Annotated in this window: 101 protein-coding genes, 2 tRNA genes, 1 pseudogene and 1 riboswitch; of the genes and pseudogenes, 58 read left to right on the top strand and 46 right to left on the bottom strand. The window is 61.6% G+C overall.

Annotation, left to right across the window (positions count from 1 at the left end):
* Positions 1-20: 20 nt before the first annotated feature.
* From ABI546_RS21025 to yedA, 7 genes are all read right to left on the bottom strand, one after another.
* A complete protein-coding gene (locus ABI546_RS21025; RefSeq protein WP_348049874.1) occupies positions 21-1,670 on the bottom strand; it encodes an ABC transporter substrate-binding protein in 1,650 nt (549 codons plus the stop codon).
* A 133-nt stretch (positions 1,671-1,803) separates the two neighbouring features.
* Positions 1,804-2,820, bottom strand: a complete 1,017-nt coding sequence (locus tag ABI546_RS21020; protein WP_348049872.1) for a peptide ABC transporter ATP-binding protein — start codon at positions 2,818-2,820, stop codon at positions 1,804-1,806.
* Entirely contained in the window at positions 2,817-3,833 is a 1,017-nt protein-coding gene (locus tag ABI546_RS21015) for an ABC transporter ATP-binding protein (protein ID WP_348049869.1), read from the bottom strand. The genes ABI546_RS21020 and ABI546_RS21015 overlap by 4 nt, the downstream gene beginning before the upstream one ends.
* Positions 3,834-3,997: 164 nt before the next feature.
* Positions 3,998-4,912: an ABC transporter permease subunit gene (locus tag ABI546_RS21010; RefSeq protein WP_348049867.1), complete on the bottom strand. Its 915-nt coding sequence runs from the start codon at positions 4,910-4,912 to the stop codon at positions 3,998-4,000.
* Complete coding sequence (locus tag ABI546_RS21005) at positions 4,909-5,919, bottom strand: ABC transporter permease subunit (protein ID WP_348049865.1); 1,011 nt, start codon at positions 5,917-5,919, stop codon at positions 4,909-4,911. The genes ABI546_RS21010 and ABI546_RS21005 overlap by 4 nt, the downstream gene beginning before the upstream one ends.
* 413 nt (positions 5,920-6,332) lie before the next feature.
* Positions 6,333-6,791: an SWIB/MDM2 domain-containing protein gene (locus ABI546_RS21000; RefSeq protein ID WP_122956824.1), complete on the bottom strand. Its 459-nt coding sequence runs from the start codon at positions 6,789-6,791 to the stop codon at positions 6,333-6,335.
* A gap of 122 nt (positions 6,792-6,913) precedes the next feature.
* A complete protein-coding gene (gene yedA / locus ABI546_RS20995; protein WP_348049863.1) occupies positions 6,914-7,846 on the bottom strand; it encodes a drug/metabolite exporter YedA in 933 nt (310 codons plus the stop codon).
* 71 nt (positions 7,847-7,917) lie between these two features.
* Between yedA and ABI546_RS20990 the strand changes: the two genes are divergently transcribed.
* Both ABI546_RS20990 and rraA read left to right on the top strand, forming a co-directional pair.
* A complete protein-coding gene (locus ABI546_RS20990; RefSeq protein ID WP_007873193.1) occupies positions 7,918-8,409 on the top strand; it encodes an Lrp/AsnC family transcriptional regulator in 492 nt (163 codons plus the stop codon).
* The gene (rraA, locus tag ABI546_RS20985) at positions 8,406-8,927 is read left to right on the top strand and encodes a ribonuclease E activity regulator RraA (RefSeq protein ID WP_348049861.1); all 522 of its coding nucleotides are present in this window, start codon (positions 8,406-8,408) and stop codon (positions 8,925-8,927) included. Before ABI546_RS20990 ends, rraA begins: the two co-directional genes overlap by 4 nt.
* 215 nt (positions 8,928-9,142) lie before the next feature.
* Here the strand turns inward: rraA and fdhF are convergent, their stop codons facing one another.
* From fdhF to oxc, 6 genes are all read right to left on the bottom strand, one after another.
* Entirely contained in the window at positions 9,143-11,980 is a 2,838-nt protein-coding gene (gene fdhF / locus ABI546_RS20980) for a formate dehydrogenase subunit alpha (RefSeq protein ID WP_348049859.1), read from the bottom strand.
* Between the two features lie 127 nt (positions 11,981-12,107).
* Entirely contained in the window at positions 12,108-13,802 is a 1,695-nt protein-coding gene (locus tag ABI546_RS20975; RefSeq protein WP_348049857.1) for an NAD(P)H-dependent oxidoreductase subunit E, read from the bottom strand.
* A gap of 51 nt (positions 13,803-13,853) precedes the next feature.
* Positions 13,854-15,101 (bottom strand): formyl-CoA transferase, encoded by a 1,248-nt coding sequence (gene frc, locus ABI546_RS20970; RefSeq protein WP_348049855.1) that lies wholly within the window; start codon positions 15,099-15,101, stop codon positions 13,854-13,856.
* 125 nt (positions 15,102-15,226) lie between these two features.
* Complete coding sequence (locus tag ABI546_RS20965; RefSeq protein ID WP_348049853.1) at positions 15,227-15,673, bottom strand: PAS domain S-box protein; 447 nt, start codon at positions 15,671-15,673, stop codon at positions 15,227-15,229.
* Positions 15,674-15,789: 116 nt separating this feature from the next.
* A complete protein-coding gene (frc, locus tag ABI546_RS20960; RefSeq protein ID WP_348049851.1) occupies positions 15,790-17,061 on the bottom strand; it encodes a formyl-CoA transferase in 1,272 nt (423 codons plus the stop codon).
* 27 nt (positions 17,062-17,088) lie between these two features.
* Entirely contained in the window at positions 17,089-18,807 is a 1,719-nt protein-coding gene (oxc, locus tag ABI546_RS20955; protein ID WP_348049849.1) for an oxalyl-CoA decarboxylase, read from the bottom strand.
* Positions 18,808-18,990: 183 nt separating this feature from the next.
* On the opposite strand from oxc, the gene ABI546_RS20950 reads away from it, so the two are divergent.
* Positions 18,991-19,599 carry a Crp/Fnr family transcriptional regulator gene (locus ABI546_RS20950; RefSeq protein ID WP_348049847.1) on the top strand — a complete coding sequence of 203 codons (609 nt, stop codon included), beginning with the start codon at positions 18,991-18,993 and terminating at the stop codon, positions 19,597-19,599.
* 66 nt (positions 19,600-19,665) lie between these two features.
* Here ABI546_RS20950 and ABI546_RS20945 read toward each other — a convergent pair whose 3' ends face one another.
* From ABI546_RS20945 to ABI546_RS20935, 3 genes are all read right to left on the bottom strand, one after another.
* A complete protein-coding gene (locus ABI546_RS20945; RefSeq protein WP_348049845.1) occupies positions 19,666-21,195 on the bottom strand; it encodes a tripartite tricarboxylate transporter permease in 1,530 nt (509 codons plus the stop codon).
* A 48-nt stretch (positions 21,196-21,243) separates the two neighbouring features.
* Positions 21,244-21,765 (bottom strand): tripartite tricarboxylate transporter TctB family protein, encoded by a 522-nt coding sequence (locus tag ABI546_RS20940; protein WP_348049843.1) that lies wholly within the window; start codon positions 21,763-21,765, stop codon positions 21,244-21,246.
* A 113-nt stretch (positions 21,766-21,878) separates the two neighbouring features.
* Entirely contained in the window at positions 21,879-22,901 is a 1,023-nt protein-coding gene (locus ABI546_RS20935) for a tripartite tricarboxylate transporter substrate-binding protein (protein ID WP_348049841.1), read from the bottom strand.
* A 313-nt stretch (positions 22,902-23,214) separates the two neighbouring features.
* Here ABI546_RS20935 and ABI546_RS20930 point away from each other — a divergent pair, with 313 nt between their 5' ends.
* Positions 23,215-24,111: a hypothetical protein gene (locus tag ABI546_RS20930; RefSeq protein WP_348049839.1), complete on the top strand. Its 897-nt coding sequence runs from the start codon at positions 23,215-23,217 to the stop codon at positions 24,109-24,111.
* Between the two features lie 236 nt (positions 24,112-24,347).
* On the opposite strand, the gene ABI546_RS20925 is transcribed toward ABI546_RS20930, so the two are convergent.
* From ABI546_RS20925 to gcl, 6 genes are all read right to left on the bottom strand, one after another.
* Positions 24,348-25,358, bottom strand: coding sequence for a 2-dehydropantoate 2-reductase (locus ABI546_RS20925; protein ID WP_348049837.1), 1,011 nt, complete (start codon positions 25,356-25,358; stop codon positions 24,348-24,350).
* Positions 25,359-25,376: 18 nt separating this feature from the next.
* Positions 25,377-26,144 carry a fumarylacetoacetate hydrolase family protein gene (locus ABI546_RS20920; protein ID WP_348049835.1) on the bottom strand — a complete coding sequence of 256 codons (768 nt, stop codon included), beginning with the start codon at positions 26,142-26,144 and terminating at the stop codon, positions 25,377-25,379.
* Positions 26,145-26,154: 10 nt separating this feature from the next.
* Positions 26,155-26,529 carry a hypothetical protein gene (locus tag ABI546_RS20915; protein ID WP_348049833.1) on the bottom strand — a complete coding sequence of 125 codons (375 nt, stop codon included), beginning with the start codon at positions 26,527-26,529 and terminating at the stop codon, positions 26,155-26,157.
* Between the two features lie 324 nt (positions 26,530-26,853).
* A complete protein-coding gene (gene glxR / locus ABI546_RS20910; protein ID WP_348049831.1) occupies positions 26,854-27,771 on the bottom strand; it encodes a 2-hydroxy-3-oxopropionate reductase in 918 nt (305 codons plus the stop codon).
* Positions 27,772-27,785: 14 nt separating this feature from the next.
* Positions 27,786-28,583, bottom strand: a complete 798-nt coding sequence (gene hyi, locus ABI546_RS20905) for a hydroxypyruvate isomerase (RefSeq protein ID WP_348049829.1) — start codon at positions 28,581-28,583, stop codon at positions 27,786-27,788.
* A 44-nt stretch (positions 28,584-28,627) separates the two neighbouring features.
* Positions 28,628-30,424: a glyoxylate carboligase gene (gene gcl / locus ABI546_RS20900; protein WP_348049900.1), complete on the bottom strand. Its 1,797-nt coding sequence runs from the start codon at positions 30,422-30,424 to the stop codon at positions 28,628-28,630.
* Between the two features lie 146 nt (positions 30,425-30,570).
* On the opposite strand from gcl, the gene ABI546_RS20895 reads away from it, so the two are divergent.
* Positions 30,571-31,479 (top strand): LysR family transcriptional regulator, encoded by a 909-nt coding sequence (locus ABI546_RS20895; protein WP_348049827.1) that lies wholly within the window; start codon positions 30,571-30,573, stop codon positions 31,477-31,479.
* 100 nt (positions 31,480-31,579) lie between these two features.
* Complete coding sequence (locus tag ABI546_RS20890) at positions 31,580-32,566, top strand: LysR family transcriptional regulator (protein ID WP_348049898.1); 987 nt, start codon at positions 31,580-31,582, stop codon at positions 32,564-32,566.
* Here the strand turns inward: ABI546_RS20890 and ABI546_RS20885 are convergent.
* The 3 genes from ABI546_RS20885 to ABI546_RS20875 form a co-directional block, all read right to left on the bottom strand.
* Positions 32,548-33,348: a sulfite exporter TauE/SafE family protein gene (locus ABI546_RS20885; protein WP_348049825.1), complete on the bottom strand. Its 801-nt coding sequence runs from the start codon at positions 33,346-33,348 to the stop codon at positions 32,548-32,550. The genes ABI546_RS20890 and ABI546_RS20885 overlap by 19 nt on opposite strands.
* Before the next feature lie 347 nt (positions 33,349-33,695).
* Positions 33,696-34,031: a cell division protein ZapA gene (locus ABI546_RS20880; protein ID WP_348049822.1), complete on the bottom strand. Its 336-nt coding sequence runs from the start codon at positions 34,029-34,031 to the stop codon at positions 33,696-33,698.
* Positions 34,028-34,267, bottom strand: coding sequence for a DUF904 domain-containing protein (locus ABI546_RS20875; protein WP_348049820.1), 240 nt, complete (start codon positions 34,265-34,267; stop codon positions 34,028-34,030). The genes ABI546_RS20880 and ABI546_RS20875 overlap by 4 nt, the downstream gene beginning before the upstream one ends.
* Before the next feature lie 46 nt (positions 34,268-34,313).
* Positions 34,314-34,599: riboswitch (cobalamin riboswitch) on the top strand.
* An 83-nt stretch (positions 34,600-34,682) separates the two neighbouring features.
* On the opposite strand from ABI546_RS20875, the gene ABI546_RS20870 reads away from it, so the two are divergent.
* From ABI546_RS20870 to ABI546_RS20775, 20 genes and pseudogenes are all read left to right on the top strand, one after another.
* Positions 34,683-36,647 carry a TonB-dependent receptor gene (locus tag ABI546_RS20870; protein ID WP_348049818.1) on the top strand — a complete coding sequence of 655 codons (1,965 nt, stop codon included), beginning with the start codon at positions 34,683-34,685 and terminating at the stop codon, positions 36,645-36,647.
* Between the two features lie 20 nt (positions 36,648-36,667).
* A complete protein-coding gene (locus ABI546_RS20865) occupies positions 36,668-38,008 on the top strand; it encodes a cobyrinate a,c-diamide synthase (RefSeq protein ID WP_348049816.1) in 1,341 nt (446 codons plus the stop codon).
* Positions 38,005-38,913, top strand: coding sequence for an ABC transporter substrate-binding protein (locus ABI546_RS20860; protein WP_348049814.1), 909 nt, complete (start codon positions 38,005-38,007; stop codon positions 38,911-38,913). Before ABI546_RS20865 ends, ABI546_RS20860 begins: the two co-directional genes overlap by 4 nt.
* Positions 38,910-39,497, top strand: coding sequence for a bifunctional adenosylcobinamide kinase/adenosylcobinamide-phosphate guanylyltransferase (gene cobU, locus ABI546_RS20855; RefSeq protein WP_348049812.1), 588 nt, complete (start codon positions 38,910-38,912; stop codon positions 39,495-39,497). Before ABI546_RS20860 ends, cobU begins: the two co-directional genes overlap by 4 nt.
* Positions 39,494-40,471: a helical backbone metal receptor gene (locus tag ABI546_RS20850; RefSeq protein ID WP_348049810.1), complete on the top strand. Its 978-nt coding sequence runs from the start codon at positions 39,494-39,496 to the stop codon at positions 40,469-40,471. The genes cobU and ABI546_RS20850 overlap by 4 nt, the downstream gene beginning before the upstream one ends.
* A complete protein-coding gene (locus ABI546_RS20845; RefSeq protein ID WP_348049808.1) occupies positions 40,468-41,556 on the top strand; it encodes an iron ABC transporter permease in 1,089 nt (362 codons plus the stop codon). The genes ABI546_RS20850 and ABI546_RS20845 overlap by 4 nt, the downstream gene beginning before the upstream one ends.
* Positions 41,557-41,564: 8 nt before the next feature.
* Positions 41,565-42,341, top strand: a pseudogene (locus ABI546_RS20840) (ABC transporter ATP-binding protein); the annotation flags it as partial.
* Positions 42,342-42,365: 24 nt separating this feature from the next.
* On the top strand, positions 42,366-42,935 hold the full coding sequence (gene cobO / locus ABI546_RS20835) for a cob(I)yrinic acid a,c-diamide adenosyltransferase (protein WP_348049896.1): 570 nt from the start codon (positions 42,366-42,368) through the stop codon (positions 42,933-42,935).
* Between the two features lie 196 nt (positions 42,936-43,131).
* Entirely contained in the window at positions 43,132-43,962 is an 831-nt protein-coding gene (locus ABI546_RS20830) for a helical backbone metal receptor (RefSeq protein WP_348049806.1), read from the top strand.
* 21 nt (positions 43,963-43,983) lie between these two features.
* The gene (gene cobW, locus ABI546_RS20825) at positions 43,984-45,045 is read left to right on the top strand and encodes a cobalamin biosynthesis protein CobW (RefSeq protein WP_348049804.1); all 1,062 of its coding nucleotides are present in this window, start codon (positions 43,984-43,986) and stop codon (positions 45,043-45,045) included.
* A gap of 169 nt (positions 45,046-45,214) precedes the next feature.
* A complete protein-coding gene (gene cobN / locus ABI546_RS20820; RefSeq protein ID WP_348049802.1) occupies positions 45,215-49,042 on the top strand; it encodes a cobaltochelatase subunit CobN in 3,828 nt (1,275 codons plus the stop codon).
* A gap of 8 nt (positions 49,043-49,050) precedes the next feature.
* Positions 49,051-50,118: an ATP-binding protein gene (locus tag ABI546_RS20815; protein ID WP_348049894.1), complete on the top strand. Its 1,068-nt coding sequence runs from the start codon at positions 49,051-49,053 to the stop codon at positions 50,116-50,118.
* Between the two features lie 152 nt (positions 50,119-50,270).
* The gene (locus ABI546_RS20810; RefSeq protein ID WP_348049800.1) at positions 50,271-50,786 is read left to right on the top strand and encodes a VWA domain-containing protein; all 516 of its coding nucleotides are present in this window, start codon (positions 50,271-50,273) and stop codon (positions 50,784-50,786) included.
* 31 nt (positions 50,787-50,817) lie between these two features.
* Positions 50,818-51,222 carry a DUF1636 domain-containing protein gene (locus ABI546_RS20805; protein ID WP_348049798.1) on the top strand — a complete coding sequence of 135 codons (405 nt, stop codon included), beginning with the start codon at positions 50,818-50,820 and terminating at the stop codon, positions 51,220-51,222.
* 52 nt (positions 51,223-51,274) lie between these two features.
* On the top strand, positions 51,275-51,466 hold the full coding sequence (locus tag ABI546_RS20800; RefSeq protein ID WP_348049797.1) for a CbtB domain-containing protein: 192 nt from the start codon (positions 51,275-51,277) through the stop codon (positions 51,464-51,466).
* 24 nt (positions 51,467-51,490) lie between these two features.
* Positions 51,491-52,318 (top strand): CbtA family protein, encoded by an 828-nt coding sequence (locus tag ABI546_RS20795; protein WP_348049796.1) that lies wholly within the window; start codon positions 51,491-51,493, stop codon positions 52,316-52,318.
* 80 nt (positions 52,319-52,398) lie between these two features.
* Positions 52,399-53,097, top strand: a complete 699-nt coding sequence (gene bluB / locus ABI546_RS20790; protein WP_348049795.1) for a 5,6-dimethylbenzimidazole synthase — start codon at positions 52,399-52,401, stop codon at positions 53,095-53,097.
* A gap of 49 nt (positions 53,098-53,146) precedes the next feature.
* Positions 53,147-54,136: an adenosylcobinamide-phosphate synthase CbiB gene (cbiB, locus tag ABI546_RS20785; protein WP_348049892.1), complete on the top strand. Its 990-nt coding sequence runs from the start codon at positions 53,147-53,149 to the stop codon at positions 54,134-54,136.
* Positions 54,133-55,155, top strand: coding sequence for an aminotransferase class I/II-fold pyridoxal phosphate-dependent enzyme (locus ABI546_RS20780; RefSeq protein ID WP_348049794.1), 1,023 nt, complete (start codon positions 54,133-54,135; stop codon positions 55,153-55,155). The genes cbiB and ABI546_RS20780 overlap by 4 nt, the downstream gene beginning before the upstream one ends.
* Positions 55,152-56,603 carry a cobyric acid synthase gene (locus tag ABI546_RS20775; protein WP_348049792.1) on the top strand — a complete coding sequence of 484 codons (1,452 nt, stop codon included), beginning with the start codon at positions 55,152-55,154 and terminating at the stop codon, positions 56,601-56,603. Before ABI546_RS20780 ends, ABI546_RS20775 begins: the two co-directional genes overlap by 4 nt.
* Here ABI546_RS20775 and ABI546_RS20770 read toward each other — a convergent pair.
* Positions 56,600-57,094: a hypothetical protein gene (locus ABI546_RS20770; protein WP_348049791.1), complete on the bottom strand. Its 495-nt coding sequence runs from the start codon at positions 57,092-57,094 to the stop codon at positions 56,600-56,602. The genes ABI546_RS20775 and ABI546_RS20770 overlap by 4 nt on opposite strands.
* 463 nt (positions 57,095-57,557) lie before the next feature.
* On the opposite strand from ABI546_RS20770, the gene ABI546_RS20765 reads away from it, so the two are divergent.
* The 3 genes from ABI546_RS20765 to ABI546_RS20755 all read left to right on the top strand — a co-directional run bounded on the left by ABI546_RS20765 (position 57,558) and on the right by ABI546_RS20755 (position 60,245).
* Positions 57,558-57,779, top strand: coding sequence for a hypothetical protein (locus tag ABI546_RS20765; protein WP_348049789.1), 222 nt, complete (start codon positions 57,558-57,560; stop codon positions 57,777-57,779).
* Positions 57,780-57,948: 169 nt separating this feature from the next.
* The gene (locus ABI546_RS20760; RefSeq protein WP_348049787.1) at positions 57,949-59,127 is read left to right on the top strand and encodes a YjgN family protein; all 1,179 of its coding nucleotides are present in this window, start codon (positions 57,949-57,951) and stop codon (positions 59,125-59,127) included.
* A 5-nt stretch (positions 59,128-59,132) separates the two neighbouring features.
* Positions 59,133-60,245 carry a M48 family metallopeptidase gene (locus ABI546_RS20755; protein ID WP_348049785.1) on the top strand — a complete coding sequence of 371 codons (1,113 nt, stop codon included), beginning with the start codon at positions 59,133-59,135 and terminating at the stop codon, positions 60,243-60,245.
* A 266-nt stretch (positions 60,246-60,511) separates the two neighbouring features.
* On the opposite strand, the gene ABI546_RS20750 is transcribed toward ABI546_RS20755, so the two are convergent.
* The 3 genes from ABI546_RS20750 to ABI546_RS20740 form a co-directional block, all read right to left on the bottom strand.
* Complete coding sequence (locus ABI546_RS20750; RefSeq protein ID WP_348049783.1) at positions 60,512-60,835, bottom strand: pentapeptide MXKDX repeat protein; 324 nt, start codon at positions 60,833-60,835, stop codon at positions 60,512-60,514.
* Between the two features lie 90 nt (positions 60,836-60,925).
* On the bottom strand, positions 60,926-61,717 hold the full coding sequence (locus tag ABI546_RS20745) for a molybdopterin-dependent oxidoreductase (protein ID WP_348049781.1): 792 nt from the start codon (positions 61,715-61,717) through the stop codon (positions 60,926-60,928).
* A 35-nt stretch (positions 61,718-61,752) separates the two neighbouring features.
* Positions 61,753-62,349: a cytochrome b/b6 domain-containing protein gene (locus ABI546_RS20740; protein WP_348049779.1), complete on the bottom strand. Its 597-nt coding sequence runs from the start codon at positions 62,347-62,349 to the stop codon at positions 61,753-61,755.
* 236 nt (positions 62,350-62,585) lie between these two features.
* On the opposite strand from ABI546_RS20740, the gene ABI546_RS20735 reads away from it, so the two are divergent.
* The gene (locus ABI546_RS20735; RefSeq protein ID WP_348049777.1) at positions 62,586-63,152 is read left to right on the top strand and encodes a VTT domain-containing protein; all 567 of its coding nucleotides are present in this window, start codon (positions 62,586-62,588) and stop codon (positions 63,150-63,152) included.
* A gap of 2 nt (positions 63,153-63,154) precedes the next feature.
* Here ABI546_RS20735 and ABI546_RS20730 read toward each other — a convergent pair whose 3' ends face one another.
* The 6 genes from ABI546_RS20730 to ABI546_RS20705 form a co-directional block, all read right to left on the bottom strand.
* Complete coding sequence (locus ABI546_RS20730) at positions 63,155-63,571, bottom strand: hypothetical protein (RefSeq protein ID WP_348049775.1); 417 nt, start codon at positions 63,569-63,571, stop codon at positions 63,155-63,157.
* A 14-nt stretch (positions 63,572-63,585) separates the two neighbouring features.
* Positions 63,586-64,101 carry an O-acetyl-ADP-ribose deacetylase gene (locus tag ABI546_RS20725; RefSeq protein ID WP_348049773.1) on the bottom strand — a complete coding sequence of 172 codons (516 nt, stop codon included), beginning with the start codon at positions 64,099-64,101 and terminating at the stop codon, positions 63,586-63,588.
* Positions 64,102-64,166: 65 nt separating this feature from the next.
* A complete protein-coding gene (locus ABI546_RS20720) occupies positions 64,167-64,898 on the bottom strand; it encodes an amino acid ABC transporter ATP-binding protein (RefSeq protein ID WP_348049771.1) in 732 nt (243 codons plus the stop codon).
* Complete coding sequence (locus ABI546_RS20715; protein ID WP_348049769.1) at positions 64,876-65,643, bottom strand: amino acid ABC transporter permease; 768 nt, start codon at positions 65,641-65,643, stop codon at positions 64,876-64,878. Before ABI546_RS20715 ends, ABI546_RS20720 begins: the two co-directional genes overlap by 23 nt.
* Before the next feature lie 18 nt (positions 65,644-65,661).
* Complete coding sequence (locus tag ABI546_RS20710; protein WP_348049767.1) at positions 65,662-66,429, bottom strand: basic amino acid ABC transporter substrate-binding protein; 768 nt, start codon at positions 66,427-66,429, stop codon at positions 65,662-65,664.
* A gap of 155 nt (positions 66,430-66,584) precedes the next feature.
* Positions 66,585-67,478, bottom strand: coding sequence for a dienelactone hydrolase family protein (locus tag ABI546_RS20705; protein ID WP_348049765.1), 894 nt, complete (start codon positions 67,476-67,478; stop codon positions 66,585-66,587).
* 310 nt (positions 67,479-67,788) lie between these two features.
* On the opposite strand from ABI546_RS20705, the gene ABI546_RS20700 reads away from it, so the two are divergent.
* The 4 genes from ABI546_RS20700 (at position 67,789) to ABI546_RS20685 (ending at position 73,342) form a co-directional block, all read left to right on the top strand.
* A complete protein-coding gene (locus ABI546_RS20700) occupies positions 67,789-68,595 on the top strand; it encodes a DUF2726 domain-containing protein (RefSeq protein ID WP_348049763.1) in 807 nt (268 codons plus the stop codon).
* A gap of 66 nt (positions 68,596-68,661) precedes the next feature.
* A complete protein-coding gene (locus ABI546_RS20695; protein ID WP_348049761.1) occupies positions 68,662-68,952 on the top strand; it encodes an HNH endonuclease signature motif containing protein in 291 nt (96 codons plus the stop codon).
* A complete protein-coding gene (locus ABI546_RS20690) occupies positions 68,949-71,726 on the top strand; it encodes a 7TM diverse intracellular signaling domain-containing protein (RefSeq protein WP_348049759.1) in 2,778 nt (925 codons plus the stop codon). The genes ABI546_RS20695 and ABI546_RS20690 overlap by 4 nt, the downstream gene beginning before the upstream one ends.
* An 11-nt stretch (positions 71,727-71,737) precedes the next feature.
* On the top strand, positions 71,738-73,342 hold the full coding sequence (locus ABI546_RS20685) for an alkaline phosphatase D family protein (protein ID WP_348049757.1): 1,605 nt from the start codon (positions 71,738-71,740) through the stop codon (positions 73,340-73,342).
* Between the two features lie 26 nt (positions 73,343-73,368).
* Here the strand turns inward: ABI546_RS20685 and ABI546_RS20680 are convergent, their stop codons facing one another.
* From ABI546_RS20680 to mfd, 3 genes are all read right to left on the bottom strand, one after another.
* The gene (locus ABI546_RS20680; protein WP_348049755.1) at positions 73,369-75,225 is read right to left on the bottom strand and encodes an ABC transporter ATP-binding protein; all 1,857 of its coding nucleotides are present in this window, start codon (positions 75,223-75,225) and stop codon (positions 73,369-73,371) included.
* A gap of 93 nt (positions 75,226-75,318) precedes the next feature.
* Positions 75,319-76,029, bottom strand: a complete 711-nt coding sequence (serB, locus tag ABI546_RS20675; RefSeq protein ID WP_348049753.1) for a phosphoserine phosphatase SerB — start codon at positions 76,027-76,029, stop codon at positions 75,319-75,321.
* Positions 76,026-79,523: a transcription-repair coupling factor gene (gene mfd / locus ABI546_RS20670; RefSeq protein WP_348049751.1), complete on the bottom strand. Its 3,498-nt coding sequence runs from the start codon at positions 79,521-79,523 to the stop codon at positions 76,026-76,028. The genes serB and mfd overlap by 4 nt, the downstream gene beginning before the upstream one ends.
* Positions 79,524-79,661: 138 nt before the next feature.
* Between mfd and ispD the strand changes: the two genes are divergently transcribed.
* Positions 79,662-80,396, top strand: coding sequence for a 2-C-methyl-D-erythritol 4-phosphate cytidylyltransferase (ispD, locus tag ABI546_RS20665; protein WP_348049749.1), 735 nt, complete (start codon positions 79,662-79,664; stop codon positions 80,394-80,396).
* Positions 80,397-80,455: 59 nt separating this feature from the next.
* Entirely contained in the window at positions 80,456-80,941 is a 486-nt protein-coding gene (ispF, locus tag ABI546_RS20660; protein ID WP_348049746.1) for a 2-C-methyl-D-erythritol 2,4-cyclodiphosphate synthase, read from the top strand.
* Between the two features lie 115 nt (positions 80,942-81,056).
* On the opposite strand, the gene ABI546_RS20655 is transcribed toward ispF, so the two are convergent.
* Complete coding sequence (locus tag ABI546_RS20655) at positions 81,057-82,433, bottom strand: ATP-binding protein (RefSeq protein ID WP_348049744.1); 1,377 nt, start codon at positions 82,431-82,433, stop codon at positions 81,057-81,059.
* 129 nt (positions 82,434-82,562) lie between these two features.
* Entirely contained in the window at positions 82,563-83,300 is a 738-nt protein-coding gene (ompR, locus tag ABI546_RS20650; RefSeq protein ID WP_007866319.1) for a two-component system response regulator OmpR, read from the bottom strand.
* Between the two features lie 373 nt (positions 83,301-83,673).
* Here ompR and ABI546_RS20645 point away from each other — a divergent pair, with 373 nt between their 5' ends.
* Positions 83,674-84,390, top strand: coding sequence for an SIMPL domain-containing protein (locus ABI546_RS20645; RefSeq protein ID WP_348049742.1), 717 nt, complete (start codon positions 83,674-83,676; stop codon positions 84,388-84,390).
* Between the two features lie 148 nt (positions 84,391-84,538).
* Here ABI546_RS20645 and ABI546_RS20640 read toward each other — a convergent pair whose 3' ends face one another.
* Positions 84,539-85,165, bottom strand: coding sequence for an outer membrane beta-barrel protein (locus ABI546_RS20640; RefSeq protein WP_348049740.1), 627 nt, complete (start codon positions 85,163-85,165; stop codon positions 84,539-84,541).
* Positions 85,166-85,382: 217 nt separating this feature from the next.
* Here ABI546_RS20640 and ABI546_RS20635 point away from each other — a divergent pair, with 217 nt between their 5' ends.
* Genes ABI546_RS20635 through ABI546_RS20625 form a run of 3 tightly spaced genes read left to right on the top strand, consistent with a single transcriptional unit; the run spans position 85,383 to position 88,405 of the window.
* Positions 85,383-86,228: an N-formylglutamate amidohydrolase gene (locus ABI546_RS20635; RefSeq protein ID WP_348049738.1), complete on the top strand. Its 846-nt coding sequence runs from the start codon at positions 85,383-85,385 to the stop codon at positions 86,226-86,228.
* 45 nt (positions 86,229-86,273) lie between these two features.
* Entirely contained in the window at positions 86,274-87,311 is a 1,038-nt protein-coding gene (locus ABI546_RS20630; RefSeq protein ID WP_348049736.1) for a histone deacetylase family protein, read from the top strand.
* Positions 87,311-88,405 (top strand): NAD(P)/FAD-dependent oxidoreductase, encoded by a 1,095-nt coding sequence (locus tag ABI546_RS20625; RefSeq protein WP_348049734.1) that lies wholly within the window; start codon positions 87,311-87,313, stop codon positions 88,403-88,405. Before ABI546_RS20630 ends, ABI546_RS20625 begins: the two co-directional genes overlap by 1 nt.
* Before the next feature lie 12 nt (positions 88,406-88,417).
* Here the strand turns inward: ABI546_RS20625 and ABI546_RS20620 are convergent, their stop codons facing one another.
* Positions 88,418-89,200 carry a 3-hydroxybutyrate dehydrogenase gene (locus ABI546_RS20620; protein ID WP_348049732.1) on the bottom strand — a complete coding sequence of 261 codons (783 nt, stop codon included), beginning with the start codon at positions 89,198-89,200 and terminating at the stop codon, positions 88,418-88,420.
* Between the two features lie 115 nt (positions 89,201-89,315).
* On the opposite strand from ABI546_RS20620, the gene ABI546_RS20615 reads away from it, so the two are divergent.
* The 8 genes from ABI546_RS20615 (at position 89,316) to rimO (ending at position 98,381) form a co-directional block, all read left to right on the top strand.
* Complete coding sequence (locus ABI546_RS20615) at positions 89,316-90,236, top strand: alpha/beta hydrolase (protein WP_348049730.1); 921 nt, start codon at positions 89,316-89,318, stop codon at positions 90,234-90,236.
* A 25-nt stretch (positions 90,237-90,261) separates the two neighbouring features.
* A complete protein-coding gene (locus ABI546_RS20610; RefSeq protein ID WP_348049728.1) occupies positions 90,262-92,520 on the top strand; it encodes a bifunctional (p)ppGpp synthetase/guanosine-3',5'-bis(diphosphate) 3'-pyrophosphohydrolase in 2,259 nt (752 codons plus the stop codon).
* 91 nt (positions 92,521-92,611) lie between these two features.
* Positions 92,612-92,688 (top strand) — tRNA-Val (locus tag ABI546_RS20605).
* 161 nt (positions 92,689-92,849) lie between these two features.
* On the top strand, positions 92,850-94,706 hold the full coding sequence (locus ABI546_RS20600; protein ID WP_348049726.1) for a hypothetical protein: 1,857 nt from the start codon (positions 92,850-92,852) through the stop codon (positions 94,704-94,706).
* 23 nt (positions 94,707-94,729) lie between these two features.
* Entirely contained in the window at positions 94,730-95,686 is a 957-nt protein-coding gene (locus ABI546_RS20595) for a glycosyltransferase (protein ID WP_348049724.1), read from the top strand.
* Complete coding sequence (locus ABI546_RS20590; protein WP_348049722.1) at positions 95,686-96,114, top strand: GtrA family protein; 429 nt, start codon at positions 95,686-95,688, stop codon at positions 96,112-96,114. Before ABI546_RS20595 ends, ABI546_RS20590 begins: the two co-directional genes overlap by 1 nt.
* A 258-nt stretch (positions 96,115-96,372) precedes the next feature.
* Positions 96,373-96,864 carry a polyhydroxyalkanoate synthesis repressor PhaR gene (phaR, locus tag ABI546_RS20585; protein ID WP_348049889.1) on the top strand — a complete coding sequence of 164 codons (492 nt, stop codon included), beginning with the start codon at positions 96,373-96,375 and terminating at the stop codon, positions 96,862-96,864.
* 98 nt (positions 96,865-96,962) lie between these two features.
* Positions 96,963-98,381 (top strand): 30S ribosomal protein S12 methylthiotransferase RimO, encoded by a 1,419-nt coding sequence (gene rimO, locus ABI546_RS20580; RefSeq protein ID WP_348049720.1) that lies wholly within the window; start codon positions 96,963-96,965, stop codon positions 98,379-98,381.
* 141 nt (positions 98,382-98,522) lie between these two features.
* Here rimO and ABI546_RS20575 read toward each other — a convergent pair.
* A tRNA-Leu gene (locus ABI546_RS20575) sits at positions 98,523-98,607 on the bottom strand.
* A 167-nt stretch (positions 98,608-98,774) separates the two neighbouring features.
* Here ABI546_RS20575 and rnr point away from each other — a divergent pair.
* Entirely contained in the window at positions 98,775-101,093 is a 2,319-nt protein-coding gene (gene rnr / locus ABI546_RS20570; RefSeq protein WP_348049718.1) for a ribonuclease R, read from the top strand.
* Between the two features lie 41 nt (positions 101,094-101,134).
* Positions 101,135-101,701, top strand: a complete 567-nt coding sequence (locus ABI546_RS20565; RefSeq protein WP_348049716.1) for a YggT family protein — start codon at positions 101,135-101,137, stop codon at positions 101,699-101,701.
* Positions 101,702-101,717: 16 nt separating this feature from the next.
* On the opposite strand, the gene ABI546_RS20560 is transcribed toward ABI546_RS20565, so the two are convergent.
* From ABI546_RS20560 to ABI546_RS20550, 3 genes are all read right to left on the bottom strand, one after another.
* Entirely contained in the window at positions 101,718-103,256 is a 1,539-nt protein-coding gene (locus tag ABI546_RS20560) for an NAD(P)H-hydrate dehydratase (RefSeq protein WP_348049714.1), read from the bottom strand.
* Between the two features lie 71 nt (positions 103,257-103,327).
* Positions 103,328-104,587 carry a D-amino acid dehydrogenase gene (locus ABI546_RS20555; RefSeq protein ID WP_348049712.1) on the bottom strand — a complete coding sequence of 420 codons (1,260 nt, stop codon included), beginning with the start codon at positions 104,585-104,587 and terminating at the stop codon, positions 103,328-103,330.
* 116 nt (positions 104,588-104,703) lie between these two features.
* Positions 104,704-106,053: an amidase gene (locus ABI546_RS20550; protein WP_348049710.1), complete on the bottom strand. Its 1,350-nt coding sequence runs from the start codon at positions 106,051-106,053 to the stop codon at positions 104,704-104,706.
* Between the two features lie 162 nt (positions 106,054-106,215).
* On the opposite strand from ABI546_RS20550, the gene rpsB reads away from it, so the two are divergent.
* From rpsB to rseP, 8 genes are all read left to right on the top strand, one after another.
* The gene (rpsB, locus tag ABI546_RS20545) at positions 106,216-106,968 is read left to right on the top strand and encodes a 30S ribosomal protein S2 (protein ID WP_348049708.1); all 753 of its coding nucleotides are present in this window, start codon (positions 106,216-106,218) and stop codon (positions 106,966-106,968) included.
* 126 nt (positions 106,969-107,094) lie between these two features.
* Positions 107,095-108,009 carry a translation elongation factor Ts gene (gene tsf / locus ABI546_RS20540; RefSeq protein ID WP_348049706.1) on the top strand — a complete coding sequence of 305 codons (915 nt, stop codon included), beginning with the start codon at positions 107,095-107,097 and terminating at the stop codon, positions 108,007-108,009.
* A 62-nt stretch (positions 108,010-108,071) separates the two neighbouring features.
* Entirely contained in the window at positions 108,072-108,782 is a 711-nt protein-coding gene (pyrH, locus tag ABI546_RS20535) for a UMP kinase (protein WP_036838012.1), read from the top strand.
* A gap of 50 nt (positions 108,783-108,832) precedes the next feature.
* Positions 108,833-109,393, top strand: a complete 561-nt coding sequence (gene frr, locus ABI546_RS20530; RefSeq protein ID WP_348049704.1) for a ribosome recycling factor — start codon at positions 108,833-108,835, stop codon at positions 109,391-109,393.
* A 194-nt stretch (positions 109,394-109,587) separates the two neighbouring features.
* A complete protein-coding gene (gene uppS / locus ABI546_RS20525; RefSeq protein WP_348049702.1) occupies positions 109,588-110,331 on the top strand; it encodes a polyprenyl diphosphate synthase in 744 nt (247 codons plus the stop codon).
* Positions 110,331-111,191 carry a phosphatidate cytidylyltransferase gene (locus ABI546_RS20520; RefSeq protein ID WP_348049700.1) on the top strand — a complete coding sequence of 287 codons (861 nt, stop codon included), beginning with the start codon at positions 110,331-110,333 and terminating at the stop codon, positions 111,189-111,191. The genes uppS and ABI546_RS20520 overlap by 1 nt, the downstream gene beginning before the upstream one ends.
* A gap of 12 nt (positions 111,192-111,203) precedes the next feature.
* Positions 111,204-112,391 (top strand): 1-deoxy-D-xylulose-5-phosphate reductoisomerase, encoded by a 1,188-nt coding sequence (gene ispC / locus ABI546_RS20515; protein ID WP_348049698.1) that lies wholly within the window; start codon positions 111,204-111,206, stop codon positions 112,389-112,391.
* 1 nt (position 112,392) lies between these two features.
* Positions 112,393-113,764 (top strand): RIP metalloprotease RseP (gene rseP / locus ABI546_RS20510; protein ID WP_348049696.1); only part of this gene is annotated, 1,372 nt, incomplete at its 3' end.

Here is a 113,764-nt window from a genome sequence, read left to right as displayed (position 1 = left end):
CGACAGCCCTGCGTCAAGAATTACTCCTTGATGTCCACGGCGTAGAAATTGTGGCGGCCGAACGGGCTGTTCTTGTAGCCGATCACGCTCTTGCGAATGGGCTTGAGCTGCACCGCATGGGCGATGGTGAACCAGGGCGCCTGTTCCTTGAAGATGACCTGGGCCTGCTGGTAGAGCTTGATGCGCTCGGCGGGGTTGGTCACCGTCTTGGCCTTCAGGACCAGGTCTTCGTACGGCTGGTAGCAGAACTTGGCGATGTTGGAACCGCTGGCCGACTGGGCCGAAGCGCAGCCGAGCAGGGTGTACATGAAGTTGTCAGGATCGCCGTTGTCGCCGGTCCAGCCCAGCATGCCCATCTGGTGCTCGCCGGCCTGCAGGCGCTTGCGGTACTCGCCCCATTCGAAGCTCTTGATCTCGGCGGTGACGCCGACCTTGACCAGGTCAGCCTGCATCAACTCGGCAATGCGCTTGGCATTCGGGTTGTACGGGCGCTGCACGGGCATGGCCCACAGGTCGGTGGTGAAACCGTTGGGGAAACCGGCCTGGGCCAGCAATTTCTTGGCGGCTTCGGGGTTGTACTCGTCGTCCTTGATAGCGTTGTTGTACGCGGCCATGGTCGGCGGGATCGGGTTCTTGGCGGCAACACCGGTGCTCAGGTACACGCCGTCAACAATGGCTTTCTTGTTGATGGCCATGTTGATGGCCTTGCGCACGCGCACGTCGTCAAACGGCTTCTTGGTCGTGTTGTAGGCAAGGTAGCCCACGTTCAGGCCGGCCTGCTCGACGATCGTCACGTTGGCGTCCTTGCGGATCGCATCCAGGTCGGCGGGGTTGGGGTAAGGCATGACCTGGCATTCGTTCTTCTGCAGCTTGGCCCAGCGGACCGATGCGTCAGGCGTGATCGAGTACACGAGGTCGTCGATCTTGGCCTTGCCGCCCCAGTACTGTGGGAAGGCCTTGTAGCGGATGACCGCGTCTTTCTGGTATTGCACCAGGTAGAAGGGCCCCGTGCCGACCGGGTCCTGGTCGATTTTTTCCGGCGTGCCGGCCTTGAGCATGGCGTCGGCGTATTCCTTGGACTGGACGGCTGCGTAAGGCATGGCCAGGTTGGCGAGGAAAGGCGCTTCAGGCTGGTTCAGCGTGATCTTGACGGTGTAGTCGTTGACCTTGTCCACCGATTTGATCAGCTTGGGCATGCCCATGTCGCTGAAGTAGGAGTGGTTGGGGCTGGTGACCTTGAAGAAGGCGTTGTCTTCTTTCCACTGACGCTCGAACATGAACAGCACGTCGTCCGCGTTGAAGTCGCGCGATGGCTTGAAGGCCTTGTTGCTGCCGTGCCATTTCACGCCCTTGCGCAGATGGAAGGTGTATTCCTTGCCGTCGGCGGAAATGTCCCATTTCTCGGCCAGGCCGGGGACGACCTTGGTGCCGCCGTATTCGAATTCGACGAGGCGGTTGTAGACGGGTTCGTTGGCATCAAACGACGTACCGGTGGTGTTGACACCTGGGTAGAAGTTTTCGGGGCTGCCTTCAGAGCAGAACACCAGCGTCTTTGCGGAGACAGGTGAAAGTGCCAGCAGCGCTGGCAGGGCAACGGCGCACAGCAATGCGCGCTGGACCGGACGCAATTTACTTGCGCGAGGGCTTGCACTTGGTTGGGTCTGAATCATGGACGATCCCTTTGGAGGTTAATGCTGCTTTGCAGCGGGGCTTGCGGCCAGATTGCACAACATTTGTGACGTTGAGCGCCCTGGTCATTAAAAAACGTGGCCTGAAACCGGTGCGGAGAGGCATGGTTTCAGGTCACGCAGTGAGAAAGTTTTCAGCATAGTGGCACGCAACCTGCCGCTCCGCAACTTCCCGCAGCTGAGGCCTTTCGGCGCGGCAGCGATCGGTGACATGCGGGCAGCGGGTGGAGAACACGCAGCCGGTGGGCGGGTTGAGCGGCGAGGGAAGCTCACCCTTGAGCACGATGCGCTGCTTGACGCCGGTGCTGCCGGCCAGGCCCGGCGTGGACGCCAGCAAGGCCTGGGTGTAGGGGTGCAGAGGCTGGTTGAACAAGGCGTTTTTCTCGCCTTGCTCGACCGCATGGCCCAGGTACATCACAAGCACGTCGTGGGCAATGTGGCGCACCACGCCCAGGTCGTGCGAGATGAACAGGTAGGCCAGGCCCATGGACTGCTGCAGGTCGGCCAGCAGATTGAGCACCTGGGCTTGGATGGAGACGTCAAGGGCGGACACCGGCTCGTCGGCCACGACCACGGTGGGGTTGAGCATCAGGGCGCGTGCAATGGCGATGCGCTGGCGCTGCCCGCCCGAAAACATGTGGGGGTAGCGGTCGTAGTGCTCGGGGCGCAGGCCCACCATGGCCAGCATGGCGCGGGCCTTGGCGGCGCGCTCCGCGGCGGTCAGTGTGGTGTTGATTTCAAGCGGGGCCTCAAGGATCGCGCCGATTTTTTTTCGCGGGTTGAGCGAACCATAGGGGTTCTGGAACACCAGCTGTACGGCCTTGCGCAGGCCCAGGCGCTCGTCTTGCGGTGCATTCACTGCATCGACGCCTGTGATGCGCAACTCGCCACCCGTAGGGGTTTCAATCAGCGAGACCATGCGGGCCAGGGTGGACTTACCGCAGCCCGACTCGCCGACGATAGCCAGTGTCTTGCCGGCATGGACCGAGAAGGACACGCCGCCGACTGCCTGCAGGTGGTCGGACTTGCGCATGAAGCCACGGCGGATTTCGTAGACCTGTTTCAGGTTTTTGGCTTCGACGACGGGGCCGGCCGGGATGCCGGCTGGGGTGAATGTGGCAGCGGTGCTCATTGCGCGCCCTCCATGATCGGAGTGTCGCGTTCGATGTTGGCCGCGCGGCCGGGGTCTCCCAGCGGGTAGTGACAACGCACCATGCCGTCCTTCCAGGCGCGCAGCAAGGGGCGCTCATTGCGGGAGTGCTCGGTAGCGTAAGAGCAGCGCGGCGCGAACAGGCAGCCGGTAGGGCGGTCATAGAGGCCGGGCACCATGCCGGGAATGGTCGCCAAGCGTGAGCTGCCGTCGCTGCGCTCTGGCAGGGCCGACAGCAGGGCTTCGGTGTAAGGGTGCTGAGGCGTGTTGAAGAGGGCGTGCGCGCTTTGCTCTTCCATGATCTGGCCGGCGTACATGACGGCGATGCGCTGCGCCATTTCGGACACCACACCCATGTTGTGGGTGATTAGCACCAAGGCCATGCCGCGCTCTTTCTGCAGACTGCGCAGCAGGTCCAGGATTTGGGCCTGGATGGTGACGTCGAGCGCGGTGGTTGGTTCATCTGCGATCAGCAAGCGCGGGTTGCAGGCGATCGCCATGGCAATCATCACGCGCTGGTTCATACCGCCCGACAGCTGGTGCGGGTAAGCCTTCAGGCGGCTCTCAGGTGAGTTGATGCCGACTTGTTCGAGCAGTTCGATGGCCTTGCGCGTGGCGGCCTTTTTGTCCAGCCCCAGGTGCAGGCGCAGGGTCTCCATGATCTGGAAACCGACGGTGAAGCAGGGGTTCAGGCTGGTCGTGGGTTCCTGGAAAATCATCGCCACGTCTTTGCCGATGAGCTTGTTGCGTTCGCCTTGCGACAGCTTGAGGAGGTCGTGGCCGGCAAACCGCAGCTTGTCGGCTTTCACGCGGCCAGGGTAAGCCACCAGACCCATCAAGGCCATCATGGTGACGCTTTTGCCGGAGCCGGATTCGCCGACGATGCCCAGGACTTCGCCTTCTTCGAGCGACAGGCTGATGCCGTCGACGGCATGCATGATGCCGTTTTGCGAGGGGAACTCGACCGAAAGATTCTCTATTTCTAACAGGGCCATTGTTCAGGGCCTTCCGAATATTCTGTTGTTGGGTGTTTCGCACTGAAACACCATGGATGTCTTGTCAAGGAACAGCGTGGAACCGGCTTTGCCGGGCCACAGCTGTTGCCCCCGGAGGGGGGATCCGGCTACACGAAGTGAGTCGAGAAGGGGGTAAGCCATATTCAGCGCTTCAATTTCGGGTCGAACGCATCACGCAGTCCGTCGCCGAGCAAGTTGAAGGCCAGCACAGTGATCAAAATTGCGAGGCCGGGGAAGGTGACAACCCACCAGGCGCGCAGGACAAATTCACGGGCATCGGCCAGCATGGTGCCCCATTCGGGTGAGGGTGGTTGCGCGCCCAGGCCCAGAAAACCCAGAGCAGCGGCATCCAGGATGGCAGTGGACACGCCCAGCGAGGCTTGCACAATCAGCGGCGCCGTGCAGTTAGGCAGGATTTCGCTAAACATCAGGCGGATGCGGCTGGCGCCACTCATGCGGGCGGCAGTCACGTAGTCGCGCGAGGTTTCGGCGATCACCGCCGCGCGCGTGATGCGCACGTAATGCGGCAGCACGACGATGGCCACGGCTAACATGGCGTTCATCAGGCCGGGGCCAAGAATGGCCACGATCACGATGGCCAGCAGCAGGCTGGGCAGCGTCAGGATGATGTCCATCAGGCGCATCACGGCGATCTCGAAGATGCCTCGGAAAAATCCTGCCAGCAGGCCCAGCACCGTACCGACGACGACTGACAAAGCCACCACGGCCAGGCCAATGACCAGCGAGAGGCGGGCGCCATACATCAGGCGCGAGAGAATGTCGCGGCCGATGGCGTCGGTGCCCAGGGGGTACGTCCAGGAACCGCCTGCCTGCCAGGCTGGCGGCTTGAGGAACACGGCGTTGTTGGTGATGTTGGGGGCATGCGGTGCCAGCAGTGGCGCAAAGAGCGCAAGCAGCAACACGCCGATCACGATGACCAGGCCAATGACGGCGCCGTTGTTGGCGCTGAAGTAGTTCCAGAACTCGCGAAGCGGGTGCGGTGGGGCCGGAGGCGTGCCCGGTTTCTGGGTGGCGGTTTTCAAGGTAGCCGTGCTCATCGCTGGTGCCTGATGCGTGGATTAATGATGCCGTAGGTGATGTCCACCAGCAGGTTGACGGCCATGACGATGGCGCCGAGCAGCAGGATGCCGCCTTGCAGAACGGGATAGTCGCGGCGGCTGATGGCTTCGATCAGCCACTTGCCGACGCCCGGCCAGGAAAAGATGGTTTCGGTGAGGATGGCGCCCGTGAACAGGACACCGACCTGCAGGCCGATCACGGTGACCACCGGGATCAACGCATTGCGCAGCGCATGCAAAGCCACCACGCGCAGGTTGGAAAGCCCTTTGGCTCGGGCGGTGCGGATGTAGTCTTCGCCCAGCACTTCCAGCATGGCCGAGCGTGTCATCCGCGCAATCACGGCCAGCGGGTTGGTGCCCAGTACGATCATGGGCAATATCAGGTGAGACGCCGCCGACCAGAACGCGCCCTTGTCTTCCGACAGCAGCGAATCGATCAGGAGAAAGCCCGTGGTGGGCTCGATGAAGTACTGCACCGACATGCGGCCCGACACCGGGGTCCAGCCAAGCTCCACCGAGAACAACAGGATCAGCAGCAGTCCCCACCAGAAGATCGGCATGGAATACCCCGTGAGGGAGATGCCCATGACCCCATGGTCAAGGATGGAGTTTCGCTTGACCGCGGCCAGGATGCCGGCCGGTATGCCGATCAGCAGTGCAAACAGGATGGCACACACCGCCAGTTCGATGGTTGCGGGAAAGAGTGTCAGGAACTCACGCAGCACGGGCTCTTGCGTGATCAGCGACTTGCCGAGGTCACCCTTGAGCACTCGGCCGATGTAGATGCCGTACTGCACCATAACGGGCCGGTCCAGGCCGTATTCCTTGAGCAACTGGGCGTGGCGCACCGGATCGATGCCGCGCTCACCGGCCATGGTCTCAATGGGGTCGCCGGGCACCATGCGGATCAGAAAGAAGGCTAGCAGTGTCATTCCCAGAAAGGTGGGAATGATCAGGCTCAGTCGGGTAAAAATAAAGCGCAGCATTATCGCGGGATGCTAAGGCAGACCTTGGTCCGGGCCACGAAAAAACCGTCGCAATGGCGACAGACGGATGGTGCGAAATTTTTCGTCACCTCGGCCTTGGGGTGCAGTAACTGCAGTGGCATCAACATGGAGTCTTGTTCGGTTAGATCTGGTGCGGGCGGTGCCGCGGGGAATTTTTTATCTTAGCAACATTAGCGTGATTTTTTGCCTGTGCCGCCTCGGGTGGGCTACCGAGTAACCCTATGGCATCAGGAAGGCTTCAGGGGTACTTGCGCAGCTAATGATTAGTGAATGAAGACAGCGAGAGCAATGCAGGAAGCGTGCCAGAGGGCCGCTGCTGTGAGCGCGCAGTATGCACCGACGCATAAAAAAAGGCCGGTGAAACCGGCCTTTTTGAAATCGGCAAAAACCGATTACTTCACGTGCTTGCCGATCAGGCCAGCCATCTCGAACATCGACACTTGCGCCTTGCCGAAAACGGCACGCAATTTTTCGTCGGCGTTGATCATGCGCTTGTTGACCTTGTCCTGCAGGCCCTTGGATTTGATGTAAACCCACAGCTTGCTGACGATCTCGGTACGTGGCAGAGGTTTGTCTCCCACCACGGCTGCCAGTGCGGGGCTCAAGGTCAGCGCTTTCATGAACGCTGCATTGGGCGTGCGCTTTTTGGCAGGCGCTTTTTTCGCTGCTGGCTTTTTGGCCGCAACTTTCTTGGCGGGAGCTGCTTTCTTCGCGGCTACCTTCTTGGCTGGGGCTGCTTTCTTCGCAGGAGCCTTCTTTGCTGGAGCTGCTTTCTTCGCAGCTACTTTCTTTGCCGGAGCAGCCTTTTTTGCAGGCGCTTTTTTAGCCGGTGCTTTTTTTGCAGTTGCCATGATTGATTTTCCTTCTAGAAGTTGATAAATCACCACACGGATAACTACTCTTCCTTGTGGCAATGCGGATGCTACTGGAGAAAAACGCTGTTTCCTAGCGGAAGCGCACTTTATTTGCGCTTTTATGTTGCAGATTTACCTCTGAAAATCAGGAAAACACCCGCGAGAATCACACCGCTCGCCAGCCACTCGCCCCCCGTGACGTGCTCTCCGGCAAAAAAAGCACCCAGAAAAATCGCGATCAATGGGTTCACAAAGGCGTAGCTAGTGGCCACAGCAGGGGACGCATTAGCCAGCAAATAGAGGTAGGCGCTGAAGGCGATGAGCGAGCCAAACACCACGAGGTAGAGCCAGGCGAGCACTGCCTCGGGCTGAGCGGGCCAGTTGGCAGCGGCCTGATGATGCTCACCCAGTGCGAGAGAAATCACCATCAACACCGCGCCACCACACAACATTTCGCTGGCAAAGCCTGCGGGCCCCCTCGCCAGCGGCAGCCGGTTGGTCGACAACACGGAGCCGAGCGACCACAGCAAGGTGGCGCCGGCAATGCAGGCCATGCCGATGGGCGCCGCGCTGAAACTGGCGCCTCGCACCAGCATCAGCACGCCTGCCAGTCCCACCGCCATACCCAGCAATTCCAGCCGGCTGGGTCGCTGGCCGAGCAGCAGGCCCCACGCTGACACCAACATGGGCACCACCGCAATGAAGGTGGCGATCAGGCCCGAGCCAATGTGGACTTCTGCCGAAGCCGTCAGCCCCATGCCGCCGCCCAGCATCAGCGTGCCGATGATTGACGCGTTGATCCATTCACGCCGGCTGGGCAGTTTGTGCCCTCGCGCGAGCACCCAGGCCATCAGCAGAATGCCTGCCACCAGGAAACGCGTGCCCATCTGAAAGAAGGGCGGAAAGCTGATCAGGGCGAAGCGGATCGCCAGATAGGTGGAGCCCCACACGAGATAGCAGGCGAGCAGGGCGGGGATCAAAAGCGCCGGCGATTTGCCGGTGGCGGAGGATGAAGTGAGTGCGGAGGTCATGCAGGCATCGTAGGTTGCCATGCGCCCTCAGGCCATGCAAAATTAACGGCAAAACGACATCTGACCTTTAAATTTAAAGCTTCAAGAGCGCTATGACAGAAACCACTGAATGGGACCATTACGACAGCCGCATCCTTGGCGAGTTGCAGCGCGATGCACGCATCACCATGGCCGAACTGGGCCGCCGTGTCCACCTGAGCCAGCCCGCGGTGACGGAGCGCGTGCGCAAGCTCGAGCTGGGCGGCGTGATCAAGGGCTACCGGGCCGAGGTCGACCTGGCGCGCCTGGGCTACGGCATACGCGCCATCGCGAGAGTGGGGCGGGTCGAGTACGCCCGGGTGGTCAAGTTGATCGAGCAGACGCCCGAGGTCATCAATGCCTACAACGTCACCGGCGAGGACAGCTGGGTGCTGGAAATCGCGGTGATCGACGTGGCGCACCTGGACGCGGTGGTGACCAAATTCTGTATCCTCACCGAGACCTCGACGTCCATTGTTCTCAACGCGCCCCGCGAAAACGCCGTCGTGCTGCCAGCTCGGCGCGAAGACATCAAACCTGTCATCAAGAAAGTTACCGGAAAATGAGCCCGACTACTTCCTCCACCCCGACTTCCTTCGCCACCTGCGATCTCTGCGACCTGCACAAGGGGGACACCTCGGGTGATTTCAGGGTGCTGCCGCCTGTTTTCAGGAGCTATGGCCGCCACCAGAAGTTCGGCGGTCCTGTGGTCACTGTGAAATGCTTTGAGGACAATTCACTGGTCAAGGCCGCGGTGGAATCAGCCGGCGAGGCGCGCGTGTTGGTGGTGGATGGCGGGGCTTCGCTCCGTCGGGCCCTGCTGGGGGGCAACCTGGGCCTGGCCGCCGCCAAAAACGGCTGGGCGGGCGTGGTGATTGACGGCTGCGTGCGCGACGTGGCTGAGCTGGCGCAGTGCCAGACGGGCATCCGCGCGCTGGCGAGCATGCCGCTGCCCACGGAACGGCGCCAGGAAGGTCAGCGGGACGTTGATGTGCGGATCCAGGGCGTCTGGGTCAGGCCGGGAGACTGGCTTTACGCCGATGAAGACGGCATCGTGGTGATGCCAGCGCCGCTGCCGGGTTAGAAGCTTCGGCTGATCCTGGTGTTCCGGGTTGCCAGTTCGCCGGCTAGGGTGTGGCGCATTGTTTGCTATATAAATGATAGCTATATGCCATGGTAACAGCTGGGCTAGGCCGTGATTTCGTTCAAATTTCCGGCATAAAACCGAAAAAACCCACATGAAACCAAACACCGGCCCGCTTGCGGCTGGCGCTTGGGTTCACGTGGCGCGCAGATCGCTCAGATCCCGGCAAGGGCGATGGAGTTCTTCAGCGCTTGCCCGCCGCCGTAGCTGTCCTGCTCGGGCGGCACGCCGCCCAGAGACACACGAATGGCGCAGTACTTGAACTCCGGAATCTTCGCGAAGGGGTCCAGCGCCGCGTTGGTCAGCTTGTTGATGGCGGCCTCGTAGTAACAGAACGGTACAAACACCGCGCCGCGTGGCGAGCTTTCGTCGGCGCGCGCGTACAGCTCCACCTTGCCACGGCGCGACTCGATGGTCACCACGTCGCCGGGCTTGCCGCCCATGCCGGCCAGGTCGAGCGGGTGCACCAGCGCGACCGGATCGGGCTCGATCGCGTCGAGCACCGTTGCACGCCGCGTCATGCTGCCTGTGTGCCAATGCTCCAGCTGGCGGCCGGTGATCAGCACCATCGGGTATTCGGTATCCGGCCGCTCGGCGGCGGGGATGATGTCGGCCGGCACGAACTGGGCGCGGCCGGTTTCGCGCGGGAAGGTGTCTGTGAACACCACAGACTGGCCGGGGTCGCCTTCCTTGAGGCAGGGGTAGGTCACCGAGTGCTCGCGCTCCAGACGGTCCCAGGTGATGCCGCCAATGCTGGGCATGGTGTGGCGCATCTCGTCGAAAACTTCGCTGACATGGTTGTAGTGCCAGCCACAACCCATACGGTTGGCGATCTGGGTGATGATCCACAAGTCCTGGCGGGCGTCGCCGGGCGGGTTGATGGCTTTTCGGCCCATCTGCACCAGCCGGTCGGTGTTGGTAAAGCTGCCGTCCTTTTCGGGGAAGGCGCTGGCCGGCAAAATCACATCGGCAAGGTAGGCGGTTTCAGTGAGGAAGATATCCTGCACAACCAGGTGGTCCAGGGCCGCCAGCGCTTCACGGGCGTGGTTGGCATCCGGGTCGGACATGGCCGGGTTTTCGCCCTGCACATACATGCCTCGTATGCCGCCTTTCTTGATCGCGTGCATCACCTCGACCACGGTCAGCCCGGGCGTGTCGTCGAGCGAACCCTCTGGCACTTTCCAGGCCTTTTCGAAGCTGGCGCGCACAACCGGGCTGGAGACGTGCTGGTAGTCAGGCAGCATCATGGGGATCAAGCCCGCGTCAGACGCGCCCTGCACGTTGTTCTGGCCGCGCAGGGGATGCAGGCCGGTGCCGGGACGGCCGATCTGGCCGGTCATCAAGGAAAGGGCAATCAGGCAGCGCGCGTTGTCGGTGCCGTGCACATGTTGCGACACACCCATGCCCCAGAGGATCATTGAGCCCTTGGACGTCGCATAAAGGCGCGCCACATAACGCAGGGTGTCGGCATCGATGCCGCAGATCGGTGCCATCAGCTCGGGTGTGTAGCCCTCAACGTTTTTGCGCAGTTCTTCGTAGCCGATGGTGCGGCTGTCGATGAAGGCTTGATCCACCAGGCCTTCAGTCACGATGACGTTCATCATCGCGTTGAGCATGGGCACATCGGTGTCGGGCTTGAACTGCAGGTGGCGGTGCGCCATGCGGGTCAGATCAGAGCGGCGCGGATCCAGCACAACCAGCTTGGTGCCGTTTTTCACGGCGTTCTTGATCCAGGTGGCGGCTACAGGGTGGTTTACCGTCGGGTTGGCCCCGATGATGACCACGACATCTGCCTTGGTCACGTCCATCACCGGGTTAGACACCGCGCCGGAGCCGATGCCTTCAAGCAGGGCGACGACGGAGGATGCGTGGCACAGGCGCGTGCAGTGGTCCACATTGTTGCTGCCAAAGCCGGTGCGCACCAGCTTCTGGAACAGGTAGGCTTCTTCGTTGCTGCCCTTGGCCGAACCAAAACCCGCCAGCGATTTTTTGCCGTGCTGGTCGCGGATCGCGGCGAGTTTGCCGCCGGCGAATTCCAGCGCTTCTTCCCAGCTTGCTTCGCGGAAAACGTCCATCACGCGATCCGGGTCCATGCTGAAGTCGCCCGTTTTGGGCATGCCTTCGCGGCGGATCAGCGGCTTGGTCAGGCGCTGCGGATGGTGCGCGTAGTCAAAGCCGTAGCGGCCCTTGACGCACAGGCGTTCGTGGTTCGCGGGGCCATCCCGGCCTTCCACAAAAAGAATCTTGTCGTCCTTGACGTTGTAGGTCAGCTGGCAACCGACGCCGCAGTAAGGGCAAACCGACTCGACCTGTTTGTCGGGCACGGTGAGTGCGGCCTCACGGGCGGGCATCAACGCGCCGGTGGGGCAGGCCTGGACGCATTCGCCGCAGGCCACGCAGGTAGACACGCCCATGGGGTCGTCCATGTCGAAAACAATCTTTGCCTGATCACCGCGGAAAGCCAGGCCGATCACGTCGTTGACCTGTTCGTCGCGGCAGGCCCGCAGGCAGCGCGTGCACTGGATGCAAGCGTCCAGGTTCACCGCAATGGCGGGGTGCGACACATCCTGGCGCACCTGCTGGCGCGCCTCGAAACGGGGCTTTCCGACGCCGATCCTGGCGGCCCACTGGTCCACCTCGTTGTTGCGGGTGTATTCTTTCTCGGGCATGTCCGACAGCAGCAACTCGAGCACGAGCTTTTGCGAGGCTATGGCGCGTTCGCTGTCGGTGACGACCTTCATGCCGGCGGCCGGTGCCCTGCAGCATGAGGGTGCCAGCACGCGCTCACCGTTGATCTCGACCATGCAGGAGCGGCAGTTGCCGACGGCTTCCATGCCTTCCTTGAAGCAGAGGTGGGGTATCTCCACGCCCTCGCGCTTGGCGACCTGTAGCAGCGATTCGGTCGCACGGCCCTGGACTTCACGGCCATTGAGGCTGAAACTTACGAGCGGAGCATCGAGCTCGGCAAGTTCCTGGCGGGTAATTGCATTCATGAGAAATCCTTAAAGTGCGCAGGACGGCCGGCCGTAGCGCCGGGCCGCCCCAAGCAAGGCCAGCCCCGTTTCGTGAGGCAAGGGGCAGCGCAATGCCGAAGGCTCGCGAAGCGACAAGCGTGGGGGCTCATAGTTCGTGCGGGAAGTATTTGACGACGCAGTCCATTGGATTCGGTGCCGCCTGGCCGAGGCCGCAGATGGATGCGTCACGCATCACCAGCGACAGGTCGGCAAGCAGGGCCAGGTCCCATTTCGGCTGTTCCATGAGGTGCGCCGCCTTCGCCGTGCCGACGCGACAAGGTGTGCACTGGCCGCAGGACTCATGGTGAAAGAAACTCATCATGTTGCGTGCTGCGTCGGTGGCCGTGTCTTTGTCGGAAAGGATGATGACGGCCGCCGAGCCGATAAAGCAGCCGTAGGGTTGCAGCGTGTCGAAGTCCAGCGGAATCGTGTTCATCGTGGCCGGCAGGATGCCGCCCGAGGCCCCGCCCGGCAGATAGGCGTAGAGCTTCTGGCCGTCCAGCATGCCGCCGCAGTACTCATCAATCAGCTCCTGGATGGTGATACCGGCCGGCGCCAGCTTGACGCCAGGCTCTTTCACCCGGCCTGAGACCGAGAAGGAGCGCAAGCCTTTGCGGCCATTGCGGCCGTGCGAGGCAAACCACTCGCCGCCTTTTTCCAGAATGTCCCGGATCCAGTGCAGCGTTTCGAAGTTGTGCTCCAGCGTTGGCCGGCCGAACAAGCCGACTTGTGCAACGTATGGCGGGCGCAGGCGGGGCATGCCGCGTTTGCCTTCGATGGATTCGATCATGGCGGATTCTTCACCGCAGATGTACGCGCCTGCGCCGCGGCGCAGCTCGATCTCGGGCATGCCGGCCATGAGCGGGTCCAGCCGCAGTTTGGCCAGCTCTGCTTCCAGCATGTTGCGGCAGCCGTGGTATTCATCGCGCAGGTAAACGTAAATCTTCTCGATGCCGACGGCCCAGGCAGCAATCAGCATGCCTTCGAGGAAACGGTGCGGGTCTCGCTCCAGATAGACGCGGTCCTTGAAAGTGCCGGCCTCGCCTTCGTCGATGTTCACGGCCATCAGGCGTGGGCCTTTTTCAGCCCGGACAATGCGCCACTTGCGGCCGGAAGGAAAGCCTGCTCCACCCAGTCCGCGAAGGCCTGAGTCTTCCATGGTCTTGAGGACCGATTCGACATCGCGTTCACCCGAGATGCATTGCTTGAGCAAGGCATAGCCGCCGGCGGCCTTATAAGCGGGCAAGTCGACAAAGCCGTCGGGAACGTGGTGCACAGCCGCTGCTGCGACGGTCGCCATCACAGTTTCGCAACTGGCGTTGGGTACCGGGTTTTGTCCCACAACGGCTGCCGGGGCCTGCTCACAGCGGCCAATGCAGGGCGCGGCGATGACCCGGACTTCGCGGCCGAGCAGGGCAGGGAGCTTGGCCAGCAGGTCCTTGGCGCCAGCCATCTCGCATGACAGTCCGTCGCAGACCCGCACGGTGAGTGCGGGGGGCGCCGTTTCGCCTTCCTTGACCACGTCGAAGTGGTGATAAAAAGTCGCCACCTCATACACCTCGGTCTGGGCCAGCCGCATCTCCTGGGCCAGCGCGGCCAGGTGCGCTGCCGACAGGTGGCCGAACTCATCCTGGATCTTGTGCAGGTGTTCGATCAGCAAGTCGGGCCGGCGCGACTCGGTGCCCAACAGACGCTGCACCTCGGCGAGCGCCTGCGGGTCAACGCGGCGACCCTTGGGCGCCTGGCGTTTTCGCTGCTTGGAGGCGTCGATGACGGCGATGGGAATGATGGGGTGGTTCATGAAGCGTAAGGGCTCGCTGTATGGCTGGCGTTGGTGGCGTGGTTGCCCGACCTAGATGACGTGCTCGGCTCGTAATTCGGCGATGTATTCAGCGCCGTAGCCCAATTGCGTCAATACCTCGTCGGTGTGTTCGCCCAGCAGGGGTGAGCGAGTGACTTCGGTGGCACTGTCGGACATCTTGATCGGATTGCCCACGGTGAGGTATTTGCCGCGGGTGGGGTGGTCGACTTCAACAATGGTGCCCGTCTCGCGGAGCCCAGGCTCTTCCGAGATTTCCTTCATCGACAGGATGGGACCGCAGGGAATGTCATACTTGTTCAGAATCTCCATGGCCTCGAACTTGGTCTTGGTCATGGTCCATTTCTCGATGCGCGCGAAAATGGGCTTCAGATGCAGCAAGCGGGCGGCTGGCGTCGCAAAGGCTTCGTCGTCAATCCAGCCTTCTTCGCCGATCACCTTGCAGACGGCCGGCCATACGGCGCCCTGGGTGATGAAATAGATGTAGGCGTTGGGGTCCGTCTCCCAGCCCTTGCATTTCAAAATTGAGCCTGGCTGGCCGCCGCCGGAGGCATTTCCCGCCCGGGGCACTGCCTCACCGAACTTGCCATCGGGATATTGCGGGTATTCATGCATGGTGCCCGTGCGTTCCAGGCGCTGTTGATCCCGCAATTTGACCCGGCACAAATTGAGCACGGCGTCCTGCATGGGGGCAAGCACTTTTTGACCACGGCCTGTGGTGTTGCGTTGATAGAGAGCCGCGACGATGCCCAAGGCAAGGTGCAGGCCGGTTCCGCTGTCGCCGATTTGTGCGCCGGTGACCATGGGCGGGCCGTCGTCAAAGCCCGAGGTGGAAGCGGAACCACCGGCACACTGGGCGACGTTTTCGTAAACCTTGCAATCCTCGTAGCGGCCGGGGCCAAAGCCCTTGACCGAGGCTACGATCATGCGGGGATTGAGCTTCTGGATGTGTTCCCAGGTGATGCCCATGCGGTCAAGCGCACCGGGGGCAAAGTTTTCGACCAGCACATCGCATTCCTTGATCAGGGTGTCCAGAACCTCTTTACCCTTCTGCTTCTTGGTGTCCAGTGTGATCGACCGCTTGTTGTGGTTGAGCATGGTGAAGTACAGGCTGTCCACACCGGGGATGTCGCGCAGCTGCCCGCGCGTCGCATCGCCTTCGCCCGCACGCTCGACCTTGATGACGTCGGCGCCAAACCAAGCCAGCAATTGGGTACACGTAGGCCCTGACTGAACGTGGGTGAAATCGAGAATGCGAACGCCGTCTAAAGCTTTGCTCATGAAAGTTCCTGCTCGGAAGTTGAAGTGATTGCTTGTGCAGAGCCCAGCCCTGCTGCAGGGCACCTGGTGCCCAATTCAACCCCTATGTTAATCACTGCTTCTCTGATGTGTCCGTGTCGTTTGGGTTAGGGTGTTTTGCCCTGAGGGGCAAGCTGCATTTCAAGCTCCGTCAGGCGCTTTTTAAGGTTGCGCTCTTCGGTAAATCGGGCGGTTTCGTCGCGAATCACCGCGACGATGGCCGATACCTTGCTGTCGGGGGTATGTAACAGAGCGACGGTAAAGGCAATCGACAGGCCGTGTCCATCCTTGTGGACCGCGGGCACCCGCAACACGTCGTTGCCATACCGGGTCTTCCCGGTTTCCATGGTCTTGTGGTAACCGTCCCAGTGGCGCTGCTGTTGGCGCTGGGGAATGATGATGTCCAATGACTTCCCGAGCGCTTCGCTTTCGGTGAAACCGAACATCCGTTCGGCGGCAGGATTCCACAACACAATCGCGCCGCTGGCGTCTGAGGCGACGATGGCGTCACCAATTGATTCAACGAGTTGCTTGAGGTCGGTTGTTGTTTGCATAAGTTCAATCCTGGGTGCTGGCAAATAAGCTGGCGGAGGTTTCTCAAACAAAGACGGCGCTCAATTTGAACGCCGTCTTCTTCAAGCCTTGACGACCAAGGCCTCGACCTCGGTGGTTAAACAGCCTTCGCTGCGTGGATGGCGGCGATCTGGTCCTTGCTGTAGCCAAGTTCGGACAAAACTTCATCGGTGTGCTCGCCCAGCAGGGGCGATGCCGTCACTTCGGGCTTGGTGTCGGAGAATTTGATCGGGCTGCCCACAGTCCAATAGCTACCGCGCACTTTGTGAGGTACTTCAACGATGGAGCCACTGGCGCGCAAAGATTTGTCATTCAACAAATCCTTCATCGACAACACGGGCGCGCAAGGAATATCAAACTTGCGGAAGACGTCCACAGCTTCAAACTTGGTCTTGTCGGAAATGAATGCTTCGATTGTGGCGAAGATGTCCATGATGTGCGGCTGGCGTGCTTTGGCCGTGGTGTAAGCGGGGTCGGTTTTCCACTCGGGTTTGCCCAGTGCATCGCAGATCGGCTCCCAGGCGTGGCCCTGTACCGTGAAGTAGATGTAAGCGTTGGGGTCGGTCTCCCAGCCCTTGCACTTCAGAATCCAGCCGGGTTGCCCGCCACCGCCGGCATTGGCGCCACGCGGCACAACGCCGTCTTTGAAGGCGTCCATTTCATGCGGGTATTGCGGGTACTCTTCCAGATAACCAAGGTTGTCCAGGCGCAACTGGTCGCGCATTTTGACGCGGCACAAGTTGAGCACGCTGTCTTGCATGGACACGGCGACTTTTTGGCCCTTACCAGTCTGCTGGCGGCCAATGTAGGCCGTCAAAATGCCGATGGCCAGGTGCATGCCGGTATTGCTGTCGCCCAAAGCGGCAGACGAAATGGTGGGGCCTGAGTTCTCGCCCTTCCAATAGCCGGTGGTGGATGCTGCGCCGCCAGCGCACTGGGCCACGTTTTCATAGACCTTCAGGTCTTCGTAGTGGTGGCCGTCAGAGAAGCCCTTGACGGATGCCAGAATCATTTTTGGGTTGAGTGACTGGATGTGTTCCCAGGTGAATCCCATACGGTCCAGCGCGCCGGGACCAAAGTTCTCGACCATCACGTCGGATTCCTTGATGAGCCTCTCCAGCACTTCCTTGCCTTCGGGTTTTTTCGTGTCCAAGGTCAGGCCGCGCTTGTTGCTGTTGAGCATGGTGAAGTACAGCGCGTCAGCGCCTTCGATGTCGCGCAACTGGCTTCGGGTGACGTCGCCAGAGCCAGGACGCTCGACCTTGATCACGTCAGCGCCGAACCAGGCCAGCATCTGCGTGCAGGCGGGACCGGCCTGAACGTGTGTGAAGTCGATGATCTTGATGCCTGCGAGTGGTTTGTTGCTCATTTGATTTCTCCTTGGAATGACTTTGAATTACTTCTTCGATGCTGCGCTTTGCGGATTCAGACTGGTGATCCGACCGCTTTCGGTTCCGGCTGTTTCGTCGATTACGACATTGATCAATGTCGGTTTGCCCGATTTGACAGCCTCGTCCAGTGCTTTAGCCAGCTCTTCTGGCGTGTTGGCCAGAACGCCTACACCGCCAAAGGCCTGCATCATCATCTCGTAGCGGGCATTCTTGACGAAAACAGTAGGCGCTACGTCGCCGCCGAGCGGGTTCACGTCAGTCCCTTTGTAAATACCGTTGTTGTTGAAGACGATGACGCAGACGGGCAGGTTGTAGCGGCAAATCGTCTCGACTTCCATGCCGCTGAAACCGAAGGCGCTGTCTCCCTCAATAGCGATGACGGGTTTACCCGTAACCACGGCGGCCGCGACGGCAAAACCCATGCCGATGCCCATGATGCCCCAGGTACCCACGTCAAGACGCTTGCGCGGTTCGTACATGTCAACAATGCTGCGCGCGAAATCCAGCGTGTTCGCACCCTCGTTCACGACGATGGCGTCGGGGCGTGCCTTGACCGCGTTGCGGATGACGTTCAGCGCGCTGTGGAAATTCATCGTCGGCGGGTTCAGCGCCAGCGTTGCCGCCATCTTGGCCAGATTCTTGTCCTTGCGCTCGGTGATGCCTTGGGTCCATTCGGCAGGTGGCTTCGCCCACTTTGAGCCCAGACCTTCCAGCAGCGCCGAGACGCACGAGCCGATATCTCCGACTAGCGGTGCGGCGATCGGGACATTGCTGTCCATTTCGGTTGGCGAGATGTCGATCTGGATGAATTGACGGGTGTCGGCATTCGGGCCGCCCCAGGTTTTGCCCTTGCCATGCGACAGCAGCCAGTTCAGGCGGGCGCCGACCAGCATCACCACGTCGGCTTCTGCCAGCACGTGGGAGCGGGTGGCCGAAGCCGACTGTGGGTGGGTGTCGGGCAAAAGGCCCTTGGCCATGGACATGGGCAGGTAAGGGATGCCGGTTTTCTCGATCAATGCGCGGATATCGGTATCGCACTGCGCATAGGCGGCGCCCTTGCCAAGTACGATCAACGGGCGTTTGGCACCCTTCAGCAGGTCCAGTGCGCGCTTGACTGCGTCGGGCGCCGGAAGCTGGCGCGGTGCGGCGTCGACAACCTTGATCAGCGATTTTTTACCGGCTGCGGCATCCATCGACTGGCTGAACAGCTTCGCTGGCAGGTCCAGGTAGACCCCACCGGGGCGGCCAGACAGCGCCGAACGAATGGCCCGAGCAATGCCGACACCGATGTCTTCTGCGTGGAGGACGCGAAATGCTGCTTTGCACAATGGCTTGGCGATTGCCAACTGGTCCATTTCCTCGTAGTCACCTTGCTGAAGATCGACAATCTCGCGTTCGCTCGAACCGCTGATGAGGATCATCGGGAAACAGTTGGTCGTTGCGTTGGCCAGGGCCGTGAGTCCGTTGAGGAAGCCAGGCGCAGATACCGTCAGGCAAATCCCTGGTTTTTGCGTCAGAAAGCCAGCCGCAGCTGCGGCGTTGCCGGCGTGCTGTTCGTGGCGAAACGAGATCATGCGAATACCCTCGGCTTGCGCCTTACGGGTCAGATCGGTGATGGGGATGCCTGGCAGACCGAAAATCGTGTCAATGCCGTTGAGCTTGAGTGCGTCGATCAGGAGGTGAAATCCGTCGGTCTGCTCTCCGGATTGGGTGTCTTTTGTCATTTGAATGTCTCTTCGTTTGACTTCGGTAAAAATTGAACAGACCTGGCTGCTCCACTGACGTGCGCGAGGGTCATTTGCATCGTCGGGTTATCATAGGAATTGATTCAGGTTTCCCCCTTGACCGAGGTCAACTTTCTCCGTATTTGGACCGCACAAACGTGTGCGTTCTGCACCCTCTGACCCATGTTGTCCATACAAAACCATCCAGATAGAAATGTCATTCGTGTCCAGCTGGCACAGAACATTGTTCTGAAGGGAATTACGCCGGAACAAAGCGCCGAACTGGAGCCGCATCTGGTGATTGTTGACGGCCAGAAGGGTGACTCCCTGTTGCACCAAGGCGTGCACGACATGGAGCAATATTTCATTCTTGAGGGTGTCCTGAAGCGGGTGGTTACCAATGAGCAGGCCAAGGAGATGATTCTTCGCTTTGCTGACGAACGCGACATGGAAACCAGCTACGCAGCGTGGCGCCTGGGCACTCCCACCCCTTACAGCACCGTTTGTGTGACCAAAGTTCGGGTGGCAAAGCTGCCTTTGCCCGAATGGGTGGCTTTTCTCGAGCGGCACCATGAAATCAAGCAGTCATTTGAGTATTATGTGATGCGTCTGATGAGCGAAATCATGGCCCACACGATCACGCTGCACCTGCTGGATGCGCCGGGTCGCGTCAAGCGCTTCCAGCGCAAACATCCAGAGCTCTTTGATCGCATTCCGAAGAAGGAATTGGCCTCTTACCTCAATCTGTCAGCAGAAACCCTGAGCCGGCTCAAGCAGCGCGGCAAGATCTGATGGACTCGCGGATTGGGAATAAAGAAGCCGGGTGATGTACCCGGCTTTTTTGCTTTTGCCCTGCGATCAGTCCACTGGCTGCTCCGCCGCGAACTCGTTCTTTTTGGGCGGGCGAACTTTGGCGATCACGCGAGAAATCAATGGCCAGAACAACAAAATCAGGGCCAACGTAGTGATGCCGCCGACCAGGGGGTTGGACCACATGATGGACATTTCACCTTGCGACACGAGCATGGCTTGGCGGAATGAATCTTCGGCCTTGTCGCCGAGAACCAGGGCAAGCACCAGCGGTGCGAGCGGATAGTCCAGCTTCTTGAAGAGATAGCCAATGACGCCGAAAAGCATCATGAACCAGATGTCCAGCATGGCGTTGTGCACGGTGTAGGCGCCGATGGCGCATATCACCACAATCACGGGTGCAATGATGGAGAACGGGATACGCAGGATAGATGCGAAGAGCGGCACAGTGGTCAGGACGACGACCAGCCCCACCAGATTGCCCAGGTACATACTGGCAATCAGGCCCCAGACGAAGTCTTTCTGCTCCACAAACAGCAACGGTCCGGGTTGCAAGCCCCAGATCAACAGGCCACCCAGCAGCACGGCGGCAGTGGGTGAGCCTGGGATGCCCAATGCAAGCATGGGGAGCAGGGCGCTGGTACCGGCGGCGTGCGCTGCAGTTTCCGGGGCGATGACGCCTTCGATTTCGCCCGTGCCGAACTTCGGACCATTTTTTGACATTTTCTTGGCAAGGCCGTAACTCATGAAGGAGGCCGGTGTGGCGCCGCCGGGGGTGATGCCCATCCATATGCCGATGAGTGAGCTGCGAATCGAGGTCACCCAGTATTTTGGCAGTAACTTCCATGTTTCCAGCACGACTTTGGGGTCGATCTTGGCGCTCTTGCCTGAGAACGCCAGGCCTTCTTCCATGGACAGCAGAATTTCGCCGATGCCGAACAGACCGATCACCGCGATCAGGAAATCAAACCCCCGCATCAAATCCGGGATGCCGAAGGTCAGGCGCAGCTGCCCAGTCACCGTATCCATGCCGACCGACGCCAGCGCGAAGCCAATCGTCATGGATGCAAGAATCTTGAACGGAGAGCCTTTGCCCATGCCCACGAAACTGCAAAACGTCAGCAGGTAAACCGCAAAGAACTCTGGAGGACCGAACTTGAGCGCGAATTTGGCGACCAGAGGGGCCAGGAAGGTGATCATCACCACCGCGACGAAGGCGCCAATAAAGGATGAGGTGAACGCTGCCGTCAACGCGGCGCCGGCCTTGCCTTGCTGGGCCATCGGGTAGCCGTCAAAGGTGGTTGCTACCGACCAGGGCTCCCCGGGTATGTTGAACAGGATAGAGGTAATTGCACCGCCAAAAAGCGCACCCCAGTAGATGCAAGACAGCATGATGATGGCCGAAGTGGGCGACATCGTGAAGGTCAGAGGCAGCAAGATAGCTACGCCGTTGGCGCCGCCCAGGCCGGGTAGCACGCCGATCAGCACACCCAAGATGATGCCCACGAACATCAGGACGATGTTCATCGGCGTCAGGATGACGCTGAAGCCGTGAAAAAGCGAGTTTAGTTCTTCCATTTCGATATCCGGTAAAAGTTCAGTGGGCTCGTTGTGGGTACAGGGGGCTCAGTAGCCGAGGAAGCTCAGCGGGTCGAACTGGCCTTTGAACAAGGGAACCTTGAACCAGACCTCGAACATGAAGAAAAACAGGGTGATCACAAGAATGGAAGTGATCACGCTTTTGATGGGAGAAAACTTTCCCAGGATGATCATGAACAGCGCGATGTAGACAGCCGATGCCACATAGAGCCCCACGAACTGGACCGCCAGCACGTAAACAATGGCGGGAAGAAGAACAGACAACACCCGCTTGAGTTGCTCGCCGTCGACGAATACCTCCGTATTCTTTTCCTTGCCGAACAGAGCTTGATAAAAAGTTCCGGCGCCTGAAATGCAGAGGATGATGCCGATATAAAAAGGGAAGTAGCCTGAGCCGGGGCCGTCGCTGGTCCAGCCAGACCCCAGAGCCCAACTACCCTGGATAACTACCGCGCCCAGGATGACAATACAGGTGGCGACGATTGCTTCGACGACATAGGTCGCGACGCCCGAGCGGATTTCCGCGCCGGATTCTTGGTTTGGCTCCATGAGCAACTCCGTTGGATTGAGTGCCCTGCACCAGGGCGAACTTGATTGATTGTGGGGCTGGCGCTTGGCCAGCCCGCAGGGGAAAACCCCGGCGAACGGGGTTTTCCTGTCCTTTATTTCGCGATGAAGCCAGCGTCCTTCATCAACTCGCGGTGCATGTTTTCAGCGCTGCCCAGCCATTTGCCGAACTCATCGCCGGACATGCTGGTCTGGTTGAATGCGCCTTTTTCCATGTAGTCCTTCCACTCAGGGGTATCGCGCACTTTCTTGAGCATGCTGGTATAGAACTCAAGCTGGTCCTTGGACACACCGGGCGCCATGAAAATGCCGCGCAGCATGGTGTAGTCGGTGGGCACACCGGCTTCCTTGCAGGTCGGGATGTCGGCCCATGACTGGGTTCCCGTCACCTTGGTCTTGTAGGTCATGCGCTTGTCATCAAACACGCAAAGTGCGCGCAACTGGCCGGCGCGCCACTGGGCAACAGCCTCGATGGGGTTGTTCACCGACGAGTCAATATGCTTGCCGACAAGCTGCACGGCCACTTCACCACCGCCCTTGAACGGGACGTAAATGAACTTGGTGGCCGTGGCTTTTTCCATGCCGACAGTGATGATCTGGTCTTCCTGCTTGGACCCCGTGCCGCCCATCTTGATCTTGCTGGGGCCGGCTGCCTTCACGGCGTCCAGGTATTCTTTGGCGGTTTTGGCGGGATTTTCTGCATTGACCCAGAGTACAAACTGGTCGAGCGCCATCATGGAGACAGGCGTCATGTCGCGCCAATTGAAGGGAACACCTGTTGCCAGCGGCGTCGTGAACAGGTTGGACAGGGTAATGACGATCTTGTGCGGATCGCCCTTGGCTCCCTTGATTTCTAGAAAACCTTCGGCACCTGCACCGCCTGATTTGTTGACCACGATCAGCGGCTCTTTCATCAATTTGTGCTTGATGACGATGCCCTGAATCAACCGGGCCATTTGATCGGCTCCGCCACCCGTACCTGCAGGTACGACGAACTCCACCGGCTTGGTGGGCTCCCAGGCCGCATGGGCCGGTAACGCCGTCAGCGCCGCTGCTGCGATGACGCTGGCCCCTGCCGCGGTCAATTGAGTCCTGATGTTCGCAAATCTGGTTTTCATCACGTTGTCTCCTGTGTTGGGTAACTCTGTTGTTGACTGGAACTTCCTAATACTGATTCCCTGGCCGAGCATATTGCAGACGTATGGTCTTACCAAGTAGGCCAAAAACTCTTGACAGGGGTCAAGTTTGTGGGATTTTCGAGCTCCTCTAGGGTTTCTCCGGAGCGGTTTCCGCTCCGCGCGGGAGCGCTTGATAGCGTATGTCCCTAGGCAGAAAGTGTCACATCGCCGATACCATGAATTTCAACGGGGCTCGCGCTTCGTTCCATGGCGATGACTGGAACACCCACAAATGTTTTCAAAGGTAATAACCATGAAAAACTCATTGTTGCTGGTAGCTTTGTTTTTTTGCGGTTTGACCGCACAGGCGCAGCAGTGCGAGGGCGGGCTTTACCTTAACCCGCAAGTGATCCGGGGCGAGGGATCATCGCAAACCGAAAGCGCCCTGAAAGAACTCGTTGAATTTATCCGTCCTACTGGGCTGTCAGTCACGCCGGTGATCAACATCAGGGAGACGCAGGATGTTTTGACGGCTGTCAAGAAGCCGGCTCCGCCATGCTGGGTCTATGGCAACCCGGTAGTCGGTCTTGCCTCGGGCTATCGGCCGGTAGCGGTCAACATGGACCCGATCCAGTCGGCTGTACTGATTCTTGCTGACATCGGCACGGTCAAGGACGGCAAACCAGTCGAATTGAAGACACTCCCCGCTGACCAGCAAGCCAAAGTACTCGCCAAGCTCAAGACCACCAATTGCTTTGGCATGAAAAGCGGTGTGACCACGTCGCTGGTGAAGGCCGAGAATTTCTGCGGAACGGTGGTCGAAATATTGCCTCAACAAGGGCTGGGGCAAAGCTACCTGCCGACCAAGGCTGCGTTTCATTGGCAAGCGGACCGGTGGGCCGGCCTGATTACCCGGCTACAGAGCGCACAGGCTGCCACCATGAAAAGCCATCACGGGACCGACGAGCGTATCCACATGGCGCAATTGGTGATCGTGCCAGCCAGTAACGCGAGTTGGGGTTACGGGCTTTACGTCCACCCCAGCGCCTCAGCAGATGTGATCAAAAGAGCCGCGAATCAGTTCGATACCCTTAAGACCACAAACCCGCTTCTGTTGAAGGCGCTGGATCTTGGCGCGAAGTACGACTTCGCCACGCCTTCGGACGCGGTTGTTGAGGCTATGAAGAAGTCCCTGGCCTTTGGCCCCTGAGGCGGAGTCTTGCTGGAATTTTTAAGAAAAGTGGCCGTGGCCCAGGCGGTGCCTTTGCCGGTAGCTATAAAAAATAGAGCAAAGTGCCTGCGGAGCTTGCTCGGGCCAGTTATTCAAGCCAGTTGTCAGCAGACGTGCCGCTGGCTTTTTGTTCGCCCACGCCATAGCAGGAAACCCGGCGGTCCCTTCGTGAGCCAACCAGGCGTCAGCCCGAAAGCCCGACTCTTAATGAAAGTTCAGGCCGCGAGCTGAAGACGCACCTGCCCGCGCTCCTCGTCCATGGTTTTGGCGAGCAGCTTGACGAGGGCGTACACGGTGTCGATGTGCGGCGTTGGTGTTTGCGTCAGGCGACCTAGTTCAACCACCGAGCCCACCAGGGCATCTATTTCCGGGGCGCGACCGGCTTCGATGTCCTGCAGCATTGAGGTCTTGTGCTTGCCCACTTTTTCGGCACCGGCGATGCGTTTGTCCAGTGTGACGCGAAACTCAATGCCCAGCTTGTGCGCCACTTCCTGCGCCTCGCGCATCATATTGGCGGCCAGTTCGCGTGTCAGCGGATACTGGCAGATGTCCACCAGCGTGGAATGGGCGAGGCTGCTGATGGGATTGAATGTGAGGTTGCCCCACAACTTGAGCCAAATCTCGCAGCGGATGTTATCCAGAACCGGCGCTTTGAACCCCGCGTTGGAAAAGCATTCTGATATGCGCGTGACGCGCTCGCTGGCCGAGCCGTCGAGTTCGCCCACTGGGAAGCGGTCGCCCTCGATATGTTTAACCACACCGGGTGCCACCAGCTCGGAAGCCGGATAGACCACACAGCCGATCACACGCCGTGGCGGGATTTTTTCCACGAGCTTGCCAGCCGGATCCACGCTGTGTACCCGGGCACCTTCGAAGGGGCCGCCATGCTGATGAAAATACCAATAAGGTATGCCGTTTTGCATAGTCACCACTGCGGTGTCCTGTCCGAACAGCTTGGGAAGCTCGTCGGCAACGGCTTCTACCTGGTGCGCCTTCAAGGCGAGGATGACCAGGTCTTGCGGACCCGCTTGAGCATAGTCATCGGTGGCTTTGACGTTGGTGGCCACATGCTCCGTACCGTCATGCATGATGAGCTTCATGCCATTTTTGCGAATGGCTGTAAGGTTGGCGCCGCGCACGACGAAGGTCACCTCTTCGCCGGCCAAAGCCAGCTTCACGCCCACATAGCCACCGATGGCCCCCGCTCCAATGATTGCAATCTTCACGCGATGCTCCAACAAAAATTATTCGAACCGGTTGCTGAGCTTGCCGATGCCGGCAATCTCGACTTCGACAGTGCTGCCCGGCTTCATGGAGCCCACGCCGATGGATGTTCCGCACAGGATGATATCTCCCGCGTACAGCGTCATGTCCTGGGATATCAAGCTCACCAATTGCCTCACTGAAAAGCGCATGTCGCTGATGGGATAGTCCTGGCGGATTTCGCCATTGAGAATGGTTTTCACCACCAATTTTTCCGGATCAAGACCGGTGGCCACGACCGGCCCGAAGGGGCAGAAGGTATCCAGTCCCTTGGCGCGTACCCACTGCGCAAACGAGGCATCGCGGTTCAGGATGTCAGCGACCGTCACGTCGTTGGCGCATGTGTAGCCGAACACGTGATCCATTGCATGTTGCTCGGTAACCTGTTTGCAGGTTCTTCCGATGACGATACCTAATTCGCCTTCGAAAACCACTTTTCCCTCACAAGGTGGTTTGAGAATTGTTCCGTTCGGGTTCAGGTAAGAATTGGGTGCCTTGATCAGGTATAGCGGCTCTGCCGGTACGGCCAGGTTGAGCTTTTGACCCAAGGCGTGGAAGTTGTTCCACATCGCGATAACCTTGGTGGGCTGAACCGGCGTCAAGAGCTCGACGCCCGCCAGCGTCAGCATGCGGTCTGTCGGTGTCGCGCCGGCAAACATGTCGCCTTGGCAAACCCTGATGCGCTCTCCCTCCAGAATCCCAAAGCCGGTCGAATTGTTTTCCCTGAAACGTAGCCATCGATTAGACATTCGGGGGCCTTCAGGTGTACAACGCACTCGGCGTGAACCGGGGCGCAGGCGTGGTGTTTTGCGTAGCCCGGTTGCTGGCCGGCGTGAGCGAATGGTTGGCCCAGCTCGCATAAGGCACCGGGCTTACCCGATTGGTTGCCATGCTGGCATGGCAGCGGGCTTTTGCGGCTTCAATGGCTTCCACCAGAAAGTCCGCCTCGTAGGCGCGCAACAGGTGCGACTGCTCGGTTTCAAGATAAGTACGAACCGCACCATGGGTGCTGGCCTGAAGGCGGGCATAAGTGGCGGCATCCCAATGCCAGGTCAGGCCCAGCTCTTCAAATGCGGCGTTGTAAGCATGGCGAGCCTGGTCGGCTGGGGCGTTGTCAAGCAAGGCGTTGTGCATGGGATTCTCCTTTGAAGGGTTGGCGCTCTGGAGGCACTTTCCGGTGTTGTTGCACCGGGTATGAGGCAACTGTAAAAAGAAAGAATGATTAATGATAGTTAAAGTATTTCATACTATGTATTACTTATGAGTAATGCATGGTTTTGAAGCTATGCCCCAGGGCGATCAAGGCTTTGACGCCTCGTTTCAAGGGGCGGAGGGCCAGCGTTTACGCTTTGCAGCTACGGCGCGTGCGGTTGGACAGGGCAGGTCAAATGATCCGCTTCGAGCGGATGCGCAGGTGTTAGGCCTTGGCAGGCAGCCACCTCGCTCCCGGATCGTCAATCAATCAGGCTTTTGGCCGATCTCAAAGTTGGCCATGTTCTCGAGTGCGCGCGCCATCGCCGAGTGGTCCCAGGCTTTACCGCCATGCGCAGTGCAGGCATTGAACAGCTCTTGAGCGGTGGCCGTATTGGGCAAAGAGATGCCCAACTGGCGTGCGGTCGACAACGCCAGATTCAGATCCTTCTGGTGCAACTCGATGCGAAAACCCGGCTCGAAGTTGCGCTTGACCATTCGCTCGCCGTGTACTTCGAGAATCTTTGACGATGCGAAGCCGCCCATCAGCGCCTGGCGTACGCGTGCAGGGTCGGCACCGGCGCGTGAGGCGAACAACAAGGCTTCGGCAACCGCTTCTATGGTGAGCGCAACGATAATCTGATTTGCCACCTTGGCGGTCTGGCCGTCGCCGTTGCCGCCGACCAGCGTGATGTTCTTTCCCATCAACGCGAACAAGGGATTGACGCGGTCGAACACGGCTTGCGGGCCGCCGACCATGATGGACAACGTCGCATTTTTTGCTCCAACTTCTCCACCCGAGACGGGCGCGTCGAGATAGGCGCAGCCTAGCGCATTGATCTTTTGTGCGAAGACCTTGGTGGCGATCGGCGAGATTGAGCTCATGTCAACGACCACCTTGCGAGTGCCCGGCGACACCTTGAGCCCAGCGGCAACACCCGTTTCGCCAAACAATGCCGCCTCCACATCAGGGGTGTCCGGCACCATGATGAAGAGGATGTCGGCGCGCTCGGCGACACCGCGAGCACTCATGCACTGGGTGGCGCTGCTGCCGGAAATTGTTTCTGGCATTTTCCCGAGGGTGTAAACAAACAGCTGGTGCCCGGCCAGGATCAGATGCCCGGCCATGGGTGCGCCCATGATGCCCAAACCGATGAATCCAATTTTTAACGCTGACGATTGCATGGTGTTCTTTTCTTTCACACTGCTGTTGCTTCAGTAACCAGATGCTGGCAGCACCAGCCCAGCCCCGCGTCCGTCGTAGTGGCGGGTTTGTATTCACAGCCAACCCAGCCCTCGTACCCCAGGCGGTCGAGGTGGGCGAACAAAAAGCTGTAGTTGATTTCACCCGTGCCTGGCTCATTGCGGCCCGGGTTGTCGGCCAGCTGCACATGAGCAATGCGTGGGAGGTATTTTTGTAGCGTTGCGGCCAACTCTCCTTCCATGCGCTGTGCGTGGTAGATGTCGTACTGAACATACGCGTTGCCTGCACCCACTTCGTCGAGAATCGCCACCGCTTGTGCTGTGCGGTTCAGGTAGAAGCCCGGTATGTCGAAGGTGTTGATCGGTTCAATCAACAATTTGAGGCCCGCTTTTCTAAGTTCGGCTGCGGCGTAGCGCAGGTTGGCAACAAAGGTTCGGCGCAGCAGCGCCTCGTCCATGTCTGGCGGGGCCTTGCCTGCCAGGCAATTGAGCTGGCCAACGCCAAGCGCCTTTGCATAAGCCACGCCTTTAGCCACTCCGGCGCGAAATTCGTCCACGCGGCCCGGAAGGCACGCGATGCCGCGTTCGCCGGCGTCCCAGTCACCGGCAGGCAGGTTATGCAGTACCAGTTTCAGGCCATGCGTTTCCAGGCGTTCCTGGATTTCACTGGCTTCGAGGCCATAGGGGAATAAAAATTCGACCGCTTCAAAGCCGGCCTGTGAGGCACGTTCGAAGCGATCAAGGAATGGAACCTCATTAAAGAGCATGGACAGGTTCGCTGCAAAGCGGGGCATGATTTGCTTTCGGTGTTTGGTTGATATGTGCGGGGAGGGTGGCGCTACTCAAGCAGACCGGCCAGTTCCAGTCCGCGCAGGCCCTCGGGGTGCCGGCAGTCGACGTCTTCAAACTCGTTGACCTTGTCGATTTCCGTGCCCATGGCGATGTTGGTGATCTTTTCGAGGATGACCTCCACCACCACAGGCACCCGGTATTTGCGTGCCATTGCCTGTGCCTCGACCATGGCATCGTTGATTTTTTCGGGGTCGGTCACGCGCAATGACCTGCAACCCAGGCCTTGCACCACGGCTTGATGGTCCACGCCGTAGCTTCGCAAGTCTCCTTCGCCTTCCGGCACGTTCTGGTTTTCGAATGCCAGCTGGACGCAGTAGTCCATCTCAAAACCGCGCTGGGCCTGGCGGATCAGGCCGAGATAGCTGTTATTGACCAGCACCTGTACATAAGGCAGGTTGAATTGCGCGCCCACGGCCAGCTCTTCCATCAAGAACTGAAAGTCGTAGTCGCCGGACAGACCGACCACGGTGCGTGTCGGGTCAGCCGCCACCACGCCCAGGGCTGCGGGAATGGTCCAACCCAGCGGCCCGGCCTGGCCGCAATTGATCCACTGGCGCGGCCCGTACACATTGAGAAACTGGGCGCCGGCAATCTGGCTCAGGCCAATGGTTGTCACGTAAATGGTGTCGCGAGGAAATACCTTGTTCATTTCCTCGTATACGCGCATGGGCTTGATGGGCCTTTCGGTGAAGTGAGACTTGCGATGCATGAGCTTTTTTCGCTCGGCACAGCGGGCCGCCCAGTTGCCATAGTCAGGCAAGCTCTTGGCCGCCTTGCGTTCGCGGGCGACTTGCACCAGCAGTTGCAGTGCAGCCTTGGCGTCGCTGACAATGCCAAAGTCGGGGTTGAAAACCCGGCCAATCTGTGTCGGCTCAATGTCGACGTGCACAAAGGTACGGCCTTTGCAATACACCTCGGGCGACCCCGTGTGGCGGTTGGCCCAGCGGTTGCCGATGCCAATGACGAAATCACTGGCCAACATGGTGGCGTTGCCGTAGCGGTGGCTGGTTTGCAATCCGCACATGCCGGCCATCAAGGGGTGATCGTCGGGAATGGTGCCCCAGCCCATCAACGTGGGGATCACCGGCACACCGGTAAGCTCGGCAAACTCGACCAGCAAGTCGGAAGCGTCGGCATTGATGATGCCGCCACCGGCGACGATCAACGGTTTGCTGGAAGCCGCAAGCATGTCGAGCGCCTTTTCGATCTGCTTACGGCTTGCGGCCGGCTTGTAGACGGGCAACGGCTCGTAGGTGTCAATGTCGAATTCAATTTCGGCCATCTGCACATCAAAGGGCAGGTCGATCAGCACCGGCCCGGGTCGTCCCGAGCGCATCAGGTGAAAAGCCTGCTGGAAGGAACGCGGCACCAGGGCCGGCTCACGCACAGTCACGCTCCATTTGGTGACCGGCTTGGAGATGGACTCGATGTCTACCGCTTGGAAATCTTCCTTGTACAGCCGCGCGCGGGGCGCCTGGCCGGTGATGCACAGAATAGGAATGCTGTCGGCAATCGCCGAGTACAAGCCGGTGATCATGTCGGTGCCGGCCGGACCGCTGGTACCTATGCACACACCGATGTTCCCGGCCTTGGCGCGCGTGTAGCCTTCGGCCATGTGCGACGCGGCCTCGACGTGCCGGGCCAGGATGTGCGTGATCGACTGGCGCTCACGCAATGCTGAATAAAACGGATTGATGGCCGCGCCGGGCACACCAAAAGCTTGCGTGATGCCTTCTTTTTCCATCACCAGAACGGCGGCCATGGCGGCCTTCATTTTTGCCATCGAAGTCTCCTGATAAACGTTGCTGAACTTGAGGCCGATGGTCGTGGGGTTCGCCGTGTTGCGGAAGTCTCGACTCATGCATTACGCTTATTCCAATTCGGAATAAATGGTTGCTCCACTGCGGCGACCGTGGTCTACTTGCGGCCATGGACCGCATTCAGGCCATCCGGCTTTTCATTCGCGTGGTTGACCTCGGCTCTTTCAGCAAAGCCGCGGCTGACATGGGCATGGGCCAGCCGTCAGCCACCAAACTTGTGGTGCAGCTGGAAAAACAACTGGGTTCGCGGCTGCTTCACCGCTCGACTCGCGGTGTCACGCCCACCGAAATCGGTGCGCTGTATTACGCCAAGTGCAAGCTGATAGCGCACCATGTCGAAGAAGCTGAAACGGTGGCCGCACTGCTGCAGTCGCAGGTCCAGGGCGGCCTGCGGATCACGGCTTCCGTGGCTTTTGGCCGCCGCGTGCTGGTGCCGCTGATCATGCGTTTCATGCAGCTTCATCCCAAATTGCAGATTGAATTGAATTTCGAGGACCGCTACGTCAGCCTGGTCGAACAAGGCATTGACGTGGCCATCAGGATGGGCGCGCTGGCCGATTCGACGCTGGGTGCCCGTTACCTTGGCATCAACCCGTGGGTCGTGGTCGCTTCGCCCGAATACCTCAAAAGGCGCGGTGCGCCAGCAGACCCCGCAGGCCTTGCCTCGCACGACGCACTGATTTACAGCACGGTACAGGGAGACGCCCGCTGGCATTTCACCGGTGCCGAAGGTCATGCCCGGCCAGTCTCGGTCAGCGGGCCGCTACGTTCGAACAATCTGTCGGCCTTGCTGGTGGCGGCAAGAGGTGGCATGGGAGTGGCTGCCTTGCCAAAGTATGTTGCGCATGAATCGATGCGCAGCGGTGCGCTGGTCCCTGTGCTGGATGAATGGATGCTGCCTTCGCAAGAGATCCATGCTGTTTATCCTTCTCCGCAACTGGTGCCCGCCAAGGTCAGTGGTTTTGTCAGCTGGCTGCAGGGGCAATTTGGCGAGTCCTGGTGGGCTGACTCGAAATAGTCTCAGGCCACGGGGTTCATCCCGCGAATGCGGCGGGTAGCAAATGATTATTCATTGCTAACGTATTTGCTAATATGAATTACTCATACGTTATGAACCGATTCAAATGAAAAACGCGACATTGCGCCAACTCAAGGTGTTTGAGGCCGTGGCCCGTAACTTGAGCTTTTCGCGCGCCGCCGAAGAGCTGCACCTGACGCAGCCGGCTGTGTCCATCCAGGTGAACAAGCTGGAGGACCATGCAGGCCTTCCACTGTTTGAGCAACTGGGCAAAAAAATCCACCTCACACCGGCTGGTGTTGAGATGCTCCACTCCAGCCGGATCATCATCCAGCAGTTCAAGGAGGTGGAAGAGGCCATGGCGCAGTTCAAAGGAATCTCTGGCGGCAAGCTGAACGTTGCCGTAATCAGCGCCGGTGACTATTTTTTTCCGCGTCTGCTGGTGGAGTTTGCGCGGCGGCACTCGGGCGTGACACTGGATTTTGGTGTTTGCAACCGCGAAGAGCTTTTGAACCAGCTCACTGACAATCTGACGGATCTGGCTGTGATGGTGCGGCCGCCGCTGGACATGGACACGGTAAGCGAACCCTTCGCCCCGCACCCCTACGTTGTTGTTGCGGCACCCGACCACCCACTGGCGACGAAAAAGCGCATTCCGTTGTCGCGCCTGGCGAGTGAGCCTTTCGTTGTGCGCGAAAAGGGTTCCGATACCTGGAACTCGATGGAGGAGGGCTTCGGTGCTCACTTGGCCGAGCTCAACATCGCCATGGAAATCAAGAGCACGGAAACCATCAAGCAAGCCGTGATGGCGGGCATGGGCGTGAGCTTTCTGTCGGCGCACACCATCAGCCGCGAGCTTCAGGTGGGCAGTCTTGCGGTGCTCGACGTGCAGGGCTTCCCGCTGATGCTGAACTGGTACGTCGTGCACCGCCGCAACAAGCGGCTGACACCGGTCGCGCAAGCCTTCAAGACATTTTTGATGATCGATGGCAGCGAATTGATCGAGCAGACCATCGGGCTTCGTCCTAAGCCTTCCCGGCGCGCTTCAGCCGTCGGTAGCCAACAAGGTCAGCGCAGCAGGAAATAGCCCGCCAAAACGTACAGGACCACCGCGAACACTTTCTTCAGCGGTTGAATGTCCATGCGGTGAGCTGTGCGCGCACCCAGCGGCGCTGTGCAAATGCTCGCGACCGAGATGATGAGCAGCCCCGGCAGGTACAAAAATCCGACAGAGCCGGGTGGCATTTGCGGCAGATTCTGGCCCGCCCAGATGTAGCCCAGGGTACCTGCAAATGCAATCGGGAAACCAAGCGCGGCCGAGGTGCCGACTGCATCGTGGATTTTCACGTTGCACCAGGTCATGAAAGGCACGGAGACAAACGCGCCGCCCGCACCCACCAGCGAGGACAGCATGCCGATGACCCCGCCCATCCCGAAAGTGCCCAGGCGGCCGGGCAGGGTGCGGCTGGGTTTTGGTTTCCGGCCAAGAAACATCTGGGTAGCCGAAAACGCCACAAACACCGCGAACAGGATGCTGAGGATTTTTCCCGGCAAGGCCACTGCCAGCTGCGCACCAATCAATGACCCCAGCAGGATGCCGGGCGCCAGCAGGCGGACGATGGGCCACAGCACGGCCCCGCGCCGGTGGTGTGCACGTACCGACGACAGCGAGGTGAAGCAGATGGTGGCCAGCGAAGTGGCCACCGCCATCTTGACGGTGTACTCCTGCGGGTAGCCCTTGGACGTAAGGATGAAGCTTATGAACGGCACCATCAACATGCCGCCACCAATGCCTAGCAAGCCGGCAAGGAAGCCGGTGCACAGGCCCAGAAGAAGGAGTTCAGCAATGAGTTGAGGCTCGAGGGACATCGGGACTGTTGTCGGCGGCGGAGCCGGCGTGCAACCGGTTATTGTTTTTGTGGGTGACTTGAATCCCGGCGGCGTTCGGGATCAGAAGGGACCAGAAAGAAAAGGTGTCTGCGAGTGCCACTGGACCGTCATCCTGAACCGGGGTTCAGGTGGGCGAGGGCAGTCAGGTTTCGGGTTCGTCTGACGCGAGACGATCACACCTGCCAGACAATTTACCAAGCCCGTGCTCGAAGAGCATTGGTTCAAGGAAATATAAAGCCCAATGCGCATCGCAGACGTCTTCATTGTAGGCCTTTGCAGCCTGGTGCGCGAAGTGCGGCGCGATTCGCAACTGGAGTTGTGCGGGCTTACAGCAGGCGGCCGTCGATGCCCAGGGCTGTGTCGAGCCGCTGCAGCAAAGCCGCGAGTTGCGGGTGCGTTGTTTCGCCGCCATTGCTGGTTGTTTCGGCTGGTGTCGCAGCGACTGCAGGCACGGCGTTTGGCGTGCGCTCGGGGAGTTCAAAGGCCAGATTAAGAGCTGCCAGAACGGCTATGCGGTCACGCGCCTTGATTTTTCCTGCATCGCGGATCCTGCACATGGCCATGTCAACGCGGTTCACCGCGTCCAGCATTCGGGCGTCGCCGTTTTCGGGGCAGCCCAGCAAGTAGCTTTGGCCCATGATCTGCACTTCGAGCTGTTTCATGACTCGGTTCCCACGGTGTTTTTGGCGGCGTGCCCATTGCTTTCCGGCAGGCGTTCCAGCAATGCATCCACGCGGGCGCGGGCCGCGCCGAGCCGCGATTTGAGGGAATCGCGCTCGTGCGTCAGAACGCCGACCTGCTCCACTAGAAGCTCATTGGTGCGCTGCAGCTCCTCGTAACGCAACAGGAGCCGCTCAACGCGTTCGACGATCTGGTCGATTTGGGTTTGGTTCGACATGGCAGCCCCGATTGTAGGGTTTGCGGCCGGACATGGGGAAGGCCCGCGTAGAATCTGCCTTGTTGGTGCCCGCAGTGTGGTTCGCACGCTGCAGTTCAACGGGAAGCAGGAGAGGGTCAAAGCCAAGCGTCAGGTCAATCTGATTTGCTGGCGCCGCGACCCTTAACCTGCGCTGCCCCCGCAACGGTAAAACGGACGAATGCGCTTTTGACCCAGGTCCAAAGCCCATTCCGCTCTCATCACTAGCCACTGAGCGTTTTGAACACGCGCTTGGGAAGGCGATGAGGGTAGTTCCGTCAGCCCGGATACCGGCCAACAAGGTGAACGCGCACGTCCATGAATTGGCCTGAGCGTTTGTAACGCTCATGCACTGGCGGGGAAGCCGGTGAGGGTACTCTGTTGATTGTCTGATTCCATGAAAACCTGTGTTTTCCACGCACGCCTTGCCGCGCTTCCGCTGGCTGTGGCCGCTGCATTTCCCCTGACTTTGCTTGTCCCGGTTTCTGCTTTTTCGCAATCCAGCCAATCCGGCCCATCTGCGGCCTCCGCGCAGTTGATCGCTCAGGCCGGCACAACGCCCCAGCTCAAGGAAACGGTGGTCACCGCTACCCGCAGTGCCCAGCCTATTGGCGATGTCATCGCCGACGTCACGGTCATCGACCGCGAAACCCTGGAACGCGCCGGTCCGGTCGGGTTGGCCGACGTCCTGGTCCGGGTGCCGGGCATGCAGATGACCCGCAACGGCGGCATCGGCAGCACCACCAGTGTTTTTGTGCGCGGCGGAGAAAGCCGCCACACCCCGGTCTTTGTGGACGGCGTGCGGGTGGAATCACAGACGACGGCTGGGGCCGCCTCCTGGAACAACATTCCCCTCTCGCTGATTGATCGCATTGAGATCGTGCGCGGTCCCAGCAGCGCGGTCTATGGCTCCGACGCCGTGGCCGGCGTGATCCAGATTTTCACCAAGCGCGGCCAGGGTGCGTTTTCGCCCTCCGTGACCGTAGGCTACGGCTCCTACAACACCAGTCGGGTCGAGCTCGCTGCCAGCGGTTCAGCAGGTGCTTTTGATTATTCGCTGGGCTTGACGCAGGGGCAAAGCGATGGCTTTAACGCCCGGACCATCGCGGCTCAAAACCCCGATGCCGATGGCTACAAGAGCCAGAGTGCCAATGCCCGGCTGGGGTTCCAGATCAATCCCGACCACCGCATTGAAGCCAACGTCTTGCAGAGCCACATGGACGCGCAATACGACGGCGGCCTTACCCGGGACTTCCGCCGTATCAGCGATTTGCAAACCCTGGGCCTGCAGTGGGAGGCCAAATGGTCTGCCCAATACAGCACCAAGCTGTCCATCACGCAGGGTACCGACACCGGTGAAGAGGGCCTCAATGGCTCGACACCGCAAATCTCTTACGACAAGAGCACCATCAGCACCTTGTTGTTCCAGAACGAATACCGCATTGGCGCGCATCTCCTGAGTGCCACGCTGGAAAGTCGCCGCGATGTGTTCCGACTGGTTGGCTCCACCGCCGTGCCGGCCGGGATGAGCAGCATCAATCGGGATCGTTCGCTGGACGGCGTGGGCCTGGGCTATGGCTGGAGCGGTGGAGCGCACACGGTGCAATTCAATGCCCGCCATGACAGGGACAGCGAATTCGGCGGCAAGACCACCGGCTCCGCCGCCTATGCCTTTGCGCTCACACCGCAATGGAAGGTGTCCGCCTCCGCGGGTACTTCGTTTCGGGTGCCCACCCTGTACCAGCGCTTTACCATCTATGGCAGCCCGACCCTGAAGCCCGAATCCGGCCGCAGTGTGGAAATGGCGCTCAAATACAGGCAGGGAACCGCCCAGTACGGTGTCACCGTATATCGCAACCGCTTGACCAACCTGCTCAGCTTTGTTCCGGGCAACGGCCCCTGCCTCAACGGTGGCCCGCCGACGGTGCTGAGCAATCGCGGGTGCTATGCCAACACGGCGCAAGCACAGTACACGGGGTTGACGCTCACGGCTGCCGAGACGCTGGGCAATGTTCACGTCCACGGCTCGCTGGACTTGCAGAACCCCAAGAACCTGGTCACCAACCGCACCCTGCAGCGACGCTCCCGCCAATACGGCACACTGGGCGCCGAGATGCCACTGGGCGCCTGGCAGCTGGCGACGGACCTGGTGATGGCTTCGCACACATTCGACAGCGACACCAGCAACGTGGTGTTGCCGGGCTATTCGCTCGTGAACCTGAGCGCCACGACGGCGTTGTCGCGTGACTGGAAGCTGGTTGCCAAGCTGGACAATGTGACCGACAAGGCCTACCAGACCGCCGCCACCTATGCCAATGGCCGGCGTGCCCTGTATGTCGGCCTGACCTGGGCACCTCTGTAAGCCCTTTAGGCAAACCTACCATGCAAGCCTCCGCCCGTTGCCCTGCCATCCTCATTGCCGCCCCCGCCTCCGGCCAGGGCAAGACCACGGTGGCTTGCGCGTTGGCGCGCCTGCATGCGCGCCAGGGCCGCCGAGTGCGGGTGTTCAAGTGCGGGCCGGATTTTCTGGACCCATGCTGGCATGCTCTGGCCAGTGGCGCGCCGGTGTACCAGGTGGATTTGTGGATGACCGGCGAGGCCGATTGCAGGGAGCGCCTGCATGCGGCGGCGCTGGAGGCGGACCTGATCATTGTGGAAGGCGTGATGGGCCTGTTTGACGGCGAGCCCAGCGCAGCGGACCTGGCGCAGCGCTTTGGTTTGCCGGTGCTGGCGGTGGTGGATGCGTCGGGCATGGTCGGCACTTTTGGTGCGCTGGCATTTGGCCTGCAACATTACCGCCCCCATATGCCCTGGGCCGGGGTGCTGGCCAATCGCGTGGCCAATGCGCGCCATGCGGGCATGCTGCAGGCCAGCGTGGCGCCAGACCAATGGTTGGGCGCAGTGCTGCGCAATGCCGACATGAGCCTGCCCAAGCGCCACCTCGGTCTGACTGTCGCGACCGAAGTGGCAGATGCCATGGAGCGGCTGGACGCCGCCGCCGATACGCTGGCCAGCACGCCGCTGGGGCAGATGACGCTGGAGGATTTACAGCGCTGGGCGGTGGAGTTTGCTGCCCCTGAAGCCTCTGCCCCCGTGATGCCGGCGCTGCAGGGCAAGACGATTGCCATCGCGCGCGACGCTGCGTTTTGCTTCATATATGCGGCCAACATCGATACGCTGCTTGCGCTGGGCGCCGAGCTGGTGTTCTTTTCGCCGCTGGCCGATGCCGCGCTGCCCGCATGCGATGCGTTGTGGATTCCCGGTGGTTACCCCGAACTGCATGCAGAGGCGATTGCCGCCAACACCGCGCTGCGTGACAGCCTGGCCGCGCACGTCGCCGCAGGCAAACCCGTGTGGGCCGAGTGCGGCGGCATGATGGCGCTGTTCGACACGCTGGTCACGCTGGATGGCCAGCGGCATGCGCAGTGGGGTGTGCTGGCCGGCGAGGTGAGCATGCAAAAACTGCTGGCCGGCCTGGGCCCGCAGCAGTTGCAACTGGCCAGTGGCGCCTTGCGCGGCCACACTTTTCATTACTCGACCACGGCTACGCCGCTGCAACCCGTGGCCCGCACCGCGCGCCCCGGCACCGTGCCGGCGCCGGACGCGGGTGAGGCCGTGTGGCAGCAGGGTGCCGTGCGCGCCAGTTACTTCCACGCCTGGTTCCCGTCCTGCCCCGAAGCGCTGATCGAGCTGTTTACCGCAACCGTAGAGGTGGCTGCATGAGCGTTGATCTGCTGAACTTCCAGCCCGGCCCCCAGCGCATCGTCTGCCTGACCGAGGAGACCACCGAGTGGTTGTACCTTCTGGGCCAGGAGCACCGCATCGTGGGCATCTCGGGCTACACCGTGCGGCCCAGGCGCGCGCGTGACGAGAAGCCGCGCGTCAGTGCCTTCCTGAGCGCCAAAATTGAGAAGATCATGGCGTTGCAGCCCGATTGCGTGCTGGGCTTTTCGGACTTGCAGGCCGATATTGCCTCGGACCTGGTCAAGCGCGGTGTGCAAGTCACCATTTTCAACCAGCGCAGCGTGGCCGAGATTTTCTCCATGTTGTTCCAGCTGGCGGCCATGGTGGGCGAAGCCGAGCAGGGCGCGCAACGCATCGCGCGGATGCAAGCTGACTTGCGCACCATGCAGGCGGCTGTGGTGGCCAAGGTGGCCGCCGGTGCGCGCCGGCCCAAGGTGTTTTTTGAAGAATGGGACAACCCACACATCAGTGCGATCCGCTGGGTGTCGGAGCTGATCGGCATTGCCGGGGGGGACGATTGCTTCCCAGAACTCGCCGCCGAGTCGCTGGGCAAGAACCGCATCATTGCGGATGGGGCCGAGATCGTGCGCCGCAACCCGGACATCATCTTGGGTTCGTGGTGCGGCAAGAAATTCCGCCCGGAGAACGTGGTGGCGCGCGAAGGTTGGGCTACGGTGAACGCCGTGCGCCACCAGCAGCTGTTTGAAATCAAGTCCCCCGACATCCTGCAGTCCGGCCCCGCCGCGCTGACCGATGGCGTGGCCAGGATGCACCAGATCATCCTGCAGTGGATGGACGCGAATATGGCCTCTACGCTTGCGGGGGCTGTCCGCCCCTTGGGGCGGCCCGGCGGCGCGGACGTCTCAGGAGCTTCCAAACCATGAGCGTGATGACGATTGCCAAAAGCGAATTGATCCTGGGTGGCCAGAAAAGCGGCAAGTCACGCCGCGCCGAACTGCTGGCGCGTCATTGGCTGGACCAAAGCCGGGACCACCGCGCCGTGCTGGTGGCGACCGCCCAGCCCTGGGATGACGAGATGCGTCAGCGCATTGCGCGCCACCAAGCCGACCGCGCCGGGCGAGTGCCAGGCATGGCGACGGTGGAGGAGCCGCTGGCGCTGGCCCAAGCCATCATCCAACACAGTGCGGGCAACACCCTGGTCGTGGTCGACTGCCTCACCATCTGGCTGACGAATTTATTGATGCCGGCAGAAAACCTTAAGGGGAAAGAGCCTGCAGCCCAGGAGGGACGAGCGCAAGCAGCTATGCTTTTAGGAGCAATTCAAGCTGCCCAGGGACCGGTGATTCTGGTCGGCAACGAGATCGGGCTGGGCGTGATTCCGCTGGGCCGCGAGACGCGTGCTTTTGTCGATGCGCTGGGCCGTTTGAACCAGGACGTGGCCGCCATCTGCCAGCGCGTGACACTGATGGCGGCGGGCCTGCCGCTCACCCTGAAAGATTCCACATGAACGTTTTGCGGCTTGCCCCACGGTGCGCGCTGGTGCTGGCCCTGCTGGCTGGTGCCAGTGCGGCGCTGGCCCTGCAGGTCACCGACGATCGCGGCGTGACCGTCACGCTGCCGGCCGCGCCCCAGCGCATCGTTAGCCTGTTGCCCTCGCTGACCGAAACCGTCTGTGAACTCGGTCAGTGCCAGCGCCTGGTGGGGGTGGACCGTTATTCCAACTTTCCGGCCAGCGTGCAAAAGCTGCCCCAGGTCGGTGGCGGGCTGGATCCCAACATCGAAATGATCGTCGCGCTCAAACCCGATGTGGTGCTGATGGCCACCTCGTCGCGTGCCGGTGATCGCCTGCAGGCACTGGGCATCAAGGTGGTGGCCCTCGAACCCAAAAGACATGCCGATGTGCAGCGCGTGATGCTCAAGCTGGGCCAGTTGCTGGAAGTGCCGGATGCCGCGCGCATCTGGCGTGCCATTGATGCGGGCGTCTCGGCTGCGGCCCAGTCGCTTCCTGCGAGCACACGTGGCGTGAAGGTTTACTTTGAAGTCAACCAGGGTCCGTATGCGGCGGGCGAGTCGTCTTTCATTGGCGAGACGCTGACACGCCTGGGTGCCCAAAACATCGTGCCGGCCAAGCTGGGCCCGTTCCCCAAGCTCAACCCTGAGTACATCGTCCGGGCCAACCCCGACCTGATCATGATTGGCCGGCGCAGCGTCGATGGGCTCGCCGCGCGGCCCGGTTGGCAGAGCATTCGCGCATTGCGTGAGCAGCGGGTTTGTATCTTCCCGCCTGATGAAGCCGACATGCTGGTGCGGCCCGGCCCGCGCATGGCCGAGGGCGCACGCCTGATGGCCAAGTGCCTGATGAATATGGCCCCCACGCTTGCCGCTTCGCGTGCTGCGCTGCCCCCCGAGGGGGCATTGCCCGCCTTGGGGCGGCCCAGCGGCGGGCAGGCCTCGAAACTCGCCCCGGGAGCCAAACCATGATGCCGCCGCGCGTTTTCTGGCTGGTATGGGCCGGTGTGATGGGCGCGCTGGCCTTGGTGGCGCTGGGCATTTGTGTGGGCAGTGCCGGGCTGGAGAACCTGATCCGGCCGCTGCTCTACCCTGCGCAAGACCCGCAACAAACGGCCATGGCGCAGCAAATCGTTTGGCAGATTCGCCTGCCGCGCACGCTGGGGGCCTGGGCCGCGGGCGCCTTGCTGGGCTTGGCCGGCGCGGTGGCGCAGGGCCTGTTTCGCAACCCTTTGGCCGACCCGTATTTGCTGGGCAGCGCCTCGGGCGCCTCGCTGGGCGTGGCGCTCGCGCTGGCCGCTTTGGGCGGTGGTGCGGGTATGCTGGGTGGATCGGTAGGAAGCATGATGAGCGGCGGCGCGGCCGTCAGCGTGTTTTCCAGCAGCCTGTGGGTGCGCCTGGGGCTGACTGGCGCGGCGTTTCTGGGTGCCGTGTTTGCAGTGATGCTCACGCTCGTGCTGTCGCGTGGTGTGGGCCACACCCTGCGCCTGCTGCTCGCCGGTGTGGTGGTGGGTGTGGTGCTGGGCGCCATGACCCATCTGGTGCTGCTGTTTTCCCCCGAATCGCTGCAGGCCATGCAAGCCTTCATGCTGGGTTCCACGGCCTTTGTCGGCTGGACCTCGTGCGTGCTCATGGCCGCCGTGTGGGGTGTGTGCGTGCTGGCCGCCTGGCTGCTGGCGCGCGTGCTCGACGGCTTGAGCCTGGGCGATGCCACGGCCGTCAGCCTGGGCCTGCCGGTGGCGCCCATGCGCGCAGCCCTGGTGGCGGTGCTGGCGCTGGCCACGGGTACGGCTGTAGCGCAAACCGGGCTCATCGCCTTTGTGGGGCTGGCCGCGCCGCACCTGGTGCGCTCGGTCGTCAAAACCACGCATGCGCACCTGATGCTGCTTTCCAGCCTCATGGGCGGTGTGCTGCTGATGGCGGCCGACACATTGGCGCGCTGGCTGATTGCCCCGCAGGAATTGCCTGTGGGCATGCTCACCGCGGTGCTGGGCGGCGGCTACCTGTTGTGGCTGATGCACCGTAGCAGCAGCCTCGGCGGAGGGCGTGAAGCATGACGGACGCTATTAAATCGATAGCTATCAGCGCAGACTCCATAAGCGCCAGCCTCGGAAATGGTTTGCAAAAGCAGCCCATTCTGCATGGCATCAGCCTGGACATTACAGCCGGGCAGTGGACCAGCATTGTGGGCCCCAACGGTGCGGGCAAGTCCACCTTGCTGAGATGCCTGGCCGGTGTGTTGCCGCACAGCGGCAGCGTCGCGCTGCTGGGCCAGCCGCTGCACAGCCTGCCGCACCGCGAGCGCGCGCGGCAACTCGCCTGGCTGGGCCAGAACGAAACCTCGGCCGACGACTTGACGGTGTGGGACGTGGCCATGCTGGGCCGCCTCCCGCACCAGGCCTGGCTGGCCCCCCCGAGCGCGGCCGATCACGCCGCTGTGGAACAGGCGCTGCGCGCCACCCGCGCCCTGGATTGGCGCCAGCGCGCGCTGGGGCAGCTGTCGGGTGGTGAGCGCCAACGCGTTCTGCTGGCCCGCGCCCTGGCGGTGCAGGCCCAGGTGCTCCTGATGGACGAACCCCTGGCCAACCTGGATCCGCCGCACCAGGCCGACTGGCTGGACGTGGTACGCGCCCTGGTGGCCGAAGGCAAGACCGTGGTCAGCGTGCTGCACGAAATCACCATGGCGTTGCAGGCCGACACTTTGGTGGTGATGGCTGCAGGCCGCATCACCCACCAGGGCCCGTGTTCTGATCTGGCCACGCACCGGGCCATGGAAGACGTATTCGACGGGCGCATTGCCGTCCATCCCGTGCAGGGGCAGTGGATTGCGCTGCCCAAAGTTACCCAACCTCCCAAGAGGGCTCCCATGCAAATTGAAACCCCACCCGTTGATTACGAACGTGTCGTCCCCACGGCCGAGCGCCGCGGCCTGATTCTGGTCAACACCGGCCACGGCAAAGGCAAGAGCACGGCCGCCTTCGGCCTGGCGCTGCGGGCGCACGGCCGCGGCAAGGCCGTCAAGGTCTATCAGTTCATGAAGGTGCCCACAGCGCGCTTTGGCGAGCACCGGCTGTTCGAGCAGTTGGGCGTCCCCATCGAAGGCCTGGGCGACGGCTTCAGCTGGAAGAGCCGCGACCTGGACCACTCGGCCCAGCTGGCACTCGATGGTTGGGCCAAGGCCGAGGCCACGATTCGTGCCGGCGAGCACTTCATGGTGGTGCTGGACGAAATCATGTACCCGCTGCGCTACGGCTGGATTCCGCTGGAGACCATTCTCACCTGCCTGCGCGAACGCCCACCGCACGTGCATGTGGTGCTGACGGGCCGCAACGCACCGGGCGAGCTGGTGGACCTGGCCGATACGGTGACCGAGATGACGTTGGTGAAGCACCATTTCAAAGCCGGCGTGCCGGCCCAGCGTGGCATCGAAGACTAGAAATATGGCCCCCACGCTTGTCACTGCGTGTACTGCGCTGCCCCCCGAGGGGGCGCTGCGCCTGCGGCCCGGCGAAGCCGGTTCCGCGGCCCTGGCTTGTGCAGACGGATTCACTACGCTTGTCACTTCGGGCCGGGCTCGGACTTGGTCTTTGCTTGCGAGAGGTCTCCGCGTAGCGCTGCGTTGGCTGCCTTCCGTGTCGCTGCTGGCAACTCTGGGTCTGCTCTCCAGCCTCGCGATAGCGCAGGGCGTGCAGCCTGTCTCACGTATCGTCACGCTTGCGCCGTCCCTGACAGAAGCAGTGTGCGCGCTGGGTCATTGCGCCCAGGTGGTGGGAACGGATCGCCACTCCACCTGGCCCACCCCGGTGCAGGCGCTGCCTAAAGTGGGCGGCCTGGAGGACGCGCAGATCGAACGTATCGTGACATTGCGGCCGAACCTGGTCTTGCTGGGGCCGCGCAGCCGCGCAGGCGAACGCCTGCAGGCGCTGGGTGTGCCGGTGATGACGTTCGATGCCCGCACCCACGCCGACTTGAAGCGCATGTTGGTGAAGCTGGGCGACACATTGGGTGAGCCGGCCCGTGCCACCGAGCTGGTGGCACGTATCGAAACCGAGCTGGACGCCGCCGCGGGCCGCATGCCCGCCGCGCTGCGCGGGCGAACGGTGTATGTGGAAGTGGGAGCCGGGTCGTCCGCCGCCAGCGAAAAAAGCTTTATCGGCGAGACCGTGGCCAAGCTGGGCCTGGTCAATGTGGTGAGTGGCGAGCTGGGTCTGTTCCCCAAGATCAACCCTGAGATGCTGTTACGCCGCCCGCCGGACCTCATCATCGGTCCGCGCGCCACGCTGGCCAATGTGGCAGACCGCCCTGGCTGGAGCGCGCTGCCTGCCGTGCGCCAGCAGCAGCTGTGCCTGCTGGACACCGAACGCATGGACCTGCTGTCACGCCCCGGCCCACGCCTGGGTGAGGCCGCGCACATGCTGGTGGAATGCCTGAAGGCGCTGCCACCCCGTGAATCGATCCGTTAATTTTTTGTTGAAGAGAACCCTATGCAAACCCGAAAAATTCCCGCCACCATCGTCACCGGCTTCCTGGGCAGCGGCAAGACCACGCTCTTGCGTCACCTGCTGGCCAATGCGCAGGGCCGCCGCATCGCAGTCATCGTCAACGAGTTTGGCGAGCTGGGCATCGACGGCGAACTGCTGCGCGGCTGCGGCATTGGCTGTGACGAGAATGGTGAAGAAAACGGGCAACTCTACGAACTGGCCAACGGCTGCCTGTGCTGCACCGTGCAGGAAGAGTTTGCGCCCGTGATGGAAAAGCTGGCCGCGCGCCGCGACCAGATCGACCACCTGATCATCGAGACCTCGGGCCTGGCTTTGCCCAAGCCGCTGGTGCAGGCCTTCCAGTGGCCCGCGCTGCGCAACACCTTCACGGTGGATGCGGTGGTGACGGTGGTGGACGCGCCTGCGGTCGCGGCGGGCGACTTTGCCGACGACCCGGTGGCCGTGGACGCCCAGCGCCGCGCCGACGACAACCTGGATCACGACTCACCCCTGCATGAGCTTTTTGAAGACCAGCTCGCTACCGCCGACCTGGTGATCGTGCACAAGACTGACGGGATGGACGCTGCCGCGCTGGCCGGTGTGGAAGCCGCCATCCGCGCCGAGACCGTGCCCGGCGTGAAGCTGGTGCATGCGCAGCATGGCCGCGTTGACATTGGCGTGCTGCTGGGCCTGGAGCGCGCGGTGGAAGACCAGATCGATCAGCGCAAAACCCACCACGACGAGGAAGAAGACCACGACCACGATGCGTTTGACTCGGTGCAGGTGGCGCTGGACGTACCCAGCCGCGACACGCTGCTGGCTGCATTGCGCGGCGTGGTGGAACGCCACGAGATTTACCGCGCCAAGGGCTTTGTAGCCTTGCCCGGTGTGGCCATGCGCCTGGTGGTGCAGGGGGTGGGAACGCGCTTTGACAGCTACTTTGACCGTCCCTGGCGTGCAGATGAGGTGCGGCAGTCACGCCTGGTGCTGATTGGTTCCGAACTCAATGCCGCAATGTTGCAGGCTGAGCTGAGCGAAGCGCTCGCGGCGGCTGTCGCTGCCTGAATGCAAATGCACGCTGAAGTTTTACGTTCGTGGTGGGCGCAGGCCGACGGTGCACTCCGCTCCGCGGCTGTCCTCCGCCCTGCGGGCTCCTCCTTTACGCCGCTGCGCAGAGCGCCCCATCGACCTGCGCCAGGATGGACTGTTCAACCTTACCTTGTGAAATAAAAAAATGCATTTGCTCTCCACCCGTCCCGGTGGTCACGTTGAAGACGGTGGCCAGGGTGTGGTGCGCGTGGAGCAAACGCCGGGCGACATTGTGGTGCTCAGCGCGGCCGACACTACGCTGTCCCTGCTGGCCGATGCGGCGCAGCAGTTGGGCGCGGACTTTCCCACGGTGCGCCTGGCCAACCTGATGTGGCTGCGCCAGCCCGCGTCGGCCGACATGTACGTAGACGACGTGCTGCAGCATGCGCGCGTGGTGGTGATTGACCACCTGGGCGCGGCCAGCGACTGGGCATATGTTGTGGAACGCGTGCGCGAGCTGGCCCGTGCGCGCGGCCAGTGGCTGGCCTTGTTCTCGGGTGATGCGAGTGAAGACCTGCAGTTGCTGATGCGCAGCACCGCCCCGCACGAGGACTGCCGCCTGCTCTGGCGCTGCCTGCGCGAAGGCGGCCGAGACAACGCCCGCACCTTTTTTGAATTGATTGGCCACTCCGCCTTTGGCCTGGGCCCGCGCCCCGCGCAGCCATCGGTCTTGCCCCCGGCCATGGCGTATCAGCCGCAAGAAGCCCATGCGCTCGCGCCATGGAAAGAGGGCGCGCCGGTGGCCTTGCTGGTGTTCTACCGGGCCCATGTGCAGGCTGGCAACACGGCGGTGTTTGATGCCATGCTGGCCGCGCTCCGCACGGAGGGTCTCAACGCTGTGGCCGTGGCCGTGGATTCGCTCAAGAACCCTGCCAGCCTGGCGCTGCTGCAGTCGCTGGCCGCACAGCACCAGGCGGGCGTGGTGCTTAACGCCACCAGCTTTGCCATGACCGCGCTGGATGGCGACGATGGTGACAGTGTGGAAGGCGCGCAGATGGCCCCACTGGCAGGCGACGCCCCGGTGCTGCAGCTCATTACCGCAAGTTGCTCGCAAGAGCAGTGGCAAGTCGACCCGCATGGCCTGGCGCCGCGCGACCTGGCGATGCAGGTGGTGCTGCCCGAGGTGGATGGCCGCATCGGCACGCGTGCCATCAGCTTCAAGGGCCTGGCCTGGCGCTGCGAGCGCACCGAGGTGGACGTGGTGCGCTACCAGCCCGAGCCCGAGCGCATGGCTTTTGTGGCCGGGCTGGCGCGGCGCTGGTGCGTGCTGCAGGGCAAGCCCGACGCCGATAAGCGCGTTGCGCTGATCCTGGCCAATTACCCGAACGACGACGCCCGTCTGGCCAATGGCGTAGGCCTTGATACCCCGGCCTCCACCGTGGCCCTGCTGCGCGCCATGCAAGATGCGGGCTACGCCACGGGCGCATTGCCCGAGGGCGGCGACGCATTGATTGCTGCGCTGGTGGCGGGCGTGACCAACAACCTGGACGCCAACGATATGCGGCCCGCTGGCCAGAGCCTGGCCATGGCCGACTACCTGGAAGATTTCAACCGCCTGGACCCTGCCAGCCGCGATGCGGTGAATGCGCTGTGGGGCTTGCCCGGGCAGGACCCCATGGTGCGCAGTGGCCGATTCATGGTGTCGGGCCTGCGCCTGGGCAATGTGTTTGTGGGCATCCAGCCCGCACGCGGGCGCGATCTGGACCTGGTGGCCAGCTATCACGATGCCGACCTGGTACCCACACATAACTACCTGGCGTTTTACTTCTGGCTGCGTCGCAGTTTTGCGGTAGATGCGGTGGTGCACGTCGGCAAGCACGGCAACCTCGAATGGCTCCCCGGCAAAAGCGTGGCGCTGGGCGCAGCCTGCTGGCCCGACGCTATCCTGGGCCCGTTGCCGCACCTGTATCCGTTTATCGTCAACGACCCTGGCGAAGGCAGCCAGGCCAAGCGCCGCACGCAGGCCGTCATCATTGACCACCTGATGCCGGCCCTGACCCGCGCCGAAACCTATGGCCCGCTGCAGAAGCTGGAGCGGCAAATGGACGAGTATTACGAGGCCCTGTCGCTGGACCCGCGCCGCGCCCAGCGCCTGCGAGGCGACATTCTGGAACGTGTACTCAGCGAGGGGCTGCACGCCGAGCTGGGCTTTGCCAGGCCTGCGGACGAGGCAGCCCGCAACGCGCTGCTGCAACGGCTCGACGCCTACCTGTGCGAGATCAAGGAATCGCAAATCCGCGATGGCCTGCATATTCTGGGTACCTCCCCTCAGGGTCGCCAGCTGATCGACACGCTGGTGGCGCTGGTGCGCTTTCCCGGCGGCACGGCTGCCGGGCAGCACAGCCTGCTGGTGGCATTGGCGCAGGATTTACAACTGGACGGCGTGGATGGCTTTAGCGCGCTGAGCCCTGAATGGGCGGCGCCTTGGCATGGCCCCTTTCCTGCGGTGTTGCAGGGGCTGAGCGCCGACGCCTGGCGCCACGCGGGCCACACGCGCGAGCGGCTGGAACTGCTGGCGCGCCAATTGGTGACTGACCATGTGGTGGGTGACGCGCCTTGGAATGCCGGCGCCTGGCCCCGCGCCACCCCGGTGTTGCAACGCATGCACGCCGTGCTGCGTCCGCGCCTGGATGCCTGCGGTCCGCAGGAAATTACGCAATGCCTGCGAGGCCTCTCAGGCCGTTTTGTGCCCGCCGGCCCCAGCGGTGCGCCGTCGCGCGGGCGGCCTGATGTGCTGCCCACAGGCCGCAACTTCTATTCGGTGGACACGCGTGCCGTGCCCACACAGACCGCCTACGCCATGGGTGCGGCAGCGGCTGAGCGCGTCATCGAGCGCCACCTGCAGGATCACGGCGAAATGCTGCGCTGCCTGGGCCTGTCGGTGTGGGGTACCAGCACCATGCGCACCGGGGGCGAGGACATTGCCCAGGCCTTTGCGCTGCTGGGTGTGCGGCCCAAGTGGGCGGACGGTAGCAGCCGCGTGGTGGACATAGAAGTGCTGCCCATGGCCATCAGAAATCGGCCCAGGGTGGATGTGACCCTGCGTGTGTCAGGCTTCTTCCGTGATGCCTTTCCCAACGTGATTGATTTGTTCGACACCGCCGTGCGCGCCGTGGTCGCGATCAGTGAAGAGGACGAGCCCGATGACGTGAACCCCATCCGCGCCCGCGTGCAGCGCGAAGCCACTGAGGCGCAGAGCAGGGGCTTGAGTGCGGATGCGGCGCAGCGCGAAGCCACCTGGCGCGTGTTTGGTCCGCGCCCCGGTGGCTACGGCGCCGGGCTGCAAGAGGTCATGGCCAGTGGCCGCTGGAACGACGGCGCCGATCTGGCCCAGGCCTATTTACGCGCAGGTGCTTTTGCCTACGGGCAGGGCGAGCACGGCGTGGCGGCACGCGCCAGCTTTGAGCAGCGCCTGACTGGGCTGGACGCTGTGCTGCACAACCAGGACAACCGCGAGCACGACGTGCTCGACTCGGACGACTACTACCAGTTCCAGGGCGGCATGGCGGTGGCGGTAGAACATCTGGCCGGCGCGCCAGCCACGCTGTACCACGGCGACTTCAGCGTGCCGGGCGCACCACGCATCCGCACCCTGGGTGAAGAAGTAGCGCGCGTGGTGCGTTCGCGCGCGGTCAACCCCAAGTGGCTGGAGGGCGTGCGCCGCCACGGCTACAAGGGCGCGTTCGAGATGGCTGCCACGGTGGACTACCTGTTTGCCTTTGACGCCACTACTGGCGTGGTGGGCGACCACCAGTACGCGCTGGTGGCCGAGGCCTATCTGCACGACGACACCAACCGCGCGTTTTTGCAGCAGCACAACCCAGGGGCGCTGCGCAGCATTGGCGAGCGCCTGCTCGACGCCATGCAGCGCGGCCTGTGGGAGGCGCCCGGTGCGCACCGCGAACGCATTGAAGACCATTTGCTGGCGCTGGAGCGCCGGCTCGAAGAACACGGAGAAGGACCCTTGCCATGAGCACGACCATGAACATTCCTGAACTGAACCTTTTTGTTGAGCCCGCCACCCGCGCGGCCTTTCCGTTCACCGCGCTGGTCGGCCAGCCGCAGCTGCAGCGCGCGCTGCAGCTCGCGGCCATCGACCCCGGCATTGGCGGTGTGTTGATCAGTGGCCCGCGCGGCACGGCCAAGTCCACCGCCGCCCGTGCGCTGGCGGCACTGCTGCCCGGCGCACCCTTTGTCACGCTGCCGCTGGCGGCCAGCCTGGAGCAACTGGTGGGCACACTCAATGTGGAGGACGTGCTGCGCGACGGGCAGGTGCGCCTGGCGCCCGGCCTCGTGGCGCGTGCCCATGGCGGCGTGCTCTTTGTGGACGAAGTCAACCTGCTGCCCGATGCGCTGGTGGACGCGCTGCTGGACGTGGCTGCCAGCGGTGTCAACACGGTGGAGCGCGATGGCATTTCGCAGCAGCACGCTGCACGTTTTGTGCTGATAGGCACCATGAACCCGGAGGAGGGCGAACTGCGCCCGCAACTGCTGGACCGTTTTGGCCTTTCGGTGGTGCTGGCCAACCCGGTGGATGCCGCGCAGCGCACCGCGATCCTGCGCGCGCGCCTGGGCTTTGATGAAAACCCCGCAGCTCTGGGCGGCCAGCATGCAGAAGAACAACGCATGCTGAGCGCAGCACTGGTGGCGGCCCGTGCCGCGCTGCCGCGCCTGACGTGGCCGGACGCGGTGCTGCACCATGCGGCGGCTTGCGCGATCACTGCCGGCGTGGACGGCATGCGGGCCGACCTGGTCATGCTGCGCGCTGCGCGCGCGCTGGCGGCGCTGGAAGGGCGCAGCCAGGTAACGGCGGACGATGTGGATGCCGTGGCCGAGCTGGCGCTGGCGCACCGCCGGCCTGACGGCAGTGGGGCGCAGCCACAGGCCAGCACCGGGACACAGCAACAGCCCCAACAGCATTCGGAACGCCTGCAAGACCAGCCGCCTGCCGCGTCAACGCCGCAGGGCGACTGGGGCGCGCTGCCCGCCCAGCCCGAAGGCACAAGCAAGGTTCAGCGCATCGCAGGGTGGCCGCCAAAAAAAGCCTAGGCCACCCCAGCCGCCGCCCGCGTAACGGGCCTGGCAGCTGGCGGTGGCCCCCGCCCCAGACACTTTCCACCCGTGGCGCCGCGCCCGGTGCAAGGCAGCCCAGTGCGGCCATCGCCTGGTTGCCCACGCTGGTGGCCAAGGGGCCGGAACCCTTGCAGCGCGAACACCTGCGCCGCCAGCCGGTGGCGCTGCGTGCCGGCCGGTTGCACTGCATCGTGCTCGACACTTCAGGCTCCATGCGCCAGCGTGGCCGGCTGGCGCTGGCCAAAGGCCATGCGACGTTGATGATCGAGCAGGCCGCGCGCCAGGGCGACGATGTTGCGCTGCTGCGGTTTGGCGGGCAGGGCGTGGAGCTCTTGCTGCCCCCGGGCCGCGCGCGTGCTTCGGGCAGCCAGCGGCTGCGCCCCGTGGGCGGCGGCGGTGGCACGCCGCTGGCCGAGGCACTGGCCCAGGCCGAGCGTTTGCTGCAGCGCGCATTGCGGGTGGGTGGCCCCACCGAATGCTGGCTGTGGCTGCTGACCGATGGCCGCACGCTGGAGCAGCCGCAGGCGCCGTTGACCCCGCAGCATCTGGTGATCGTTGACTTTGACGATCCGAAAAAAAGCCTGGGCCGCTGTGCCGCCTGGGCCGCGCGCTGGGGCGCAGAACACCATTTGGCGCTGGCCTGACTGATCAATCAAAGAAACGAATTCCCTACTGATGTCTGATACCGAAATCATTGTTTGCACCACCTGCCGCCCGCCGGGTGCCTCGCGCGAGCTGCCTGCCGCAGGGCTGGCCCTGTTTGAAGCCGTGCAGGACGCGCTGCTTGAATGCGAACTGGACACCGGGCTGCACAAGGGCCTGCAGGTGCGCGGCCTGGCCTGCATGAGCGGCTGCGCGCGCGCGTGTACCGTGACCTTGCAGGCCCCAGGCAAGTTCAGCTATTACTTTGGCGACCTCATTCCTGACGCCGAAACTGCCGCCCAGGTGATTGCCTGCGCGCAGCAACATTTGCACAGCGATGACGGCAACCTGGCCCGCAACGCACGGCCCGAGCGCCTGCGCAGCGGTATCCTTGCCCGATTGCCCCCTACAGGCTTGAGCGGCCTGGGCTCGACATGAGCCACCAAATCCACTATGTTTGTTTTTATCCACCAACCCCAAGGAGAACGCTATGACTGACCCAACGACGCTGACCCACAGCCCTGCTGCCACTTACAACCCCGCCTTGGCCGTGCTGCGCCCACTGCTGGGCGCTGCCGCGCTGGGCCTGGTGGTGCTGTACGGCGTGGCTTTTGCTGAAAGCCCGCTGGCGCACAACGCCGCGCATGATGTGCGCCACATTACCGTCGCACCTTGCCACTGAGCTGGTTTTTCACGGGAGATACCCATGGTTTTTCAACGTTTGATCTGGGCGGCACTGGCCACCGCTGTGGTGGTGGGCAGTGTACAAACCGGCGTGCAGCGCTGGCAGGCCGCCCCGCTGATTCTGGCGGCCGAGGTCTATGAAGAACAAAAGACCGAGACGCCTAAGCCCGCCGAAGCGCCTGCTGCACACGCGCGTGCCGAAGGCACAGCTCCCCACGCACATCAGCATGATGCCGCCAAAGAGTGGGAACCCCAAAACGGCGCCGAGCGTATAGGTTGGACCTGGGTGGCCAACATCCTGCACGCCTTCAGCATGGCGCTGCTGGTGTTTGCGGTGATGGGTGTGTGGCTGTACCAGCGCGGCACCGCCGTGGCCTCGCTGCGCGTGGCCGGCCTGGTGGCAGCGGCCGGTTGGCTCAGTTTTCACCTCTGGCCCTCGCTGGGCCTGCACGCCGAAGTTCCCGGCATGGACGCCGCATCTCTGCAAGCCCGCCAGGTCTGGTGGGCGCTGGCGGTGGGCAGTGCGGCGGGCGCCTGCGCTGTAGCCGCTTTTGCACGTGCCTCCTGGCGCTGGCTGGTGGCCGCGGCCTTGCTGGCGCTGCCTTTTGTCGTCGGTGCGCCCAGGCTGCAAGGTGATGCTCTGGCCGGATTTGGCCCCGAGGCCCACGCCGCGCTGGAGCAACTGGGCGCTCAGTTCATCTGGGCGACCCATGGGGTGGCGCTCTCGTTCTGGGTGAGCATGGGCCTGGTCGGCGGCCTGGCCTTCCGGCGCTGGGTGCGGCCTGCCTTGCTGGCGGTACTACAGCGTACTGAAGTGCCTGCGGTTGGCGCGGTGCAAGCGCCGCAGTGAGCGCCCCTGCGGGCCGAGCGGGCCTGACACCCGTTCATGGGCGGCGTGACAGCGCGGCGCGGTATTGAGTGCTGCCAGCCATGCCGGTCTTTCCCAATCTCCCGGGCGTCACTGCCCCAGGCTTTTCCGCGCCGGAATGCGCGGCAGTGTACCGGGCCATTTACGAGCGCCGCGACATGCGCCACTTCAGCGGTGGCACGGTGTCCGACGAGCTCCTGCAGCGCTTGCTGTCGGCGGCGCACCACGCGCCCAGCGTGGGCTTCATGCAGCCCTGGCGTTTTATCCGTGTGCGAAGCCTGCAGCTGCGCACCGGGTTGCATACCTTGATAGAGCAGGAGCGGGTGTTGACGGCCCGGGCATTGGGCGAGCGCGAAGACGAGTTCATGAAGCTGAAGGTGCAGGGTGTGCTCGACGCCGCCGAGGTACTCGTGGTGGCCTTGCCGCCAGGGCGCGAGCAGCATGTGTTTGGCCGCCGTACCCTGCCTGAAATGGATTTGGCCTCGGCTGCTTGCGCCATCCAGAACCTCTGGCTCGCGGCGCGGGCTGAAGGGTTGGGCATGGGCTGGGTCTCTATTTTTGACCCACAGCAGCTTGCCGCGCTTTTGCAGATGCCCGAAGGCAGCAAGCCGATTGCGGTGTTGTGCCTGGGTCCTGTCCACGCTTTTTACGACCAGCCCATGCTGCAGGCTGAAAAGTGGGCGCGCCGTGCACCACTGGCCGAGATGGTGTTCGAAGACTGCTGGGGCCAGATTGCCCGGCATGAGCCGGGAGCCGGCTGAGATGTTCACGCATTGGGCCAGCTTTCATGCCTTTACCGGTCCTGCTTCCATGGCCAGCCATACGGCGTGGGTGCTCGGGGTGGTGCTGTTGCTGGCTTTGTGGGTGGACAAGTATTTCGGTGAACCACCCTCGGGTGTGCATCCGGTGGTCTGGATGGGCAGCTATCTCCGGGTTTGCGGCAGTGTGACCGTGCGCTGTCCGCCTGCACAGGCTTTTTTCCTCGGGGCGCTGGCCTGGTGCATGGGTGTGGTGTTGGTGGGGGCGGTAGCCTGGGGTGTGCAAGCGCTGGTGTTCTGGCAACTGGCTGGCTGCGTCAAGGCGCCAGCCTGGGGGGCAGCCATCGACACCGCGCTGCTGGCAGTGCCGATGGCCTGGCTGCTCAAGTGCATGCTGTCATGGCGCATGTTGCGCGAAGAAGTCGGCGCTGTCGAACTGGCGCTGGGTCAGTCGCTGGAAGCAGGGCGGGAGCGCCTTTCATGGCTGGTAAGCCGCGACACCGCCCAGCTCACCGAAAGCCAGGTGCGGGAAAGCGCGATCGAATCGCTCGCTGAAAACCTCAACGACTCTGTTGTGGCCCCGATTTTCTGGTTTGCGCTGCTGGGTTTGCCGGGAGCGGCCATTTACCGATTTGCCAACACGGCGGACGCCATGTGGGGTTACCGCGGCACCTACCGCGGCAAAAACTGGGAATGGGCCGGCAAGTGGGCTGCGCGCGCGGACGACGTTCTTTCATGGGCCCCGGCACGCCTGACGGCGCTGTTGCTGGCACTGGCGGCAAAGGGCCTGCAGTTCAAGGCATTGCACGAAGAAGCCCGCAAGACCCCGTCGCCCAACAGCGGCTGGCCGATGGCGGCCATGGCGCTGGCGCTGGGTATCTCGCTCGGCAAGCCGGGCGTTTACACCCTGAACCCCCTTGGGCGGCGACCCGAGGCATCAGACACGGGCCTGGCCCAAAGCCTGGCCTCGAAGGCAGTGTTCTCCCAGACATGGGTTGCCGTCGCGGTGATGCTGTTGATGGCGGTGGCGGCATCCGTATGAGCGCCAATCGTGCCATCCCGCGCATTCACGGCGGACCCGACGCGCTGGGCGCGCCGCTGCATGACTTTTCCACCAACAGCAATGCCTGCGGGCCTTGTCCCGCAGCGCTGGCCGCCGTTCGCCAGGCCGATGTCACCCGTTACCCCGACGCGGGTTACACGCAATTGCGCAGGCAGCTGGCGGCCTTCCACCATGTGGATGAGGCACGTGTATTGCTGGCCGCCAGCGCCAGCGAATTCATCTTTCGCATCACCACACTGGCCGCGCGGCAGGGCGCGCAAGCGGTGTGGCTGCCGCCGCATAGCTACAGCGACTACGCACAGGCGGCAGCCGCACACGGATTGACTGTGGCAAGCCGACCGGACGATGCGCAACTGCTCTGGGCCTGTGAGCCCTCCAGCCCGCTGGGGGCCGCGCAGGAAGGTTTGAACGCGCTGGTCGACGGCCGCAAAGCGCAGGCCCTCCTTGTGCTGGACCGCGCTTACGAGCCCTTGCGGCTCAGCACTGTGCCCACGCTCACGCCGCAGCAACTCAACACCGCCTGGCAGCTCTGGACGCCGAACAAGGCGCTGGGCCTGACCGGCGTGCGCGCAGCCTATGCAATCGCACCGACGGGGCAAGCGGACAGCGCCGCAGCGCTGGAGCAGCTCTGCCCGTCATGGCCCGTGGGTGCGCACGGTGAGGCCATGCTGCAGGCCTGGGTGAGCGAAGAAGCACAGGACTGGTTGGCCGCCAGCCTCAAGACCTTGCGTGAATGGAAAGCCCGACAGATCACTGTGTGTGAATCGCTGGGATGGCGGTGCCTCCCCAGCGAAGCGAATTTCTTCTGTGCCCAATCCGCATTGCCCGAAGGCTTCAGCCTGCAGCAGGCACTGGCCGCGCTGCGCGCCCAGGGCATCAAGCTGCGCGATACCACCTCTTTTGGTTTGCCCGGCCATGTGCGCCTGGGCGTGCAAGCGCCCGCTGTGCAGGATGCCCTGCACAATGCATGGCAACAACTCCCGAAGACAAATTCATGACCGCCAAAAGTGTGATGGTGCTGGGCACCACCAGCGGCGCCGGCAAAAGCTGGCTGACCACCGCGCTGTGCCGCTACTACGCACGTCAGGGACTCAAGGTCGCGCCTTTCAAGGCACAGAACATGAGCAACAACGCCAGGGTTGTGGCGCAGGGCGAGATCGGCAGCGCCCAGTACTTCCAGGCGCTCGCTGCCAACGCAGTGCCCGACGTCCGCATGAATCCACTTTTGCTCAAGCCCGAGAAGGACACGCAAAGCCAGGTGGTGTTGATGGGCCAGGTGAACGCCGAGCTTTCGCGCATGGAGTGGCGCGGCCGTAGCGCTTCGGTCTGGCCAGTGGTGTCGCAGGCGCTCGACGAACTGCTGGCGGAAAACGACGTGGTGGTGATGGAGGGCGCGGGCTCGCCCGCCGAGATCAACCTCAAGTCCAGTGACATCGTCAACATGCGGTCGGCGCAGCACGCCAATGCGGCCTGCCTGCTGGTGACAGACATTGATCGGGGTGGCGCCTTTGCCCATCTGTATGGCACCTGGGCCATGCTGGACGAATCAGAGCGCCGACTCATCAAGGGTTTTGTGCTCAACAAGTTCCGCGGCGACGCCAAACTGCTGGCGCCCGGCCCGCAGATGCTGCAAGACTTGACGGGCATTCCCACGGTCGCAACATTGCCCATGTGGTGGCAACACGGCTTGCCCGAAGAAGATGGGGTTTTTGATGACCGCAGCGTGGCCAGTGGTGCCGTCACCAAAACCGTTGCAGTGATTGCCTACCCACGCATCAGCAACCTCGACGAATTCCAGCCACTGAAAAACGTGCCCGGCGTGCGCCTGAAGTGGGTGCGCAGTCCGGCCGAGCTGACAGGCGCCGACTGGGTGATCCTGCCGGGCTCAAAGCACACCAGCGGTGACCTGGCCTGGCTGCGCGCGCAGGGGCTGGACAACGCGATAGCGGCCCATGCGGGGCAGGGCGGTGCCGTGTTGGGTATTTGCGGCGGTTTGCAGATGCTTGGCGAGGCCCTGATTGACCCGCACGGTATTGACGGCAATGCGCCGGGGCTGGGGCTGCTGCCGGTGGTAACGGTGTTTGAAGAAGGCAAAACGGTGCGGCACCGGCAGGCTCGTTTTGGCGCGCTGGAGGGCGCATGGGCTGCCCTGTCAGGTGTGGCCGTGCAGGGCTATGAAATTCACCACGGCCAGACCGCGCAGCATCCGGCGTTGGCCGCCGCAGGGGACAAGGCCAGCGCAGTGATGGCCGAAGGCCTGGCCTGGCAGAACATCCGCGGCAACGTGCTGGGCCTGTACCTGCACGGCATGTTTGAGGACCCCGCCGTGCTGCGGGCGCTTTTTGGCGCCTCGGTGGCAACGCTGGGCTCCGTGTTCGACGGACTGGCGGACTACATCGAGGCGCATTTTGAGCCCGGTGTGCTGCAGTCCTTGATCAAACCCTAGCCCGGCACCCGCCTGAAGGGGCCGAAGCAAGCCTCAAGCGACTCGGCCTTGCACACAATGAACTGGTCCTGCTTGGGGCTGAACTGGATAAACCGCACGGCCGGCGGGTCGGATGCTTCGTGCAGGTCACGCGAACAGTCCCGCTTGCCATTGCTCTCGGTCACGGTGTCGCTCAGGCGGTAAAAGCCCTGCGCACTGGGCGCTGCCGTGATGTTGTAGTCGCCACGCGTGACTTCTTCGCCGCTGGTGGTAAGCCGGGTTCCATTGGCGTGGTATTGCCAGGTTTCGGTACAGGCTTTTTCCTTGCCCGGCAGCGTCCAGCTCCAGGTGCCGACCAGAGGATGAGGTGCAGTCGCCCGGATGGGCGCCGCAGGTTTGGCAGGCTGTGCCGTGGCCGGGCCGCACAGCAGTGCGGCCAAAAGAAAGCCCGCCGCGGGGCGCACGGCAGCGCGGCAGGGCATCGAAGACAAGTGACGGGATAAAGACTTCATGGGGTCATTATGAAGAGAGCCTCAAGGCATGCCCGCGGACTGGTTTTTTTGTGGCGCATTCGGCTAACCTTGGCAGGCTCTGTTTTCAAGGAAGATAGCCGTTGAGCCCTATAAGAATGGGCGCTAGAAGCTATAAAAATCATAGCATTCAGATGCCATGAGCCTGGAGCGCTGTGAGGAGTTGTGGCCTGTGATATGGCGCGCGAAGTGCCTAGCCCTTGCCGGATGCACTGAACAAATATCGAGACGTCGTTTCCAGGACACGTAAGGCGTTTGCCCGGACATCGGATGAAAGCTGCCGTGGCGGCTGCACGTAAAACGGCCAGGCTGCAGTGGCGCGGCTCTGTGGCTGTCTTGCGAACGGCGTGACGGGTACTCGGGGTGGCGGGTGAGGTTGAAGCTGCATGGTGTTCCCTCGGTTGGGATGTTCTGTTTAGTCTCTTGAAGAACAATAATACTGTACATGCATACAGTCATCAACTATGATTTACCCATGGAAACAATCACGCAAAACGAATGGGTTGTCCGATGCGCCGAAAGGCTTCGTCAGCGATGGCGTACCGTTGAAACCCTCCAGCTCGAAGAAGTCGCGATGGTGATGTGGGCCGATGTTCATCTGCGCTGCATGGAGCCCTGTGATGCCGCAGCCCAATGGCTCAAGCCGGTGTGTATTGGCCACAATTGACCACAAACGAGCAATGGCTGAGCCCGCGCATGTCTGACTGCGCGACTCCATTGGCCTGAGGTGGGTGTGCGCCGACCTTGGGCGGCACCTACGCCCCGGCCACTCAGGGGCGTTACATTATTCGAAGGTGCGCAGCACCCTATAACAACCAGTGATCCGGGAGGAACTTTTGAGCGAACCAGTACTGAACCATGGCACGCCGACGCTGCCAGTCGACGGATCTCCTACACAGCTGAGCATTGATTTCACCGGATCCGGAAGCGAATACTTCAGGATCTGGATCGTCAACCTGCTGTTGCTTCTGGTCACCTTTGGCATTTATTACCCTTGGGCCAAGGTGCGGCGCCTGCGCTATTTCTATGGCAACACGGTAGTGGGCGGTGAGCCGCTGGGGTTCCATGCCGACCCCACCAAACTGCTCAAGGGCTATTTGCTGGTTGGCCTGCTGTTCATGCTGTATTCCATCGCGGGGCAGTTTTCGCCGATCGCCGGTTTTGTGGCTTTCCTGATCGTGGCAGCGCTTTGGCCGGCACTGCTCAAGTCCTCCATGCAGTTCCGAATGGCCAACACCAGTTGGCGCGGGCTGCGCTTCGCCTTCAGGGGTTCGCTGGGTGATGCCTATCGAGCCGTGTTGCCCCTGTTTATTCCCAGCTTGGTAATTTTGGGCGCGTTGACGCAGGTCAGCAACCCTGAGAAACCGCCGCTCTGGTATGTGTGGACTGTCGGCGTGGTGGGCTTGGCCTCGTTGGCCGTGTTGCCTTGGTTGCTCTGGAACCTCAAGCAGTATCAGCACAACCATTACGCGCTGGCGTCACTGCAAACCACCTTCAAGGCCACGCTGGGCTCGTTCTACAAATTGTTTTTAAAGGTTCTTGGCATGATGGTGCTGCCGCTGTTGCTGCCCGTCGGTTTGGCTGCAGGCGCTGTCTACGCGATGAAGACCAGCGGCACACTGTCCCGGTCTTCCACCGGCCTGATTGTCATGGTTGCCGTGCTCGGTTTTTTTGCCGCTATGGTCACCGTGATGGTGCTGGTCAAGCCTTACGCGACCTCGCGCTTCCAGAACCTGGTGTGGACACGCACCGGCAATGTTTCCTTGCGCTTTGTCAGCCAGCTGCGCTTCAGCTCACTGCTGTGGCTGACTTTGAAAAACTGGTTGCTGATGATGCTGACCTTGAGGCTTTACTGGCCGTTTGCTGCAGTGGCCATGGCCCGCATGCGGCTGCAAGCTGTGACGGTCAAGACGCGTGTAAACCCCGACACGCTGCTGAGCCATGTCAAACCGGTGGAAGGCGACGCAGCCGGTGAAGCCGGCGGCGATCTGTTTGGCCTCGACATCGGGTTTTGACGCGCATGCAGTCAAGCCAGGCGCCTACGCTTTCTGCCAGTTACTTTGACGGCACCAATGGTCGCGCACGCCCCGTGACACTGCAGGTGGAAGGCGACCAACTGCTTGTTCATGGTGAGAACTTTCACCTCAGCGTGCCGCTGCGCAAGGTGCAGTGGCCAGAACGCACCCGCTACGGCCTGCGTGTGGCCCATTTCACTGAAGGCGGCTCCGTGCAATGTGCCGAAGCCGCTGCCTGGGATGACTGGAGCAGCCGCAGCGGGCGTGGCGATTCGCTGGTCGTGACCATGCAGCAAAGCTGGCGCTGGGTCATGGCGAGTGCGCTGGCACTGGTGTTGCTGCTGGTGGCCATACAGCAATGGGGCTTGCCGGTGGCGGCCCGTGCCGTGGTAGCGGTGACGCCGCTAAGCGTTGACAGCAAGCTGGGTGAAACCTCGCTGGCTGCGATTGACGAACACCTGATGCGGCCCAGCCGCCTGGCGGCCGCTGAGCAGGCCCGCCTGCGGGAAGCGTTCGCCAAAGCAGTCGGTGCCATGCCTGCGGGTAGCGTGCCGTCCTGGCAACTGGTGTTTCGCCGAAGCCGCATCGGCCCGAATGCATTTGCCTTGCCGGGCGGCACGATGGTGATGACCGACGAATTGGTGGAACTGGTGGGGCGGGACGACAAGGTCATTACTGCCGTGCTGGCACACGAGCTGGGCCATGTGCGGCACCGCCATGGCCTGCGCATGCTGGTGCAAGTGACCGCGCTGGGCGGGCTGGCAGCCATGGTGGTGGGCGACTTCAGCACCGTGCTGGCGGGCGTGCCGGTGTTGCTGGGGCAGGCAAGCTACTCGCGCGATGCCGAGCGTGAAGCCGACCAGGAGTCGGTGCGCATCCTGAAAGCTGCAGGGATTTCACCCGCGGTGATGGTGACCCTGTTCGAGCGGATCGCCGCCAAAAAGAACGATGAAAAGAAGGACGCAGGCAAAGCGGGCCAGTCCGGGCGGGCTTCTGAAGACGGCAAACCCGGTGAAACATTGCCTGATCAGGACTCGTGGCTGGGGATTGCCTTTGCGTCGCATCCTGCCGATGTGGAACGGGTGCGATTTTTCATGGATGCGGCTGCAGAGCGCTAGAAGCGGTAATGACGCCAGGGCCCAAATGCCGGCTGGGTGCGGCACCTGCAGGGTCTCACCGTTCGATGTTGGCGCTACTTATTTGATAGCTGCTTGCGCTGGCTGGTATTGGGTTGAAACGAGGTTTCTTTCAAGAAACTTGTGAAATCCCCAAATGGGAAGTCGCCCCGGGGCTGATTTGCGGAGAAGCTCGAGTGGGGGGGTGGACCGAAGCCCAAGCCCCCGGATAAGGAAAAGCGGAAAAAGCGCGGAGGCCTTCGCTGACCTTACTTTTTCATCTCGTCCTTGCCCATGGCGTCCTTGGCCATGTGGTCTTTTTTCATCTTGTCTTTTTTGGCCATGGCCATTTTGTCGTCCTTCTTCATGCCGTCCTTCGCCATGGCATCTTTACCCATGGCATCTTTTGCCATCGGATCCTTGGCCATCGCATCTTTCTTCATTGCGTCCTTCTTCATGCCGTCTTTGGCCATGGCGTCTTTACCCATAGCGTCTTTGCCCATGGCGTCCTTTTTCATCGCGTCTTGCGCCATGGCGCTGCCGCCGGCGAAGAGCATGCAGGCAGACAGGAGGGAGGCAGTCAATTTGTTCATGATGTTGTCCTTGAGTGGTAATAAATGGATGGGTTGTTGAAAAGGCAATCGTGAAATGATTGCCGGCGTTGCAGGGTCTCTGAGCGGCGCTCAGCTACCTCCGAACCAGTTGTAGCCCTGGTCTTCCCAGTAGCCTCCAGGGTAGGTGTTGGTGACAAAAATCGCCTGGATGTGTTTGGGGTTTTTGTAGCCCAGCTTGGTGGGCATGCGCAGCTTCATCGGGAAGCCGTATTTGGGCGGCAGCGGCTGGCCGTCGTAAGTCAGCGCCAGCAGGGTTTGCGGATGCAGCGCGGTGGGCATGTCGATGCTGGTGAAATAGTCGTCGGCGCACTTGAAGCCGACGTACTTCGCGCTCAGATCCGCACCCACATGGCGCAGGAAACTGCCGAAGTGCACGCCCCCCCATTTGCCGATGGCGCTCCAGCCTTCCACACAAATGTGGCGGGTGACCTGGTCCACCTGCGCCATGGCGCGCAGCTCGGGCAGTGCCCATTTCCGCCTGTCGGACACCATGCCCGTGACTTCCAGCCGGTAGCTGCTTTCCTCGATTTCCCGGATTTCGTCTTCGCCGTAATAGGCGTTAAAGGGGAAAGGCCGGGTGATCATGGATTCGGGGTAGGTGGGCGCCAGGCGATCGGGATCAAACAGGAAGCCCTGCACTTCGTCGTTGATGCGCGAGATTTTGCTGAGAGCGGCGTTGACGCTTTCGCTGTCGTCCAGTGTGCAGCCGGTCAGCATGGAAAGGCCGCCCAGCGTGAGCGAGGTGCGTAAAAAATTGCGGCGGCCTGTGCCGAGCTTGCGGGCGTGGGCAATGCGCGAAACGGCTTCGTCCAGCACGGCGGCACTGTCAATGTCCATGCGGGAAGGCGGCTTGATGATCATGGGTAATCCTTGCGACGGTTGGGTAGTGCGGCCGGTCAGCGGCCGCGAACCATGTACACGAAGGTGCGCGGCACCAGCGCCACCATCACCAGGTGAACTGCGACGAATGCGGCCAGCGCCGCCATGGCGAAAAAGTGAACCAGGCGGGCACCTTCGTAGCCGCCCATCAGTTCGCGCAGCAGCGGAAACTGCACCGACTTCCAGAGCACCAGGCCCGAAACGACGAGCAGGATGCTGTCCACCATGACGAAAAGATAGGCCAGGCGCTGCACTGTGTTGTAGTGGCTGGGGTCGGCATGGGCCAGCTTGCCTTTGAGGGCCGCCAGCAAGTCGGTGACCAGCGCCCTGGGGGAAAGCGGGAAGAATTTGTGAAAGAGCCTGCGCGTGACGATGTTGAACGCCAGGTAGAGCAGGCCGTTAAAGAACAGCAGCCACATGGCCGCAAAGTGCCATTGCAGCGCACCGCCCAGCCAGCCGCCTAGCGTCAGGTCCTTGGGGATGCTGAAGCCCAGGAAGGCGGTCGCGTTGTAGATGCGCCAACCGCTCAGCATCAGCACCAGCACGGCCAGCGCATTGAGCCAATGCATGGCGCGCAGCCAGCCGGGGTGGATGGGTTGCTCAATCGGTTTCATCAAATGCTCCTCGTGCCGGCATGCAAGGCCTGGCAGCAGCGCCGTGAAGGGCGGAGTGGCCAGGATTTCCGCCGCAGTTTTGCTGCGTGTTGGGGTTTGGTCGGACGGGATGGGCACTTCTTACAGCGTGACGAAATTTATTTGCAGCAGGTGAAGCTGGGGGTCTGGTACGGCCGGATTTTCTCGGCGCCCTAGAATCAGCTGCATCCCGCCACAAACCTGCAACAAGTTGAGAGATGCACCGCTATAAACGCCTGTTCGCCGTGCTGGCCTTTCTGGGCCTTTTGCTGCTGGTGTTTCAGCTCTCCGGCCTGCGGGGCAATTTCAGTCTGGCGTTTTTGCACCAGAAGTTCCTGGACAACGAGTTCAGCGGGCTGCTGATTTTCATCGCGCTGTTCGCGCTGGGCAATTTGATCCAGATTCCGGGCTGGATCTTTCTGGCCGCCGCCGTACTGGCCCTGGGCGAGGTGTGGGGTGGCGTGGCGACCTACCTTGCGGCCGTCATTTCGTGTGCTTTCACCTTCTGGCTGATACGGTTGCTGGGCGGCGATGCCTTGCGGCAGATCAAGGGCCGCTGGGCGCAACGCGTCCTTGCGCAGCTGGATGCGCGGCCGGTGGCCGGCATCGTGATGTTGCGTCTGCTGCTGCAGACGGTTCCGGCGCTCAACTACGCGCTGGCGATGTCGGGCGTCAAATTTCGTGACTATCTGGTGGGAACCCTGCTGGGCCTGCCGCTGCCGATTGCGCTGTACTGCATCTTCTTTGATTACCTGGCGCGCCTGTTGAATGTGCCGGGGTATTGAGCTTAAGTGTGGTTGCCTGCCAGACGGGCAAAGAGGGGCAGCGCGATGGCCGCCGCAAAAGACAAGGAAAAAACCAGCCCATAAGTCATGAGGGCGAGCAGGGCTCCGCCTTTCAATTCAAGGGGCGCACCTGCCGTTGTTCTGGCTCGCGACCCGAGCAGCCAGGCGCCCAGACCCAGCTGTGCCACCAGGCCGCTGGCAATGTCCGCAAGAGATTGGTTTATCGGGTCTGAGTTGTCGCCCAGCGACCTGACAGCCGCACCGACAGCGAACAGCACAATGAACAGGACAACGGCAAAAACGCAGGCGTGCGTCCAGCCCAGTTGCGTACGGCGATAAAGCCTGGCCGCAAGTTTCACGCAGACAACATAGGAAAAAATGGTGAATGCCGTCGGACCCAGACCGGGAAGCTCTGGCATACGAGACCCCGGGGTCAGGCCGCCTTGTCCAGCACCTGCTGGTAGACCGCCAGGTCATCCATTGAGAAACAGCAGAACACCACCTCTGTCAAGGAGGAGGGGTGCTGCAAGGATTTGCGCACGGTGGAAACCGCGACACCGGCGGCGAGTTCTATCGGGTAGCCATAGATGCCGGTGCTGATGCTCGGGAAGGCCAGCGAAGAAACGCCTTGGGCGGCCGCCACTTCGATGGAGTGCCTGTAGCAGGACGCCAGCAGCTCGGGCTCGCCGTTGGCGCCGCCGCGCCAGACCGGGCCTACCGTGTGTATGATGTATTTGGCGGCGAGGCGATAGCCTCTGGTGGCTTTGGCTTCGCCGGTTTTGCAGCCGCCGAGGAGGCGGCATTCATGAACCAGGTCGGGGCCGGCTGCGCGGTGAATGGCGCCGTCGACACCGCCGCCGCCCAGCAGGGATGAGTTGGCAGCATTGACGATGGCGTCTACCGACAGCCGGGTGATGTCAGCCTGGACGGCCCGAAGTATTGCGGTCATCGATCAAGCATGGATGGCTGGGTTTTCGTGAAGAAGCGCGCTGCCGTACGCCGGGCGCGTCTGGCTTACAGAACCTTGCTCAGGAAGCGCTTCGTCCGTTCTTCTTTCGGATTATCAAAGATGTCCGCAGGCGATCCTTCCTCGATCACAAGGCCTTCATCGATGAACACCACGCGGTCAGCGACCTGGCGGGCAAAGCCCATTTCGTGGGTGACGACCACCATGGTCATGCCTTCTTCGGCCAGGGCCTGCATCACCGCAAGCACTTCACCGACCATTTCGGGGTCTAGCGCTGAGGTGGGCTCGTCGAACAGCATGATGCGCGGCTGCATGGCCAGTGCCCGGGCAATCGCCACGCGCTGCTGCTGCCCGCCCGAGAGCTGATTCGGGTAAGCGTCGATCTTGTCGAGCAGCCCGACCTTGATCAGCAACTCGCTGGCGCGGTTGCGCGCTTCGAGCGCTGTCAGCTTGCGCACCTTGGTGGGTGCCAGCGTGATGTTTTCGAGCACGGTTTTGTGCGGGAACAAGTTAAAGCGCTGGAACACCATGCCGATTTCCGAGCGCAGGGCGTCGACGTCGGTTTTGGGCTCGTGCACCGACACGCCGTGCACCAGCACTTCGCCGCCGGTGGCGTCTTCCAGCCCGTTCAGGCAGCGCAGGAAGGTGCTTTTGCCCGAGCCGGAAGGCCCGATGACACAGACGACCTCGGTGGCCTTGATCGCGCAGTCAATACCGCGCAGCACCGGGAGATGACCAAACTGTTTGGTCAACCGGTTAACGCGAATCACCTCGTCCATAACGAGCCTCCAGTTTTTTGACAAGGTAAGCCAGGCCCAGCGTCAGCACCCAGTACATGACGGAGATCGTGAGGTAGGGCTCCCAGTAGCGTGAATAAGCGCCGGCGACGGTGCGCGCGGCGTAGGCCAGCTCGGCCAGTCCGATGGCCGAGATCAGCGATGAGTCTTTCAGCAAAGAGATGGCGTTGTTGCCCAACGGCGGCAGCATGCGCCGGAAGGCCTGCGGCAGCACAACGTGGTACATGGTGCGTGGAAACGACATGCCCAGGGATCGCGAGGCTTCCACCTGGCCCTTGTCAATCGACTGGATACCGGCGCGGAAGATCTCGGAAATGTAGGCGCCTGCATTGAGCGTGAGCGCCACGATGCCAGAGAGGAAGGCGCCGTAGTTTTGCTTGATGTTGCGTGCCGTCTCACCCGAGATGATCAGGCCATCGGTGGGGTTGATGAAGAGCGGCAACACCGCGAAGTGAATCAGCAGAATCTGCACGAACAGCGGTGTGCCGCGAAAAAAACTGACGTAGACGGTAGACGGCCAGCGCAGGGCGTATTTGCAGAGCTGTCGGGCAGGGGAGTGGCGGGATTCGGCCACGCGTGCCATGCCGACGGCCAGACCCAGCAAGGTTCCTTGCGCAATGCAGATCAAGGTCACCATGATGGTCATCTGCAGGCCGCGCCAAAACAGCACGCTGTACTCGGCAATGATGTCGGCGCGGAACCAGCCGAACCAGAGGACGTGTTCCATAAAGGAGTGTTCCGGTGCTTACTGGGCAGGCAACGCGGGAGCGTCGGCCTGGAACCACTTCTTGTAAATGGTGGCGTAGCTGCCGTCAGCCTTCACGGCGGCAAGGCCCGCGTTCAACTTGGCCAGCAAGTCCTTGTTGCCCTGCTTCACGACGATGCCGAAGTATTCCTTTGGAAAGCCGGCGTCGCTCACGGTCTTGAGCTGCTTGTGGTCCTGCGTGCGGAAGGCGATCACGCCGTTGTCGCCGATGGCGGCGTCCAGGCCGTTGTTGACCAGCTCGGAGATCACCACGGGGGTGCTCTCAAAGCGGCGGATGTCGGGATTGGTCTTGCCGAATTCGCGCGAAGCCATGTCGTCGCCGGTGCTGCCGGTGACCACGCCGATTTTTTTGCCGGCCAGGTCTTTCAGGCCTTTGGCCGTGCTGTTGCTGTGAACGGCGATCAGCTGGCGTGCTTCGAAGTAGGGCGTGGTGAAGTCGTAGGACTGCTTGCGCTTGTCGTTGATGGTGACGCCCGAGATGACCAGGTCCACGTCGCCGTTGTTGAGCGCGGCGAAGATGCCGCTCCAGGGGGTGTTGACGATCTTGATCTGCAGGCCCGCCTTCTGGGCGATGGCCTTGATCATGTCCACGTCATAGCCGAGGATTTCCTTGGTCGGGCTTTCATAGGCGAACGGGCGGTAGGTGGCGCTGGAGCCGACGACCAGCTCCCGGTTCTGGGCTTGTGCCGTACCGAGGGCCAGCGTGAGCAAACCGACTGTGGCCGCGATTTTATGAAGGAGTTTCATGGTGGAATCCGGAAAAAGGAATGAAGGACAGCTTGGGCCCCCGAATCGGAAGGCCTGGGCGAAAAGTGCACCATGTTAACGCCTGCAAATCCCATGCCGGGGCCCCGTTTTCCAGGCCTCCCGTGCGCGCTGCCTGCCACTCGGCCGGTCGGCGCCTAGCCTGTGCGCAACTGCTTGTTGAAAAACGCCAGCGTCCGGTCCCAGGCCAGCTTCGCGGCGGCGGCATCGTAGCGAGGGGTGGTGTCGTTGTTGAAACCGTGCTGCGTACCCGGGTACTGGTAGGCCGTATAACTTGCACCCGCCGCCTTGAGGGCGGCCTCATAGGTGGGCCACGCCGCGTTGATGCGCTCATCCACGGCGGCAAAATGAATCAGCAAGGGCGTCTTGACCTTGGCCGCGTCTTCCGCGGCCGGCAGGTTTCCGTAGAAGGGCACGGCTGCGTTGAGTTCGGGAAGCCGTGTGGTCAGCATGTGCGTCATGCCGCCGCCGTAGCAGAAGCCGACGACTCCCAGCTTGCCGGTGCAGTCATCGCGGCCTTTAAGGTAAGTGGTGGCGGCTACGAAGTCTTCCACGCACTTTCGCTGGTCCAGCTTGGCAAACAACTCGCGTGCCTTGTCTTCGTCCCCGGGGTAGCCGCCCAAGGGGGTGAGTGCGTCGGGGGCAAAGGCGATGAAGTTGTCCAGCGCCAGCCGGCGGGTAATGTCTTCAATGTGCGGATTAAGGCCGCGGTTTTCGTGGATGACCAGCACGCCTGGCAGTTTGCCTGTGGCATTGGCGGGTTTGGCGAGGTAGCCCTTAACCGTGCCGGAACCGGCGGACGAGGGGTAGTTGACCATCTCGGTCTTGATACGCTTGTCGTCCCTGGGAATTTGCTGCCCTGCCGCAAAGTCGGGACTGAGCGCGGCCAGCAAGGCTGTTGCCGTGAGGCCGGCAGTGGCAAATTTCTGGGCCCGCTCCAGAAACCCCCGCCGGTCCAGCGTGCCGTGGACGTAGGCATCAAACAGAATCAGCAGTTCCTGGTCAAAGTCCTGGGCGGTCTTGCGTGGCATGGAGGGCTCCTGCAAAAAATCGAGCATACCGATTCGGGGCCTGCGTGGCAAAGGCCATCGGCAATTCGTACTGCCGATGAGGTTTATATCAACCTTGAATGCTATGAAATACATAGCTGCTTGCGCACGTCGGGGCTGGGCTGGGGGCTCTTTTGTGCCTCAAATATCCGTGCGGACGTTAAAAACCTGTTTTAATAGCGCATCGGGACGCCAGCGTGAGTCAACAGGGCGTCCGTTCTGTGACTCAATGGGCCGCCTGTTTGCACTGTGCGCCTTGGTGCGCTACCCAACCATAGAGGAGAACCACATCTTGAACCTGATTTCATGGCTGATGACGCTGGTGGGTGTCGCCGTGGGCGCGCTTGCGGGTGTTTTGCTGTATGCCGCCTGGTTGCGTAAAGAAGCCGGCGCGAACCTTCGGATACCCCACAAATGGCCATTGCGCGCGCGCGGAGTGGTCACCAATGACGAATACGAGGTTTGGAAGTGGCTCAGAAGCACCTTTCACGACCATGCGGTGATGGTCAAGCTGCCGGTGCTTCGCTTTACCATTCCGCTTGAAAAAGGCAAGGAAAAGGACAAAGACAAGGAAAAAAATGAGCGCTTGCTGGAGCTGCTCAACGGGGTGTACACGACCTTCACCGTTTGCACGCTGGACGGCAAGGTGGTTGGCTGTGTGGACTTGCGCGGCAAGCGGGAAGTGAGCCGCGCCACCCGCGAGCTCAAGGAAACCCTCTTGTCGGACTGCGGCATTGCCTACACGTCCGTGAAGGCCAGCCGGCCTCCTACTGCCAGTGCCATGCGCGCGGCTTTCCTGGGTGAAATGCCCGAGGAACTGGTACAGGAAGCCCAGGAAACACGCGGTGGCGACAGCAGCTTTCACGCCGACCTGGACGCCTTTACCAAGCAGCGTGTGAAGGCTGCCAAGGATGCCGCCCTGAAAGAGCTCAACAAGGACAACCAGCCCGAAGCCTCGCCGGCGGCAGCCACCCGCAATGTTGGCTTCAACCCCGATGGTACTGGCGGCATCCGTGTGGAAAAAAATGACCGTTTTGCCACACAGTGGGAAGACTCCTTCATCCAGCCTGCTGACACGCGGCCAGCGAAGCTCGAATAGGAGCGTTTCGATGCGTGCTGGGCCAAGGCTGCCACCCCGGAGCGGCTGCCAGATGAAAACATTGCCGTGAGCAGGCTGGGGCATACCCGGGACAAAATCTACAAAACCGTGGCGCGTCAGCTCCATGGGGTGGTGCCGTGCTGGGTATGCGGCCAGCATGTCACGCAGCAAGCTGCCACTCTGGAACACATCCAGCCGCTGAGCGAGGGCGGCAACAGCCATGTGGAAAACCTGGCAATCAGCCATGAAGTCTGCAATGGCCAGCGGCACGCTGCAGGCCGGGTGCCGGCTTCCCCCGCTTCCCCGGGACAGGTGCAAAGGCGCAAAGCGGCGCCGCAGCAGGCGGATGCCCCATGACAGGCTGGACCCGATATCCGCGTCAGGTCCTGCTTGCCGCGCTGCTGGCGGGCACAGGGCTTTTCGCCTGGGCTCAGCCGCAGACTGCGGCACCCGTATCGGAGCGCGCAGCAGCAGGGGAAGTCGCTGTCGGCAACGACGACACATATGTCCTGTCGCAATCATTCGACTACCTTGAAGACATAGATGGTGAACTGACACTGGCGGATATTTTGGAACCAGCGGCGCAGGCGCGTTTTCAGCCGGTGCCGCAAACCGGCTCAGCCACCAATTTTGGTTTGACCCGTTCGGCCATTTGGCTGCGCGTGAACCTGCGGACCGATCGCCACGCACCCGCCGACTGGATGCTGGAACTGGCCTATCCACCCCTGGACCGGCTGGAGTTGTATTCGCCCGACGGCAAGGGCGACTTTGTGGGGCAAGTAGGGGGCGATCTCCTGCCGTTTGCCGATCGGGTTGTGGTGCATCGCAACCACGTGATGCCGGTGCGGCTCAAGCCCGACGCCGCCAATGCCATTTATCTGCGCGTGACGTCGGAAGGCACGGTGTCTGCACCGGTTCGCCTTTGGCAGCCCGCGGCGCTGTGGCGGCACGACCAGACGGAGTACGCCACGATCAGCCTTTACTTTGGGCTGTTGATCGGCCTCTTTCTTTACAACTTGCTGCTATTTTTCTCGGTGCGCGACCGGGCCTATCTGATTTATGTGGCGTTTGTCGGCTGCATGGCCATCGCGCAGGCGGCATTGACAGGCTTTGGCGCGCAATTCATCTGGCCGGGCCTTACCTGGTGGAACAGCATTTCGCCCCCGGCAGGCATGGCCGCAACCGCATCTTTTGGCATTCTATTTGCGCGCAGTTTTCTGTCCAGTGCGCTCACGATGCCGCGCCTGGACCGTTTCATGCAGGCGCTGGTGGCTGGCTGGCTTTTGGCGCTGGTGGCTGCTTTCACGATGCCCTACGTGGTGTCGTCTTGGATGGTGACCGTCCTGGCAGTTTTCAGTGTCACCCTGCTGGTGGTGGTGGGTTTACTGAGCCTGCGCAGGGGGCACCCCGGCGCCCGGTATTTCCTGACGGCTTGGGCGCTGCTGCTGGTGGGCGTGGTCACGCTGGCGCTGCACAACACCGGTGTGCTGCCGTCCAATGCCCTCACGGCCAACTCCCTGCTGATCGGCTCGGCATTGGAAATGGTCGTGCTGTCGTTTGCCCTGGCTGATCGTATCAATGTCACCCGGCAGGAGAAAGAGCAGGCCCAGGCGCGCATCACGGCCGAGCAGGCGATGGTAGAAGCCTTGAGCGTTTCACAGGAAAACTTTCGCACCTTGCTGAAAGAGCGCGAAATGATCCTGGAAAATTCCATTGTGGGCATTGCCTTCCTGACACCGGATGGCCGCTTTCGCTGGGCGAACCAGGCGATGCTCAAGGTATTCGGCGCCGGCAGCAACCCGCTGACGTCGATGGAGCCCTTTTACCTGTCGCGCGAGCAGTATCTGCAGGTCGGCGGCGATGTTGCCGCGTGCATCGGTCGCGGCGAAAACTACGAAGCCGAAATTCAGGTGCGGCAATTTGATGGCACGCTTATCTGGGTGTCGTTGTCGGGGAAGTCGGTTGCCGGGCGCGACCTGTCGCAGGGCACGGTCTGGGTGATCATCAATATCACCCAGCGCAAGGAGCTCGAAGCCAAGCTGCTGCGCACATCCTCTGAACGCGAAGCCATTCTTAACAGTGCGCTGGTCGGCATTGTGCTGTCGGTGCGCCGGCGTCATGAGTGGGTGAACGAAAAATTCGCCCAAATGATCGGCAGCCCGCGCGAAGAGCTGATGGGGCAGCCCTCCAGCTATATCCATCCCGACCTTGCCACATGGGAGCAGTTTGGCAAGGAAGCGCGTGAAACGCTGATCGCCAGCGGCAGTTACATCAGCGAGCGCCAGCTCAGAAGACGAGATGGCCAGCTGTTCTGGGTACAAATGGCTGGCAGCTGTATCCAGCCCAATGACCCCGATTCCGGGGTGATCTGGGCTTTTCTGGATATCACTGAACGCAAAAAATCCGAAGAAGACACGCGGGAAGCCCTTGAGCAGCAAAAGGCGCTCAATGAGCTTCGCACCCGTTTCGTCGCCATGACCAGCCATGAGTTCCGCACCCCGCTATCGGGCATTCTTTCTGCCGAAGAATTGCTCAGGCACTACGGAAGCCGGCTACCTGAATCGGAGAAGCTGGAAATTCTGGACAGCATTGCCGCTGGCGTAAAGCGCATGACGGGCATGCTGGACCGCGTATTGCTGCTGGGCAAGGCTGATGCCCAGATGCTGGAATTTGAGCCGCATCCGCTGGACCTGCGCAGGCTTTGCGAGCAGTTGGTGGAGGAGGCGCGCATCCAGCTGCCGGACAGCCTGTGCGAGCTGCAGCTCGATTACGTCGCGAGTACGGAACAAGGCCTGTATGACGAAAAACTCCTGCGGCACATTTTCAGCAATCTTCTGTCCAACGCGGTGAAGTATTCGCCGCTGGGTGGTCTTGTGCGCTTCACGGTGAACACCGACAGGGATACCCTGGTCATGGAAGTCGTCGATGAAGGCATCGGCATTCCGCCTGAGGAACTGCCCCATCTGTTTGAGTCATTCCATCGTGCCAGCAATGTCGGCAACATCCAGGGAACCGGCCTGGGTCTGGCAATTGTCCGCAACGCCGTGGATATTCATGGCGGCACCATTGAGGTACGCAGCAGCGCGGGTTCAGGGACCTGTTTTACCGTGCGCCTGCCGGCGCGGCATTGAAGGCACTCCGCATGGAAGACGCGTTCCGTTCCAGACATCGTATGCAGCGCCGCGAGCTGCTCCAGTCGCTGGCTATTGCGAGTGCCGGCGTTTTCCTGCCACGCAGCGCGATAGCCCAGGTGCGGCTCAGCGAAAACCCCTTCACCCTGGGGGTGGCCAGCGGCTCGCCGACGCATGATTCCGTCGTGATTTGGACGCGCCTGGTGCTGGATGCCGCCGATCCCTTGCGCTTGCAGCAAAAACCAGTCGCCGTGCGATGGGAGTTGGCCCACGACGAGAACTTTTCCCGCATCGTGCAGACGGGTCAGACGCAAGCTGTTGGAGCTCTCGCACATTCGGTACACGCGGAAGTGCAGGGCCTTGAGCCGGACCGCTGGTATTTCTACCGTTTCATAACGGGCGGTGCGGCCAGTCCGGTGGGGCGCACCCGGACTTTCCCAGCGCCCGATGCCGTAGTGGCGCGGTTGCGCCTGGCATATGCCTCCTGCCAGCGCTGGGAGCACGGCTACTACAGCGCGTATCGGCACATGCGCGATGAAAACCTGGATGTCGTGCTGTTCCTGGGCGACTACATCTATGAATACCCCAACGCCGGTCAGGCCGTGCGCGTGCCCACCGGCGGATGGGTGGTCACACTGGACGATTACCGCCAGCGCTATGCCCTGCATAAAAGTGACGCGGACCTGCAGGCCATGCATGCCGCATGCCCTTGGGTGGTGACGTGGGATGACCACGAAGTGCAGAACGACTATGCGGGTGCCGCGCCCGGCAACAGCGGGCCGCCGGTACCTGACTTTTCCGCCCGCCGCGCTGCGGCTTACCAGGCGTTTTACGAGCACATGCCGGTGCGTGCCTCGGTGCTTACGCGAGCTGTGGCCGGCTTGGCAAGCGGTGCGGAAATGCGCATCTACCAGCGTGTTCCTTACGGTCAGCTGGCTTCGCTGTATATGCTCGATGCGCGGCAGTACAAGGATGCGCAGGCCTGCACACGAGACGGTAAGCCCGGCTCCAGCACGCTCAACCCTGCAAGCTGCGCCACATGGAATGACCCGGCCCGCAGCATGCTGGGCCTGCAGCAGGAAAACTGGCTGGACACCGAGTGGGGCAAGGCCGCGACCAAGGAAAGAAGCTGGAACCTGGTCGGCCAGCAATCCCTGTTTGGCCAACGCGACTTTCGTTCCGGGCCAGGACAGGTTCTGTGGAATGACGGCTGGGACGGCTATTCGGCGGCGCGCACGCGGTTCACAAACTCACTGCGCAAGCATGCCCTTGCCAACCCCGTGCTGCTTGGCGGCGACGTACACGAAAATTGGGTGGGCCACATCAAGGCCGACTATGCCGATGCCGCCAGCCCTTCTTTGGGAACAGAATTTTGCGGCACCAGCCTCACCTCCCGATCGGCTGGCAACGCGAAAATTCCGGCCATCTTGGCCGAGAATCCGCATTTCGTGTTTGCCGATTCGGAGCGAAGGGGCTACGGCGTAGTGGAACTCACGCCGCGTAAGCTGACAGGCACATTGCGCGTGGTGGACGACGTGACGCGCGCGGACAGCGGTGTGCAGACATTGGCGCAGTTTTCGGTGCAGGCCGGGCGCCCGGTCGTCGAAAAAACCTGACCCGCAGATTTTTCTCGCGCGCATTCTTAAGCCGCGAGTTCTGCCTCTTCAAGGTTGTCGCTCAGGAAACCACCGCTCTGGTGTGCCCAGAGGCGCGCGTACAGGCCGCCATTGGCCAGCAGGGTGCGGTGGTCGCCTTCTTCGACAATCTTTCCCTGGTCCAGTACGATGAGCCGGTCCATGGCGGCAATGGTCGAGAGGCGGTGGGCAATCGCAATCACCGTTTTTCCCTGCATCAGCGTGTTCAGGCTGCTCTGGATGGCGACTTCGACTTCCGAGTCGAGTGCGCTGGTGGCTTCGTCCAGCAGCAGGATGGGGGCGTCTTTCAGCATGACGCGTGCAATCGCGATGCGCTGGCGCTGCCCGCCCGAGAGCTTCACGCCGCGCTCTCCCACATGCGCGTCATAGCCCTTGCGCCCGCTGGGGTCGCTCAGGTATTCCACAAAGCCGTCGGCCTCGGCGCGCCGTGCCGCCGTGCGCATCTGCTCTTCCGTGGCGGCGGGACGGCTGTAGGTGATGTTGTCGCGCACCGAGCGATGCAGCAGCGAGGTGTCTTGTGTCACCATGCCGATATGGCTGCGCAGGCTATCTTGCGTCACGGTGGCGATGTCCTGGCCGTCGATCAGGACGCGGCCGGCGTCCAGGTCGTGAAAGCGAAGCAGCAGGTTGACCAGCGTAGATTTACCGGCACCGGAGCGCCCGATCAGGCCAATCTTCTCGCCGGGACGCACCGTGAGTGTCAGGCCGTCAATCACGCGCGGGCCCTTGCCGTAACTGAAGCCAATGTTGTCAAAGCGCACTTCGCCGCGTGGCACCTCAAGGGTAGCTGCATCGGGTTTGTCTTCAATCACGCGGGGCCGTGACAGTGTGTTGATGCCGTCCTGCACGGTGCCCACGCTCTCAAAGAGACTGGTCATCTCCCACATGATCCAGTGCGACATGCCCTGCAGCCGCAGCGCCATGGCGGTGGCGGCTGCCACGGCGCCGGCGCCCACCTGACCCAGACTCCACAACCAGAGCGATGTACCGGCCATGCCGAGGATGAGGCCCATGCTCAGCGCATGGTTGACGATCTCGAAGGCGCTCACCAGCCGCATCTGGCTGTAGCCGGTGTGCATGAATTCCTGCATGGCCGAGCGGGCAAAGGCCGCTTCGCGCTGCGTGTGCGAGAACAGCTTGACGGTGGTGATGTTGGTGTACGCGTCGGTGATGCGGCCCGTCATCAGCGAGCGCGCATCGGCCTGCTGCTTGCCGATGCGGCCCAGCTTGGGCACAAAGAAAAACAGCGCGGCGATGTAGAGCGCCAGCCAGATCAAAAAGGGCGCGATCAGCTTCATGTCAAAGGCGGCAGCCAGCACCGTCATGGTGGCCACATACACCGCCATGGCCACCAGCACGTCGGCCAGCACAAACAGCGTGTCGCGCACGGCCAGCGCCGTCTGCATGACCTTGGTGGTCAAGCGCCCGGCAAACTCGTCCTGGTAGAAGGCCATGCTTTGGCCCAGCATGAGCCGGTGAAAGTTCCAGCGCAGGCGCATCGGGAAGTTGATGGCAATCGTCTGGTGCTTGACGATGGTCTGCAGCGCCACCACAAAAATGCTGGCCACCACAATCCACGCCAGCACGGTCAGCGTGCTGCCGTGGTCAGTCCACAGACGCGCAGGCTCGGCTTTGCCCAGCCAGTCAATGATGCGGCCCAGCATGGCGAACATCAGGGCCTCAAAAGCCGACATGGCCGCCGACAGCAGCGCCAGCAGCAGGATATAGCCGCGCGCGCCGCGGCTGCAGGCCCAGATAAAGGCCATGAAGCCTTTGGGCGGCAGGGTGGGCTCGCCTTCAGGGTAGGCGTGCAGAAGGTTTTCGAATCGTTTGAAAAAACCCATGGATGTCGTTGTCTTTGGTTCAGGTGTCTGCTTATAAGGCGCTATGGCTGCGGGATCGTTGATTTATTCTGAGCGGATTGATGCGCCGGCGCTTCAGGTGAGAAGCTCCAGCAGGCGGTCCAGGCCGCCTTCGTTGATGGCGACCATGGCCTGCTCACGCACGCGCGGCTTGGCGTGGTAGGCCACTGACAGGCCGGCCACGCCCATCATGGGCAAGTCATTGGCGCCGTCGCCCATGGCAATCGTCTGCAGCGGATTAATGCCCAGGTTGCCGCAGGTCTCCAGCAGCATCTTGCGTTTTTCCTCGCCGTCGCAGATGTCGCCCCAGGGCTGGTCGACCATCTTGCCTGTGAGGAAACCGTCTTTGACTTCCAGTACGTTCGAGCGTGTGTAGTCGATGCCGAGCTCGTCACGCACGCGATCGGTGAAGAAGGAAAAACCGCCGCTCACCAGCAACACCTTCATGCCGGCTTCCTTGCAGGCATGCACCAGTTCGGCCGCGCCGGGATTGAGCTGCAGGCGCTCGCGATAGACCTGGTCCATGCTGGCGACGCTGACACCCTTGAGCAACGCGACGCGCTGGCGAAGGCTCTCCTTGTAGTCGGTAATCTCGCCGCGCATGGCGGCCTCTGTGATGGCGGCTACCTCGGCCTTGCGTCCTGCGGCATCGGCGATTTCGTCCACGCATTCAATGTTGATCAACGTGGAGTCCATGTCAAATGCAATCAGTTTGAAGTTGCTGAGTTTGAGGTCGGGGGTGGCAACGTTGACGACGAGGCCGGGAGAGATTTCTGTCGGGGTCATGCGGGGGTGGTTTCTGTTGTGGGTGTTTTTGGCTGCCCGAGGGAGCGCAGCACATCGCGGACCATCTGTGCGCGGTCCTTGGGGTTTTCCAGCTCGCGTTCGATGCGCAGCTTGTCGTTACCAGCCAGCTTGATATGCCGGTTTTTCTGAATGAGATGCATGATGGCCATCGACTCGATGGGTGGATCTTTCTTGAAGGTGATGCTGATAGCGCCGGGCGCGGCGTCCACCTTGACCACGCCATAAGGCCGGGCAATCACGCGCAGGCGGTGCACGTCGATCAGTGTCTGCGCCTGCGGCGGCAGCTTGCCGAAGCGGTCGACGATTTCTTCCAGCAGCGCATCGATCTGGTCGGCATTTTTGGCAGTCGCCAGTTTTTTGTAGAACGACAGGCGCAGGTGCACATCGCCGCAGTAGTCGTTGGGTAGCAGGGCGGGAGCGTGCAGGTTGATCTCGGTCGTCCCACTGAGCGGCGACAGCAGGTCGGGTTCGCGCCCGGCCTTGAGCGAGGCCACGGCTTCGCTGAGCATCTCGTTGTAGAGCTGAAAGCCCACTTCCAGCATGTTGCCGCTCTGGTTTTCGCCGAGCACTTCGCCGGTGCCGCGAATTTCCAGGTCGTGCATGGCGAGGTAAAAACCCGAGCCGAGTTCTTCCATCTGCTGGATGGCTTCGAGCCGCTGGCTGGCCTGCTTGGTCAGGCCTTCGATGTCGGGCACCATCAAATAGGCATAGGCCTGGTGGTGGCTGCGGCCCACACGCCCGCGCAGCTGGTGCAGCTGCGCCAGGCCGAACTTGTCGGCGCGGCTCATCACGATGGTGTTGGCGGTCGGCACGTCGATGCCGGTTTCGATGATGGTCGAGCACAGCAGCAGGTTGTAGCGCTGGGCGATGAAGTCTTTCATCACGCGTTCGAGTTCGCGCTCGGGCATCTGGCCGTGCGCCACGGCGATGCGGGCTTCGGGCAATATTTCTTCGAGTTTTTCTCGCCGGTTCTGGATGGTCTCGACCTCGTTGTGCAGGAAGTACACCTGCCCGCCGCGCTTCAATTCGCGCAACACGGCCTCGCGGATCACGCCGTTGTTTTCGCTGCGTACAAAGGTCTTGATGGCCAGGCGCCGCTGCGGCGCGGTGGCGATCACGCTCAGGTCGCGCAGGCCTTCGAGGGCCATGCCCAGCGTGCGCGGAATCGGCGTGGCCGTGAGCGTCAGCACATCAACCTCGGCGCGCATCGCCTTCATGGCCTCTTTGTGGCGCACGCCAAAGCGGTGCTCTTCATCGATGATGAGCAGGCCCAGGCGTTCGAACTTCACGTCCTGGCTCAGCAGCTTGTGCGTGCCGACCACAATGTCGACCGTGCCGTCGGCCAGGCCCTTGATGGCGGCGGTGATTTCCTTGCCGGATCGAAAGCGGCTCATCTCGGCGATCTTGACCGGCCACTTGGCAAAGCGGTCAACCAGCGTCTGGTAGTGCTGCTCGGCCAGCAGTGTGGTGGGCGCCAGCAGGGCGACCTGCCGTCCGCCGGTGACGGCGATGAAGGCCGCGCGCAAGGCAACTTCAGTCTTGCCGAAGCCCACATCGCCGCAGACCAGCCTGTCCATGGGCCGGGGGCTGATCATGTCCTGGATCACGGCGTGGATGGCGGCGCGCTGATCGGCGGTTTCCTCAAAGCCGAAGTCGTTGGCGAAGGTCTCGTAGTCGCCGGGCGAGTAGCGGAAGGCATGGCCTTCGCGCGCCGCGCGGCGGGCGTAGATGTTCAGCAGCTCGGCGGCCGAGTCGCGAATCTGTTCGGCGGCCTTGCGCTTGGCCTTTTCCCACTGGCCACTGCCCAGGCGGTGCAACGGGGCTTCCTCGGCGCTGACGCCGGTGTAGCGGCTGATCAGGTGCAGCTGGCTGACGGGCACGTACAGCGTGGCGCTGTCGGCGTATTCGAGGTGCAAAAACTCCTGCAACAGCGGCGTGCCGTCGGCGTTCGTGCCCTGGCCCAGGTCCATGTTGATGAGACCGCGGTAGCGGCCAATGCCGTGGGCGCTGTGCACTACCGGGTCGCCCACGTTGAGCTCCGAGAGGTCCTTGATCAGCGCTTCAACGTCGCTGACCTGCTCCTGCTTCTTGTTGCGGCGGCGCACGGTGGCGCCTGCGGCAAACAGCTCGGTCTCGGTGATGAGGTCGATGCCTTCTTCCAGCCAGCTGAAACCGGTGTTCAGCGCCGCGGTGGCGATGCCGAGCTTTTCGTCGCTGGCCTGGAAATCTTCAAGCGAGTCAAATGCCGGTGGGCTGACGCTGCTGGCGCGCAGAAAATCGAGCAGGCTTTCGCGGCGGCCATCGCTTTCGGCCAGCACCAGAACGCGGTGGGCGGTGTTGCGCACATGGCCCTTGAATTTGGCCAGCGGGTCTTCGGCGCCACGCACCACAGCCATTTCGCCGAGCTTCTGGAACTGCGCGTTGTCGGCAACATCTTCGACAGTAGCGCGTATCGCCAGCTGGGCGTAGTCATTGGCGCGTGCGTAAAACTGCTCAACGCCCAGGAACAATGATTCGGGCGGCAGCGCCGGGCGGTCGGGCGCGTCGCGCACCAGCCGGTAGCGGTCTTTCGTGTCTTGCCAGAAACGCTGGAAGGCCGGCTCCAGGTCGCCGTGCAGGACCACCGTGGCATTGCCGCCCAGGTAGTCGAACACCGTGGCAGTTTCTTCAAAGAAGAGCGGCAGGTAGTACTCGATGCCGGCAGTGGCCACGCCGTTGCCCATGTCTTTGTAGATGCGGCTTTTGGTCGGGTCGCCGTCCAGCAATTCGCGCCAGCGGCTGCGGAATTTGGCGCGCGCATCGTCGTCCATCGGAAACTCTCGCCCAGGCAGAAGGCGCACTTCAGGCACGGGGTAAAGGCTGCGCTGGCTGTCCGGGTCAAAGGTGCGGATGCTGTCGATCTCATCGTCAAACAGGTCGACGCGGTAGGGCACGAGGCTGCCCATGGGGAAGAGGTCAATCAAACCGCCGCGCACCGCGTATTCGCCGGGGCTGACCACCTGCGTGACGTGGCTGTAACCCGCCAATGTGAGCTGGGCTTTGAGCCGTGTTTCGTCGAGCTTTTGTTTGACCTTGAACTGGAAGGTGTAGCCGGCCAGAAAACTTGGCGGCGCGAGGCGATACAGCGCCGTGGTGGCCGGCACGATGACCACGTCGGCGCCGGTTTCCTTGTCGCGCTGCTGGATGCGCCACAGCGTGGCCAGGCGTTCGCTGATCAGGTCCTGGTGCGGCGAGAAGGTGTCGTAGGGCAGGGTTTCCCAGTCGGGGAACAAGGCGCAGCGCAAATCAGGTGCAAAAAATGCAATCTCGTCCATCAGGCGCTGGGCCGTGGTGGCGTCTGATGTGATGATGGCCGTGAGCTTTCCGGCGGCTTTTTCGCGGCTTCCCAGGCGTGCCAGCAGCAAGGCATCGGCGGAACCGGCAGGCTGGGGCAGGGTGTAGCGTTTGCCGGCGGCGAGTGAGGGTAGCTGCATGAATCGGGACAATCTTGGCGGGTCAGGCGTGGGTTGGATCGTGAGTGAAAAGCAGTCGGCAAAAGCCAGGCACCCCAAACCAACCGGAATGGGGTGCCTGCGAGTTCAATCCCTGATTTTAGAATCTATGATGAAGTTATGACGACAAGCGCTGCCAATACCCGTTCCGATGCCCGTTTTTTTGTGCTGATTCCGTGTGCGGGACAGGGAAGCCGGGCCGGAACCGCCAGGGCCAAGCAATACCACCCGATTGACGGCCAGCCCATGGTCAGGCACACGGTGGAAGCTTTCAGGGCTGTGCAAGACACTCTGGCTGCCATCTGGGTGGTGATTTCGTCGTCTGACGACGATTTTTCCGACGTGTTTCCTGATTTCAACGGGCCTGATGAATTCCTTCTGGCGGGCGGCGGCGCCACGCGGGCGGCCACCGTGCTGAACGGCCTGAAAGCCATGCTGGAACAGCAACCCGGCGGCGCGGCACCGACTGACTGGGTGCTGGTGCATGATGCGGCGCGCTGCCTTGTTACGCCCGAGCAGATCAGGGGCCTGATCAACGAATGCCGCAACGATGCGGTAGGCGGACTGCTGGCGCAAAAGCTGCCCGACACGCTCAAAACCGAGCGCGATGGCCGCGTGGCTTCTACCGTTGACCGCAGCGACAAATGGCTGGCACAGACACCGCAGATGTTTCGCATTGGCGCGCTGATCGACGCGCTGGAGCGTGCGGGCGATGCCGTCACCGACGAGTCCAGTGCCATGGAGGCGGCCGGCCTTGCGCCGCTGCTGGTAAATGGCAGCGCGCAGAATTTCAAGGTCACCTACCCGGAAGATTTCGCGCTGGCCGAAGCCATCTTTGAGCGGCGCAGAAAATAATCCGGACCGCCGCTCCGTCAACTCACTTTAATGCAATTCAACCCACGCAAGGCCCCACGATGACCGCCATGAATTTTAGAATCGGTGAAGGCTGGGACACGCATGCCCTCGTGCCCGGGCGCAAGCTCATCATCGGCGGTGTGGATGTTCCCCATACGGTGGGTCTGCTGGGCCATTCGGACGCCGACGTGCTGCTGCACGCGATCACCGATGCGCTGCTGGGTGCTGCGGCGCTGGGCGACATCGGTTCGCATTTCCCCGACACTGACGCGCGCTTCAAAGGTGCTGATTCGTCGGTGCTGCTCAAGGACGTCGGGCGTTTGCTGGCCGAACTCGGCTGGCAGATCGGCAACATCGACAGCACCGTGATCGCGCAGGCGCCCAGGCTCGCTCCGCATATCGCGGCGATGCGCACAAACATTGCCACTGCACTGGGGCTGCATGTCGGTCAGGTGAATGTGAAGGCGAAGACGGCAGAAAAGATGGGCCCGGTCGGGCAGGGTCTGGGCATGGAAGCCCGCGCCGTGGTGCTGCTGCATCGCTAAGGCCTGCGCGGTTTCGCTATCTTTTTAGTAGCTGCTTGCGCACGTCCTTATTGGGCTGCAAGGCTATTTTCCTTAAAACTGCTGGTGATCACGGTCGCTTGAGTTTGTAGAGTCCTCAGCTCCTGCGCAGCTTGATATGCGCGGCGAGCCCGCCCGAGCCGGTGTTGGCCAGGCCAAATACTCCACCCATGCGATGAATGGTTTTTTCAACAATCGCGAGACCCAGGCCTGCACCGGTTGCGGCAGTGCGTGCTGCATCGCCCCGGAAAAACGGCCGTGTGAGTTTGGACAAGGTTTCAGGCGCCACGCCCATGCCGTGGTCACGCACCTTGATCAGCACCCACTGGTCACGGCCCTTGGCCGCAATATCGACAAGTGCGATACCGGTCTCGGGCGTCTTGCCATAGCGCCGTGCATTCTCAAGCAGGTTGGAAATGACGCGCGACAACTCCACCTCATCGGCCAGCACGGCCATGTCGTCCGGAATCGTCACGGTGACCCGCATGTCTTCATAGTCGGCGATGGCATATACGGCCGCATCAACCACGGCGTTGAGTGACACCCGCTCAAGCCGCGGCGGTTCTGGTCGGGCGTAGTCGAGAAACTTGTCGATGATGGCGTCAAGCTGGGTGATGTCCGCGGCCATATGTTCGCGCGCATCAATGTCCGAGACGCTCATCTCCGTTTCAAGACGAAGCCGGGCCAGTGGTGTGCGCAGGTCGTGAGAAATGCCGGCCAGCATGATGACCCGGTCCTGCTCGATTTTGGAGAGCTGCTCGGCCATGCGGTTAAAGCCGATGTTGACCTCGCGAATTTCGCTGGTAGCCACCTTTTCGTCGAGCAGACTCGCATCGAAGTCACCGTCCCGCATCCGGCTGGCGGCAAATGACAGCTGCTTGAGCGGCCGGTTGATCAGGCGGGCAATAAAAGCGGCACCTGCCAGCGACAGAGCCGCAGCCGTAATGAGCCAGATGATCCAGGTGCTGTTGCGCGAGGGTCCGATTTTCGAGGGATCAGTCAGCAGCCAGTATGAATCTCCGTCGATAGTGAAACCCACCCAAAGGCCTTTTTGACCGTTGACGCTGCTGGCTACCACCGTCCCGCCGCCCAATCGCAGCTTGAGTTCTTCAGCGGTTCGTTCACTGAGGTCGTCGCTCTCAAAAGGATCGTATTTATCCTTGGGCTCACGTGGCGTGATGCGCACGTGCTCCTCGTCCGCCAGCGTTTTGATCAACGATACGCGCGCGATGGCGTCCGAATAACGAAGCGCTGCCCGGCTCAGGTTGACGAGTGACGCCAGCTGTTGCGCATTCTGAATGGCACGTGGCTCGGATTCGAGTGCGCGAAAGGTCTGCAACCAGGCCACGATGGAGCCCATGAGCAGCAGCGCCAGGAAGAAAAAGGTCCGCCAGAAGAGGCTCAGACCCCGGCGTGGGCGCATTTCCAGCGGGGCCGGGGCGGTTTCGAGAGGAACCGGGTTGGTAGCGTCCATGGGAATCGTTTACGTGCCGGGTATGTGGCGAGGATGGACGTGGGAAAGCTGACGTTGGCGGTGCACGCCAAGACGTTTGAGCTGCTTTTTGCCGCCTGGCCGACGAATAAACGTCACGCGTGCAGCAGTTTAGTTGGTTCCGTCCGGCACAAACACATAGCCAATGCCCCAGACCGTCTGGATATAACGCGGCACGGCGGCGTCGACCTCGATCAGTTTGCGCAGACGCGATACCTGCACGTCCAGGCTTCGGTCAAAGGGTTCGAACTCGCGTCCGCGCGCCAGCTGGGCCAGCTTTTCGCGCGACAGCGGCTGGCGCGGGTGGCGCACCAGGGTCTTCAGCATGGCGAATTCACCGGTGGTGAGCGGCAATTCCTCGCCGTTCTTGTGCAGCGTCCGCAAGCCCATGTCGAAGGAGAAAGGCCCGAAGGTGATCACTTCCTGATCGCTCGATGGCGCTCCGGGCACTTCGGCGGTGGGCCGGCGGCGCAGCACGGCGTGGATGCGGGCAAGGAGTTCGCGGGGATTGAACGGTTTTGCCAGGTAATCGTCGGCGCCTACCTCCAGGCCGACGATGCGGTCTACGTCCTCCCCTTTGGCGGTCAGCATGATGATGGGCGTGCGGTCATTGGCGGCGCGCAGGCGGCGGCAGATGGAAAGGCCGTCTTCGCCGGGCATCATCAGGTCCAGCACGATCAGGTCAACAGCGTCGCGCAGCATGATGCGGTTCAGCGCCTTGCTGTCTTCAGCAAGGATGACCTCAAAGCCTTCCTGGGCCAGGTAGCGGCGCAGGAGATCGCGAATGCGGGCATCGTCATCAAGAATCAGGATTTTGTCGGCGCGGGCGTTGGGTTGAGCTTGGGTCATAGTCATCTGGTGATTTGTAACAGAGCCATTTTGAAGGCGGAAAAGGCTGGATGTCTCATTTTTCAGTCTGTTTGACACACTGTTACAAAAGTTGCGGAGTCATGCAAGTGTGTTCGGTGATTATGGAAATGCGCCTACATCCGCTTCGAAAATCACATGTAAAAATGATCGTCGAGCCCTTGGGCTGCGGGCCACACAGCGATGTGATGGCTCTGCCCTGAAGCTGCGGCGCGATAAAGCGCTTGGTTACTTACGGTGAACCAGCAAACGAAATTTCACCGTCAAGCTATTCCCGGCCTTCTCCTCCCCCTGATTTCACTCTTGTCTTTTTGGCCAAAAGTGGCTGAACCCGTTACTTGAAAGGTAATTCCTGATGCGAACTCCAAAATCCCTGGCTCTGTGGGCGCTGCTGACGAGCACTGTGCTGGGCAGCCAAGCCCTGGCCCAGCCCCTGCCTTACGAACCCCTGCAAAACGTGGCCCAGCTATCGGCCAGCGGTTCGGTGGAAGTGCAGCAGGATTTGCTGTCAATTTCTCTCACCACGACCCGTGACGGTACCGACGCGGCAGCCGTGCAGGCACAGCTTAAGCAGGCGCTGGATACGGCGCTGACTCAGGCAAAACAGGCCGCGGTGCCGACCCAAATGGATGTGCGAACGGGTAATTTCAGCCTGTACCCGCGCTATGGCAAAGACGGCAAGATCAATGGCTGGCAGGGCTCCACTGAGCTGGTGCTGGAAGGCAAAGATTTTCCCCGTATCACCACCACGGCCGGCAAGATTCAGACCTTGACCATGGGTAACGTCAGTTTTGGCCTGAGCCGCGAACAACGTGCCAAGGTGGAAGGCGAGGCGCAGGCGCAGGCGATCGAGCGGTTCAAAGCCAAAGCCGGCGAAGTGGCTCGCAGTTTTGGTTTTTCCAGTTATTCGTTGCGCGAAGTTTCCGTCAATGCCAACGACCAGGGGCCGGTGCCGCGCCCCCGCATGATGGCGATGCAGGCGAAGTCGGAAATGGCCGATGCGTCCATTCCGGTGGAAGCCGGCAAGAGCACGGTGCTTGTCAATGTCTCCGGCTCAGTGCAGATGAAGTGATCTCGCAAGGGTGTAGAAATCCGCCCAATGCGAATGCTGCGGGTCCCTGATCGCAGCGGTGGATACCGCAACTTTGAGGCAGTAAAAAGCCCGCAGGCCCTGGAGGCCTGCGGGCTTTGATGTCCCGGTGAAACGTGTCTGGAAACGATCAGAAGCGGTAGCGCAAGCCTATGCTGGTGGTGCTGAGGCGTTCCTTGCTGCCGCCGGGATATTTCAGGTTGTGCTCGTCCCATGCCAACACAGCCGACAGCGCGGGCGTAAAGGCCCATTCCGCTCCGATTCCGTAAGACATGCCCCAGTTGCTTTCACTGCCCGTTGCGAGGCCAGAAGCCGGTGCCGCAGACACGTGGGTGCGGCCATAGGTCGTTCCCAGCTTGCCCAGAAGGTTGAAAGAGTTACTCAGCGGCAAGCGTCCCACCAGGCTCAGGTTGATGCCTTCGGCGTCGGTCTGTCCGCCACCGCGATTCACTTTGCCGAAATCGGTGTAGCCCAATTCCAGGCCGAAATTGTTGTTGAAATAGCTGCCGCCGTAGATGTTGTACGAGGTGTCCCTGTTGTCAGAAGGAAAACCGCCGGCACCGCTGGGCAGGGAAAAGTCTGAGCTGCCCACGTTCAAGCCGAAGTAGCGGGAGCCCGGTGCATAAAACGAATAGTTGCTGCTGGACATGTTGGACGACGAGCTCGAGTTATTGCTTTGAGCTTGCGCCCCTGCAGCCGCAGCCAGGGCGGCGGCTGCCAGCACGGTTGCGGAGAGTCTGCGGGTCAATGATGGCATGGTGTGTTTCCTTCCAAGGTGAATTTTCGGACTGCGCTTTCTCATCGGGAAAAAAGCGGGTTGGTGGGCTTTCCGCTGTGAAATTTAAGGGGCGGTGTACCAGCATGGTGTGGGTTTAAAAGTTAAAACCCTGTAGGACAAGCGGAAGTTTGCGTACGCTGTAGGGGCCGCCGTTGCCGGACTGATGTGGCCACGGGCCTGCTGCTAAAGTCAATGCATGCCGTTCATTACCCACTTGCCCGGAAGCACTCCGCTGGTTCTTGATTCTCCCCACAGCGGCACCGCGTACCCCGCAGATTTCAGGCACGCCTGCGAGCTCTCCGTGTTGCGCAGCGCCGAAGACACCCATGTCGAAAAGCTCTATGACTTTGCGCCCGCGATGGGCGCGCACTGGATCGAGGCGCACTTTCCCCGCAGCTACCTTGACGCCAACCGGAACACCACGGAAATGGATGTGTCCCTGCTGGACGCTCCCTGGCCTGAACCGGTGGAAACGGACCCCAAAATCCTGTCCAAGGTTCGCCTGGGAAAAGGCCTGATCTGGCGCACCACCGACGAGGGTGTTCCGCTCTACGATCGCAAGCTTGGTGTGGCGGAAGTCCAGGCGCGCATTGAACAATGCTGGAAGCCCTATCACGCCGCCGTGGCCCAAGCCATTGATGCTGCGCACCGACTGCACGGCTACAGCATCCACATCAACTGCCACTCCATGCCGGCCATTGCCTCCGGCAGCGCGACGGACTTTCCGGGTGAAGAGCATGCCGATTTCGTGATCGGTGATCGCGAGGGCACCACGGCCAGCAAACTGCTGTCGCAGCGGGTACGTGAGCACCTGAAGGCGCGCGGACATAGCGTGGCTTATAACCATCCCTACAAAGGCGTGGAGCTGGTTCGCCGATATGGCAATCCGGCCGCGCACCGGCACAGCATCCAGCTGGAGATCAATCGCAAGCTTTACATGGACGAGGACACGCTGGCGCTGACAGCCGGCGCCGAGCCGCTCAAGGCCACGCTGCGTTCGTTGGTCGAGATGCTGCTGAAAACCGATCCGCGCGCGCTATGAACCCGCAGCTTGCGGTCCGCTAGTTGTTTTTGCCAAACCTCCCTCATGCTCACTTTCTTCAGCGACAGCCACCACGCCCACGCCCCGCAGTACGAATTCTTCCGTGGCGAACGCGTGCCTTGCTTCGAAACGCCGGCCCGTGCCGAATTCGTTAAAACGCGTCTCACCGAACGCGGCCACGCGCTTCGCACGCCGCATGTCGACAGCCGGGCGGTGCTGGCGAAAGTGCATACCAGCCGTTATATGGCGTTTCTGGAACACGCCTGGCGCGACTGGGCGGCGCTGGAGGCCGGCAACGACCAGCGCCAGCCCTTTCCGTCGGTGTGGCCGGTGCGTACCCTGCGCAGCGATGTGGAGCCTGCCAACTTCACGGCGCGATTGGGGCTTTATTCGATGGACAACGGCTCTCCGCTGTCAGGCGGCACCTGGGAGGCCGCCAAGGCCGGTGCGGACGCCGCTGCCAGCGCTGTAACCTTGCTGGGGGCAGGCGAGCGCGCCGTGTTCTGCTGCAGCCGCCCGCCCGGCCACCATGCCGGGCCCGACTTCATGGGCGGCTATTGCTTTTTGAACAACGCTGCGGTGGCCGCCCAGGCGCTGCGTGACGGCGGCGCGGCGCGCGTGGCTGTGCTCGATGTGGACTATCACCATGGCAACGGCACACAAAGCATTTTTTACAACCGAGCCGACGTGCTGTTTGTCAGCCTGCATGGCGACCCCCTGACCGAGTACCCGTTTTACCTGGGCCACGCCGATGAGACCGGCGAAGGCGAGGGCGCAGGCTTTAACCTCAACCTGCCGCTGCCGGCCGGCTGCACCGTGCCGCGCTGGTTTGACGCGCTTGAAGCGGCGTGCCAGCGCATTGGCAGTTACCGCGCCGACGCACTGGTGGTGTCCCTGGGGCTGGACACCTTTGCCGAAGATCCGATTTCCAAATTCGCGTTGCAGCCGCAAGACTTCATCCGCTTGGGCGAACGGCTGGGCAAGCTGGGCCTGCCCACCGTGTTTGTGCTCGAAGGTGGTTATGCCGCCGCGGCGCTGGGCACCAATGCGGTCAACGTCATTGAAGGGTTTGAGGGTCTCTGATGGACAAAGTCGATTGCGTCGTGATTGGCGCTGGTGTGGTAGGCCTGGCCGTGGCGCGTGCCCTGGCCTTGCAGGGCAGGGACGTGATGGTGCTGGAAGCCGCTGATGCCATCGGCACCGGCACGAGTTCGCGCAACAGCGAGGTGATTCACGCCGGAATTTACTATCCGCAAGGCTCGCTCAAGGCGGCGCTTTGCGTGAAGGGTAAAGACCTGTTGTATCGGTACTGCGCTGAACGCGGCGTCGGCCATGACCGATGCGGAAAGCTGATTGTGGCCACCAGCGAGGCACAGGTGGCCCAGTTGCAGGCCATTCGTGAAAAGGCTGTCGCCAACGGCGTGGACGACCTGGTGCTCTTGACGCGCGAGGACGCCCGCACGCTGGAGCCTCAACTCGAATGCGTGGCGGCTTTGCATTCGCCCAGTACCGGCATTGTCGACAGCCATGGCCTCATGCTGGCGCTGCAAGGTGATCTTGAAAACGCGGGTGGACTTGTAGTGCTTAATTCGCCTCTAGCCCGCGCAGAATGTGCGCAAGCAGCTATAAAACTCATAGCAGAAGACGGAACGGAGCTGGAGGCGAAAACCGTCGTCAATGCCGCGGGGCTGCATGCACAACACCTGGCCAGTCGCTTTGCAGGCCTGCCTGCGCAGCACGTGCCGCCCAGCCATTACGCCAAAGGCAATTACTTCACCCTGCCCGGCCGCTCGCCTTTCAGCCGCCTGATCTACCCCGTGCCCGAAGCCGCTGGTCTGGGCGTGCACCTCACCATTGATCTGGGTGGCCAGGCCAAGTTTGGCCCCGACGTGCAGTGGGTGAATTCACCCGACGACCTGGTGGTCGATGCGGCGCGTGGCGATGCCTTCTATGCCGAAGTGCGCAAGTACTGGCCCGCTCTGGCCGACGGGGCGCTCACACCCGGTTACGCCGGCTTGCGCCCCAAGATTCAGGCGCCGCATGAGCCCGCCAAAGATTTCATGATCCAGGGCCCCAACGACCACGGGGTTGCGGGCCTGGTCAATCTCTTCGGCATTGAATCGCCGGGGCTGACGAGCTCGCTGGCGATTGGCGACTACGTGAGCGGCCTGCTGTAGGCCGGCAGCGGTTTACTGCGCTGCCCAGCCGCCGTCCATATTCCAGGCCACGCCACGCACGTTGTTGCCGGCCGGCGAGCAGAAAAACACCGCCAGCGCACCGAGCTCTTCGGGCGTGGTGAACTGCATCGAAGGCTCTTTTTCGCCCAGCAGCTGCCGGGTGGCGGCTTCGTTGCTGATGTTGCCGGCCGCAGCTTTGGCGTCTACCTGTTTTTGCACCAGAGGTGTGAGCACCCAGCCGGGGCAGATGGCGTTGCAGGTGACACCGGTGGTCGCATTTTCCAGGGCGGTGACCTTGGTCAGGCCCACGATGCCGTGTTTGGCCGCGACGTAAGCGGATTTCTCGGCCGAACCGATCAGGCCGTGCACCGAAGCCACGTTGATGATGCGGCCCCAACCCTTGCCCCCGTTGGTGGCCAGCATGGCAGGTAGCGCCAGGCGCGTGGCGTGGAAAGCGCTGCTCAGGTTGATGGCGATCACCGCGTCCCATCGTTCGACCGGAAAATTCTCGATACGGGCCACGTGCTGGATGCCGGCGTTGTTGACGAGGATGTCGACCTGGCCGAACTGCGCGGCGGCAAATCGCATCATGTCTTCAATGTCGGCGGGCTTGCTCATGTCGGCGCCGTGATAGGTCACGCGTACACCCAACGCTTCGATCTCCGCCTGCGGGCCTTTCACATCGCCAAACCCATTTATGACAATGTTGGCGCCCTGCGCCGCCAGCGCCTTGGCGATGCCTAGGCCGATTCCGCTGGTCGAACCGGTGACGAGCGCTGTTTTACCTTTGAGCATGATGTTTCTCCGGATGATTTACGATGGTTGATCTGAATGTGGCGGCGACACACTGCGTGCCGCGCCCGAACAATTTCTCGAACAATTATCAAGCCTTTGAATCGAATTGCCCTGCATGACTGAGCCTACGCTGAACTACGTAACCTGCCCGGACGCCAACGGGGGCCACCGCATGGCTTACTGGCAATGGGGGCAGCCGGACAGCGCGAACGTGGTGGTGTGCATGCACGGCCTGTCGCGCCAGGGGCGCGATTTTGATGTGTTGGCACGGGCGCTGACAGAGCAGGGGGCGGGGCGCCCGGGCGGCTTGCGCGTGGTGTGCCCTGATGTGGTGGGCCGCGGCGAAAGCGACTGGCTGAAAGACCCCATGGGCTACCAGATCCCGCTTTACGCCAGCGACATGCTGGCCTTGCTCGCCCGGTTGCACACCCAGGCTTCCATCAAGGTTCTGGATTGGGTGGGGACCAGCATGGGTGGGTTGATCGGTATGGCGGTGTGCGGCCAGCCTGGCTTGCCCCTTCCGGTTGGTGTTCGCCGGCTGGTGCTCAATGACGTCGGGCCTGCCATCGAGTGGCAGGCCATTGTGCGGATCGGCACTTACCTGGGCAAGGCGGGCCATTTTGGTTCTGTGCAGAAGGCAGCCGATGCGATGTGGGCGATTTCCCAAAGCTTCGGGCCGCACACGCCCGAACAGTGGCTGGCCCTCTCGACGCCCATGCTCAAACGGGTGTCTCAGACACCCGATTCGAAGTGGCGTTTGCACTATGACCCGGCTATTGCCGACCCCTTCAGGCTGGCTACGGAAGAATCCTCCCGACAGGGCGAAGCGGTGCTCTGGGGCCTTTACGACAATATCAAGGCAGAGACCCTGATCCTGCGGGGACGCCAATCGGATCTCCTCAGTGCTGCAACTGCGGCCGCCATGACAACGCGTGGGCCGCGAGCCCGCCTCGTCGAGTTTGACGGCGTCGGACATGCGCCCACGCTGGTCGCAGCGGATCAGGTGGCTGCGGTGAAGGGTTTCCTGCTGGGGTAATACCCGCGATAACAGACTGAGTTCCATGAAAAGCAACGTGGTTGGGCCAGGTAGCCCGACACCTTCCCAGGGGCCAAACGCCTCCATCGTGACCGCCACGGCCGACAGCCTGCCGGAGCAGCCGCATGCATTGGCGCGCGCCCGCGCGTTTGCCGAGCCGCTGATCGTCGGTGAGACGCATGACACAGGCGAAAACATCCTGGCGCATGCTGACGCGGTGGCCGCTATTCTGAAAAACATCGGTGGTTCCGAGGCCATGCAGGCCGCAACCTACCTGGTATATGCGTGCCAGCACTTGAACAAGCCGCAGGAAGTGATCACCAAGGCTTTTGGCGCCAACTACGCCGCGCTCGCGCTGGAAACCACCAAGCTGGTGCAGGTCCAGCGGCAGGCGCGAACGGCCAACGCCAAGGCGCATCTGCTGGATGACCCGGCGGCTCAGACCGAAAACGTCCGCAAGATGCTGCTCGCATTTTCCCGTGACTTGCGGGTGGTCATGCTGAGGCTGGCGTCGCGCCTGCAAACCCTGCGCCACTATGCCGCCACCCGGCAGGCCGCGCCGTTGCCGCTGGCCCACGAATCCCTGCATGTGTTTGCGCCGCTGGCCAATCGCCTGGGCATCTGGCAGATCAAGTGGGAAATGGAAGACTTGGCCTTCCGCTTCCTGGAGCCTGATACCTACAAACAGACAGCGCGGCTGCTCGACGAGAAACGGGTGGAACGCGAAGGCTTCATGGAAGCTTTGCGCGCGCAACTCGAGCGCGAACTGAACCAGAACGGCATTGCCGCGCTGGTTCAAGGTCGGCCCAAACACATCTACAGCATCGTCAAGAAAATGCGCGGCAAGTCATTGGACTTCGGGCAGGTGTTTGACATCCGTGCCTTGCGCGTGATCGCCGCAGATGTGAAGGGTTGTTATGCCGCGTTGGGTTTTGTGCATTCGCGCTTTACGCCGGTCGACGGTGAATTTGACGACTACATCGCCAAACCCAAGTCCAACGGCTACCAGTCGTTGCACACGGTGGTGCGCGACGAGGCCGGGCGGGCGGTGGAAATCCAGGTTCGGACACAAGCCATGCACGACCACGCTGAGCATGGTGTGGCGGCGCACTGGGCCTACAAGGAGGCCGGCGCCAAGGGCTATGCGGGCGTCTCGGCCAGCAGTGAGTACGATGCCAAGATCGCGGTGTTGCGGCAATTGCTGGCCTGGGAGCGCGATCTTTCAGGTCCGGCGGCCCAACGCGCGCGCGACGCGAAGCAAGGGCTTTTTGAAGATCGCATCTATGTGCTGACGCCGGACGCCGCCATCGTCGAGCTGCCGCAGGGGGCGACCACGGTTGACTTCGCCTACAGCGTGCACACCAGCCTGGGGCACCGTTGCCGCGGCGCACGCATTGACGGCGCCATGGTGCCGCTGAACACGCCGCTGCAAAACGGCCAGACGGTGGAAGTCATCACCGCGAAGGAGGGCGGGCCCTCGCGCGACTGGCTCAATCCGGAGCTGGGTTTCCTGTGCAGCCATCGCGCAAAGTCCAAGGTGCGCGCCTGGTTCAATGGGTTGGCGGTAGAACAGACCGTTGCCAGGGGCCGCGAAGCGGTTGAAAAACTGCTGCAGCGCGAAGGCAAGACGGCCATGAAGCTGGACGACCTGGCGGTGCAGCTCGGCTTCAAAACGGCAGATGATTTGTTTGAGGTGGTTGGCAAGGACGAACTGTCGCTTCGCACCATTGAGAACATGCTCAGGCCGCCCGAGCCGGTGTTGAGCCAGGACGACTACGTGCTGGCAAAAAAACCGCGCGCGCCAAATCCGAATTCTAAGAAGGGTGGCGGTGTATTGGTGGTCGGCATGGGATCGCTGCTGACGCAGCTGGCCAAATGCTGCAAGCCCGCGCCTCCGGACGAAATTCTTGGGTTTGTCACCAAGGGCAAAGGCGTCAGCATTCACCGCAGCGACTGCAGCAATTTCCGCAACATGGCCAGCGGGAGCCCGGACCGCGTGATCGAGGTGGAATGGAATTCCCCCAAGTCGCCTGACGGCGCGGTGTATCCGGTGGATGTGGCCGTGGAAGCTGCTGACCGCCAAGGCCTGCTACGCGATATTTCAGAAGTGTTTGCCAAGGAAAAAATGAATGTGATTGGCGTGCAGACGCAGTCGGTGAAGGACAACCGTGGCGGTACGGCGTGGATGACGTTCACAGTGGAAGTGGCCCAGTCAAGCCGGTTGAACCAGGTGCTGGCTGTGGTGGCTGAGGTAGCGGGCGTGCGGTCCGCACGAAGGCGTTGATGTCGAACCGAAGGACTTTTTTAGGCAAATTTTGAAGGGCCGGCAAGAACGCTGGTTTGCTTTGCTACAATACGAGCTTCGAACAGTCCTTAGGCGCGTAGCTCAGCTGGTTAGAGCACCACCTTGACATGGTGGGGGTCGTTGGTTCGAGTCCAATCGCGCCTACCAATTCCTGTTCTACAAATACGACATCTTCGGATGTCGTTTTTTTTGCTCTGAAAATTTGATCCCGATAGCGTGCGCCAGAACCTTTTCGCGCCTCGTACTGGCTCAGATCGTTATCTGCTTCGTCAGTGTAGAGCGTGCAATGAAAGCAGCAGGAAGTTGTCATGGGATTGTTTTCTAAACTCCATTCACGTCTGATGAGCTGTCTGGCTCATCCTTCAGCATTGCGGTGGTCTGCTGTCGTCGTCCCCCTGCTGTTCGCGCTGGCTTCCGTATTTGTGATCGGTCAAGACGCAAACTGGGATCTACTGAACTACCACCTCTATAACGCGTACGCGCTACTCAATGGCCGCGTCGGGAACGATCTTGCACCGGCCGCGATGCAGAGCTACTTCAATCCAGTGCTGGACCTGCCGTATTACCTGATGACCAAGCATTGGTCGCCACGCACCGTAGCGTTTGCAATGGGTTTATTTCACGGTCTTGATTTTGTGTTTCTGCTTCTGATCGTGAAGCCCTTTGTTGCACGGGTAAAACATACCAACGTGACAGTGATTTCCCTGGCGCTGGCGGGGTGTCTAAGCGCCGTTTTTGTGTCGGAACTCGGTAACACCATGGGCGACAACACCTCATCGGTGTTTGTGCTGGCGGGTATAGCGGTAGCTGTGACGAGATGGGACGATGTTGTGCATGCGTCTGGGCGCTACTTGTTATGGATTGCTTTGGCCGGTTTGTTGATCGGCATGGGGGCTGGCGCAAAGCTTACAAACGCTGTTTATGCACTGGCCGGCGCTGTGGCTCTCCTGCTTGCGTGCCCCGGTGGCCCGGTTCATCGACTGCGCATCGCCTCAGCATTCAGTATTGGCGTTGTCCTTGGGATCATTTTGACCGGGGGGTATTGGTTCCTCATGCTCTGGAAACTGTACGGCAATCCACTGTTCCCGCAATTCAATACCTATTTTCAGTCGGATATGGCCGGTTCGGTTGGTGTCGGAGACACCCGTTGGAGGCCCAAAGGCGCAGTCGAGGCGCTCCTTTTCCCTTTTATATTTGCTCTGAATCCGTCACGGGTTGGTGAGTCAGCGCTTTATCAAATTGCGCTGCCTGTTCTGTATTTGTTGTTTGCATTCTGGGCGATTGCTGCCGTTCGTAGTCGACTTCTCAGAACCCCGGCTGTACCTGAAAGATATTCGTTCCCGCTCGAAGAGCCCTCCCGGGCTCATTTTTTGCTGGCCTTTGCCGCTGCGAGTTACATGACCTGGCTTGGAATCTTCAGCATTCACCGTTATTTGGTGCCGCTGGAAATGATTGCGCCGCTGGCAATTTGGCTTTTATTGCACCGAATATTTAAGCCAGCCTTGGCCCGATCTCTTACGAGCAAGGTACTGTTTTCCTCTGTCATCGTTGTATTGTTATTTCGGACCACGTGGGGCAATGTCGGGTTTGGCGACACGGCCTTTCGAGTAGAGTTGCCGCCGCTTTCGCAACCGGAAAAAACGGCCGTCATGATACTGCAAGGTGGTCAGCATGCCTGGTTGATCCCGTTTTTTCCGCCGGAGATCAAAGTTGCCTCGTTGGGAAGTTTTCCGGAGTCGCCGAAATTTGTGGCTGAGGCCATGCGAATGATAGACAGTAGTGCAGAGAATACTTATGTCATTTTCGAGGCCAGCAAAGACACGCGGCCGGCGCAGATCGCAAAAGTCAACCGCGTTCTTGCGCAGTTTGGTGTGGGGAGAGCTGGCGTGGGCTGCGAAGTTGTACGCTGGAGCATCAAGCGAAACTCCCGCTTGAATGCCGAAATTTCCGACACCAGCAATAGCCCATACTGCGGCATCGCAATGAATTCCGCTGCTCGGCGCGACTTGGTCGAAGAAGACAAGGTAATCGCGCGCACCAGCGATGAATTTGCCAAAGCGCATTATGGTTTACGCATCGATCTGCCCTCGTGCGCCACCTACCGTGCTTGGGTAGGCAGCCGCCAGGACAGATACCAGTTTTGCCGTATTTTCCGCCAGTCGTGATTCCGCTTTTCAGTGAGGTGCCGATGAGATTTTCCAAGCCTTCCATTGCCGTCATTCTTCCTGCCTACAACGAAGAGTTAACGATTGGACAAGTCATCCGGGACTTTCATGCTGCGTTACCTGATGCCGTCATATGCGTAGTCGATAACAACTCAAGCGACCGTACGTCGGTAGTCGCTGCTGCCACATTTGAAGATCTGGGCTGTGCGGGCAGGCTGATTCATGAGAAAAGGCAAGGCAAAGGGAATGCGTTACGTCGCGCTTTTTTCGATGTGGACGCCGACATCTATTTGATGGCGGACGCAGACCAGACTTACCCAGCATCTCGCGCTGCTGACATGATCGCGCCTGTGGCGCGAGGAGAAGCCGACATGGTGGTAGGTGACCGGCATTCGGGCGGGCACTATGGGGACCACAACAAGCGACGCTTTCACGGGTTTGGCAATGATCTTGTGAAAAGCATGATCAACTTCTTTTTTCGATCCTCTCTGCAGGACATCATGAGTGGGTACCGTGCTTTCAGCCGCACGTTCGTCAAGACCTATCCAATAATGGTGGCAGGCTTTCAGGTTGAAACCGATATGACCCTGCATGCGCTTGATAAGCGGTTCCGCGTCATGGAAATTCCAGTGGAGTATGTGGACCGGCCCGCAGGCAGCTTCTCCAAGCTCAACACCTTGGCCGATGGAGCCAAAGTAATTTTTGCGATCTTCCAGATACTGCGCTACTACAAGCCTCTTGCTTTTTTCGGAACGGTCTCCGTCGTACTTATGATGTCAGGTTTTGTCGCTGGAATTCCGGTATTGGCTGACTGGTTCACTTACCAATACATCTACCATGTCCCCTTGGCTGTGTTGGCTGCAGCGCTGGAAATTGTGGCTGTGATCTTTTTTTCCGTAGCCCTCATGCTCGACAGCATCGTGCATCAGCACAAGATGAGTTACGAGCTCATGATTGTGTCCATCGCGAACAAGACTTGATGCAAAAGGCCATGTCAGAGTCGGTACGCGGACGCCAATTGATGGCGTTCGTGGTTGTGGGGACTGTGGGTTTCGCTGTCGATGCGTGTCTCTTCTTTGTATTTATGCGAGCCTTCGGTATCGACATCCTGATCTCGCGTGCGTTAGCCTTCTTACCTGCCACGCTTGTTACCTGGGGGGCCAACCGGCTGTTCACTTTTCGCCAGCCAGCGAGCTCTCATGCGTTTTTGATACAGGAGTATGTGAAGTATTTACTGGTCCAGGCAGGAGGCATTGCCATCAATTTCCTGGTTTTTTATTTGATGGTCCTTTGGTTTCAGACTGCCGCCGCCTATACCTTTTTGCCTTTGGCCACGGGTTCACTGGCGGCGCTTTTGTTTAATTTTTTCGGTGCAAGATTGCTGGTTTTCAGGCAGAGATCGAGCTGACGACCCTGCCTGTGTAAAGATGCCAGAAGAACAATAAACCTGGTTCACTATAGATTCTCCAATCAGGGTAAACCAAGATAGGGGAAGGTGGCGGGCTCCCTAAAATAAGTTAACTTATCCATCATCGGAACTCTCGTGCCAAAAAGCAAATCCACCAGCCCGGCATCCGGCCTTCCGCCCTTACAAGGCGAAGCAGTTGCCGACGGCAATCCTGGTGCCAAAGGCGGCCGGGCTGCCGGCAAGGCTGCGGCCTCCCGCGTGATCAAGAAGTACCCGAACCGGCGGCTCTACGACACCGAGACGTCGACCTACATCACGCTCACGGAAGTGCGTGAGCTGGTGATGGACAGTGCGGATTTTGTGGTGCGGGATGCCAAGACCAATGAAGACCTGACGCGCAGCATTTTGTTGCAGATCATTCTTGAAGAAGAAACCGGCGGTGCGCCGATGTTTACCGAGGCCGTGCTGGCCAACATCATTCGCTTTTACGGCAATGCGATGCAGAGCTTCATGGGCGCCTATCTGGAAAAAAACGTTCAGAGCTTTATGGACCTTCAGGTCAAGATGTCCGAGCAATCCAAGGGGCTGACACCTGAAATGTGGGCCCAGTTTATGAATGCGCAATCCCCCATGATGCAAGGCATGATGGGCAATTATGTGGAGCAATCCAAAACCGTTTTCACGCAGATGCAGGAGCAGATGCAAAAGCAGAGCGAGCAAATGCTGCAGGCTTTCGGCCTTAAAAGATGAACTGAACGCGTGGGCATCAGGCCTGCGTGCTGACGGCCTTTCAAGGCCATCCGGGGTCCACGGTTCGCCCTGAGGCTTACCCTGAGACAATAGACCCCATGAGTGACGTTATTTCCCCCCCCGTACCCGTTAAACCCGTTAACACCAAAGCCGCACCGCGAGTGGGTTTTGTCAGCCTGGGTTGCCCCAAGGCGCTGACCGATTCCGAGTTGATCCTCACGCAACTGAGCGCCGAGGGCTACCAGACCTCCAAAACCTTTGAGGGCGCGGACCTGGTGATCGTCAATACCTGCGGCTTTATCGATGACGCGGTCAAGGAAAGCCTGGACACCATCGGCGAGGCCTTGGCTGAGAACGGTCGGGTCATCGTCACCGGTTGCCTGGGCGCCAAGGCGGGCGAGGATGGCGGCAATCTTGTGCGCCAGATGCACCCCAGTGTGCTGGCCGTGACCGGCCCGCACGCCACGCAGGAAGTCATGGACGCGGTGCACCTGAATTTGCCTAAGCCGCACGACCCCTTTGTGGACCTGGTGCCCAACGCTTTTGGCATTGCTGGCATCAAGCTCACACCCAGGCACTACGCCTATCTGAAGATCAGCGAAGGCTGCAATCACCGTTGCACTTTCTGCATCATCCCGTCCATGCGCGGCGATTTGGTATCGCGGCCCATCGGCGATGTGCTCAATGAGGCGCGTGCCCTGTTTGAGGGCGGCGTCAAGGAGCTGCTGGTGATCAGCCAGGACACCTCTGCCTACGGCGTGGACGTGAAATATCGCACCGGCTTCTGGGACGGCAAACCCATCAAGACGCGCATGCTGGATCTGGTGCAGGCGCTGGGCGAGATCGCCGAGCCCTATGGCGCCTGGGTGCGCTTGCACTACGTGTATCCATACCCAAGCGTGGATCAAGTGCTGCCGCTGATGGCCACCGGCAAGGTGTTGCCTTACCTGGATGTCCCGCTGCAGCACAGCCATCCGGATGTGCTCAAACGCATGAAGCGGCCGGCTAGCGGTGAGAAAAACCTTGAGCGCATTGCGCGCTGGCGGGAGATTTGCCCTGAGATCGTGATTCGCAGCACCTTTATCGCCGGTTTTCCGGGCGAGACCGAGGCCGAGTTCGAACATCTGCTGGATTTCATGCGTGAAGCCAAGATCGACCGCGCAGGTTGTTTTGCCTATAGCGCGGTAGAAGGCGCCACAGCCAACGACATTCCCGGCATGCTGCCGATGGAATTGCGTGAAGAGCGGCGGGCCCGCTTTATGGCGGTGGCCGAAGCGGTTTCCAGCCAAAAGCTTCAGCAACGTATTGGCGCGACCATGCAGGTACTGGTGGATTCGGCACCGGCGTTGGGCCGCAAGGGCGGCACGGGGCGTTCTTATGCCGATGCGCCCGAGATCGATGGCGTGGTCAAGCTGCTGCCGCCCGAGAAAATCAGCAAGACGCTGAAAGTGGGCGAATTCACCCGGGCCCGCATCGTTGGAACCCAAGGTCACGACCTGATTGCCGTACCTGTTTGATTAAAACTGCAGACGAAAAACCGGGCCTGAAGATGAGGCCCGAAAATCCCGGATATAAAAAAAGCCACCGGGTCACAGTGGCTTTAATCTTGCTTTACTCCAGAACCCGATGAAGAGTCTGGAGAAGCTGTTTGGTGTATTTGGTGCCCGGGAGAGAACTCGAATCTCCACATCTTGCGATACACGGACCTGAACCGTGCGCGTCTACCAATTCCGCCACCCGGGCACAGCTAGCAGTGTACCATTACTTCAATGCTTTCTCAGGGCCAAGCCCCCAAATTTCCCTGAAATATTTCGGCTGCATACTCAAAACCAGCAGCCCTTACCGAAAAGAGACTTTCTATCAAAACCACTCACTCCCATTCGGGCGGATCGACCGCCCATTCATCCGGTTTGCTCGCTGAATTCGAGGGCACCGTTTCCGGCCACCGCGACGGCCACGGCTTTGTATTGCGCGACGACGGCGAGGCGGATATCTATCTGCCTCCCAACGAAATGCGCGCCGTGCTGCACAAGGACCGCGTCAAGGCGCGCATCGTCCGGCATGATCGCAAAAACCGGCCCGAAGGCCGCGTCACCGAGATCATTGAGCGTTCCTCCAACCCCATCATCGGTCGCCTGCTGCAGGAAAGCGGTGTCTGGCTGGTTGCACCCGAAGACAAGCGTTACGGCCAGGATGTACTGATCCCCAAAGGCGCTACAGGTACGGCCAAAGCCGGCCAGGTCGTCGTAGTCCAGCTCACCGAGCCGCCGGCGCTCTTCGGCCAGCCCGTTGGCCGCGTCAAGGAAGTGCTGGGCGAGATCGACGACCCCGGCATGGAAATCGAAATCGCCGTTCGCAAGTACGGCGTGCCACACGAGTTCAGCGACGAGGCGCTGGCCCTTGCCCGCACCCTGCCTGACGCCGTGCGACCGGCGGACAAAAAACACCGTGTCGATCTAAGTGACGTGCCGTTGGTCACCATCGACGGCGAAGACGCCCGCGATTTTGACGATGCCGTTTATTGCGAGCCGGCCAAAGTCGGCCGCGGCAAGGGCTGGCGCCTGCTGGTGGCGATTGCCGACGTGAGCCACTATGTGGAAACCGGCAGCGCCATCGACATCGACGCTTACGACCGCGCCACCAGCGTGTACTTTCCGCGCCGCGTGATTCCCATGCTGCCGGAAAAACTCTCCAACGGCCTGTGTTCGCTCAACCCGAACGTCGAGCGCCTGTGCATGGTCTGCGACATGCTGGTCAATGCCAAGGGCGAGGTTCACGCTTACCAGTTCTATCCGGCGGTGATGTTCAGCCAGGCACGTTTCACTTACACCGAGGTGGCGGCCATTTTGGCCAACACGCGCGGCCCTGAGGCCGCACAGCGCAAGGCGCTGGTGCCGCACCTGCTGGACCTGCACGATGTCTATCAGGCCCTGCTCAAGGAGCGCGGCGTGCGCGGAGCGGTGGACTTCGAAACCACCGAAACGCAAATCGTCTGCGACGAGGCCGGCCGGATTGAAAAAATCGTGCCCCGCACGCGCAACGTGGCCCACCGCCTGATCGAAGAAGCCATGCTGGCTGCCAACGTCTGCTCGGCCGATTTCATTGCGCAAAGCAAGCATGTGGGCCTGTACCGCGTGCACGAGGGCCCGACGCCCGAGAAAAAGGACATGCTGCGCAATTACCTGAAGGCGGCCGGTATCGGCATGACCATCAGCGACGACCCGGCGCCCGGCGAATTCCAGAAAATTGCGCTGGCCACCAAAGACCGACCGGACGCACAGCAAATCCATTCGATGCTGCTGCGCTCCATGCAGCAGGCCATCTACACGCCCATGAACAGCGGCCATTTCGGCCTGGCGTACGAGGCCTATACGCACTTCACCAGCCCGATCCGGCGCTACCCCGATTTGCTGGTGCACCGCGTCATCAAGGCGGTGCTGAACAAGGCCAAGTACCAGTTGCCGACCCTGCCCACACCTGGCGAGGCCGAAGCCAAACTGTCCAAACGGCTGGCCTCGCGCGTCAAGGAGCCGACGCAAAAGCCAAAGAAGGCCAGCGCCGACGAGCTCGCCTGGCAGGCGGCCGGCCTGCACTGCAGTGCCAATGAACGCCGCGCCGACGAAGCCAGCCGCGATGTCGAGGCCTGGCTCAAATGCAAGTACATGCGCGAGCATCTTGGCGAGGAGTTCGGCGGCGTCGTCACGGCAGCCACCGGCTTCGGCATCTTCGTCACGCTGGACGCGATGTACGTTGAAGGTCTGGTGCATATCACCGAGCTGGGCGGCGAATACTTCCGCTTCGACGAAGCCCGCCAGGAGCTGCGCGGCGAGCGCACCGGCATCCGCTACGCCATCGGCACGCGGGTGAGGGTGCAGGTCAGCCGCGTCGACCTGGACGGCCGCAAGATCGACTTCCGCCTGGTCAACGAAGGCCAGGACCTGGTCGGGCGCGCCATGAAAGACAAAACCGGCGGCCACTCGACAGAGCTGCCGGCGCAGGAGCGTGGCAGCTCGCGTCATGCGGGGGAGCCTCGCACTGGCAAGGCGGCGGGCAAGAGTGCCGGCAAGCGATCCGAGGCCCGTTCTGGTGGGCGCGGTGACGGCGCTGCCAGCCGAAGCAGCGCAGGCAGCGAAAGGGCTGCCAAGTCGCCCATTCAGGCGCTCAAGGCGGCGGTTAAAAAAGCTGCAGGCAAACCCGGACGCAAGCAGGCCAAGAAGCCGCGCCGCTAGACCACCATGCCATTTCCTTTCAAACTTCTTTCCTTTCGTTCATGCTGATCCGCATCCTGTCTTTTTTGCTCGAGACGCTGTTTTTTCTGCTGATTGCCGCGGCCTTGCTGCGAGCCTGGATGAACTGGGTCCGGGTCACGATGACAACCCAGCCCGGCCGTTTCGTGATGGCGGTGACTGACTGGCTGGTCAAGCCTCTGCGCCGGGTGTTGCCCAGCTCGCTGATGCAGTCGCGCGTCGATTGGGCCAGCGTGCTGGCAGCCGTGCTGCTGGCTTTGGCTCATGCCCTGCTGTGGGGCGTGCTGGTTGGCTGGCTGCTTGCCGGCGGGGGAAATGTGGGGTTTGAGCCGGCGGCCTTGCTGGCGCTACCGTTGTTTGCGCTGAAGATGCTGATTCGGGTCACGCTGCAAACCCTGTTCATCCTGGTACTGGGTTTTGCCATCCTTTCCTGGGTGCAACCTGGTTCACCGGCTTATGGGTTACTGGGGCGCCTGACGGAGCCTTTGCTCGCGCCGCTGCGCCGCGTGCTGCCCATGGTGGGCGGGGTGGACCTGTCCGCACTGGTATTGATTGTCCTGATTCAAATCGCGCTGATGATCCTGGTGTAGGGCGTTATCTGCCGCGTTACCCGCCACGCTGGGCGAGCGCCAGGGCCGACGCTGTTAGCGGCCGGTTCGTGTCGCGAATGGCCCAGTCATCGGCCAGTTGCCCGTGCGTAAACACGGCGGCGCAAGCCGCGTCGAACGCCTCCAGCCCCGCCGCCAGCTGCGCACCCACCATGCCGGCGAGCACATCACCGGTGCCTGCGGTGGCCAGCAGGGCATTGCCGGTGCTGTTGATGGCGCTGCTTCGGCCAGGGGCCGCAATCACGGTGCCCGACCCTTTGAGTACCACCACGCATTGAAACCGTTCAGCAAGTTGCCGGGCTGCGGCCGGGCGGTCGGCTTGAATGGCGGCGGCTGTGGTCCCGGCCAGCCGGGCGGCCTCCAGCGGGTGCGGCGTCAGCACCGTGCTGTAACCGCGGCCCTGCCGCGCAACAAGCTGCGTCTGAAACTGCGTATCGCCCGCGATCGCATTGAGCGCATCGGCATCCAGCACCAGCCGTGTTGCCGTCGACAGCACCCGGGCCATCACCGCCCTGATGGCGTCACCGCCACCGCAGCCGCATACAAGTACCTGGCGCGCAAGGTCCAGCGCCTCGGGCGCGCGGAACATCAGCTCGGGTTGCAGTGGGTCGACCGTGATGGCGGGGCTCCCGAGCAGTGCCACAAACACCCGGCCCGTACCCGCATGCAATGCGGCGCGCGCCGCCAGCAGCGCGGCGCCTGCCATGTGGCTGTGGGCAGTGGATTCACCGCCCAGAACGGCCACGTCGCCAAAGCTGCCTTTGTGGCTGGCATGGGCATGTGCGGATCGAAAGGGCTGGCGGGCGTCATCGGCGCCCAGCAGCCAGGTGCCTGACGGGTCCGGTGGTCCGGCTTGTGCTGTGCCGACACCCAGGTCATCCAGCCAGACCTGGCCCGCCGCATCCCGGCCGTTGGCGGTGAAGAGTCCTGGCTTCAAAGTCAAAAGGCTTAAGGTAAAAACGCCGGCAGACCGCTCTGGCTGAGCGCAACCAGCTATGAAATATGTAGCAAATCCGGTGTCGGCGTTCAGGCCGGTTGGCACATCAACGGCGAGCCGCGGCGCGCTGCTCGTGTGCATTCGCGTCAGCCATGCCAGCATCAGCGCGGCGCCCGGGCGGTCAGGGTCCAGCACGCCGCCTATGCCCAGCAGGGCGTCGATGCAGAAATCAAAATCCTCGGGCGGCTGTTCAGCCATCGGCACGCCTGCAGCCATGGTCCGTTCGCGTGAGGCATGGGCGTCAGGCGGCAGGCTGGTCTTGCCGGTCGGCAGACCTGTCCAGGTCACGACCACGGATTTGCCCCAGCGGTGCAGGTGCATGGCGGCTTCGAAGCCGTCGCCGCCGTTGTTGCCGGGCCCGCAGGCAATCCAGATGCGCTGCGCGTGCGGCGCCAAGGCCAGCGCCAGGCGCGCCACCGAGAGGCCCGCTCGCTGCATCAGCGTGTGGGGCGGCAGCCCGGCAGCGGCGAGCCGCTCAAGTTCACGCGTGGCCGCCACGCTGTGAAGCGGCTCGCTACGGGCGCTGGAAATTTTTCGCATGGCCCGATTGTGCGGCCCCGCAAAGCAAAAAGCCCGGCAGGCCGGGCGTTGGACGTTGACGTGGGCTGGTTTCAGCCCAGGCGGGCAACGCCTAAGCCGTCCATATCGATGTCCGCGTTTTTGCCGGCCATAAGATCCGCCAGCACTCGCGCGCTGCCGCAGCTGAGGGCCCAGCCGCTGGAGCCATGCCCCAGGTTGAGCCAGAGGCCGGGAATTCCGCTGTCGCCGATGATGGGTGGCCCGTCCGGCAGCATGGGTCGGGCGCCTTTCCATTCCTGCACGCTGGTGCCGGTGTTGGCGAGCTGCGCGGCGCCGGGAAACCAGTCACGCAAAACCTTGTAAAGGGTTTGAAGGGAGGCGGCACGCTTGTTTTCGAGGGAGCCGCCGATCTCGGCACTGCCGGCCACGCGCACGCGGTTGCCCAGGCGCGAAATCGCCACTTTGTAGCGCTCGTCCATCAGCGCGCTGCGCGGTGCATTGAGGGGTTCGCGAATGGGGGCGCTGATGGAGTAACCGTAGACCGCGGCCATCGGAATCTTCAGGCCCAGCGGCTTCAGGAGCTGCGCCGAAGCCAGCCCGGCGCACATGACGAGACGCTCGAAGCTGCGCGGTGTACTTTCGCCCGCTATCAAAATAGTAGCTGGTTGCGCATGTTCTATATGGGCTACGGCCGTATTGAACTCAAAATTCACGCCAATGCGCTGGGCTTCGTTCTTCAGCAGCAGGGCAAACTGCCTACAGTTGGCCACCTCGTCGTTGGGAAGGTGCACCGCGCCCAGGAAGTCGGTGTCCGGATTCAGCGCCGGTTCGATCTTGCGCACTTCGTCAGGGCCGATTTCCTTGAACGTGACGCCGGCTTCGCGCAGCACGGCCAGGCCGGGTTGCACCAGCTGGCTGTCTTTTTCAGAACGCAGCAGCACCATGTAGCCGGGGCTGCCGTCGTATTCGAGTTGCAGCTCTTCCGTCAGGTGGTGCAGCCTTTCGCGGCTGTAAAAAGCCAGGCGCTGCATACGCGCGCGGTTGGCCAGGTAGGTGTCAAGCTTGCAGGCGCGAAACCACTTCCACATCCAGACCAGTTCGCTGGCCGACAGCGGCAGGCCGAGCTTGACAGGCGCATGGCGGCTGAAGAGGTGACTGAGGACTTTGCGGGGCATGCCGGGCGCGGCCCACGGCGTGACATAGCCAGGCGCGACCAGGCCGGCGTTGGCAAAGCTGGTTTCCTCGGCCGCCGCACCGCGCCGCTCGAACACCGTGACCTCATGGCCGTCCAGGGCCAGCTCATACGCGGTGGTGATGCCGATGATGCCGGCGCCTATGACGGCAATCTTCATGCAAGACTCCTGCGGTCAGGGGGCGTGGGCGCAGAGCGCAGCGCAGGGACGGTATGGTAGGGCATTATTTAAAGGAAAAATGTCTGCAGCCCAATGGGGACAGGCGCAAGCAGCTATTATTTTTGTAGCGAATTCGAAAGGGTGGTTTCAACCTGAAGCGCCAGATCAAGCAAGGTATCGTCGTGCAGGGCGGCATGCCAGAGCATCAATCCCACCGGAAGCTGCCCAGGTGTGTGGCAAGGCAAGGATATCGCGCAACCGTCAAGCATGTTGACCACCGAGGTATTGCGCAGCAGCAAGCCGTTGACCCGGAAGAATTCGGCATCGTCGGCCACCAGTGCCGCGATGGGCGGGGCGACGATGGGTACGGTGGGCGACAGCACGGCGTCAAAGCCCTGCAGCCGGGTTTCCATACGGGCCATCCAGTCTTTTCGGGCGGCCAGCAGGTCGATGTAGTCAGCCGCGCTCATGCCGGCGCCGCGCAGAATGCGCAAGGCCACACGCGGGTCATATTCGGCCTGGTGTTTGGCGATGATGGTGCGGTGCCAGGCGTAGCTTTCCGCTGCCGACAAGCCGCCGGTGGCGTTGATGGCTGTCAACTCCCCGATCTCTTCCAGTCCGATTTCTTCGATGTGCGCACCTGCCTGCCGAAGCACTTTCAGGCTGCGATCGAAGGCGGCCGCCACGGTGCTGTCCAGGGCATCCTGCATCACTGTGCGGCTGACGGCAAGACGGCACGACGCGAGCTGTTTGCCCGCCAGTCGAACCTTGCGCGCCGCCAGCACTTCGTGCACTGTTACGGCGTCGCGCACGGAGCGGGTGAGGGCGCACACGGTGTCCAGGTTGCAGGAAAGGGGTACCGCGCCTTCGGTCGGCACCAGCCGCGCGGTGCTTTTGAAGCCGACGATGCCGCAAAGTGCCGCGGGAATGCGGATCGAACCGCCGGTGTCGGAGCCGAGCCCGACCAAGGCGGCCCCCGTGGCGACCGAGACCGCCGCACCGGACGACGAGCCGCCAGGGATGCGGGCAATGCCTGGGTCGGCCGGATTGACCGGCGTGCCGTAGTGGGGGTTGATGCCGACGCCCGAGAAAGCAAACTCGACCATGTTGGTCCGGCCGACCACCACGGCGCCTGCCGCGCGAAGCCGCGCCACGGCGGGACAGTCCTCTTTGGCCGGTGGAGTGCCCGCCAGCACGGTGGACCCCGCGGCAGTCACCTCGTCCGCTACGTTGAACAGGTCCTTGATGGACACCGGAATTCCCCCCAGCGGAAGGCCGGAAGCTGCCGATAGAGGATTTTTCGGGACTTGGGCTGTGTTGAGGGCGCCTGGCATGAACGCATGGCGGCAGGCGTCGCTTTGGGCAATGGCGCTGGCTTCCTCGAAAACCTGCCCGGCGGAGGTTCGCCCGGTTGTCAGGGCCTGGCGAATGGCATGAAAGTCGCCTGAAGGTGGAAGCTGGCTCATGGGCGGGGAGGGTGTTATACTCGATAGGCTTTGCAAATGACGATTTTGTTGTTTGCCGGGCAAATCGCAAATCAGCCACTCAAGGTGTTGCCCCGGAAATCTCGAAAGAGGCCAACGGGACGATAAGCGCTGATTTTAGACACAACCTTTTGGAGTATTTTTATGTCGACCACTATGCGCGAAATGCTGGAAGCAGGCGTTCATTTCGGACACCAAACCCGCTTCTGGGACCCCAAGATGGCTCCGTACATCTTCGGCCACCGCAACCGTATTCACATCATCAACCTGGAAAAATCGCTTCCGATGTACCAGGAAGCGATGAAGTTCGCCAAGCAGCTGTCCGCCAACCGCGGCACCATCCTGATGGTGGGCACCAAGCGCCAGGCTCGCGAAATCGTCGCTACCGAAGCCAAGCGCGCCGGTGTTCCTTACGTTGACCAGCGCTGGCTGGGCGGCATGCTGACCAACTTCAAGACGGTCAAGACTTCCATCAAGCGCCTGAAGGAGATGAAGGCTCAGCAGGAAGCCGGCCTCGACACCATCAGCAAAAAAGAACAGCTGACTTTCAAGCGCGAAATCGAAAAGCTTGAAAAAGACATCGGCGGCATTCAGGACATGAACGCCCTGCCGGACGCCATTTTCGTGATCGACGTGGGCTTCCATAAAATCGCGATCCTGGAAGCCAAGAAACTCGGCATCCCCCTGATCGGCGTGGTTGACTCCAACCACTCGCCTATCGGCATCGACTACGTGATCCCCGGTAACGACGACTCGTCCAAGGCTGTTGCCTTGTACGCCCGCGGTATTGCCGACGCGATCATCGAAGGCCGCGCCAACGCCGTGAACGACGTGGTCAAGGCCGTTTCGGCTGAGAGCTCGGATGAGTTCGTGGAAGTGGAAAACGCAGCCGCCTGATAGTTTTCGGCTCTGCGCCAGACGCGAAAAAGGGGCTCGCGTAGCCCCTTTTTCACAAGCTAACGAAAAGCTGGGTGCGAATTGATCGCTTCCAGCGGGTCAAAAAGACAAAACGGAGAATCAAAAATGGCAATTACTGCAAGCATGGTCGCTGAACTGCGCGCCAAAACCGACGCCCCCATGATGGAGTGCAAGAAGGCACTGACCGAGGCTGAAGGCAACTTCGACAAGGCCGAAGAAATCCTGCGCGTCAAGCTGGGCAACAAGGCCGGCAAGGCCGCCTCACGCATTACCGCTGAAGGCGTGATCGCCATTCACCGCGAAGGCGATGTGGGCGCGATGGTTGAAATCAACTGCGAAACCGACTTCGTCACCAAGAACGACAGCTTCCTGGCCTTCACCAAAGGCGTGGTCGAAGGCATCGTGAAAAACAACCCGGCCGATGTGGACGCCATTGGCGCCATGGCCTTGTCCCTCGACGGCTTCGGCCCGACGGTGGAAGACGTGCGCAAGGGCCTGATCGGCAAGATCGGCGAAAACATGAGCGTGCGCCGCTTCAAGCGCTTTACTGGCAGCTCGCTGGCGTCCTACCTGCATGGCACGCGCATCGGTGTGGTGGTGGAGTTTGAGGGCGACGAAGCCGCCGCCAAGGACGTCGCCATGCATGTGGCTGCGATGAAGCCGGTGTCTCTGTCCAGCGCTGACGTGCCGGCCGAACTGGTCGCCAAAGAGCGCTCGGTGGCAGCAGCCAAGGCCGCCGAAGACGCCGCCAAGGCACAAGCCGAAGGCAAAGCCGTGCAGTCCGCCGAAATTGTTGCAAAGCGTATCGAAGGCGGTGTGCAGAAGTTCCTGAAAGAAGTCAGCCTGCACAACCAGACCTTCGTCAAGAACGACAAGCAGACGGTTGAGCAGATGCTCAAGGAGCGCTCCACTGCGGTCAAGGCCTTTACGCTGTACGTGGTGGGCGAAGGCATTGAGAAGAAAGTGGACGACTTCGCCGCCGAAGTCGCCGCCCAGGTCGCAGCCGCCAAAGCCGCTTAAGCGCCTCAGCCCCGCCGGAAGGCCGCTAAACTTCAGATAAACCCAACTAAGAAAGCTCTCACATGCCAGCCTACAAGCGAATCTTGTTAAAACTGTCAGGTGAGGCCTTGATGGGGGATGACGCCTTCGGTATCAACCGCGCGACGATCGTTCGCATGGTGGAAGAGATCGCTGAAGTCACCCGCATGGGAGTCGAAGTAGCAGTGGTGATCGGCGGCGGCAACATTTTCCGTGGTGTGGCGGGGGGCTCGGTCGGTATGGACCGCGCCACCGCCGACTACATGGGCATGCTGGCCACCGTGATGAATGCCCTGGCTCTGGGTGACACCATGGACAAGGCCGGACTGATCGCCCGCGTGATGTCGGCGATTGGTATTGAGCGTGTGGTTGAGCCTTATGTCCGGCCCAAAGCCTTGCAGTACCTCGAAGAGGGCAAGGTGGTGATTTTTGCGGCGGGTACCGGTAATCCGTTTTTCACCACCGATACCGCAGCAGCCTTGCGTGGCGCCGAAATCGGCGCTGAAATCGTGCTGAAGGCCACCAAGGTGGACGGTGTGTACACCGCCGACCCGAAGAAAGACCCCAAGGCAACCCGCTACACCAACATCACCTTTGATGAAGCGATGGGTAAAAACCTCGAGGTCATGGACGCCACGGCTTTTGCACTGTGCCGCGACCAGAAGCTCCCTATCAAGGTGTTCAGTATTTTCAAACACGGTGCGCTCAAGCGCGTCGTGCAGGGTGAAGACGAGGGAACCCTGGTTCACGTCTGAGCCGCACCGCGCTTGTTTCTTTTCGCAATAAAAAATTCGGAGATTCGACCATGAGCATTGTTGAAGTCAAGCAGCAGGCAGAGCAAAAGATGCAGCAGTCCATTGACTCGTTCAAAAATGGCCTGACCAAGATCCGCACGGGCCGTGCCAACCCGGGTTTGCTCGATACCGTGCATGTTGACTATTACGGCTCCATGGTGCCGATCAGCCAGGTGGCCAACGTGTCGCTGCTCGATGCTCGCACCATTAGCGTGTCCCCGTGGGAAAAAGGCATGGGCGCCAAAATTGAAAAAGCCATTCGTGACTCCGATCTTGGCTTGAACCCGGCCGCGCAAGGCGATTTGATCCGCGTTCCGATGCCTGCGATGACCGAAGAGCGCCGCAAGGAACTCACCAAGGTTGTGCGCGCCGAAGGGGAGCATGCCAAGGTGTCCATTCGCAACTTGCGCCGCGATGCCAATGACGGCGTCAAGAAGCTCGTCAAAGACAAGCTCGCCTCTGAGGACGACGAGCGTCGCTCGCAGGATGAGATCCAGAAGTTCACGGACCGTTTCATTGCCGAAGTCGACAAGCTGGTCGCTGGCAAGGAACAAGACATCATGGCGGTTTAGATTGCCCCCACGGTCGCTCACTTCGTGTAGCTTCCTGCCCCCCGAGGGGGCCGCTGCGCCTGCGGTCTGGCAAAGCCAGTCCCGCGGCCCCTGCTTGAAAAGACCGTTGACCCTGCGATCGCTCAGCGTTTGCCGCTACTGCTTCCTCACGGTGCCGCCCAGCGCAACCCCACTCACAGCGCCTGACTGCTGACATGGGTCCAACAGCTTCCACCGTCGTCCCGCACCATGTGGCCATCGTCATGGATGGCAACGGCCGGTGGGCCACCAAACGATTTTTACCGCGCATCGCGGGCCACAAGCAGGGCGTTGACTCGCTAAGCCGTTGCGTACGCGCTTGCCTGGATCGCGGTATTGGCGTTCTCACAGTGTTTGCGTTTTCTTCTGAAAACTGGAACCGCCCGGCTGAAGAGGTGTCCGGGCTGATGGAGTTACTGGCATATTCCCTCTCCAAAGAAGTGCCCAGCCTGAATGCCAACGGCGTTCAGCTGCGGTTCGTCGGGGATCGTCAGCGACTGTCTGAAAAAGTTCAGGCGGGGTTGGCGCAGGCCGAGCGTGCCACCTCGGCCAATCAGCGGCTGATTTTCAACGTGTGTTTCAACTACGGTGGCCGCTGGGATATTGCCCAGGCCGCTAGCCGGCTCGCCAGCCGCGGCGAAGCCATTACCGAGTTGTCCCTGGACCGGGAAATGGCGCTGGCGCATGTGCCTGATCCGGATCTTTTGATTCGCACCGGTGGTGAGTTGCGGATCAGCAATTTTCTGCTGTGGCAGGCGGCCTATTCGGAGCTGCATTTTTCGGACAAACTGTGGCCGGAATTTGATGAAGCTGCATTGGATGAGGCCATCGCCGTTTTTCGTACCCGCGAACGGCGTTTCGGCAAAACCTCCGCTCAGGTCAGTGGCCTCAGCACCAACGAAACTACAAAGGCTGCCTGATGCTTAAACAGCGTGTGATCACGGCGATTGTCCTTCTGGCCGTTTTGCTGCCAGCGCTCTTTTACAAAACGCCGGAGCCTTTTTGCGCCGTGGCCCTGTTGCTGATTGCTGCGGGCGGCTGGGAGTGGGGCCGTCTGAATGCATGCAGCCCTGGTGCCTGCCTCGCGCTCGCCGCTGTGTGCGTTGGGCTTTGTGCTCTTGCTTGGTACGGCGGCCTGCTGGCAAAACCCTTGCCAGTTCTGTGGGCTGCTGCGGGTGCCGCCTGGGTACTCGGTGGTGGCTGGTTGCTGCGAAACGGTGTGGCCGGTTGGCCGAGGATTCCCAAAGTGGTCCGTCTGCTGGGAGGGCTGGCCGCATTGCTGGTCGCCTGGCTGGCGGTGGCACAGGCCCGCGTGGCGGGCATCGACTTTTTGCTGTCCGTGCTGTTGCTGGTGTGGGTGGCGGACATTTTTGCCTACTTTGCGGGCCGCGCCCTCGGCGGGCGATTCAGCCGGGGCAAGCTCGCGCCATCCATCAGCCCTGGCAAAAGCTGGGAAGGCGTGTGGGGCGGTATGGTGGGTGTGGTCGTGCTGTCGCTGGCCTGGGTCTGGCTGGGACGCGCAGGCATTGGCGGAGGGTTTTGGGCAGACACCACGCTTTACAGCCGCCTGGCTGACCATCACGGGATTGTCGTCATGGTGCTGGCCGTTATTTTTCTGGCGGCGATGAGCGTGGTGGGCGACTTGGTGGAGTCCCTTATCAAACGCAGCGCCGGGGTGAAGGATTCCAGCGGCCTTTTGCCGGGACACGGTGGCGTGCTCGACCGGGTCGATGCCTTGTTGCCTACGCTTCCCCTGGCAATGATGCTGGCTACGCTTTAGTCCAGGTCCTGCATGTCCTTCAAAAAACAGCGCGTTACCGTGTTGGGCTCGACGGGGTCCATCGGTGTCAATACGCTTGACGTGATTGCCCGCCATCCTGAGCGGTTTGAGGTATTTGCTCTCAGCGCCGCCACTCAAACCGATTTGTTGCTGGCGCAATGCGCGCGGTTCAAGCCCCAGTACGCTGTGATGGCGAGTGAGCCGCATGCCCGTTTGCTGGCCGAAAAAGTCAAGGCAAATCAGTTGCCGGTGCAGGTGCTATGGGCGCCAGGCGCTCTCGAAATGATAGCGTCGCATGAGCAGATGGATACGGTCATGGCCGCCATCGTGGGTGCTGCGGGCCTGTCGCCGTGCATGGCTGCGGCCAGAGCGGGTAAGCGGCTTTTGCTGGCCAACAAAGAGGCCTTGGTGGTGGGGGGAGAGGTGTTCATGCGGGCGGTGCGGGACGGCGGCGCGAAGCTGCTGCCCATCGACAGCGAACATTCCGCAATTTTCCAGTCGCTTCCCGAGGACCCTGCAACCTGGGGTGACCGGGTTGAAAAAATCATTCTGACCGCGTCGGGCGGACCGTTTCGCACCCGCGATACGGCCAGTCTGCGCCACGTCACGCCCGATGAGGCGTGTGCGCACCCGAACTGGGTCATGGGCCGCAAAATCTCCGTCGACTCGGCCACGATGATGAACAAGGCGCTGGAGGTGATCGAGGCGAAATACCTTTTCGGCCTGACGCCTACGCAGATCGAGGTGGTGATTCATCCCCAGAGCATCATCCACTCCATGGTGCAGTACCGCGACACCTCGGTGGTGGCGCAACTGGGAACACCCGATATGCGCGTGCCGATCGCTTATGGATTGGCCTGGCCTGACCGGGTTACCTCCGGGGCCAAGGCGCTGGACTTCAGGTCGCTGGCCACCATGACGTTTGAAGCCCCCGACGATGATCGCTTTCCCGGGCTGCCGCTGGCCTGGGCGGTTCTCAATGCCCCGGTGGGCAGTACGGCGGTTCTTAATGCCGCCAACGAGGTGGCTGTTGCGGCTTTCCTGGACAAGCGGATCCGGTTTGACCACATTCACCGTGTAAATCATGCAACTTTGGACGCCATCACGTTCTCTCAGGTAAGCGATATCGAAAGCCTGCTGGCGCTGGACGAGGAAGCTCGCCGCGCCGCTGTGCAAATCGCAGCCAAACTGGAGGCATGACATGCTGACGCTGATTTCCTTTGTCGTGACGCTGGGCATCCTGATTGCCGTGCACGAATACGGCCACTACCGTGTGGCCGTGGCCTGCGGCATCAAGGTGCTGAAGTTCTCCATCGGCTTCGGCAAGCCCATTTACACCTGGCGGCTCAAAAACAAATCGACGGAGTTTTGCATCGGCATGCTGCCCTTGGGGGGATACGTCAAGATGCTGGATGAGCGCGAAGCTCCGGTTGACCCGTCCGAGCGGCATCTGGCCTTCAACACCCAGCCGTTGAAATCGCGGGCCGCGGTGGTGGTGGCCGGCCCTGCGGCCAACTTGTTACTGGCCATCTTGTTGTATGCCATCGTCAACTGGACGGGCTTGCAGGAACCCAAAGCCATCCTCGCGAGCCCGGTGGCCGGGTCGTTGGCTGAAAAGGCCGGCCTGCGCGGCGGTGAAACGGTTCAGCAAGCGGCTTTTGAAGGCGATCAACTCGAAACCGTTCACTCTTTTGAAGACTTGCGCTGGCGGCTTACTCAAGGGGCTCTGGATGGTCGCGACCTGACGGTGGTGCTCGGCGGCGAAGGCGCTGCGTCGGGGCAAACGGTGCGGCTGCCGCTGAGTACGCTGGGTGCGCCCGAGGCGGATGCCGGCCTTTTCAGGAGGATTGGCATCCTGGGACCCTGGACCCGTCCCGTGATTGGTGATGTCATGCCGGGCGGTGCCGCCGAAAAATCCGGCCTGCACGCGGGCGATCAGGTGCTCCGCATTGGTGAAACCGTCATTGTCGATGGGCAACAGCTGCGCGAAGTCATCAGGACCTCGGCCCGTTCGCCGGGCGCAGGCGCGGCGGCCGTGATTCCGCAAACCTGGCAAATCAGCCGCGACGGGGCTTCCCTGGCGCTTCAGGTAACACCTGACCTCAAAGCAGTGGCGGGCGTCATGGTGCCACGGATTGAAGCTTATGTCGGGGCGCTTCCCGAGTTTGTTACGGTGCGTTATGGTCCTTTCGACGGTTTGTGGCAAGGTGCTGTTCGAACCTGGCAGGTATCGCTGCTCACCGTCAAGATGATGGGGAAAATGGTCATCGGTGAGGCATCGCTTAAAAACCTGAGCGGCCCGCTCACCATTGCCGACTACGCAGGTAAGTCGGCAAGCCTTGGATGGACCAGCTACCTGCTGTTTTTGGCTCTCATCAGCGTGAGTCTGGGTGTCCTGAATTTACTCCCGCTGCCGGTTCTGGATGGGGGGCACCTGATGTATTATCTTTGGGAGGGGATCACCGGCCGGGGCGTGTCTGACGCCTGGATGGACCGGTTGCAGCGCGGTGGCGTTGCTATCCTGCTGGGCATGATGTGCGTTGCCCTGTTTAACGATGTCACCCGGCTCTTGG

It is taken from the genome of Polaromonas sp. (genome assembly GCF_039932935.1).
Lineage (GTDB): Bacteria > Pseudomonadota > Gammaproteobacteria > Burkholderiales > Burkholderiaceae_C > Polaromonas.
Note: the sequence above shows the minus strand (reverse complement) of the source record. Positions and strands in the feature narration are given on the sequence as shown.

Bases quoted from the DNA above. Each gene is read 5' to 3' on its own strand.
- ABI546_RS20745 (WP_348049781.1), bottom strand. From the start codon at position 61,717: ATGATCATCAAGCCGCCTTCCCGCATGGACATTGACAGTGCCGCCGTG.
- ABI546_RS20625 (WP_348049734.1), top strand. From the start codon at position 87,311: ATGGACAAAGTCGATTGCGTCGTGATTGGCGCTGGTGTGGTAGGCCTG.
- ABI546_RS20845 (WP_348049808.1), top strand. From the start codon at position 40,468: ATGATGCCGCCGCGCGTTTTCTGGCTGGTATGGGCCGGTGTGATGGGC.
- ABI546_RS20805 (WP_348049798.1), top strand. From the start codon at position 50,818: ATGTCTGATACCGAAATCATTGTTTGCACCACCTGCCGCCCGCCGGGT.
- ABI546_RS20965 (WP_348049853.1), bottom strand. From the start codon at position 15,673: ATGCAAACAACAACCGACCTCAAGCAACTCGTTGAATCAATTGGTGAC.
- ABI546_RS20550 (WP_348049710.1), bottom strand. From the start codon at position 106,053: ATGAGCCAGCTTCCACCTTCAGGCGACTTTCATGCCATTCGCCAGGCC.
- ABI546_RS20610 (WP_348049728.1), top strand. From the start codon at position 90,262: ATGAAAAGCAACGTGGTTGGGCCAGGTAGCCCGACACCTTCCCAGGGG.
- ABI546_RS20520 (WP_348049700.1), top strand. From the start codon at position 110,331: ATGCTTAAACAGCGTGTGATCACGGCGATTGTCCTTCTGGCCGTTTTG.
- ABI546_RS20680 (WP_348049755.1), bottom strand. From the start codon at position 75,225: ATGGGTTTTTTCAAACGATTCGAAAACCTTCTGCACGCCTACCCTGAA.
- ABI546_RS20730 (WP_348049775.1), bottom strand. From the start codon at position 63,571: ATGCCAGAGCTTCCCGGTCTGGGTCCGACGGCATTCACCATTTTTTCC.
- ABI546_RS20870 (WP_348049818.1), top strand. From the start codon at position 34,683: ATGAAAACCTGTGTTTTCCACGCACGCCTTGCCGCGCTTCCGCTGGCT.
- ABI546_RS20875 (WP_348049820.1), bottom strand. From the start codon at position 34,267: ATGTCGAACCAAACCCAAATCGACCAGATCGTCGAACGCGTTGAGCGG.
- gcl (WP_348049900.1), bottom strand. From the start codon at position 30,424: ATGGCAAAAATGAAGGCCGCCATGGCCGCCGTTCTGGTGATGGAAAAA.
- pyrH (WP_036838012.1), top strand. From the start codon at position 108,072: ATGCCAGCCTACAAGCGAATCTTGTTAAAACTGTCAGGTGAGGCCTTG.
- bluB (WP_348049795.1), top strand. From the start codon at position 52,399: ATGCCGGTCTTTCCCAATCTCCCGGGCGTCACTGCCCCAGGCTTTTCC.
- hyi (WP_348049829.1), bottom strand. From the start codon at position 28,583: ATGCCCCGCTTTGCAGCGAACCTGTCCATGCTCTTTAATGAGGTTCCA.
- ABI546_RS20885 (WP_348049825.1), bottom strand. From the start codon at position 33,348: ATGTCCCTCGAGCCTCAACTCATTGCTGAACTCCTTCTTCTGGGCCTG.
- ABI546_RS21000 (WP_122956824.1), bottom strand. From the start codon at position 6,791: ATGGCAACTGCAAAAAAAGCACCGGCTAAAAAAGCGCCTGCAAAAAAG.
- frr (WP_348049704.1), top strand. From the start codon at position 108,833: ATGAGCATTGTTGAAGTCAAGCAGCAGGCAGAGCAAAAGATGCAGCAG.
- ABI546_RS20565 (WP_348049716.1), top strand. From the start codon at position 101,135: ATGCTGATCCGCATCCTGTCTTTTTTGCTCGAGACGCTGTTTTTTCTG.
- ABI546_RS20720 (WP_348049771.1), bottom strand. From the start codon at position 64,898: ATGGACGAGGTGATTCGCGTTAACCGGTTGACCAAACAGTTTGGTCAT.
- ABI546_RS20990 (WP_007873193.1), top strand. From the start codon at position 7,918: ATGACAGAAACCACTGAATGGGACCATTACGACAGCCGCATCCTTGGC.
- ABI546_RS20630 (WP_348049736.1), top strand. From the start codon at position 86,274: ATGCTCACTTTCTTCAGCGACAGCCACCACGCCCACGCCCCGCAGTAC.
- ABI546_RS20795 (WP_348049796.1), top strand. From the start codon at position 51,491: ATGGTTTTTCAACGTTTGATCTGGGCGGCACTGGCCACCGCTGTGGTG.
- ABI546_RS20615 (WP_348049730.1), top strand. From the start codon at position 89,316: ATGACTGAGCCTACGCTGAACTACGTAACCTGCCCGGACGCCAACGGG.
- ABI546_RS20940 (WP_348049843.1), bottom strand. From the start codon at position 21,765: ATGGAGCCAAACCAAGAATCCGGCGCGGAAATCCGCTCGGGCGTCGCG.
- ABI546_RS20815 (WP_348049894.1), top strand. From the start codon at position 49,051: ATGAACATTCCTGAACTGAACCTTTTTGTTGAGCCCGCCACCCGCGCG.
- ABI546_RS20750 (WP_348049783.1), bottom strand. From the start codon at position 60,835: ATGAACAAATTGACTGCCTCCCTCCTGTCTGCCTGCATGCTCTTCGCC.
- ABI546_RS20865 (WP_348049816.1), top strand. From the start codon at position 36,668: ATGCAAGCCTCCGCCCGTTGCCCTGCCATCCTCATTGCCGCCCCCGCC.
- ABI546_RS20765 (WP_348049789.1), top strand. From the start codon at position 57,558: ATGCATACAGTCATCAACTATGATTTACCCATGGAAACAATCACGCAA.
- ABI546_RS21010 (WP_348049867.1), bottom strand. From the start codon at position 4,912: ATGAGCACGGCTACCTTGAAAACCGCCACCCAGAAACCGGGCACGCCT.
- cobU (WP_348049812.1), top strand. From the start codon at position 38,910: ATGAGCGTGATGACGATTGCCAAAAGCGAATTGATCCTGGGTGGCCAG.
- ABI546_RS20975 (WP_348049857.1), bottom strand. From the start codon at position 13,802: ATGAACCACCCCATCATTCCCATCGCCGTCATCGACGCCTCCAAGCAG.
- uppS (WP_348049702.1), top strand. From the start codon at position 109,588: ATGGGTCCAACAGCTTCCACCGTCGTCCCGCACCATGTGGCCATCGTC.
- ABI546_RS20590 (WP_348049722.1), top strand. From the start codon at position 95,686: ATGCAAAAGGCCATGTCAGAGTCGGTACGCGGACGCCAATTGATGGCG.
- serB (WP_348049753.1), bottom strand. From the start codon at position 76,029: ATGACCCCGACAGAAATCTCTCCCGGCCTCGTCGTCAACGTTGCCACC.
- ABI546_RS20560 (WP_348049714.1), bottom strand. From the start codon at position 103,256: ATGCGAAAAATTTCCAGCGCCCGTAGCGAGCCGCTTCACAGCGTGGCG.
- ABI546_RS20915 (WP_348049833.1), bottom strand. From the start codon at position 26,529: ATGCACAACGCCTTGCTTGACAACGCCCCAGCCGACCAGGCTCGCCAT.
- ABI546_RS20645 (WP_348049742.1), top strand. From the start codon at position 83,674: ATGCGAACTCCAAAATCCCTGGCTCTGTGGGCGCTGCTGACGAGCACT.
- cobN (WP_348049802.1), top strand. From the start codon at position 45,215: ATGCATTTGCTCTCCACCCGTCCCGGTGGTCACGTTGAAGACGGTGGC.
- oxc (WP_348049849.1), bottom strand. From the start codon at position 18,807: ATGACAAAAGACACCCAATCCGGAGAGCAGACCGACGGATTTCACCTC.
- ABI546_RS20880 (WP_348049822.1), bottom strand. From the start codon at position 34,031: ATGAAACAGCTCGAAGTGCAGATCATGGGCCAAAGCTACTTGCTGGGC.
- rimO (WP_348049720.1), top strand. From the start codon at position 96,963: ATGAGTGACGTTATTTCCCCCCCCGTACCCGTTAAACCCGTTAACACC.
- ABI546_RS20685 (WP_348049757.1), top strand. From the start codon at position 71,738: ATGGAAGACGCGTTCCGTTCCAGACATCGTATGCAGCGCCGCGAGCTG.
- ABI546_RS20775 (WP_348049792.1), top strand. From the start codon at position 55,152: ATGACCGCCAAAAGTGTGATGGTGCTGGGCACCACCAGCGGCGCCGGC.
- ABI546_RS21025 (WP_348049874.1), bottom strand. From the start codon at position 1,670: ATGATTCAGACCCAACCAAGTGCAAGCCCTCGCGCAAGTAAATTGCGT.
- ABI546_RS20715 (WP_348049769.1), bottom strand. From the start codon at position 65,643: ATGGAACACGTCCTCTGGTTCGGCTGGTTCCGCGCCGACATCATTGCC.
- frc (WP_348049851.1), bottom strand. From the start codon at position 17,061: ATGAGCAACAAACCACTCGCAGGCATCAAGATCATCGACTTCACACAC.
- ABI546_RS20595 (WP_348049724.1), top strand. From the start codon at position 94,730: ATGAGATTTTCCAAGCCTTCCATTGCCGTCATTCTTCCTGCCTACAAC.
- ABI546_RS20850 (WP_348049810.1), top strand. From the start codon at position 39,494: ATGAACGTTTTGCGGCTTGCCCCACGGTGCGCGCTGGTGCTGGCCCTG.
- ABI546_RS21020 (WP_348049872.1), bottom strand. From the start codon at position 2,820: ATGAGCACCGCTGCCACATTCACCCCAGCCGGCATCCCGGCCGGCCCC.
- ABI546_RS21005 (WP_348049865.1), bottom strand. From the start codon at position 5,919: ATGCTGCGCTTTATTTTTACCCGACTGAGCCTGATCATTCCCACCTTT.
- ABI546_RS21015 (WP_348049869.1), bottom strand. From the start codon at position 3,833: ATGGCCCTGTTAGAAATAGAGAATCTTTCGGTCGAGTTCCCCTCGCAA.
- ABI546_RS20635 (WP_348049738.1), top strand. From the start codon at position 85,383: ATGCCGTTCATTACCCACTTGCCCGGAAGCACTCCGCTGGTTCTTGAT.
- ABI546_RS20740 (WP_348049779.1), bottom strand. From the start codon at position 62,349: ATGAAACCGATTGAGCAACCCATCCACCCCGGCTGGCTGCGCGCCATG.
- glxR (WP_348049831.1), bottom strand. From the start codon at position 27,771: ATGCAATCGTCAGCGTTAAAAATTGGATTCATCGGTTTGGGCATCATG.
- ABI546_RS20895 (WP_348049827.1), top strand. From the start codon at position 30,571: ATGGACCGCATTCAGGCCATCCGGCTTTTCATTCGCGTGGTTGACCTC.
- cbiB (WP_348049892.1), top strand. From the start codon at position 53,147: ATGGCCAGCCATACGGCGTGGGTGCTCGGGGTGGTGCTGTTGCTGGCT.
- ABI546_RS20705 (WP_348049765.1), bottom strand. From the start codon at position 67,478: ATGCCACGCAAGACCGCCCAGGACTTTGACCAGGAACTGCTGATTCTG.
- ABI546_RS20780 (WP_348049794.1), top strand. From the start codon at position 54,133: ATGAGCGCCAATCGTGCCATCCCGCGCATTCACGGCGGACCCGACGCG.
- ABI546_RS20655 (WP_348049744.1), bottom strand. From the start codon at position 82,433: ATGGACGCTACCAACCCGGTTCCTCTCGAAACCGCCCCGGCCCCGCTG.
- ABI546_RS20710 (WP_348049767.1), bottom strand. From the start codon at position 66,429: ATGAAACTCCTTCATAAAATCGCGGCCACAGTCGGTTTGCTCACGCTG.
- cobO (WP_348049896.1), top strand. From the start codon at position 42,366: ATGCAAATTGAAACCCCACCCGTTGATTACGAACGTGTCGTCCCCACG.
- ABI546_RS20620 (WP_348049732.1), bottom strand. From the start codon at position 89,200: ATGCTCAAAGGTAAAACAGCGCTCGTCACCGGTTCGACCAGCGGAATC.
- ABI546_RS20690 (WP_348049759.1), top strand. From the start codon at position 68,949: ATGACAGGCTGGACCCGATATCCGCGTCAGGTCCTGCTTGCCGCGCTG.
- mfd (WP_348049751.1), bottom strand. From the start codon at position 79,523: ATGCAGCTACCCTCACTCGCCGCCGGCAAACGCTACACCCTGCCCCAG.
- cobW (WP_348049804.1), top strand. From the start codon at position 43,984: ATGCAAACCCGAAAAATTCCCGCCACCATCGTCACCGGCTTCCTGGGC.
- ompR (WP_007866319.1), bottom strand. From the start codon at position 83,300: ATGACCCAAGCTCAACCCAACGCCCGCGCCGACAAAATCCTGATTCTT.
- ABI546_RS20555 (WP_348049712.1), bottom strand. From the start codon at position 104,587: ATGAAGATTGCCGTCATAGGCGCCGGCATCATCGGCATCACCACCGCG.
- ABI546_RS20800 (WP_348049797.1), top strand. From the start codon at position 51,275: ATGACTGACCCAACGACGCTGACCCACAGCCCTGCTGCCACTTACAAC.
- ABI546_RS20725 (WP_348049773.1), bottom strand. From the start codon at position 64,101: ATGACCGCAATACTTCGGGCCGTCCAGGCTGACATCACCCGGCTGTCG.
- ABI546_RS20735 (WP_348049777.1), top strand. From the start codon at position 62,586: ATGCACCGCTATAAACGCCTGTTCGCCGTGCTGGCCTTTCTGGGCCTT.
- rpsB (WP_348049708.1), top strand. From the start codon at position 106,216: ATGTCGACCACTATGCGCGAAATGCTGGAAGCAGGCGTTCATTTCGGA.
- ABI546_RS20930 (WP_348049839.1), top strand. From the start codon at position 23,215: ATGAAAAACTCATTGTTGCTGGTAGCTTTGTTTTTTTGCGGTTTGACC.
- ABI546_RS20950 (WP_348049847.1), top strand. From the start codon at position 18,991: ATGTTGTCCATACAAAACCATCCAGATAGAAATGTCATTCGTGTCCAG.
- ABI546_RS20755 (WP_348049785.1), top strand. From the start codon at position 59,133: ATGCAGTCAAGCCAGGCGCCTACGCTTTCTGCCAGTTACTTTGACGGC.
- ispF (WP_348049746.1), top strand. From the start codon at position 80,456: ATGACCGCCATGAATTTTAGAATCGGTGAAGGCTGGGACACGCATGCC.
- ABI546_RS20945 (WP_348049845.1), bottom strand. From the start codon at position 21,195: ATGGAAGAACTAAACTCGCTTTTTCACGGCTTCAGCGTCATCCTGACG.
- ABI546_RS20640 (WP_348049740.1), bottom strand. From the start codon at position 85,165: ATGCCATCATTGACCCGCAGACTCTCCGCAACCGTGCTGGCAGCCGCC.
- ABI546_RS20920 (WP_348049835.1), bottom strand. From the start codon at position 26,144: ATGTCTAATCGATGGCTACGTTTCAGGGAAAACAATTCGACCGGCTTT.
- ispD (WP_348049749.1), top strand. From the start codon at position 79,662: ATGACGACAAGCGCTGCCAATACCCGTTCCGATGCCCGTTTTTTTGTG.
- yedA (WP_348049863.1), bottom strand. From the start codon at position 7,846: ATGGCAACCTACGATGCCTGCATGACCTCCGCACTCACTTCATCCTCC.
- ispC (WP_348049698.1), top strand. From the start codon at position 111,204: ATGTCCTTCAAAAAACAGCGCGTTACCGTGTTGGGCTCGACGGGGTCC.
- rraA (WP_348049861.1), top strand. From the start codon at position 8,406: ATGAGCCCGACTACTTCCTCCACCCCGACTTCCTTCGCCACCTGCGAT.
- frc (WP_348049855.1), bottom strand. From the start codon at position 15,101: ATGAGCAAAGCTTTAGACGGCGTTCGCATTCTCGATTTCACCCACGTT.
- ABI546_RS20860 (WP_348049814.1), top strand. From the start codon at position 38,005: ATGAGCGTTGATCTGCTGAACTTCCAGCCCGGCCCCCAGCGCATCGTC.
- fdhF (WP_348049859.1), bottom strand. From the start codon at position 11,980: ATGAATGCAATTACCCGCCAGGAACTTGCCGAGCTCGATGCTCCGCTC.
- ABI546_RS20600 (WP_348049726.1), top strand. From the start codon at position 92,850: ATGGGATTGTTTTCTAAACTCCATTCACGTCTGATGAGCTGTCTGGCT.
- ABI546_RS20770 (WP_348049791.1), bottom strand. From the start codon at position 57,094: ATGAAGTCTTTATCCCGTCACTTGTCTTCGATGCCCTGCCGCGCTGCC.
- ABI546_RS20935 (WP_348049841.1), bottom strand. From the start codon at position 22,901: ATGAAAACCAGATTTGCGAACATCAGGACTCAATTGACCGCGGCAGGG.
- tsf (WP_348049706.1), top strand. From the start codon at position 107,095: ATGGCAATTACTGCAAGCATGGTCGCTGAACTGCGCGCCAAAACCGAC.